General features: G+C 40.3%; 116 protein-coding genes, 2 tRNA genes, 1 other RNA gene and 4 pseudogenes (2 of these 123 running past the window's edge). 27 read left to right on the top strand and 96 right to left on the bottom strand.

Annotated elements, in window-relative coordinates; genetic code table 11:
• Positions 1-1,496 carry the 5' portion of a DNA topoisomerase IV subunit B gene (gene parE, locus D7D53_RS02815; RefSeq protein ID WP_120770057.1) on the bottom strand. The gene continues 454 nt to the left of window position 1, outside the view, so only the first 1,496 of its 1,950 coding nucleotides appear in the window; it begins with the start codon at positions 1,494-1,496; its stop codon lies off the left edge, out of view.
• A gap of 135 nt (positions 1,497-1,631) precedes the next feature.
• Between parE and plsY the strand changes: the two genes are divergently transcribed.
• Positions 1,632-2,273, top strand: coding sequence for a glycerol-3-phosphate 1-O-acyltransferase PlsY (plsY, locus tag D7D53_RS02810; protein ID WP_120770056.1), 642 nt, complete (start codon positions 1,632-1,634; stop codon positions 2,271-2,273).
• A gap of 39 nt (positions 2,274-2,312) precedes the next feature.
• On the opposite strand, the gene D7D53_RS02805 is transcribed toward plsY, so the two are convergent.
• The 9 genes from D7D53_RS02805 to D7D53_RS02765 all read right to left on the bottom strand — a co-directional run bounded on the left by D7D53_RS02805 (position 2,313) and on the right by D7D53_RS02765 (position 10,681).
• Positions 2,313-3,269, bottom strand: a complete 957-nt coding sequence (locus tag D7D53_RS02805; protein ID WP_000029124.1) for an ABC transporter permease — start codon at positions 3,267-3,269, stop codon at positions 2,313-2,315.
• Positions 3,270-3,271: 2 nt separating this feature from the next.
• Entirely contained in the window at positions 3,272-4,330 is a 1,059-nt protein-coding gene (locus tag D7D53_RS02800; protein ID WP_120770055.1) for an ABC transporter permease, read from the bottom strand.
• Positions 4,323-5,858, bottom strand: a complete 1,536-nt coding sequence (locus tag D7D53_RS02795; RefSeq protein ID WP_120770054.1) for an ABC transporter ATP-binding protein — start codon at positions 5,856-5,858, stop codon at positions 4,323-4,325. Before D7D53_RS02795 ends, D7D53_RS02800 begins: the two co-directional genes overlap by 8 nt.
• A 143-nt stretch (positions 5,859-6,001) precedes the next feature.
• The gene (locus tag D7D53_RS02790; protein ID WP_001036137.1) at positions 6,002-7,054 is read right to left on the bottom strand and encodes a BMP family lipoprotein; all 1,053 of its coding nucleotides are present in this window, start codon (positions 7,052-7,054) and stop codon (positions 6,002-6,004) included.
• A gap of 89 nt (positions 7,055-7,143) precedes the next feature.
• Entirely contained in the window at positions 7,144-7,533 is a 390-nt protein-coding gene (locus D7D53_RS02785; protein ID WP_120770053.1) for a cytidine deaminase, read from the bottom strand.
• The gene (gene deoC, locus D7D53_RS02780) at positions 7,520-8,182 is read right to left on the bottom strand and encodes a deoxyribose-phosphate aldolase (protein WP_120770052.1); all 663 of its coding nucleotides are present in this window, start codon (positions 8,180-8,182) and stop codon (positions 7,520-7,522) included. The genes D7D53_RS02785 and deoC overlap by 14 nt, the downstream gene beginning before the upstream one ends.
• A 19-nt stretch (positions 8,183-8,201) precedes the next feature.
• Complete coding sequence (locus D7D53_RS02775; RefSeq protein ID WP_120770051.1) at positions 8,202-9,479, bottom strand: pyrimidine-nucleoside phosphorylase; 1,278 nt, start codon at positions 9,477-9,479, stop codon at positions 8,202-8,204.
• Complete coding sequence (locus tag D7D53_RS02770; protein WP_120770050.1) at positions 9,476-10,066, bottom strand: class I SAM-dependent methyltransferase; 591 nt, start codon at positions 10,064-10,066, stop codon at positions 9,476-9,478. The genes D7D53_RS02775 and D7D53_RS02770 overlap by 4 nt, the downstream gene beginning before the upstream one ends.
• A gap of 210 nt (positions 10,067-10,276) precedes the next feature.
• Positions 10,277-10,681, bottom strand: a complete 405-nt coding sequence (locus D7D53_RS02765) for a hypothetical protein (protein ID WP_120770049.1) — start codon at positions 10,679-10,681, stop codon at positions 10,277-10,279.
• Between the two features lie 198 nt (positions 10,682-10,879).
• Here D7D53_RS02765 and coaA point away from each other — a divergent pair, with 198 nt between their 5' ends.
• The 3 genes from coaA to D7D53_RS02750 all read left to right on the top strand — a co-directional run bounded on the left by coaA (position 10,880) and on the right by D7D53_RS02750 (position 12,690).
• Positions 10,880-11,800, top strand: a complete 921-nt coding sequence (coaA, locus tag D7D53_RS02760; protein WP_120770048.1) for a type I pantothenate kinase — start codon at positions 10,880-10,882, stop codon at positions 11,798-11,800.
• 67 nt (positions 11,801-11,867) lie between these two features.
• Positions 11,868-12,104: a 30S ribosomal protein S20 gene (rpsT, locus tag D7D53_RS02755; RefSeq protein ID WP_001274000.1), complete on the top strand. Its 237-nt coding sequence runs from the start codon at positions 11,868-11,870 to the stop codon at positions 12,102-12,104.
• A 52-nt stretch (positions 12,105-12,156) separates the two neighbouring features.
• Positions 12,157-12,690: a DNA topology modulation protein gene (locus D7D53_RS02750; protein ID WP_120770047.1), complete on the top strand. Its 534-nt coding sequence runs from the start codon at positions 12,157-12,159 to the stop codon at positions 12,688-12,690.
• A 382-nt stretch (positions 12,691-13,072) separates the two neighbouring features.
• On the opposite strand, the gene D7D53_RS02745 is transcribed toward D7D53_RS02750, so the two are convergent.
• Positions 13,073-13,450, bottom strand: a complete 378-nt coding sequence (locus D7D53_RS02745; protein WP_078352046.1) for a YwiB family protein — start codon at positions 13,448-13,450, stop codon at positions 13,073-13,075.
• A 71-nt stretch (positions 13,451-13,521) separates the two neighbouring features.
• On the opposite strand from D7D53_RS02745, the gene D7D53_RS02740 reads away from it, so the two are divergent.
• Both D7D53_RS02740 and yidA read left to right on the top strand, forming a co-directional pair.
• Positions 13,522-14,826: an HD domain-containing protein gene (locus tag D7D53_RS02740; protein ID WP_120770046.1), complete on the top strand. Its 1,305-nt coding sequence runs from the start codon at positions 13,522-13,524 to the stop codon at positions 14,824-14,826.
• A gap of 12 nt (positions 14,827-14,838) precedes the next feature.
• Positions 14,839-15,645: a sugar-phosphatase gene (gene yidA, locus D7D53_RS02735; RefSeq protein WP_120770045.1), complete on the top strand. Its 807-nt coding sequence runs from the start codon at positions 14,839-14,841 to the stop codon at positions 15,643-15,645.
• A gap of 410 nt (positions 15,646-16,055) precedes the next feature.
• Here yidA and D7D53_RS02730 read toward each other — a convergent pair whose 3' ends face one another.
• The 8 genes from D7D53_RS02730 to D7D53_RS02695 form a co-directional block, all read right to left on the bottom strand.
• A complete protein-coding gene (locus tag D7D53_RS02730; RefSeq protein ID WP_120770044.1) occupies positions 16,056-17,387 on the bottom strand; it encodes a hypothetical protein in 1,332 nt (443 codons plus the stop codon).
• The gene (locus tag D7D53_RS02725) at positions 17,387-18,022 is read right to left on the bottom strand and encodes a superinfection immunity protein (protein ID WP_120770043.1); all 636 of its coding nucleotides are present in this window, start codon (positions 18,020-18,022) and stop codon (positions 17,387-17,389) included. Before D7D53_RS02725 ends, D7D53_RS02730 begins: the two co-directional genes overlap by 1 nt.
• 222 nt (positions 18,023-18,244) lie before the next feature.
• Positions 18,245-18,316 (bottom strand) — tRNA-Arg (locus D7D53_RS02720).
• A gap of 42 nt (positions 18,317-18,358) precedes the next feature.
• Complete coding sequence (gene rplS, locus D7D53_RS02715) at positions 18,359-18,706, bottom strand: 50S ribosomal protein L19 (protein WP_001068669.1); 348 nt, start codon at positions 18,704-18,706, stop codon at positions 18,359-18,361.
• A 118-nt stretch (positions 18,707-18,824) separates the two neighbouring features.
• Entirely contained in the window at positions 18,825-19,154 is a 330-nt protein-coding gene (gene crcB / locus D7D53_RS02710; protein WP_004256635.1) for a fluoride efflux transporter CrcB, read from the bottom strand.
• Positions 19,148-19,522, bottom strand: coding sequence for a fluoride efflux transporter CrcB (gene crcB / locus D7D53_RS02705; protein WP_120770042.1), 375 nt, complete (start codon positions 19,520-19,522; stop codon positions 19,148-19,150). Before crcB (D7D53_RS02705) ends, crcB (D7D53_RS02710) begins: the two co-directional genes overlap by 7 nt.
• The gene (locus D7D53_RS02700) at positions 19,519-19,785 is read right to left on the bottom strand and encodes a chorismate mutase (RefSeq protein WP_120770041.1); all 267 of its coding nucleotides are present in this window, start codon (positions 19,783-19,785) and stop codon (positions 19,519-19,521) included. The genes crcB (D7D53_RS02705) and D7D53_RS02700 overlap by 4 nt, the downstream gene beginning before the upstream one ends.
• A gap of 115 nt (positions 19,786-19,900) precedes the next feature.
• On the bottom strand, positions 19,901-20,344 hold the full coding sequence (locus D7D53_RS02695) for a flavodoxin (RefSeq protein ID WP_001162128.1): 444 nt from the start codon (positions 20,342-20,344) through the stop codon (positions 19,901-19,903).
• A 103-nt stretch (positions 20,345-20,447) separates the two neighbouring features.
• On the opposite strand from D7D53_RS02695, the gene D7D53_RS02690 reads away from it, so the two are divergent.
• Both D7D53_RS02690 and D7D53_RS02685 read left to right on the top strand, forming a co-directional pair.
• A complete protein-coding gene (locus D7D53_RS02690; RefSeq protein ID WP_120770040.1) occupies positions 20,448-21,383 on the top strand; it encodes a DHH family phosphoesterase in 936 nt (311 codons plus the stop codon).
• Between the two features lie 95 nt (positions 21,384-21,478).
• Entirely contained in the window at positions 21,479-21,721 is a 243-nt protein-coding gene (locus tag D7D53_RS02685) for a type B 50S ribosomal protein L31 (protein ID WP_000710764.1), read from the top strand.
• 114 nt (positions 21,722-21,835) lie between these two features.
• Here D7D53_RS02685 and D7D53_RS02680 read toward each other — a convergent pair.
• The 7 genes and pseudogenes from D7D53_RS02680 to D7D53_RS02650 form a co-directional block, all read right to left on the bottom strand.
• Positions 21,836-21,991 (bottom strand): annotated as a pseudogene (locus D7D53_RS02680) (Nramp family divalent metal transporter); the annotation flags it as partial.
• 237 nt (positions 21,992-22,228) lie between these two features.
• On the bottom strand, positions 22,229-25,405 hold the full coding sequence (gene carB, locus D7D53_RS02675) for a carbamoyl-phosphate synthase large subunit (protein WP_120770039.1): 3,177 nt from the start codon (positions 25,403-25,405) through the stop codon (positions 22,229-22,231).
• Between the two features lie 338 nt (positions 25,406-25,743).
• A complete protein-coding gene (locus tag D7D53_RS02670) occupies positions 25,744-26,823 on the bottom strand; it encodes a carbamoyl phosphate synthase small subunit (RefSeq protein WP_000166853.1) in 1,080 nt (359 codons plus the stop codon).
• A 49-nt stretch (positions 26,824-26,872) separates the two neighbouring features.
• Complete coding sequence (locus D7D53_RS02665) at positions 26,873-27,796, bottom strand: aspartate carbamoyltransferase catalytic subunit (RefSeq protein ID WP_084926577.1); 924 nt, start codon at positions 27,794-27,796, stop codon at positions 26,873-26,875.
• A gap of 18 nt (positions 27,797-27,814) precedes the next feature.
• Positions 27,815-28,336: a bifunctional pyr operon transcriptional regulator/uracil phosphoribosyltransferase PyrR gene (gene pyrR / locus D7D53_RS02660; RefSeq protein ID WP_000850023.1), complete on the bottom strand. Its 522-nt coding sequence runs from the start codon at positions 28,334-28,336 to the stop codon at positions 27,815-27,817.
• Positions 28,337-28,546: 210 nt separating this feature from the next.
• Entirely contained in the window at positions 28,547-29,176 is a 630-nt protein-coding gene (gene nth, locus D7D53_RS02655; RefSeq protein WP_120770038.1) for an endonuclease III, read from the bottom strand.
• Positions 29,176-29,718 carry a YceD family protein gene (locus tag D7D53_RS02650; RefSeq protein WP_120770037.1) on the bottom strand — a complete coding sequence of 181 codons (543 nt, stop codon included), beginning with the start codon at positions 29,716-29,718 and terminating at the stop codon, positions 29,176-29,178. The genes nth and D7D53_RS02650 overlap by 1 nt, the downstream gene beginning before the upstream one ends.
• Positions 29,719-29,886: 168 nt before the next feature.
• Here D7D53_RS02650 and D7D53_RS02645 point away from each other — a divergent pair, with 168 nt between their 5' ends.
• Both D7D53_RS02645 and D7D53_RS02640 read left to right on the top strand, forming a co-directional pair.
• Complete coding sequence (locus D7D53_RS02645) at positions 29,887-30,216, top strand: helicase BlpT (protein ID WP_120770036.1); 330 nt, start codon at positions 29,887-29,889, stop codon at positions 30,214-30,216.
• A 389-nt stretch (positions 30,217-30,605) separates the two neighbouring features.
• The gene (locus D7D53_RS02640) at positions 30,606-32,165 is read left to right on the top strand and encodes an ATP-binding cassette domain-containing protein (RefSeq protein WP_120770035.1); all 1,560 of its coding nucleotides are present in this window, start codon (positions 30,606-30,608) and stop codon (positions 32,163-32,165) included.
• A gap of 151 nt (positions 32,166-32,316) precedes the next feature.
• Here the strand turns inward: D7D53_RS02640 and htpX are convergent, their stop codons facing one another.
• Both htpX and D7D53_RS02630 read right to left on the bottom strand, forming a co-directional pair.
• Positions 32,317-33,216 carry a zinc metalloprotease HtpX gene (gene htpX / locus D7D53_RS02635; RefSeq protein WP_120770034.1) on the bottom strand — a complete coding sequence of 300 codons (900 nt, stop codon included), beginning with the start codon at positions 33,214-33,216 and terminating at the stop codon, positions 32,317-32,319.
• Position 33,217: 1 nt separating this feature from the next.
• Entirely contained in the window at positions 33,218-33,778 is a 561-nt protein-coding gene (locus D7D53_RS02630; protein ID WP_120770033.1) for a LemA family protein, read from the bottom strand.
• Positions 33,779-33,871: 93 nt separating this feature from the next.
• Here D7D53_RS02630 and rsmG point away from each other — a divergent pair, with 93 nt between their 5' ends.
• Together rsmG and D7D53_RS02620 are read left to right on the top strand one after the other, a co-directional pair.
• Entirely contained in the window at positions 33,872-34,585 is a 714-nt protein-coding gene (gene rsmG, locus D7D53_RS02625; protein WP_084924252.1) for a 16S rRNA (guanine(527)-N(7))-methyltransferase RsmG, read from the top strand.
• A 204-nt stretch (positions 34,586-34,789) separates the two neighbouring features.
• Entirely contained in the window at positions 34,790-36,073 is a 1,284-nt protein-coding gene (locus tag D7D53_RS02620) for a uracil-xanthine permease family protein (RefSeq protein ID WP_004234765.1), read from the top strand.
• Positions 36,074-36,125: 52 nt separating this feature from the next.
• Here the strand turns inward: D7D53_RS02620 and D7D53_RS02615 are convergent, their stop codons facing one another.
• The 10 genes from D7D53_RS02615 to D7D53_RS02570 all read right to left on the bottom strand — a co-directional run bounded on the left by D7D53_RS02615 (position 36,126) and on the right by D7D53_RS02570 (position 46,054).
• A complete protein-coding gene (locus D7D53_RS02615) occupies positions 36,126-36,884 on the bottom strand; it encodes a CPBP family intramembrane glutamic endopeptidase (protein WP_120770032.1) in 759 nt (252 codons plus the stop codon).
• A 152-nt stretch (positions 36,885-37,036) separates the two neighbouring features.
• Positions 37,037-37,933, bottom strand: a complete 897-nt coding sequence (locus D7D53_RS02610; protein ID WP_120770031.1) for a DMT family transporter — start codon at positions 37,931-37,933, stop codon at positions 37,037-37,039.
• 8 nt (positions 37,934-37,941) lie between these two features.
• Positions 37,942-38,877 (bottom strand): serine hydrolase domain-containing protein, encoded by a 936-nt coding sequence (locus D7D53_RS02605; protein WP_120770030.1) that lies wholly within the window; start codon positions 38,875-38,877, stop codon positions 37,942-37,944.
• On the bottom strand, positions 38,874-39,599 hold the full coding sequence (locus tag D7D53_RS02600) for a CppA family protein (RefSeq protein ID WP_120770029.1): 726 nt from the start codon (positions 39,597-39,599) through the stop codon (positions 38,874-38,876). The genes D7D53_RS02605 and D7D53_RS02600 overlap by 4 nt, the downstream gene beginning before the upstream one ends.
• A 123-nt stretch (positions 39,600-39,722) precedes the next feature.
• Entirely contained in the window at positions 39,723-40,628 is a 906-nt protein-coding gene (gene gla, locus D7D53_RS02595) for an aquaglyceroporin Gla (protein ID WP_000348094.1), read from the bottom strand.
• Between the two features lie 159 nt (positions 40,629-40,787).
• Positions 40,788-41,954 (bottom strand): ATP-grasp domain-containing protein, encoded by a 1,167-nt coding sequence (locus D7D53_RS02590; protein WP_120770028.1) that lies wholly within the window; start codon positions 41,952-41,954, stop codon positions 40,788-40,790.
• 12 nt (positions 41,955-41,966) lie between these two features.
• On the bottom strand, positions 41,967-42,707 hold the full coding sequence (locus tag D7D53_RS02585) for an esterase family protein (protein ID WP_033683867.1): 741 nt from the start codon (positions 42,705-42,707) through the stop codon (positions 41,967-41,969).
• A 20-nt stretch (positions 42,708-42,727) separates the two neighbouring features.
• Positions 42,728-43,552 (bottom strand): alpha/beta hydrolase, encoded by an 825-nt coding sequence (locus tag D7D53_RS02580; protein WP_120770027.1) that lies wholly within the window; start codon positions 43,550-43,552, stop codon positions 42,728-42,730.
• Positions 43,553-43,688: 136 nt separating this feature from the next.
• On the bottom strand, positions 43,689-44,903 hold the full coding sequence (gene thiI, locus D7D53_RS02575) for a tRNA uracil 4-sulfurtransferase ThiI (RefSeq protein WP_120770026.1): 1,215 nt from the start codon (positions 44,901-44,903) through the stop codon (positions 43,689-43,691).
• 8 nt (positions 44,904-44,911) lie between these two features.
• Positions 44,912-46,054: a cysteine desulfurase family protein gene (locus D7D53_RS02570; RefSeq protein ID WP_120770025.1), complete on the bottom strand. Its 1,143-nt coding sequence runs from the start codon at positions 46,052-46,054 to the stop codon at positions 44,912-44,914.
• Between the two features lie 138 nt (positions 46,055-46,192).
• Between D7D53_RS02570 and D7D53_RS02565 the strand changes: the two genes are divergently transcribed.
• Positions 46,193-46,621, top strand: coding sequence for a DUF6556 family protein (locus tag D7D53_RS02565; protein ID WP_120770024.1), 429 nt, complete (start codon positions 46,193-46,195; stop codon positions 46,619-46,621).
• A gap of 44 nt (positions 46,622-46,665) precedes the next feature.
• Here the strand turns inward: D7D53_RS02565 and D7D53_RS02560 are convergent, their stop codons facing one another.
• The 4 genes from D7D53_RS02560 to D7D53_RS02545 form a co-directional block, all read right to left on the bottom strand.
• Complete coding sequence (locus tag D7D53_RS02560) at positions 46,666-48,969, bottom strand: DNA translocase FtsK (RefSeq protein ID WP_120770023.1); 2,304 nt, start codon at positions 48,967-48,969, stop codon at positions 46,666-46,668.
• Between the two features lie 88 nt (positions 48,970-49,057).
• A complete protein-coding gene (locus D7D53_RS02555; RefSeq protein WP_120770022.1) occupies positions 49,058-51,010 on the bottom strand; it encodes a fructose-specific PTS transporter subunit EIIC in 1,953 nt (650 codons plus the stop codon).
• The gene (pfkB, locus tag D7D53_RS02550; protein ID WP_120770021.1) at positions 51,007-51,918 is read right to left on the bottom strand and encodes a 1-phosphofructokinase; all 912 of its coding nucleotides are present in this window, start codon (positions 51,916-51,918) and stop codon (positions 51,007-51,009) included. Before pfkB ends, D7D53_RS02555 begins: the two co-directional genes overlap by 4 nt.
• Complete coding sequence (locus D7D53_RS02545; RefSeq protein ID WP_120770020.1) at positions 51,915-52,655, bottom strand: DeoR/GlpR family DNA-binding transcription regulator; 741 nt, start codon at positions 52,653-52,655, stop codon at positions 51,915-51,917. Before D7D53_RS02545 ends, pfkB begins: the two co-directional genes overlap by 4 nt.
• A gap of 161 nt (positions 52,656-52,816) precedes the next feature.
• Between D7D53_RS02545 and D7D53_RS02540 the strand changes: the two genes are divergently transcribed.
• Positions 52,817-52,904: transfer RNA gene (locus tag D7D53_RS02540), tRNA-Ser, on the top strand.
• A 210-nt stretch (positions 52,905-53,114) separates the two neighbouring features.
• Here D7D53_RS02540 and ssrA read toward each other — a convergent pair.
• From ssrA to D7D53_RS02520, 4 genes are all read right to left on the bottom strand, one after another.
• Positions 53,115-53,462: a transfer-messenger RNA gene (gene ssrA / locus D7D53_RS02535) on the bottom strand.
• Between the two features lie 61 nt (positions 53,463-53,523).
• Positions 53,524-54,159 carry an SGNH/GDSL hydrolase family protein gene (locus D7D53_RS02530; protein ID WP_120770019.1) on the bottom strand — a complete coding sequence of 212 codons (636 nt, stop codon included), beginning with the start codon at positions 54,157-54,159 and terminating at the stop codon, positions 53,524-53,526.
• A gap of 1 nt (position 54,160) precedes the next feature.
• The gene (locus tag D7D53_RS02525; RefSeq protein ID WP_120770018.1) at positions 54,161-54,988 is read right to left on the bottom strand and encodes an HAD family hydrolase; all 828 of its coding nucleotides are present in this window, start codon (positions 54,986-54,988) and stop codon (positions 54,161-54,163) included.
• Positions 54,989-55,009: 21 nt separating this feature from the next.
• Entirely contained in the window at positions 55,010-56,332 is a 1,323-nt protein-coding gene (locus D7D53_RS02520; RefSeq protein WP_120770017.1) for a CapA family protein, read from the bottom strand.
• 174 nt (positions 56,333-56,506) lie between these two features.
• Between D7D53_RS02520 and def the strand changes: the two genes are divergently transcribed.
• Together def and rlmB are read left to right on the top strand one after the other, a co-directional pair.
• The gene (def, locus tag D7D53_RS02515) at positions 56,507-57,118 is read left to right on the top strand and encodes a peptide deformylase (protein ID WP_120770016.1); all 612 of its coding nucleotides are present in this window, start codon (positions 56,507-56,509) and stop codon (positions 57,116-57,118) included.
• Between the two features lie 43 nt (positions 57,119-57,161).
• Entirely contained in the window at positions 57,162-57,890 is a 729-nt protein-coding gene (gene rlmB / locus D7D53_RS02510) for a 23S rRNA (guanosine(2251)-2'-O)-methyltransferase RlmB (protein WP_000855742.1), read from the top strand.
• A gap of 38 nt (positions 57,891-57,928) precedes the next feature.
• Here rlmB and trxB read toward each other — a convergent pair whose 3' ends face one another.
• From trxB to D7D53_RS02475, 7 genes are all read right to left on the bottom strand, one after another.
• Positions 57,929-58,840, bottom strand: coding sequence for a thioredoxin-disulfide reductase (trxB, locus tag D7D53_RS02505; RefSeq protein ID WP_120770015.1), 912 nt, complete (start codon positions 58,838-58,840; stop codon positions 57,929-57,931).
• 65 nt (positions 58,841-58,905) lie between these two features.
• Positions 58,906-59,130: a DUF4059 family protein gene (locus D7D53_RS02500; protein ID WP_000926599.1), complete on the bottom strand. Its 225-nt coding sequence runs from the start codon at positions 59,128-59,130 to the stop codon at positions 58,906-58,908.
• 77 nt (positions 59,131-59,207) lie between these two features.
• Positions 59,208-59,951, bottom strand: coding sequence for an amino acid ABC transporter ATP-binding protein (locus D7D53_RS02495; protein ID WP_120770014.1), 744 nt, complete (start codon positions 59,949-59,951; stop codon positions 59,208-59,210).
• Complete coding sequence (locus D7D53_RS02490; RefSeq protein WP_001103451.1) at positions 59,951-60,751, bottom strand: amino acid ABC transporter permease; 801 nt, start codon at positions 60,749-60,751, stop codon at positions 59,951-59,953. The genes D7D53_RS02495 and D7D53_RS02490 overlap by 1 nt, the downstream gene beginning before the upstream one ends.
• Positions 60,752-60,908: 157 nt before the next feature.
• Positions 60,909-61,265 carry an arsenate reductase family protein gene (locus tag D7D53_RS02485; protein ID WP_000889092.1) on the bottom strand — a complete coding sequence of 119 codons (357 nt, stop codon included), beginning with the start codon at positions 61,263-61,265 and terminating at the stop codon, positions 60,909-60,911.
• A 12-nt stretch (positions 61,266-61,277) separates the two neighbouring features.
• Positions 61,278-61,787, bottom strand: a complete 510-nt coding sequence (locus tag D7D53_RS02480) for a methylated-DNA--[protein]-cysteine S-methyltransferase (RefSeq protein ID WP_120770013.1) — start codon at positions 61,785-61,787, stop codon at positions 61,278-61,280.
• A complete protein-coding gene (locus D7D53_RS02475; protein ID WP_000405828.1) occupies positions 61,787-62,281 on the bottom strand; it encodes a GNAT family N-acetyltransferase in 495 nt (164 codons plus the stop codon). The genes D7D53_RS02480 and D7D53_RS02475 overlap by 1 nt, the downstream gene beginning before the upstream one ends.
• Before the next feature lie 134 nt (positions 62,282-62,415).
• Here D7D53_RS02475 and D7D53_RS02470 point away from each other — a divergent pair, with 134 nt between their 5' ends.
• On the top strand, positions 62,416-62,859 hold the full coding sequence (locus tag D7D53_RS02470) for a DUF1836 domain-containing protein (RefSeq protein WP_045607173.1): 444 nt from the start codon (positions 62,416-62,418) through the stop codon (positions 62,857-62,859).
• Positions 62,859-63,506: a PAQR family membrane homeostasis protein TrhA gene (gene trhA, locus D7D53_RS02465; RefSeq protein ID WP_120770012.1), complete on the top strand. Its 648-nt coding sequence runs from the start codon at positions 62,859-62,861 to the stop codon at positions 63,504-63,506. The genes D7D53_RS02470 and trhA overlap by 1 nt, the downstream gene beginning before the upstream one ends.
• Before the next feature lie 20 nt (positions 63,507-63,526).
• On the opposite strand, the gene pdxT is transcribed toward trhA, so the two are convergent.
• From pdxT to nox, 3 genes are all read right to left on the bottom strand, one after another.
• A complete protein-coding gene (pdxT, locus tag D7D53_RS02460) occupies positions 63,527-64,108 on the bottom strand; it encodes a pyridoxal 5'-phosphate synthase glutaminase subunit PdxT (RefSeq protein ID WP_120770011.1) in 582 nt (193 codons plus the stop codon).
• Complete coding sequence (pdxS, locus tag D7D53_RS02455) at positions 64,109-64,984, bottom strand: pyridoxal 5'-phosphate synthase lyase subunit PdxS (protein WP_000138517.1); 876 nt, start codon at positions 64,982-64,984, stop codon at positions 64,109-64,111. It lies immediately after the preceding gene.
• A gap of 152 nt (positions 64,985-65,136) precedes the next feature.
• Positions 65,137-66,516 carry a H2O-forming NADH oxidase gene (gene nox, locus D7D53_RS02450; RefSeq protein WP_120770010.1) on the bottom strand — a complete coding sequence of 460 codons (1,380 nt, stop codon included), beginning with the start codon at positions 66,514-66,516 and terminating at the stop codon, positions 65,137-65,139.
• 308 nt (positions 66,517-66,824) lie between these two features.
• On the opposite strand from nox, the gene D7D53_RS02445 reads away from it, so the two are divergent.
• The 3 genes from D7D53_RS02445 to D7D53_RS02435 are packed head-to-tail and all read left to right on the top strand — an operon-like array spanning position 66,825 to position 69,676.
• Positions 66,825-67,748 carry an FAD:protein FMN transferase gene (locus tag D7D53_RS02445; protein WP_120770009.1) on the top strand — a complete coding sequence of 308 codons (924 nt, stop codon included), beginning with the start codon at positions 66,825-66,827 and terminating at the stop codon, positions 67,746-67,748.
• A 59-nt stretch (positions 67,749-67,807) separates the two neighbouring features.
• Positions 67,808-68,413: an NADPH-dependent FMN reductase gene (locus D7D53_RS02440; protein ID WP_042751459.1), complete on the top strand. Its 606-nt coding sequence runs from the start codon at positions 67,808-67,810 to the stop codon at positions 68,411-68,413.
• Positions 68,414-68,431: 18 nt separating this feature from the next.
• On the top strand, positions 68,432-69,676 hold the full coding sequence (locus D7D53_RS02435) for an NAD(P)H-dependent oxidoreductase (protein WP_120770008.1): 1,245 nt from the start codon (positions 68,432-68,434) through the stop codon (positions 69,674-69,676).
• A 115-nt stretch (positions 69,677-69,791) separates the two neighbouring features.
• Here D7D53_RS02435 and D7D53_RS02430 read toward each other — a convergent pair whose 3' ends face one another.
• From D7D53_RS02430 to D7D53_RS02375, 11 genes are all read right to left on the bottom strand, one after another.
• Positions 69,792-70,049, bottom strand: a complete 258-nt coding sequence (locus tag D7D53_RS02430; protein ID WP_000371299.1) for a DUF896 family protein — start codon at positions 70,047-70,049, stop codon at positions 69,792-69,794.
• A gap of 42 nt (positions 70,050-70,091) precedes the next feature.
• The gene (gene glyS / locus D7D53_RS02425; protein ID WP_120770007.1) at positions 70,092-72,128 is read right to left on the bottom strand and encodes a glycine--tRNA ligase subunit beta; all 2,037 of its coding nucleotides are present in this window, start codon (positions 72,126-72,128) and stop codon (positions 70,092-70,094) included.
• Between the two features lie 211 nt (positions 72,129-72,339).
• The gene (gene glyQ / locus D7D53_RS02420) at positions 72,340-73,257 is read right to left on the bottom strand and encodes a glycine--tRNA ligase subunit alpha (protein WP_000038733.1); all 918 of its coding nucleotides are present in this window, start codon (positions 73,255-73,257) and stop codon (positions 72,340-72,342) included.
• A gap of 35 nt (positions 73,258-73,292) precedes the next feature.
• Positions 73,293-73,664: a GFA family protein gene (locus D7D53_RS02415; protein WP_000912012.1), complete on the bottom strand. Its 372-nt coding sequence runs from the start codon at positions 73,662-73,664 to the stop codon at positions 73,293-73,295.
• A 268-nt stretch (positions 73,665-73,932) separates the two neighbouring features.
• Positions 73,933-74,775, bottom strand: coding sequence for an aldo/keto reductase (locus D7D53_RS02410; protein ID WP_120770006.1), 843 nt, complete (start codon positions 74,773-74,775; stop codon positions 73,933-73,935).
• A gap of 76 nt (positions 74,776-74,851) precedes the next feature.
• On the bottom strand, positions 74,852-76,243 hold the full coding sequence (gene pgdA, locus D7D53_RS02405; protein ID WP_120770005.1) for a peptidoglycan-N-acetylglucosamine deacetylase PgdA: 1,392 nt from the start codon (positions 76,241-76,243) through the stop codon (positions 74,852-74,854).
• 136 nt (positions 76,244-76,379) lie between these two features.
• Positions 76,380-78,107: a septation ring formation regulator EzrA gene (ezrA, locus tag D7D53_RS02400; RefSeq protein WP_084863109.1), complete on the bottom strand. Its 1,728-nt coding sequence runs from the start codon at positions 78,105-78,107 to the stop codon at positions 76,380-76,382.
• An 81-nt stretch (positions 78,108-78,188) separates the two neighbouring features.
• Positions 78,189-80,135 (bottom strand): DNA topoisomerase (ATP-hydrolyzing) subunit B, encoded by a 1,947-nt coding sequence (gene gyrB, locus D7D53_RS02395; RefSeq protein WP_049487808.1) that lies wholly within the window; start codon positions 80,133-80,135, stop codon positions 78,189-78,191.
• 14 nt (positions 80,136-80,149) lie between these two features.
• Positions 80,150-80,713 carry an HAD family hydrolase gene (locus D7D53_RS02390; protein ID WP_049552627.1) on the bottom strand — a complete coding sequence of 188 codons (564 nt, stop codon included), beginning with the start codon at positions 80,711-80,713 and terminating at the stop codon, positions 80,150-80,152.
• Positions 80,714-81,087: 374 nt separating this feature from the next.
• Positions 81,088-81,822 carry an amino acid ABC transporter ATP-binding protein gene (locus D7D53_RS02380; RefSeq protein ID WP_120770003.1) on the bottom strand — a complete coding sequence of 245 codons (735 nt, stop codon included), beginning with the start codon at positions 81,820-81,822 and terminating at the stop codon, positions 81,088-81,090.
• Positions 81,822-82,505, bottom strand: coding sequence for an amino acid ABC transporter permease (locus tag D7D53_RS02375; RefSeq protein WP_033686685.1), 684 nt, complete (start codon positions 82,503-82,505; stop codon positions 81,822-81,824). Before D7D53_RS02375 ends, D7D53_RS02380 begins: the two co-directional genes overlap by 1 nt.
• A gap of 190 nt (positions 82,506-82,695) precedes the next feature.
• Here D7D53_RS02375 and D7D53_RS02370 point away from each other — a divergent pair, with 190 nt between their 5' ends.
• Together D7D53_RS02370 and D7D53_RS02365 are read left to right on the top strand one after the other, a co-directional pair.
• On the top strand, positions 82,696-82,926 hold the full coding sequence (locus D7D53_RS02370) for a DUF1797 family protein (RefSeq protein WP_000443570.1): 231 nt from the start codon (positions 82,696-82,698) through the stop codon (positions 82,924-82,926).
• Positions 82,927-83,155: 229 nt separating this feature from the next.
• Entirely contained in the window at positions 83,156-85,417 is a 2,262-nt protein-coding gene (locus D7D53_RS02365; RefSeq protein WP_120770002.1) for an ATP-dependent Clp protease ATP-binding subunit, read from the top strand.
• A 46-nt stretch (positions 85,418-85,463) separates the two neighbouring features.
• Here the strand turns inward: D7D53_RS02365 and D7D53_RS02360 are convergent, their stop codons facing one another.
• Together D7D53_RS02360 and D7D53_RS02355 are read right to left on the bottom strand one after the other, a co-directional pair.
• Positions 85,464-86,078: a GyrI-like domain-containing protein gene (locus D7D53_RS02360; RefSeq protein ID WP_120770001.1), complete on the bottom strand. Its 615-nt coding sequence runs from the start codon at positions 86,076-86,078 to the stop codon at positions 85,464-85,466.
• Positions 86,079-86,132: 54 nt separating this feature from the next.
• Positions 86,133-87,035 (bottom strand): helix-turn-helix transcriptional regulator, encoded by a 903-nt coding sequence (locus D7D53_RS02355; protein WP_120770000.1) that lies wholly within the window; start codon positions 87,033-87,035, stop codon positions 86,133-86,135.
• A gap of 175 nt (positions 87,036-87,210) precedes the next feature.
• Here D7D53_RS02355 and D7D53_RS02350 point away from each other — a divergent pair, with 175 nt between their 5' ends.
• The 3 genes from D7D53_RS02350 (at position 87,211) to D7D53_RS02340 (ending at position 88,789) form a co-directional block, all read left to right on the top strand.
• Positions 87,211-87,663, top strand: coding sequence for an NUDIX hydrolase (locus D7D53_RS02350; RefSeq protein WP_120769999.1), 453 nt, complete (start codon positions 87,211-87,213; stop codon positions 87,661-87,663).
• A 58-nt stretch (positions 87,664-87,721) separates the two neighbouring features.
• Entirely contained in the window at positions 87,722-88,021 is a 300-nt protein-coding gene (locus D7D53_RS02345) for a DUF1827 family protein (protein ID WP_000767189.1), read from the top strand.
• 132 nt (positions 88,022-88,153) lie between these two features.
• Positions 88,154-88,789, top strand: coding sequence for a GNAT family N-acetyltransferase (locus D7D53_RS02340; protein ID WP_120769998.1), 636 nt, complete (start codon positions 88,154-88,156; stop codon positions 88,787-88,789).
• Positions 88,790-88,872: 83 nt separating this feature from the next.
• On the opposite strand, the gene metK is transcribed toward D7D53_RS02340, so the two are convergent.
• The 7 genes from metK to prfB form a co-directional block, all read right to left on the bottom strand.
• Entirely contained in the window at positions 88,873-90,063 is a 1,191-nt protein-coding gene (gene metK / locus D7D53_RS02335; RefSeq protein ID WP_004259911.1) for a methionine adenosyltransferase, read from the bottom strand.
• Positions 90,064-90,440: 377 nt separating this feature from the next.
• Positions 90,441-91,784 (bottom strand): DEAD/DEAH box helicase, encoded by a 1,344-nt coding sequence (locus tag D7D53_RS02325; protein WP_120769997.1) that lies wholly within the window; start codon positions 91,782-91,784, stop codon positions 90,441-90,443.
• Between the two features lie 140 nt (positions 91,785-91,924).
• Complete coding sequence (locus D7D53_RS02320) at positions 91,925-92,740, bottom strand: endonuclease/exonuclease/phosphatase family protein (RefSeq protein ID WP_120769996.1); 816 nt, start codon at positions 92,738-92,740, stop codon at positions 91,925-91,927.
• Between the two features lie 51 nt (positions 92,741-92,791).
• Positions 92,792-94,972, bottom strand: a complete 2,181-nt coding sequence (locus D7D53_RS02315; protein WP_120769995.1) for a PTS transporter subunit IIBC — start codon at positions 94,970-94,972, stop codon at positions 92,792-92,794.
• Positions 94,973-95,157: 185 nt separating this feature from the next.
• A complete protein-coding gene (ftsX, locus tag D7D53_RS02310) occupies positions 95,158-96,084 on the bottom strand; it encodes a permease-like cell division protein FtsX (RefSeq protein WP_042751472.1) in 927 nt (308 codons plus the stop codon).
• Positions 96,077-96,769 (bottom strand): cell division ATP-binding protein FtsE, encoded by a 693-nt coding sequence (gene ftsE / locus D7D53_RS02305; RefSeq protein ID WP_004263501.1) that lies wholly within the window; start codon positions 96,767-96,769, stop codon positions 96,077-96,079. Before ftsE ends, ftsX begins: the two co-directional genes overlap by 8 nt.
• Before the next feature lie 17 nt (positions 96,770-96,786).
• A protein-coding gene (prfB, locus tag D7D53_RS02300; protein ID WP_120769994.1) for a peptide chain release factor 2 occupies positions 96,787-97,882 on the bottom strand; the annotation gives its coding sequence in 2 pieces (ribosomal slippage) (positions 96,787-97,809 and positions 97,811-97,882; 1,095 coding nt in all).
• 169 nt (positions 97,883-98,051) lie between these two features.
• On the opposite strand from prfB, the pseudogene D7D53_RS10380 reads away from it, so the two are divergent.
• Positions 98,052-98,148 (top strand): annotated as a pseudogene (locus D7D53_RS10380) (helix-turn-helix domain-containing protein); the annotation flags it as partial.
• Between the two features lie 258 nt (positions 98,149-98,406).
• Here the strand turns inward: D7D53_RS10380 and D7D53_RS02285 are convergent.
• The 20 genes and pseudogenes from D7D53_RS02285 to D7D53_RS02195 all read right to left on the bottom strand — a co-directional run.
• Entirely contained in the window at positions 98,407-98,982 is a 576-nt protein-coding gene (locus tag D7D53_RS02285; protein ID WP_042751474.1) for a DUF6572 domain-containing protein, read from the bottom strand.
• Entirely contained in the window at positions 98,979-101,312 is a 2,334-nt protein-coding gene (locus D7D53_RS02280; protein ID WP_120769993.1) for a T7SS effector LXG polymorphic toxin, read from the bottom strand. The genes D7D53_RS02285 and D7D53_RS02280 overlap by 4 nt, the downstream gene beginning before the upstream one ends.
• Before the next feature lie 9 nt (positions 101,313-101,321).
• Complete coding sequence (locus tag D7D53_RS02275) at positions 101,322-101,480, bottom strand: hypothetical protein (RefSeq protein WP_162927853.1); 159 nt, start codon at positions 101,478-101,480, stop codon at positions 101,322-101,324.
• A 47-nt stretch (positions 101,481-101,527) separates the two neighbouring features.
• On the bottom strand, positions 101,528-102,187 hold the full coding sequence (locus D7D53_RS02270; RefSeq protein WP_004264174.1) for a DUF6572 domain-containing protein: 660 nt from the start codon (positions 102,185-102,187) through the stop codon (positions 101,528-101,530).
• A gap of 18 nt (positions 102,188-102,205) precedes the next feature.
• The gene (locus tag D7D53_RS02265; protein ID WP_120769992.1) at positions 102,206-103,852 is read right to left on the bottom strand and encodes an LXG domain-containing protein; all 1,647 of its coding nucleotides are present in this window, start codon (positions 103,850-103,852) and stop codon (positions 102,206-102,208) included.
• Between the two features lie 121 nt (positions 103,853-103,973).
• Positions 103,974-104,453, bottom strand: coding sequence for a hypothetical protein (locus D7D53_RS02260; protein ID WP_120769991.1), 480 nt, complete (start codon positions 104,451-104,453; stop codon positions 103,974-103,976).
• A gap of 9 nt (positions 104,454-104,462) precedes the next feature.
• Positions 104,463-106,391: a T7SS effector LXG polymorphic toxin gene (locus tag D7D53_RS02255; protein ID WP_120769990.1), complete on the bottom strand. Its 1,929-nt coding sequence runs from the start codon at positions 106,389-106,391 to the stop codon at positions 104,463-104,465.
• A gap of 9 nt (positions 106,392-106,400) precedes the next feature.
• Complete coding sequence (locus D7D53_RS02250; protein ID WP_042750264.1) at positions 106,401-106,685, bottom strand: TIGR04197 family type VII secretion effector; 285 nt, start codon at positions 106,683-106,685, stop codon at positions 106,401-106,403.
• Between the two features lie 4 nt (positions 106,686-106,689).
• A complete protein-coding gene (locus D7D53_RS02245) occupies positions 106,690-107,124 on the bottom strand; it encodes a YwqH-like family protein (protein ID WP_004264441.1) in 435 nt (144 codons plus the stop codon).
• 3 nt (positions 107,125-107,127) lie between these two features.
• Positions 107,128-107,394, bottom strand: coding sequence for a DUF4176 domain-containing protein (locus D7D53_RS02240; protein WP_120769989.1), 267 nt, complete (start codon positions 107,392-107,394; stop codon positions 107,128-107,130).
• 26 nt (positions 107,395-107,420) lie between these two features.
• Positions 107,421-108,104 carry an enhanced serine sensitivity protein SseB C-terminal domain-containing protein gene (locus D7D53_RS02235; protein WP_004264066.1) on the bottom strand — a complete coding sequence of 228 codons (684 nt, stop codon included), beginning with the start codon at positions 108,102-108,104 and terminating at the stop codon, positions 107,421-107,423.
• An 8-nt stretch (positions 108,105-108,112) separates the two neighbouring features.
• Positions 108,113-108,430: a hypothetical protein gene (locus D7D53_RS02230; RefSeq protein ID WP_004264076.1), complete on the bottom strand. Its 318-nt coding sequence runs from the start codon at positions 108,428-108,430 to the stop codon at positions 108,113-108,115.
• Positions 108,430-110,136 (bottom strand): T7SS effector LXG polymorphic toxin, encoded by a 1,707-nt coding sequence (locus D7D53_RS02225; protein ID WP_120769988.1) that lies wholly within the window; start codon positions 110,134-110,136, stop codon positions 108,430-108,432. Before D7D53_RS02225 ends, D7D53_RS02230 begins: the two co-directional genes overlap by 1 nt.
• A 9-nt stretch (positions 110,137-110,145) precedes the next feature.
• Positions 110,146-110,304, bottom strand: a complete 159-nt coding sequence (locus D7D53_RS02220) for a hypothetical protein (RefSeq protein WP_245941807.1) — start codon at positions 110,302-110,304, stop codon at positions 110,146-110,148.
• Positions 110,305-110,350: 46 nt separating this feature from the next.
• The gene (ifs, locus tag D7D53_RS02215) at positions 110,351-111,238 is read right to left on the bottom strand and encodes an NAD glycohydrolase inhibitor (protein ID WP_120769986.1); all 888 of its coding nucleotides are present in this window, start codon (positions 111,236-111,238) and stop codon (positions 110,351-110,353) included.
• Between the two features lie 206 nt (positions 111,239-111,444).
• Positions 111,445-112,320: a DUF4299 family protein gene (locus D7D53_RS02210; RefSeq protein WP_042749691.1), complete on the bottom strand. Its 876-nt coding sequence runs from the start codon at positions 112,318-112,320 to the stop codon at positions 111,445-111,447.
• Complete coding sequence (locus tag D7D53_RS02205; RefSeq protein WP_120769985.1) at positions 112,317-112,784, bottom strand: hypothetical protein; 468 nt, start codon at positions 112,782-112,784, stop codon at positions 112,317-112,319. Before D7D53_RS02205 ends, D7D53_RS02210 begins: the two co-directional genes overlap by 4 nt.
• Before the next feature lie 976 nt (positions 112,785-113,760).
• Positions 113,761-114,477 (bottom strand): annotated as a pseudogene (locus D7D53_RS09980) (TNT domain-containing protein); the annotation flags it as partial.
• A gap of 165 nt (positions 114,478-114,642) precedes the next feature.
• A pseudogene (locus D7D53_RS10155) lies at positions 114,643-114,996 on the bottom strand (LXG domain-containing protein); the annotation flags it as partial.
• Between the two features lie 91 nt (positions 114,997-115,087).
• On the bottom strand, positions 115,088-115,343 hold the 3' portion of the coding sequence (locus D7D53_RS02195) for a hypothetical protein (RefSeq protein WP_120769983.1). Its footprint extends 167 nt past the window's final position; the window shows 256 of its 423 coding nt (coding positions 168-423); the start codon falls outside the window, past its right edge; the stop codon is at positions 115,088-115,090.

The raw sequence follows: 115,343 nt of genomic DNA, 5'->3' as shown, positions 1-115,343 counted from the left end.
TCATAGTTGGCATCTTCAAGGGAGAAGTCTGCTCCAACACCCGCACCAATAGTATAAATCATGGTATTGATTTCTTCATTTTTGAGGATATCCGCCATCTTGGCTTTAGCTGTATTGATAACCTTACCACGAAGAGGCAAGATTGCCTGGAACTTGCGGTCACGGCCTTGTTTGGCAGAACCTCCGGCAGAATCCCCCTCGACTAGATAGAGTTCATTCTTAGCTGGATTCTTAGACTGGGCTGGAGTCAATTTCCCAGACAACAAGCCCTTATCTTTTTTATTTTTCTTACCATTCCGGCTCTCATCACGCGCCTTGCGAGCCGCTTCACGAGCATCACGAGCCTTGATAGCCTTACGGATGAGGTTAGAAGCAAGCTCCCCATTTTCCATGAGGAAGAAGGTCAACTTATCCGCCACAATTCCATCCACAACCGGGCGAGCTAGTGGACTTCCTAGTTTGTCCTTGGTCTGTCCCTCAAACTGGAGGTGTTCTTCCGGAACCAAGATAGAAAGAACGGCCGCTAGCCCCTCACGATAGTCTGACCCTTCAAGGTTTTTATCTTTTTCCTTGAGAAGACCTGTCTTACGCGCGTAGTCGTTCATAACCTTGGTAATGGCAGACTTAAGTCCCGTTTCATGCGTTCCACCATCCTTGGTACGAACGTTATTGACAAAGGATAGAATGTTATCTGAAAATCCATCATTATACTGGAGGGCTACTTCCACTTGGAAACCATTTTCTTCACCTTCAAAGTAAAGAACTGGTGTCAAGGTTTCCTTGTCTTCGTTGAGGTAAGAAACAAAGTCCTGCACCCCGTTCTCATAGTGGAATTCAATCGCTTCATCTGTTCGTTTGTCCGTCAGAGATAAGGTCACATTTTTTAAGAGAAAAGCTGATTCATTGAGGCGCTCTGAAATGGTATTGTACTTGAAGTCTGTCGTAGAAAAGATAGTCGAATCAGGCATAAACGTAACCTTGGTACCTGTCTTAGACTTGGGCGCTGTACCGATTTTCTTCAAAGTCGTAACAGGTTTGCCACCATTTTCAAAACGTTGCTTATAGATTGCCCCATCACGAGTGATTTCAACTTCTAGCCAGCTAGAAAGGGCGTTAACTACGGAAGAGCCAACCCCGTGGAGACCACCTGATGTCTTGTAGCCTCCTTGACCAAATTTTCCTCCGGCGTGAAGAATGGTAAAGATAACCTCAACTGTTGGAATTCCCATAGCGTGCATACCTGTCGGCATCCCACGTCCATGGTCTTGTACAGTCAAACTCCCATCTTTATTGATGGTCACATCAATACGATCACCAAATCCAGACAAGGCCTCATCGACAGCATTATCGACGATTTCCCAGACTAGGTGGTGGAGACCAGCTCCATCGGTCGATCCGATATACATCCCTGGACGTTTTCGGACCGCATCCAACCCTTCTAGCACCTGAATGGCATCATCATTATAATTATTAATATTGATTTCCTTTTTTGACACAAGGAACCTCCTATTCGTTCATCTTTACTATTCTACAGGTTTTCTAAGGATTTTGCAAAATTTTTCTTTCTCCGCTGTGACAATTTCAGAAGAGATTCTCTGCCTTTCTTCTCCATTTCATGATATAATAGTAGTATGATTACAATAGTTTTATTAATCCTAGCCTATCTGCTGGGTTCGATTCCGTCTGGTCTCTGGATTGGACAAGTATTCTTTCAAATCAATCTGCGTGAACATGGTTCTGGTAACACTGGAACAACCAATACCTTCCGTATTTTAGGTAAGAAAGCTGGTATGGCAACCTTTGTAATTGACTTTTTTAAAGGAACCCTAGCAACTCTTCTTCCGATTATGTTTCACCTGCAAGGTGTTTCGCCTCTCATCTTTGGACTTTTGGCTGTTATTGGCCATACCTTTCCTATCTTTGCAGGATTTAAGGGTGGTAAGGCTGTCGCAACCAGTGCTGGAGTGGTTTTCGGATTTGCACCTGTCTTCTGTCTCTACCTTGCAGTTGTTTTCTTTGGAACCCTCTATCTTGGTAGTATGATTTCACTATCTAGTGTCACAGCATCTATCGCGGCTGTCATCGGAGTTCTACTCTTTCCACTTTTTGGTTTTATCCTGAGCAACTATGACCCTCTCTTCATCGCTATTATCCTAGCTCTTGCTAGCTTGATTATCATTCGCCATAAGGACAATATCGCTCGTATCAAAAACAAGACTGAAAATTTAGTCCCTTGGGGATTGAACCTAACCAACCAACATCCTAAAAAATAAAACGTCAGTTCATGAATGAACTGACGTTTTTTTGTATGCTTATTTTGATTTGATATAGTTGATACCATCTGCTTTTGGTGCGACTGCTTTTCCAAAGAAGGCTGCCAAGACAAGAATGGTCAAAACATAAGGTGCGATTTGAAGGTAAACCGCAGGTACTCCTTGTAGGAATGGCAATTGAGAACCGATAACAGCCAAACTTTGTGAAAGTCCAAAGAAGAGACTAGATAGCATGGCTCCGATTGGATTCCATTTTCCGAAGATCATCGCAGCAAGGGCGATAAATCCAGGTCCAACAATAGTTGTCACTGAGAAGTTAACTGAGATGGATTGAGCATAAATCGCTCCACCAATTCCACCTAGGAAACCTGAAATAATAACCCCTAAATATCTCATCTTATAGACATTGATTCCCAAGGTATCAGCTGCTTGAGGATGTTCACCGACAGAGCGGAGACGAAGACCAAATCGAGTCTTGAAGAGGATAAACCAAGCAAGGAAAGAGAAGGCAATCGCCAAGTAACCAAGAAGACTAGTTGACTTGAAGAAGATATCACCAATCACTGGGATATTTGCCAAGACTGGGAAGTCAAAGCGTCCAAAAGTTTGACTTAGGTTATCGGTTTGTCCTTTGTTATAAAGAACTTTAACCAAGAAAACAGCCAAGGCTGGCGCCATCAAGTTCAATACCGTACCGCTAACAACATGGTCTGCACGGAAATGAACCGTCGCTGCTGCGTGGATGATAGAGAAGAGACCACCAACCAATCCTGCCACAAGCAAGGATAACCAAGGAGTTGCTGCTCCAAATTGTTCAGCAAATTCAAGGTTAAAGACAACTCCAGAAAAGGCACCCATAACCATAATTCCTTCAAGACCGACGTTTACCACACCACCACGTTCAGAGAAAACACCACCGATACTTGTAAAGATGAGGGGCGCTGAGTAAATCAGCATAGAAGACACCAAGAGGGTGAGCAAGGTTGTAATAGACATCTTTACTTACCTCCTTTAACTTGTTTTTTCGGTTTGACAAAGCGTTCGATAAGATAATGAACACTGACAAAGAAGATAATAGAAGCTGTTACAATGCTGACAAGCTCAGATGGTACCTGCGCCGCATTCATACCTGGGGCTCCAACTTGGAGAACACCAAATAGGAAGGCTGCAAAGAGAATACCAATTGGTGAGTTGGCCGCAAGAAGACTAACCGCCATCCCGTTAAATCCGATAGCTAATGACGATCCTTGAACATAGACATTTTGGAAGGTTCCAAGTCCTTCAACAGCTCCACCAAGACCCGCCAAGGCACCTGAAATAATCATAGATAGGATAATAGTCCGCTTGGCAGAAATACCAGCATATTCTGAAGCATGTGGATTAAGACCAACTGCACGAATTTCAAAACCAAGAGTAGTTTTCTTGAGCATGAACCAAATGACTGCAACGGCAATGAGAGCAAAGAAAATACCAATATTCATCCGCGAATTACCAGTCAACTCAGCCAACCAAGGTGTCTGATAGGTTGCATTAGCCCCAACACGAATGGTTGAGTCTGTACTTTGCATGAAATCTTTAGGGAAAGCATGGATAAAGGCATTTCCTACATACAAGACGATATAGTTCATCATGATGGTTACGATAACCTCTGACGTCCCTAGATAGGCTCTCAGAATACCCGGAATCGCTCCGACAATTCCTCCAGCAATCAAGGCAATCACGATAGTTGCTAGAATCATCAAGGGACGTGGCATATCTGGATGCGACAGGGCAAACCAACCACTAAGAATCCAACCTGCCAAAGCTTGACCAGGAAGTCCGACGTTAAAGAAACCAGCCCGACTGGCAACGGCAAAACCAAGACCAATCAAGACCAAAGGTCCCATGGCACGGAAGATTTCTCCAATCCCACGCAGGCTACCAAAGGCAGTGTAGAACAATTCCTCGTAGCCCCAAATAGCATCATAACCGAAGATCCACATGACAATGGCTCCAAGTAAAATCCCTAGGAAGACAGAAATCAAGGGAACCGAAATTTGTTGTAATTTTTTAGACATCACTCTTCTCCTTTCCCAAGTTTCCACCAGCCATCAAGACACCTAGTTCTTGTTTATTGGTTGTTTCTGGTGATACAATACCTTGAATCTTACCATCATGGATAACGGCAATACGGTCTGAGACGTTTAAAATCTCATCCAATTCAAAGCTGACAACAAGGACAGCCTTACCATTATCACGCTCTTCAATCAAGCGTTTGTGGATATATTCAATGGCACCGACATCCAAACCACGAGTTGGCTGGCTGACGATAAGGAGATCAGGATCACGATCAATTTCACGAGCAATAATTGCTTTTTGTTGATTTCCTCCTGAGAGTGCAGCTGCAGGAACAAATTCACTGGCAGCACGAACATCAAATTCTTCCATTAGCTTTTTAGCATAAGAGGTAATATTTGAATAGTTCAAAATTCCATTTTTACTATGTGGTTCTTTATAGTAAGTTTGAAGGGCAATATTTTCAGAAATCATCATTTCCAAAATCAAGCCATCACGGTGACGATCTTCTGGAACGTGCCCAACACTCAACTCTGTAATCTGACGTGGGTGCAAGCCCACAATTGAATCTCCTTTTAGCTCAACGCTTCCAGATTCAACCTTGCGAAGACCTGTAATTGCTTGAATGAGTTCAGACTGACCATTTCCATCAATCCCTGCAATACCAACAATCTCTCCAGCACGAACATCCAAGGACAGATTTTTCACAGCTGGGACACCGCGGTTTTCATTGACCACCAAATCTTTGATAGACAAGACCACTTCTTTTGGTTGAGAGGCTTGTTTCTCTGTTTTAAAGGAAACAGAACGTCCCACCATCATTTCTGCCAAATCAGCATTGGTAGCCCCTGCAATTTCGACAGTTTCAATTGATTTCCCACGACGGATAACTGTAACGCGGTCAGAAACTGCTCGAATCTCGTCCAACTTGTGGGTAATCAAGATAATTGATTTTCCTTCTTTGACAAGATTTTTCATAATAGCCATCAACTCATCAATTTCTGATGGAGTCAAAACGGCCGTTGGTTCGTCAAAGATAAGGATATCAGCCCCCCGATAAAGGGTTTTTAAAATTTCTACACGTTGTTGGGCTCCAACTGAGATATCTGCTACCTTGGCAGAAGGGTCAACAGCTAAGCCATAACGTTCAGAAAGAGCCTTGATTTCTTTGCTAGCTCCAGCGATATCTAGCACACCATTTTTAGTCAATTCACTACCTAAAATGATGTTTTCAGCCACTGTGAAGGCTTCTACCAACATAAAGTGCTGGTGAACCATTCCGATTCCCAAGCTAGCTGCTTTAGATGGTGAGTCGAGGTTGACAACTTGACCGTTGACCACAATTTCACCACTGGTTGGTTCAAGAAGCCCTGCTAACATGTTCATGAGCGTAGACTTACCAGCCCCATTTTCTCCTAAAAGTGCATGAATTTCACCTTTTCGTAGATGCAGGTTGATTTTGTCGTTAGCAACAAATTCGCCAAACACCTTGGTAATATCACGCATCTCAATGACATTTTCGTGTGCCATGTGCTCTTCCTTTCAGAGTCTTATTTTATTTCAATAAAACTTGCTAATTTCTCTAGTAGCAAGCTTTACTGAGACAAAATGACTTTGTCTCAACTCTTAAAAAAGCGACCGAGGGCCGCTTCCTAAGAAATGACTTCCATCCATTATTTTTCAGGAACTTTTACGCTTCCATCAAGGATTTTAGCTTTAGCATCTTCGACAGCTTTTTTACCTTCTTCTGAAAGGTTTGTTACTGCTAAGTCAACCCCTTTATCTTTCAATGAGTAAACGATCACTTGACCGCCAGGGAATTCACCTTTTTCTGCTTTGTTAGCAATATCTTTTACAGTTGTACCAACTTGTTTCAAAGTAGATACAAGAACGAAGTTTGATTCTTTACCATCTTTAGAAGTGTACTTACCTTCTGCTACTTGGTCACGGTCAACACCGATAACCCAAACTTTTTCACTTTCAGAACGGCTTTCGTTGAGTGATTTTGCTTCTGCAAAGACACCCGCACCTGTTCCACCTGCCGCTTGGTAAACAACGTCTGCACCAGCTGCATATTGTGCTGCTGCAATTGTTTTACCTTTAGCAGCATCACCAAATGAACCAGCGTAGTCAACTTGTACTTTGATAGATGGGTCTACTGACTCAACACCAGCTTTAAATCCAGCTGCAAAACGTGAGATAACTTCAGACTCAATACCACCTACAAAACCAACTTGTTTTGTTTTAGTTGTTTTAGCTGCTGCAACACCCGCAAGGTAAGCAGCTTCGTTATCAGCAAACGTTACGCTAGCAACATTCTTTTGATCTTTAATCACATCATCAATCAAGACATAGTTCAAATCAGAGTGGTCTTTTGCTGCTTCTTCAACCGCATTGTGAAGGGCAAAACCAACACCGAAGATTAGGTTGTAACTTCCAGCCGCCTGTTGCAAGTTGTTAGCGTAGTCAGCTTCACTTGTTGATTGGAAGTAAGTGAAACCTTTATCTTTTGAAAGATTGTGTTCTTTACCCCAGTCTTGCAAACCTTCCCAAGCTGATTGGTTAAATGATTTGTCATCAACACCACCAGTATCAGTGACGATTGCTGCTTTTGTCTTCACATCAGAAGATGAAGCTGCGTTACGAGAAGAGCGGTTACCACATGCAGCAAGTCCAACTGCTGCCACTGCAACTAGACCAAGGCCTAGCCATTGTTTCTTGTTCATTACTGAACCTCCTAAATAAGATGTGCAACGATGTTGCAAGTATGGATTGGTTGGCCACAAGGACCGTGCCACTCAGAGAGCGACTCAGACTAGTTTAAGTCTGTAAAAGAGTATGGAAGTAACTCCCCGACCGTCATCTCGACCGTCGATTTATCTTTTGCGACTAAGGTCACTTTTAGATCTTGTTCAAAAAATTCAGCCATCACTTGGCGACAAGCACCACATGGCGAGATTGGTTTTTCAGTCTGACCATAGATAATCAATTCTGAAAACTCTCTTTGACCTTCGGAAACTGCTTTAAAAATCGCTGTACGTTCTCCACAGTTGGTCAAAGGATAGCTGGCATTCTCAATATTGACACCTGTATAAACACTACCATCTTTCGCCACTAGAACAGCTCCGACTGGAAAATGAGAATAGGGCACATAGGCTTTCTTGCTGGTTTCAATTGCTAGTTCAATCAACTCAGTAGTCGCCATCAGCCAATTCTCCTTTTACAATGGCTACCCCAGCTGACGTTCCGATACGAGTCGCACCTGCTTCCACAAAGGCAAGAGCATCTGCATAAGAACGAGCTCCGCCAGCAGCCTTGACTCCCATATCAGGTCCAACTGTTTCACGCATTAACGTGACATCTGCTACCGTAGCACCACCAGTTGAAAAGCCAGTAGATGTTTTAACAAAATCAGCTCCAGCTTTTTGAGCTAATTGGCAAGCCACAACTTTTTCTTGGTCTGTCAGTAGGCAAGCTTCAATAATGACTTTCACTAACTTGTCACCACTTGCTTCTACTACTGCGAGAATATCCGACTCAACCAAATCAAGATTACCTGTTTTGAGAGCTCCAACATTGATCACCATATCAATCTCATCTGCACCATTTTGGATAGCTTCTTTGGTTTCAAATGCTTTCACGGCTGAAGTTGTTGCTCCCAGTGGGAAACCGACTACTGTGCAGACCTTGACATCTGTGCCTTCAAGCCCTTTTTTAGTATGTTCAACCCAGGTCGGATTAACGCAAACACTGGCAAAATCATACTCTCTAGCTTCAGACAACAAACAATCAATTTGATTTACTGTCGAATCTTGTTTCAAAAGTGTATGATCGATATATTTATTTAATTTCATATTCGGATTCTCCTGCAGTTTATGAGATTATTTCTATAATTTCTCGTAAACTTTGCACACTATCATTTATTTTAACATATTTTTGAAAATCTGTAACTAGCTGAGGAGAAATTTTTCCATTTGTGTATACTTTTGCAACAATTTCTCCCTTTTGAACGGAATCTCCAACTTTCTTTTCAAAAACAATTCCTGTTTCATAGTCTAAGACATCAGACTTGACTGCACGGCCTGCCCCCAGTCTCATAGCATAAAGCCCAAATTCCATAGCTGGAAGAGCTGAAATGACACCCGTTTCCTGAGCAGGGATTTCCACTACATGGGCTACATTTACAGGACGATACAACTCTTCTAAATCTCCACCTTGGGCTTGGACCATTTCCTCAAACTTAGCCAGTGCCTTACCATTGTCAAGATGTTGGCGAACTTCTTCCACTGTCTTGTTCGCATTAGCCAAACCAAGCATAATTTGAGCCAATTCACAGATGAAGTGGGTAATATCCTGACGACCTTGACCTTGTAAAATCTCCAGTGCTTCAAGAATTTCGAGACGATTTCCAATTGCTCGTCCCAAGGGCTGACTCATATCCGTAATGACTGCTACCGTTTTTCTACCAACTGCCTTACCAAGTTCCACCATGGTTTGAGCCAATTCACGCGCCTCATCAACCGTCTTCATGAAGGCACCCTCACCGACAGTTACGTCAAGCAAAATAGCATCCGCCCCTGCAGCAATTTTCTTGCTCATCACCGAACTCGCAATCAAAGGAATCGTGTCAACAGTTGCGGTCACATCACGAAGGGCATAGAGAAGCTTATCTGCTTTGACAAGCTGGTCTGATTGCCCAATGACAGATACACCAATATCCTGAACCTGACGAATAAAATCCTCTTGACTTCGTTCCACTTGATATCCCTTAATGGACTCCAATTTATCAATTGTTCCACCCGTATGGCCGAGACCACGACCACTCATTTTCGCGACTGGAACTCCAAAACTCGCTACTAAAGGAGCTAAAATCAAGGTCACCTTATCACCAACACCACCCGTAGAATGCTTGTCAACCTTAACCCCATCAATAGCTGATAAATCAAACTCTTGACCTGTCTTAACCATATTCATAGTCAAATCTGAGATTTCTCGTGTCGTCATTCCTTTGAAATAGACAGCCATAGCAAAGGCAGACATCTGATAATCAGGGACAGTTCCTGACACATAGCCTTCAACTAACCATTCAATTTCACTCGAAGTCAGTTCTTGACCATCTCGTTTCTTTTGGATTAAATCAACTGCTCTCATTCTTTCACACTTCTAAGGATATAGTATCCCTTATCTTTTTTGACAATCTCACAATTACCAAACACTTCCTCCATCTTTGACTTAGCGCTTGGAGCCCCTTGCTTTTTCTGGATAACGATTGTTAAATCTCCACCAGTTTCCAAGAGATCTTTACTTTTCTCAATGATTTCATGAACCACTTGCTTGCCCGCACGGATAGGAGGATTAGAAATGACATGGTCAAATTTCCCTTCAACTTGTTCATAGATGTTAGACTGGAAAATCGTCGCTTCTACTTTATTTCGTTCAGAATTTTGTCGCGCCAAATCCAAGGCACGATTATTGATATCGACCATGGTCGCCTGAACTCCATAAGCCTTAGCCAAAGACAAGCCCAGAGGCCCATAACCACAACCTACATCAAGGACAGTCTCTCCTTGGTTGACCTCAAGACACTTGAGCAAAAGTTGACTGCCAAAGTCAACCATTTTCTTGCTAAAAACACCCGCATCCGTCAAAAAGGTCATTTTTTCTCCCAACAAGTCCACTCTCAACTCATGAATGTCGTGAGCAGCGTCAGGATTCTCTGCATAATACATTTTACTCATGAAACTATTTTACCATAATTTGACTTAAATTGTAAATCGTTTACAAATTGATAATAAAACGAAAAAGACTGAAGAAAGCTAGTAGGTAAAACCTTTTCTTCAATCTCTTTCAACACTTATAGATAAATGATAAACCATTTAGAACTAGAAATATCATAGTCAGGATAAAACAAAAAGTTTATCATCTATAATCGGGCGTATTTATTATTACTATTGCTTAACCTTCAGATACTTAATTATCAACAAAATTCCCAACAGGATGTTTAGATAAAAGCCCAACTGATACGTTTTTGTCAGGATTTCCAAACTTGTCCAAAGTCGTATCAAATCTTCTAGCGACATACGGAAGAGATACCCTTCTGTAGCAATCCACAAAATCAAAAATAGATAACTTCCAGAAGCAAGCCATTTCGTCCACCGTTTTTTTAGTAGGCAAGCAATCAAGAGCGAACAGATAAAGATAGCTGTTACAATAGCATGTTCCATCAAAAAAGTAAAACCGTAATAGGTTTCCACAAAGCGTCTACCATTATCCGCATTCGCCCCTTTTATAAAAGGTAGTGCAAAACTTAAAATAAAACAAAGTTCCAATGTGTAACGTTTTAAGATTTTCATAGTACACCTCCTACAAGTTGTGAACTAAAATGCCCCCTTTATAACCTTATAAACCAGTAAACCATCTCCAACTTCATCAATAAATTGGTCAACCTCTATCTACTTATATTATATACTATTGACTTACCGCATTCAAGAAACCGCTTTATTTTTTTAGCTTTTTATGGTATGATAGACGAAATATCTAGGGGAAAACACATGACCAACGAATTTTTACATTTTGAAAAAATCAGTCGCCAGACTTGGCAATCGTTACATCGGAAGACAACACCTCCTTTGACAGAAGAAGAATTGGAATCTATCAAGAGTTTTAATGACCAGATTAGCTTGCAGGATGTTACCGATGTCTATCTTCCCCTAGCCCATCTCATCCAGATTTACAAGCGTACCAAGGATGATTTGGCCTTTTCAAAAGGGATTTTTCTTCAACGTGAAAGCAAATCCCAACCTTTTGTTATTGGGGTTTCTGGGAGTGTTGCCGTTGGAAAATCCACAACCAGTCGCCTACTTCAAATCCTACTGTCCCGTACGCTTACAGATGCTAGGGTTGAGTTGGTAACAACTGATGGCTTTCTCTATCCCAACCAGACCTTGATTGAACAAGGGATTTTAAATCGCAAGGGATTTCCTGAAAGCTATGATATGGAAGCTCTTCTCAACTTCCTGGATCACATCAAAAATGGACAAGATGTGGATATTCCTGTCTATTCTCATGAAGTCTACGACATCGTTCCTGAAGCAAAACAACGAGTAAAAGCAGCTGATTTTGTCATTGTTGAGGGAATAAATGTCTTTCAAAATCCACAAAACGAGCGTCTCTACATTACTGACTTCTTTGACTTTTCCATCTATGTTGATGCTGCAGTCGATGACATCGAGAGTTGGTATCTGGACCGTTTCTTGAAGATGCTGAGTCTAGCCCAAAACGACCCTAATAGCTACTATTATCGTTTTACACAAATGCCGATTGGGGAAGTGGAATCCTTTGCCCATCAAGTCTGGACCAGTATCAATCTCACAAATCTACAAAATTATATTGAACCAACTAGAAATCGTGCAGAAGTGATTCTTCATAAAACAAAGAACCATGAAATCGATGAAATTTACTTAAAAAAATAATTTTCCCTTGTCAAAACGTAAGTTTTCAGATATAATGGTATAGTTAGTAAATATGGAGGTAAGAACATTGGCAAACATTAAATCAGCTATCAAACGCGCTGAATTGAACGTTAAACAAAACGAAAAGAACTCAGCTCAAAAATCAGCTATGCGTACTGCTATCAAAGCTTTCGAAGCAAACCCATCTGAAGAACTTTTCCGTGCTGCTAGCTCAGCTATCGATAAAGCAGAAACTAAAGGTTTGATTCACAAAAACAAAGCAAGTCGCGATAAAGCTCGTCTTTCAGCTAAACTTGCTAAATAAGAAACAGTCCATAGAGGCTGTTTTTTTGTCTCCAAATTGGAAAAGGTAGAAAATGAAAATCGCAATTATCGGATATTCTGGTGCTGGTAAGTCAACTCTAGCCGAAAAGTTGTCTCACTACTACTCCATCCCAAAACTTCACATAGACACACTCCAATTTCAACCCGGTTGGCAGGACAGTGACCGTGATTGGATGTTAACCGAGATGAAAAACTTTATCACCAAGCATGAAGCCTGGATCATCGATGGTAATTATTCTTGGTGCTATTACGAAGAAAGAATGCAGGAAGCTGATCAAATCATCTTTCTCAATTTTTCCCCATTGACCTGTCTCTTTCGAGCCTTTAAACGGTATCTCACATACCGAGGCAAGGTCAGGGAAAGTATGGCAGATGGTTGTCAAGAACAGTTTAATTGGGAGTTTATCAGATGGATTCTCTGGGATGGGCGGAGCAAATCCGCTAAGGAACGCTACAAGTGGATTCAAGAAACCTATCCAGATAAAGTTGTTATCCTTAGGTCTCAAAAGGAGATGGATTACTTTATAAAGACTCACGAAAACAAGAAGAAAAACCAACGTGGATAATGTTAGTACTATTTGGAAGACAAATCCCCTTTTTGAGGGCTTTTTTCCCAAAATATTTTCTTCATCTTTTACCAATCTATCCTATCTAAAACTCTGAATTCTATAGAAATAAAAAGGGATATTCACTGTCCCTTTTATCAATTTTTAAATTTTGAATATACAATAATCACAATCGCTAGACCTCAAATCCTATTTACTCATTTGGAACAAGTATAAGGGAAGACGGATATTATATTTAGCTTTCATAAATAATAGGTAATGGAATGAGTGTTATAACCTTAATCTGAAAAAATAAATGTTTCAGCTACTAAAAATGTGCAAGAAAAGCTTGATTTCATAAACTTTATCAGCTTCGTTGCTATAACCTCGTCCCCAGTCATACCTAGCCCCAAGTAATTTCCAATTGATAGCTGGCAAAGGGATGTCCCTCTTGATTTTGTAGTTGATAGTCTAAATGAATCTTTTGCCCATCAACTTCATAACGACTGGTTTGGATAATAAACTCCTGCATGCCCATAGGTGTCGGAATATAGGCTAAACTATCACTATCCTTTAGAAAACGCATAATGGTCTTGGGATTGGAAAATCGGCTCATCACCAGTTCTTGACCATGGAATTTAATAACCACTTTTTCCTTTTCCTCATTATAGAAAAGCAGGTAGCTATAATCTCCTTTTTCATGCACTTCCACGTCATAAAGCTGGTCAATCACTTCCAACTGCTCATCAAACTGAATCGTATTTCGCATCCGAATCTTCACATCAAGTCCTCTTTCTTGTCTCTTGTCCTACTATTTTACCAAAAACTCTAGCTTTTTGCTATAATGGTCATATGAACGAAAAAGTATTCCGTGACCCAGTTCACAACTACATCCATGTCAATAATCAAATCATCTATGACTTGATTAATACAAAAGAATTTCAGCGTTTGCGTCGTATCAAACAACTGGGAACTTCCAGTTATACCTTCCACGGCGGGGAACACAGTCGCTTCTCTCACTGTCTAGGAGTCTATGAAATTGCACGACGTATCACGGAGATTTTTGAAGAAAAATATCCTGAAGAATGGAATTCTGCCGAGTCACTCCTCACCATGACCGCTGCTCTCCTACATGACCTTGGACATGGTGCCTACTCCCATACTTTTGAACATCTCTTTGACACAGATCACGAAGCCATTACTCAGGAAATCATCCAAAGCTCTGAGACAGAGATTCACCAAGTCCTGCTACAAGTGGCGCCAGATTTTCCAGAAAAGGTAGCCAGTGTCATTGACCATACCTATCCTAACAAGCAGGTCGTGCAACTCATTTCTAGTCAGATTGATGCGGACCGCATGGACTATCTCTTGCGCGACTCCTATTTTACAGGAGCATCCTATGGAGAATTTGACCTAACTCGCATCCTCCGAGTCATTCGTCCTGTTGAAAACGGTATTGCCTTTCAACGCAATGGCATGCACGCCATCGAAGACTACGTCCTCAGTCGCTACCAGATGTACATGCAGGTTTATTTTCATCCTGCAACACGCGCCATGGAGGTCCTCCTTCAAAACCTTCTCAAACGGGCTAAGGAACTTTATCCAGAAGACAAGGACTTCTTTGCCCGAACTTCTCCACATCTCCTGCCATTCTTTGAAAAAAATGTGACCTTATCTGACTATCTGGCTCTGGATGATGGTGTCATGAATACCTACTTCCAACTCTGGATGACCAGTCCTGACAAGATTTTAGCAGACTTATCACAGCGCTTTGTCAACCGCAAGGTCTTTAAATCCATTACCTTTTCACAAGAGGATCAAGACCAACTCGCCAGCATGAGAAAATTGGTCGAGGACATTGGCTTTGATCCCGACTACTATACTGCCATTCATAAGAACTTTGACCTCCCTTATGATATCTATCGTCCCGAATCTGAAAATCCACGGACACAGATTGAGATTTTACAAAAAAATGGAGAACTGGCCGAACTCTCTAGCCTGTCTCCTATCGTCCAATCTCTTGCTGGCAGTCGCCACGGAGATAATCGTTTCTATTTCCCAAAAGAAATGTTGGATCAAAACAGCATCTTCGCAAGCATCACCCAGCAATTTTTACACTTGATTGAGAACGATCATTTTACCCCAAATAAAAACTAGAAGAGGAAATTTATGAGTATTAAACTAATTGCCGTTGATATCGACGGAACCCTAGTCAATAGCCAAAAGGAAATCACTCCTAAAGTCTTTTCTGCCATCCAAGATGCCAAACAAGCTGGTGTCAAAGTCGTCATTGCAACTGGCCGCCCCATCGCAGGTGTTGCCAAACTTCTAGACGACTTGAAGTTGAGAGACGAGGGTGACTATGTTGTGACCTTCAATGGTGCCCTTGTCCAAGAAACTGCTACAGGACATGAGATTATCAGCGAATCCTTGACCTATGAGGATTATCTGGATATGGAATTTCTCAGTCGTAAGCTCGGTGTTCACATGCACGCTATTACCAAAGACGGTATCTACACGGCCAATCGCAATATCGGAAAATACACAGTGCACGAATCAACCCTCGTCAGCATGCCTATTTTCTACCGCACCCCTGAAGAAATGGCTGACAAGGAAATTGTCAAATGTATGTTCATCGATGAACCAGAGATTCTTGATGCTGCGATTGAAAAAATTCCAGCCGAATTTTACGAACGCTACTCTATCAACAAATCTGCTCCTTTCTACCTCGAGCTCCTTAAAAAGAATGTAGATAAGGGTTCAGCTATTACTCACTTAGCTGAAAAACTCGGATTGACCAAAGATGAAACCATGGCTATCGGTGACGAAGAAAACGACCGTGCCATGCTGGAAGTCGTTGGAAACCCCGTTGTCATGGAAAACGGAAATCCAGAAATCAAAAAAATCGCTAAATACATCACTAAATCTAACGATGAATCCGGCGTTGCCCATGCTATTCGTACATGGGTACTGTAAAAGAGAAATAGATAAAAACCGCTCAACTGAGCGGGTTTTTAGTGCCTAGTTAGTTATTGCTTTCTTCTTGAACATAATTACAGTTTCACCGAGCCAATTATAACAATATTTCTATATACTTTGGTCATTTTTTAGTCAATGTATCCACTTTCTTTTTTAATCTCTATCTTGCTTAAAAAATCTAGTAAATTCATACTCCTAACCAATAAGTTCCTGCAATACTTGAACTTAAGTTTCAAAAATCTACTGTATATTTCAGATTATGCCATCTTGCCAACACCAATATATGAATTCTTTTCAACAAAAGACATTAAGCATATCTATAACCTCATGCGATTGATATTATTTCCTAAAAAATAGAGTAACTCAGGAAACTGAACTACTCTATTAGTTTTTTTCAATAATTAAATTTATTGTTCAACACGATAGAGAACCTGAGGATCATTTAATCGATCTAGTTTAATTCCAATAGAAATTCTATCTTTACTATTATCATTATTCTTTGCACCATCAACTTGAACACCTGCAGGTACAATTAAAAGTTCTTGTCCAGTTTGATTAGGTGAATCTCCCTCTAAGTGTACCAAAATAGTATCTGGTAAAACATCAACAGAAACAATCTTTATTCCTTTTGAAGGTGCCCAATCAAAATAGACAGTCCCTTTTTCGTCAATTTCAATACCAGATTTATTTGTATCTGATTTTGGAGACCATTTTCCTACCAAAGAAGAATATTTTCCTTTTGAAATTTCACTCATATCTACTTTAGTAGTTTTTGCAGTTTGTTTCTCTAAATCATGTGACGCATGATAATAGGCAATCTTATGCATCACATCATAAATTCTATCATAATTAGAGTCAGTTCCTTCATATTCGATACCCTTAGGTATGAATCTAAATCCATTAAATGAATCTCTTCCATCTCTATATTCAAGTGTCCCCGGCAAAAATCCATCTGATATTTCTCTAAAAAGAAAACGACCACTTAAAGTAACATCCCAGTTATATATCATGAATTCTTTAACTGTTAGACTTTTTTCCTTGTGTACATCATTACCATTGATTGCAATTAAACCATCATTATCAAAAGCAATACTTTCTTTCTTATCTCCATTAATCCATAATCCTTTTACACTCTTATAATTTCCTTCTGATAATTCTTTAAGGTTCATAGACATAAGGTTATTCACATCGAAGGCTCTCCAGTTAGCTTTTGACATAAGTTCATTAGATATTTTTAACTTTGATTTTTCTAATTTTTTTACAGAACCAAATTTGACTTCATATACTGCTAAAATATCATATTTATTTTCACCATCTTTGAAAACAATATACAATTCTTCTTTACTATCCCCGTTACTATCTATTTTAGCATAGGAAGGTTGACGACTTGGTTGTTTTATAATTAATTTATAATCTTCACCATCACTTTTGCTACTCAATGCATTTTGATACTGCTCAATGACAGCCTCATATTTTTCTGAATATGTTGAATACATCATTTTGTTGTATTGAGTTTTTAAAATTGGGAAGAACAGAATAAAAATAGTTAATAAAATCAAACCAATTCTTATTAGTTTACGTACTTTTTTATTCGGAACTTTGTTCCTATAATTATATAAAATTTTATCAACAAAATTCATAGTGATTTCTTCACTTTCCATTGCTGAATGAATTTCGTCTATGTTCGGTTTCCTATCATTAATCTCCTCAAAATAAGCTATCCATTCTTTTTTTAACATTAATCTTCTCCTAATTTATTACTCATTTTTCTTATCAAATATGCCATTTCTTGTTCACGTCTATCACTTTTATTTGTACTAATCGCAAGAAGCAATAAAACCAACCATCCTATAATTGTAGGACCTATAAAAATATTAAATATAAAAATCAAATACTTCCAATTCGTATGACTGATTAATGTAGGAACTAAATTAATTAAAGATAAAAAAACAGAAATAAAAACTAAACCAAATAATGCAGGAGCCCCTATTTCACCATTAGAAACTGCTCTCGAGCTATCTAATATTATTATCCATAGTATAAAAAATAAAAATGAGTTAATTAATATAAGGAAGATATTTAACCACATACCATGCTTTTGTAATTGAAATTCTTCTAAAGAATGACTATCATTACTATCTTTTAATGTCTTTTGATTCATTCTAAATAAAAAAAATTCCACCTTATTTTGAAAGTTACTATCAAAATTTTCTGTACCATTTTTAATATTACTTAATCCGTCTTGATTTGTATTGCTCTGATATTCATTCTCAGTTGTAAATAAACCGTTCTTTTTTGCCTCAGAAAATTCAGCCGGAGTTGGTTTTCTATCATTTAAAGATTCAAATTCCTTTATCCATTCCTTGCTATTCATAAATAACCTCCATTATAGACAATCTAATATCTCTTTTTATATCATATCATTATCTTACATATTCGTATATAAATAAGACAGTGTTTACACATAATTATTGACAGTATCAATTTAGTCATGATTTGGTCAAAAATACTAAATTATTTTTAAAAATAAAATTGTAGAAATAGCCATTAAGTAAACACTTTAAATTTTCTGTGACATTCTTTACATTACTCAAAATGCCCCCTGCCGGAATCGAACCAGCAACTACTCCTTAGGAGGGAGTTGTTATATCCATTGAACTAAGGGAGCTAGATAAAAACTCTGCTGAAAAAGCAGAGTTTTTTTGTCGAATTAACGACGGATTTCTTTGATACGAGCTGCTTTACCTTGAAGAGCACGCAAGTAGTACAATTTCGCACGACGTACTTTACCGTAACGAACAACTTCGATTTTTTCAACACGTGGAGTGTGGATTGGGAAGATACGCTCAACACCTACACCGTTAGAGATTTTACGAACTGTGTAGTTTTCAGAAATGCCAGCACCTTTACGTGCGATAACAACACCTTCAAAAATCTGGATACGTTCACGGTTACCTTCGACAACTTTCGCATGTACACGAACAGTGTCACCAGGACGGAATGATGGGATATCTGTACGAAGTTGACCTTCAGTCAAGCTTTGGATTAATGGATTCATTTTATTCTCCTATCTTTGTCAATCTTGAGGAACCTTCCTCAGCGGATAAACTGTATTTTTGTGCGTCCATTACACACAAGATACAGTTTACCAAATTTCCACAAAAAAGTAAAGAAATTTATAGCAGAATTCCTAAAAAAATCGCAACCAAACCACCTAGGTAGGTTAAGGCTAGGTAGCTATAAAATACCTTCTTATCACTTAACAGTCTTTGGAGTTCGTCATTCAAGGTAGAGAAGGTTGTTAAACCTCCACAAAAACCCGTCGCTAAAATAGCATAGACTTCCTTAGACTCCACATGATTGTAGAATAATCCAATCAAAAAACAACCTAGAAGATTGGCTATGAGCGTTCCGAGGGGTAATTTAGATGCTTGATTATAGCGGGAAAAGAAATAGCGCACTAAAGCTCCGAAACCACAAGCAATTGCAAGATAGACGATTACCATTTCTTCCTCCCTAAATAGTAAGCTAAAAGCAGTCCTCCACCGATGCTCAAAAGCAAATACAGGACTAAACTAAGATAACGCCCTGTATCAAGCAGTTTCACAGTATCAAGCATGAGACTAGAAAAGGTTGTTAAACCTCCGCAAAAACCTGTACCCAGTGCTAAAATAACACCTTTACTTGTCCCCTTATAGACCAGATAGCCCTTGACAAGATACACCAAGCAGAAAATTCCCAGATAGTTGACAAAGAGAGTGCCCCAAGGAAAGTCTGGACTGGCTGGTAACCAAGTGGAAACTAGGTAGCGGACAAGTCCACCCAACATAGCAGCTAGAAAAATCCCTAGCGGATAAAATTGTTCTTTTTTCATTTGATGTTTTGGTCCTGATAATCACGCGAACGTTTGAGTATGTCCGAAAACGTTGCGACAATAGTCTCCTGATAACGTTTGTCATCTACACGATTTCTGACCTTTTCAAAAATAACTGCTTCTCTCTTGGTATCTAAAATCGGTTTCCTTGAAGCCTTCTTATAAGCGACAACCCCTTCAACTAAGTGCATTCGTGCTTCTAGAAGTTTAACAATTTGATCGTCGATTTGATCAATTTCTTGACGAATAATATCTAAATCCATACAGTCTCCTCCTTTATTTGAATTATTGTATCAAAAAGCCATCAAATAGGCTAGTAAAATCCCAACTCACGATAAGAAAAATGCACTGATTAATTGCATCAGCGCACGTTTATGCTTATCCTACTTTAGCAGCCAATTCTTCTGCGAATTGTTCCAAGCGTTCAATATCTTCTTCCTCGGCAGAAAGATCAACTTTAACACACTCTGAACCTTTTTCTGCTCCTGTTGACACAAAGACACGGTCAAAATCATCAACAGCCTTACAGAATTCATCGTAGAAGGTGTCACCTGAACCAACCACTCCGTAGATTTTACCATTCAAATTGAGATCTGCTAGGTCTTCGTAGAAGTCCATCATCTCATCTGGCAATTCTCCATCACCATAAGTATAGGTCGCAACGATAGCGATATCTGCCTCCAAGAAGTCTGAAGCGTCAACAGTTGTACATTCATCAACATCGACATCCAAGCCCAAGTCACGTAATTTGTCTGCTACAATATCTGCAATTTCTTCGGTATTACCGGTCATACTGGCAAATACAATTTTTGCTAATGCCATATCGTCCTCCTCAATTTATCTTTCTCCATTATATCACATCTTTTTCATTTTAAAAATAAAAATTCTTGTGCTACAATGAAATGAGAAAGAATTGAGGTTATTTATGGACGTTTGCCATCAAATTTTAGAAAAAATCAAAGAATACGACACGATTATCATTCACCGCCATATGAAACCAGACCCTGATGCCTTGGGAAGTCAGGTGGGATTGAAATCCTTACTGGAACATCATTTCCCAGAAAAAACCATCAAAGCCGTTGGTTTTGATGAACCAACTCTTACTTGGATGGCTGAAATGGATTCTGTTGAAGATAGTGCCTACCAAGGTGCCCTTGTCATCGTCTGTGATACAGCGAATACTGCTCGTATTGATGATAAGCGCTATAGTCAAGGCGATTTTCTCATTAAGATTGATCACCATCCAAATGATGATGTATACGGTGACCTATTTTGGGTGGATACTAGTTCAAGTAGCGCTAGTGAGATGATTACCCTATTTGCTGAAACAACCCAACTGACCTTGTCAAATCGAGCTGCGGAGTTGCTCTTTGCAGGAATCGTTGGTGATACAGGTCGTTTCCTCTACCCTTCTACCACTGCACGGACTCTTCGCCTGGCTGCCTTTCTGAGAGAACATAACTTTGACTTTGCGTCTCTCACTCGCAAAATGGACACTATGAGCTACAAAATTGCTAAACTACAGGGCTACATCTACGACCATCTGGAAGTGGATGAAAATGGTGCAGCGCGCGTTATCCTGAGTCAAGAAGTCTTGAAACAATTCAATGTTACCGATGCTGAAACTGCCGCTATTGTTGGAGCACCTGGTCGTATTGACAGCGTCAGTCTCTGGGGAATTTTTGTAGAACAGGCTGATGGCCACTACCGTGTTCGCTTACGCAGTAAAATCCATCCTATCAATGAAATTGCCAAAGAACATGATGGAGGAGGCCACCCTCTAGCAAGCGGTGCTAATTCCTATAGCCTAGAGGAAAACGAAATCATATACCAAAAGTTAAAAAACTTGCTTAAAAACTGATAAAATACTTGCCAAACATTTCATAATCTGATAGACTAGTATGGTAACAATCTATGGCTCGCAAAGAGACCATGGCAGAAAGGAAATATTGCAAAATGAAAAAAGATATCCATCCAGAATATCGCCCAGTTGTCTTCATGGACACAACTACTGGTTACCAATTCCTTAGCGGTTCAACAAAACGCTCTAACGAAACAGTTGAGTTCGAAGGTGAAACATACCCATTGATCCGTGTGGAAATTTCATCAGACTCACACCCATTCTACACTGGACGTCAAAAGTTCACTCAAGCAGATGGACGCGTGGATCGTTTCAACAAAAAATACGGTCTCAAATAATGATAAAAAAGAACAGTTTCGACTGTTCTTTTTTTTCTTCTTTTTATGAACCAATCACTACTACTTTCTATTTGTCAACCATCACGCTAACACTATAATTGATTTCAAACGGGGTTAAAAAATGTCGAAAAGAAGCTTGATATTGAGAATGGTCAAGATGATTGAAACTACGTAGCCTAGGATTGTATTCCACTTAGCATTGGTAAATTATCCCATCACTGACTTCTTAGAGGTCAGATAAATTAAGGGAAAAATCTCGAATGGAAGAGAGACCTTTTTGTAAGAAGACATCGGAATATTCACTTCCTAATCTTGTCTTTACCTATTTTATTGATTGTTTTTGAAAGAAATGTTGAAAATAGTTTTCTATTTCCAATTTATTCTTATTGCATCACATTTTGAAATGATTCTTAAGGAAAGCATGATAGTTAAAACAAGCAAGAACAGCATTGAAAAAAACCAGCGTTTTCTGACGCTGGTTTTAAAAATGTGAAAAATTTTTCTCAACTAGATTGCTTCTGTAACAAAACTACGGCTTTCCAGAACTTTCAGCATGGCATTAGCTGTATCTAGGGCTGTGAAAAGGGGCACTCCATGTTCAATGGCCGAACGGCGAATCTGCTCACCATCTTCATCAGCAGTTCGTTTGGTTCCAACTGTGTTAATGATAGCTTGAATTCTTCCTTTGCGAACAAAACTTGGAATATCCTTATCGTCATCACCAATCTTACCAACAGGTTGGGCTTGCAATCCATGACTGGCAAAGAAGGCTGCTGTCCCTTCTGTCGCGAGGATTCCATAGCCAATATTTTGGAAACGACGAGCTAAGTCCAAGGCTTCTTCTTTTGCATCATCAGCAATGGTGAAGACTACATTTCCAAAAGTTGGCAAGTGTAAGTAAGAAGCTTCAAAGGCCTTATAGAGAGCTTTTTCCAAAGTCGTATCAGAACCCATAACTTCACCTGTTGACTTCATTTCAGGACCAAGTAAGCTGTCTACCTTAGCTAGTTTTGTGAAGGAGAAGACAGGTGCCTTGATATGAACGCGAGTGCTTTCAGGGTAAAGTCCGTCTTGGTAGCCAAGTTCTGATAAACTTTGCCCAAGAATGAGCTTGGTTGCTACTTGAGCCATAGGGATATTAGTTACTTTAGAAAGAAATGGCACCGTACGGCTGGCACGTGGATTGACCTCAATAACGTAGACTTTTTCATCCTTAATGACAAACTGGATGTTCATCATTCCAAGACAGTTAAGACCGATTGCTAAGCGTTTAGTATAGTCTGCGATTGTTTCTTGCACCTTTTGCGACAAGGTTTGTGGAGGATAAACGGCCATTGAGTCACCTGAGTGGACACCGGCACGTTCGATATGCTCCATGATACCAGGGATAAGAACATTTTCTCCGTCTGAAATGGCATCAACTTCACATTCTTGCCCAACGATGTAAGAGTCAACAAGAACTGGGTGGTCTGGACTAGCCTTAACCGCTGTACGCATGTAAGAACGGAGGTCTTCCTCATTTTCCACGATTTCCATGGCACGTCCACCCAAGACATAAGATGGGCGAACGAGGACTGGGAATCCAATCTTGCGAGCCGCAAGCACTGCTTCTTCTTCATTGGTAGCCGTTTGTCCTGGTGGCTGTGGAATATCTAAGTCTTTAAGAGCTTGCTCAAAGAGATCGCGATCTTCCGCGCGGTCTAGGTCAGCAACCTGTGTACCAAGGATGGTCACACCTGCTTTTGCCAATGGCTCCGCAAGATTGATGGCTGTTTGACCACCAAACTGAACGATAACGCCTTTTGGTTGCTCTAAGTCGATAACATTCATAACATCTTCGAATGTCAATGGCTCAAAGTAAAGCTTATCTGATACAGAGAAGTCTGTAGAAACGGTCTCTGGGTTTGAGTTCATGATGATGGCCTCATAGCCAGCCGCCTGAATAGCCTTAACCGAGTGGACCGTTGCATAGTCAAACTCAACCCCTTGACCGATACGGATTGGGCCAGAACCCAGAACTAGAACGGATTCCTTATCAGACTTGATAGACTCGTTTTCCCAACCATAGGTTGAATAGAAATATGGTGTTTCAGAGTCAAACTCTGCCGCACAGGTATCAACCATCTTGTAGACTGGGACAATCTTATTTTCCAAACGAAGTTGACGAACTTGGTCAGCTGTCGTTTCCCAGAGTTCAGCAATCTTACGGTCTGAAAATCCATTAAGTTTTGCAGTTTTCAAAACGTCTAGATCTTGTGGTTGAGCACCCAATTCTTGCTCAATTTCAAAGATATGCAAGAGTTTATCCAGATAGAAGATATCGATTTTTGTAAGCTCTGCTATTTCTTCTGGTGTGTAGCCACGGCGAATGGCTTCAGACACATAGAAGAGACGATCATCTTGGGCTTTGACAACCTTTTCAATTAAGGCATCATCAGAAACTACTGCAAGTTCAGGCATTTCATTGTGATGCACCCCAATTTCAAGGGAGCGGCAAGCCTTAAGAAGAGATTCTTCGATGTTACGACCAATCGCCATGACTTCTCCAGTCGCCTTCATCTGGGTACCAAGACGGCGTTCTCCCTTTTCAAACTTGTCAAATGGGAAACGTGGAATCTTGGCAACTACGTAGTCAAGGGCAGGCTCAAACATGGCATAGGTTGAACCTGTAACTGGGTTGATAACCTCGTCCAAGGTCAAGCCAACTGCAATCTTGGCAGCCAATTTGGCAATTGGATAACCTGTCGCTTTAGAGGCAAGGGCTGACGAACGCGATACACGAGGGTTTACTTCGATAACATAATACTTAAAGCTATGTGGATCAAGGGCCAGCTGAACGTTACATCCACCTTCAATCTTAAGGGCACGAATGATGCTCAAGCTTGCGTCACGAAGCATTTGGTTTTCATAATCTGACATGGTTTGCGCAGGGGCAAATACGATGGAATCCCCTGTGTGAATCCCAACTGGGTCAAAGTTTTCCATGTTACAAACAACCAAGGCATTGTCAGCTGAATCGCGCATCACTTCGTATTCGATTTCCTTGAAACCTGCGATTGAACGCTCAATCAAACATTGGGTCACAGGCGATAATTTCAAACCATTTTCAGCGATTTCACGCAATTCTTCCTCATTAGCACACATACCACCACCAGTACCACCAAGTGTAAAGGCTGGTCGGACGATGACTGGGTAGCCAATTGTTGCTGCAAAGGCAACAGCTTCTTCAACAGTGTTTACAATTTCAGATTCTGGAATGGGTTGTTCCAATTCTTCCATCAATTGTTTAAAGAGGTCTCGATCCTCCGCTTGGTCAATGGCAGATAATTTAGTACCCAGAAGTTCAACACCAAGCTCATCTAGGATACCATTTTTAGACAATTCCATGGCCATATTGAGCCCTGTCTGACCACCAAGGGTTGGAAGCAAGGCATCTGGACGCTCCTTACGAAGAATACGTGTCACAAACTCAAGTGTAATCGGTTCGATGTAAACCTTGTCAGCAATCTCCTTGTCCGTCATGATAGTTGCAGGGTTTGAGTTAACCAAAACAACCTCATAACCTTCCTCTTTCAACGACAAGCAAGCCTGGGTTCCAGCATAGTCAAACTCAGCAGCCTGACCAATAATAATCGGACCAGAACCAATCACCATAATTTTTTGAATATCAGTACGTTTAGGCATTTATAAGATATTAAGGGCGTCAAGCGGACAAAGCTAAAATAGGAGTTATGACGAAAAACTGTCAGTTCTAGGAACAACTATCTTTTTAGCACCGTCCGTAGCCCGTATTCAGTTCAACAAATACGGACCACCCTTCTCCTTTCTATTCGTCGCCTCACAGAGCGACATTAAATAAATTCTCCGACGATTTTTTAACGAAACGATACTTTTCGGTAAAAAAATCTAGTGCAGGGAGTTTTTAGTTCGCCTAATAGCGACTAAAAGAAACGACCTGCCTTTCTATTCGGCAACTCTCGGGTTGCCATTAAATAAATTCTCCGACGAGCTTTTACTCGTTCTTAGTTTGATTGTTTAAAAGCTTCCATCATCTCGATAAACTCGTCAAATAGGTAGCTTGCGTCATGTGGACCAGGGGCTGCGTCTGGGTGGTATTGGACAGAGAAAGCAGGTTGATATCTGTGACGCACACCTTCAACTGACTTATCATTGATTTCTTCGTGGGTGATAATCAAATGCTCTGGCAAATCCTCACGACTGACTGCATAACCATGGTTCTGACTGGTGAAGTCTACTCGTCCTGTTGCGATTTCACGTACTGCATGGTTAAAACCACGGTGACCAAACTTCATCTTGTAAGTCTTAGCCCCGTTTGCCATTGCGAAGAGTTGGTGCCCCATACAAATACCAAAGATTGGAATTTTTCCTTGCACACCACGAATCATGTCCAGTGCTTGTGGAACATCTTCTGGGTTACCTGGACCATTTGACAACATAACTCCGTCAGGATTGAGATGGAGAATTTCTTCCGCAGTTGTCGAATAAGGAACAACCGTCACGTTACAGTTGCGTTTAGAAAGTTCACGTAGGATTGAGTGCTTGAGACCAAAGTCCACTAAGACTACACTCAAACCAACTCCTGGAGCTGGATAGGAAGTTTTAGTAGAAACCTGCTTGATATTATCTGTCGGCAAAACTGTTGCTTGGAGCTGATCCGTCACATGGTCCATACTGTCCCCAACATGGGTCAAGGTTGCACGCATCGTACCATGCTTACGGATAATCTTGGTAAGAGCACGCGTATCAATTCCAGAAATACCTGGAATTTTCTTGGCTTTCAAAAATTCATCCAGCGTCATTTGATTTCGCCAGTTGCTAGCTCGACGCGCTTCTTCGAAAACAACAACTCCCTTACAAGTTGGAATAATGGATTCGTAATCATCACGGTTGATTCCATAATTTCCTACCAAAGGATAAGTAAAGGTCAAGATTTGTCCATTATAAGACTGGTCTGTAATGGATTCTTGGTAGCCGGTCATCCCTGTATTAAAGACGATTTCGCCTGTTACATCAATATCTGCTCCGAAGGCCTTACCTTCAAAAACTGTGCCATCTTCTAATACTAGAAGTCTTTTTGTCATATTTTCACCTCTCGTGGACGCTCACTGGCGTCTTTTAACGTCTTGTGTTTTAGTTGGCGTTTCTACTCGCCAGTACGGATTCTAAGATTGCCATTCGAACAAAGACACCATTGGTCATTTGTTGGACAATCCGTGATTTTGGTGCTTCAACCAAGTGATCTGCTATTTCTACATCACGGTTCACTGGGGCTGGGTGCATGAGGATCGCTGTTTCTTTCAAACGATCATAACGTTCTTGAGTCAAGCCATGTTGGGCATGGTAGTCTTCTTTTGAAAAGACAGCTCCACTTTCATGTCGTTCATGTTGCACACGAAGAAACATCATGACATCTACCTGATCAATGATTTCATCAATAGTTACAAACTGTCCATAGTCTGCAAACTCTTGACTTCTCCATTCCTCAGGTCCAGCAAAGTAAAGTTCAGCTCCCAAGCGTTTCAAAATCTGCATATTGGATTTAGCAACGCGTGAGTGGTCCAAGTCACCTGCAATCGCAACCTTAAGACCCTCAAAGTGACCAAATTCCTCATAAATAGTCATCAAATCAAGCAAGCTCTGGCTAGGGTGTTGACCCGAACCATCTCCACCATTGATGATGGAAGTCGTAATCGTCGGACTTGCAATTAACTCTCTGTAGTAGTCAACCTCAGGGTGGCGAATCACACAGACATCCACTCCTAAAGCAGACAAAGTCAAAATGGTATCATAAAGTGTCTCACCCTTATTAACCGAACTAGTCTTCACATCAAAGTCAAGTCGTTCCAGCCCCAGTTTAATCTCTGCCACTTCAAAGGACTTATGCGTCCGTGTAGAATCTTCAAAGAAAAGATTGGAGACAATCGGATGGTCCTCGTAGGGAAGCTGAGCTCCATTTTTAAACTCAATTCCTCGCTTAATCAATTTCATGACTTGATCGACAGTGAGGTCTTCCATGGATACCACATGGTTCAATGCTTGTTGATTTTCTGACATGGCTACTCCTTTAGCTTTCTAAGCTTCTTCAGTAATCAGAACTCTGTCTTGGCCATCAAGTTCTGCCATCTCTACGATGATTTCTTCAGAACGACTGGTTGGGATATTTTTTCCAACGTAATCTGGACGGATTGGCAACTCTCTATGTCCACGATCGACTAGAACTGCTAAACTCACGCGCGCAGGACGACCATGACCTACAATATTATCAATAGCAGCACGGATGGTACGACCTGTATAGAGCACATCATCCACCAAGATAACTTCGCGGTCTGTCACATCGACAGAAACCAAAGAAGTATCTTCTCCACTTTTAACATCATCACGGAAAGGTTTAGTATCCAATTCCACAACAGGAACTGAAAGATTTTCTAGTTGCTCCAAACGTTCTTGGATTCGGTGGGCGATAAATACACCACGAGTTTTAATACCAGCCAAGACGATTTTATTCAAATCTTTGTTGCGTTCGATAATCTCATAAGTAATACGCGTAATCGCTCGTTTGACGGTTAATTCGTCTACAACTTCTTTTGTCTTCATGACAAACCTCCAAAAAGAAAAGTCTCCTTAAACAAGGAGACTTGAAATGTATAGCTAAGCAAGCCCTACTGCAAACAGTATAGACTTCACCCTTCTACTTTATCACGCTCCTTGCCTGCCTCACGGGACAGGTTTAAAGGAATATTTAATTATCAATTACTATAGCACAAAGCGGGTCTAAAATCAAGCAAAAACTTTTTATACCCTAACTTATAAATTGCTAAAATCATATAACTGTGGGTACTGGTCACACTCTGGATTTTTAGGATGGCAAATGGCTCTTCCGAAATAAATCATGGCCTGATGGGCAGCTAACCACTGATCAGGTGGCAAGATATCCATGACCCGCTTTTCCACCTCAAGAGGTGTCGCTGATTTTTTGACAATATCGTGGTGTTTGCAAATACGCTCCACATGAGTATCCACTGCAAAAGCTGGAATCCCAAACCCTACACTCATGACAACATTGGCTGTCTTGCGACCAACACCTGACAAACTCTCCAATTCCTCTCGTGTTTGAGGGACTTGACCATCGAAATCGTCTAGTAACTGTTGGGCACATTTTTTAAGGAATTTAGCCTTATTTCGATACAGTCCCAGGCGAGAAATGTGTGAAGCAATCTCACTCTCTGTTGCAACAGACATGGCTTGTGGCGTTGGAAAGGCAGCAAAGAGACCTGGAGTGGCCTTATTTACCGCTGCATCCGTTGTCTGGGCTGACAACATGACCGCAACCAAAAGTTCAAAATGATTGGTGAAATCAAGACTGGGCTTGGCATCTGGAAAAAGAGCAATGATTTCTTCTAGCACCTTTCGTGCGCGTTTTTTTGACAAGACCATTATTCGTCTCCGTCAAATAGTCCTTGTAAACCAGCAAAAGGACTGTTTTCTTCTTTCTTAACGGCTTGTTGAGCTTGGTATTCTTCTTCTGTCATGATTTGCCAGTCATTTCCTGAAACAAATCCTTGACCAGCCTCTTCTTCAGCAGTCAAGACCTTGATAGGAATGTTTAGTAGGATATTGTCTGATACGCTCTCAGCAAGGTCCAGTTCTCCATTTTCGATAGGCAAGACCAAATCATCATCTAAAACTTCCTGATCTAGTTGGTTAGTTGCACCTTCCATGAAAACTTCCGTTACTGGATAAGATTCAATTAACTCAACTGGCTCCATACTGCGACTTGAAGCCAGAACAATGGTATAAGATAGTTGATAATCTAAGAAATACATACGGTCTTCGTACTGTACTTTCCCAACTGCAAGGATATCTTTTACATCTAAAATTTCTTGATTGCGTTCACGCAGGTCTGCGGCTAGGTCTAATGTTTGTTCAAAATGCAAGCCTTCAGACTGCTTACGAATTTCTTGAATATTTAATTTCATACTTCCTCCATAAAGATTTACTCTCTTGATTATACCATGAAAAACCTACAAATCAGCCCACCAAACTTTATAATTAAAATTCGATTTTTTAACATATTTACTATGACATTTTTGTTTTTTAGTGCTATACTATAGGCAATAATACATCAGAGCAAGGAGGATGCTCACATGGAAGACAAAGAACTCATTACTAATGCAACCCAACTCCTATCCGAGTTAAATAAAAGTTTCCAAAGCTGCAAACAGGGTAGGGCAGATGATATTCGACTGCAAGATCTGCTAAATACTACTCTGCAAGAGCTCAAAAAAGCGGAAAAGTTGAACAACAGTATCTTAATTGACCTTGAGAAATTTTACCAACGTACCAGTCTTCTGATAGGTCTCGGTAGCCTAAAACTAAACGATCAAGCACGTACCGCTTGGCGGAACTACGACAAATTTCATTACGAGCATGTCAAACACGTACTGACTCTATATGGACCTGTTTTCGGATTTTAGAGCATAGAATTTCCAATTTTCTATTGACAAAATTTCCTTAAAGGTATAGGATAGAGGTACTAATACTCGGAGGTAAGGGAGACATGAACAACTAAGTCTATCAAATAAAGAACCTTTATTTAGTAGATCTTGTTTTTGTCTCTTTTGTGTGCTCTTTTATGCTCTTTCTTCTGGCATTTTATACTCAATGAAAATCAAAAAGCAAACTAGGAAGCTAGCCGCAGGTTGCTCAAAACACTGTTTTGAGGTTGTGGATAAGACTGACGAAGTCAGTTACATATATCTACGGTAAGGCGACGCTGACGTGGTTTGAAGAGATTTTCGAAGAGAATTAATAGAGTTTTTTGACATTAACTTTGGCTCTACTAGGTAAAGTAGAGCTTTTTGTTATGCACTATGAACATTCTAGAAAGGGCAATTATATGATAAAAATCAATCACCTGACCATCACACAAAACAAAGATTTACGAGACCTTGTCTCTGACTTAAACATGACCATACAAAACGGAGAAAAGATAGCTATTATTGGCGAAGAAGGAAATGGCAAATCAACCTTGCTTAAAACTTTAATGGGGAAAACTTTACCTGATTTCACTATCAAGGGAGACATCCAGTCTGACTATCAGTCACTGGCCTATATTCCTCAAAAACTTCCCGAGGAGCTGAAAAAGAAAACTCTACACGACTACTTCTTTTTAGATTCTATTGATTTAGACTACAGTATCCTTTATCGCTTAGCTGAAGAGTTGCATTTTGATAGTGATCGCTTTGCTAGTGACCAAGAGATTGGCAGTCTATCAGGGGGTGAAGCTTTGAAAATTCAGCTCATCCATGAGTTAGCCAAACCCTTTGAGATTTTATTTTTAGATGAACCTTCAAATGACCTGGACCTTGAGACGGTTGATTGGCTAAAAGGTCAGATTCGAAAGATTAGGCAAACCGTTATTTTCATTTCCCATGATGAGGACTTTCTTTCTGAAACGGCAGACACTATTGTCCACTTGCGACTGGTAAAGCACCGTAAAGAAGCGGAAACACTAGTAGAGCATTTAGACTATGATTGCTATAGTGAGCAGAGAAAGGCTAATTTTGCCAGACAAAGCCAGCAAGCTGCTAACGACCAGAGAGTCTACGATAAAACCATGGAAAAACACCGGCGAGTCAAGCAAAATGTAGAAACTGTGCTTCGAGCTACTAAAGACAGTACTGCCGGTCGCCTATTGGCTAAAAAGATGAAAAATATCCTCTCTCAAGAAAAGCGCTTTGAAAAGACAGCTCAGTCTATAACCCAAAAACCACTTGAAGAGGAAGAAATTAGACTTTTTTTCTCAGATATACAGCCATTACCGGCTTCTAAAGTCTTAATCCAATTGGAAAAAGAAAATTTGTCCATTGGCGACCGAATTTTGGTTCAGGGACTGCAACTAACTGTCCGTGGCCAAGAAAAAATCGGTATCATCGGTCCAAATGGTGTTGGGAAATCGACCCTGTTAGACAAGTTACAGAGACTTCTGAATGATAAAAGAGAGATTTCCCTTGGTTTTATGCCACAAGATTACCACAAAAAACTGCAATTGGATTTATCACCAATAAGCTACCTCAGCAAAACTGGAGAAAAAGAGGAACTACAGAAAATCCAATCTCACTTAGCCAGTCTCAATTTCAGTTATCCAGAAATGCAGCATCAAATTCGCTCCTTATCCGGCGGACAACAAGGAAAACTCCTTCTTTTGGATTTAGTCTTGTGCAAACCAAACTTTCTCCTTTTGGATGAACCCACACGAAACTTTTCACCCACTTCTCAACCCCAAATCAGAAAACTCTTTGCCACCTATCCAGGCGGTCTCATCACTGTTTCACATGACCGTCGTTTCTTAAAAGATGTCTGTTCAATCATCTATCGCTTAACAGAACACGGTCTGGAGGTAGTTAATTTAGAAGATTTATAAATTTGCAACATAGCAGATAGGTAGGGCAAAAACACAATTTTAGGAGAAGAGAAAGTAAATCTTCCCACAATAAAACGCATAATATCAAGTTTTTTGCACACCTGATATTATGCGTTTTTCAGATTTTAAAGGCTTTTTCCCAGCCTTCATTTTACATATGTTTTAAACGTTCAATACGTTCTGAGATAGGTGGGTGGGTATAAAAGAGTTTTTGGAACCCTCCCCCTTTCTTAGGATCATTGATATAAAGTGCACTGCTGGCATCATCAACAGGACGACTCATCGGTTTACTGTTATCCAACTTATGTAGAGCATTTATCATCCCTTGAGGATTACGAGTCAACTCGACACTGGAAGCATCAGCTAGGAATTCCCTCTGACGAGAAATAGCTAGTTGCACCAAGGTTGCAGCGAGAGGAGCCAGCACAATAGCTAGTAGGGAAACCACTAGCATAATGATTTCTAAGCCATTTCCATCTCGGTCATCATCACTTCGTCTACGACCTGCTCCACCCCACCACATCATACGACCTGCCATACTAGAAAGCATGGTGATAGCACTAGCAAGGGCAACAGCAATAGTCGAAATACGGATATCGTAATTACGAATATGACTGACTTCATGTCCCATAACAGCTTCTAGTTCTTCGCGATTCATGATAGCTAGGAGACCTGACGTCGCAGCAACCGCTGCGTTTTGAGGGTTAGAACCTGTCGCAAAGGCATTTAAGGCTGGATCATCAATGATGAAAACACGAGGCATAGGAATCTGAGCCACCATAGCCATATCTTCCACTACATGGTAGAGGTCTGGTGCCGTTTGCTCATCCACCTCACGCGCCCCATTCATGGACATGACGATCTCTGTCGATTGAAAAATCATGGACAAGGCATAGATAAAGCCGATAATCAGTGCGATAACCAAACCACCAATCCCAGACCGCATAAAGAGGTAACCAACAGCATAGCCAACAAGAGCTAAGAGTAGGAAAAATACCAGCAACAAAATCCAGGTTTTTCGTTTATTGCTTGCAATTTGATCAAACAACATTTTAGCCACCTAAACCGCTAAAATCAACCTTAGGAACTGCCTTTTCCTCTTCTGGTGTTTGAAGGAAATCTGCTGCTTTAAATCCAAACATTCCAGCGATAATATTGCTTGGGAAAGTTTCTAATTTTACATTGTAGTTGCTGACAACACTGTTGTAAAGTTGACGAGAGTAAGAAATTTTATTTTCTGTGTTTGTCAACTCCTCTTGTAATTTAACAAAGTTGGCACTAGCTTTCAAATCTGGATAGCTTTCTGCAACTGCAAAAATACCTGAAACCTGACGAGTAAGAGCATCACTAGCTTTCATAGCTTCTGCTGGTGAAGTTGCTGCAGCAACTTGATTGCGAAGTTCTGCCACCTTTTCAAGGGTAGAACCTTCATACTTAGCATAACCTTTTACAGTTTCAATCAAGTTTGGCAAGAGATCATTTCGACGTTTCAACTGAACATCAATCTGACTCCAAGCCTCCTTTGTTTGCATACGATTCTTAACCAAACCGTTATAGCTAACAATCACAAAAATAACAACAAGAGCCAAAACTCCAAGAATAATCCAAGTCATTATATAAGTCCTTTCTACTTTTAGATTAGTACCAGTATATCAAATTTTTAATGATTGTGGTAAAATAAGATGATACTAAAGAAGGAAATAACTATGAAACCAGAAACATTTTACAACCTGCTTGCCGAGCAGAATCTTCCACTTTCGGACCAGCAAAAAAAACAATTTGAACGTTATTTTGAACTCTTGGTCGAGTGGAATGAAAAAATCAATCTAACAGCTATTACAGACAAGGATGAAGTTTATCTCAAACATTTTTACGATTCGATTGCACCCATTCTGCAAGACTTGATTCCCAATGAAACTATCAAACTGCTTGATATCGGGGCCGGGGCAGGATTTCCTAGTCTACCAATGAAAATCCTCTATCCTCAGTTAAATGTAACTATCATTGATTCTCTCAACAAGCGCATCAACTTCCTCCAACTTTTGGCTCAAGAACTGGATTTAGACGATGTTCATTTCTACCATGGACGTGCCGAAGATTTTGCCCAAGACAAAAACTTCCGTGCTCAGTATGATTTTGTAACGGCTCGTGCGGTTGCCCGTATGCAAGTCCTATCTGAATTAACTATTCCCTACCTTAAAGTTGGCGGAAAACTATTGGCACTCAAGGCTAGCAATGCGCCTGAGGAATTATTAGAAGCTAAGAATGCCCTCAACCTCCTTTTTAGTAAAGTAGAAGACAATCTCAGCTACGCCCTACCAAATGGAGATCCACGTTACATCACAGTGGTAGAAAAGAAAAAGGAAACACCAAATAAATATCCACGTAAGGCTGGCATGCCCAATAAACGCCCACTTTAAATTTTTTAGTAAAAAAATATTTACAAAGTTCGTAATTTCTGCTATACTATCACAAGCAAAGGTTTTTAATGTCATCCCGTGAGGTGACGAAGACGCAGAAATATTTAAAACTCTTTAAAGTCTAGATTTTAGAGAAGTCTTACTCTGAGGGCCTATTGCTGTAAAATAATGGGCTCTTTTTTGATGCCCAAAAGTGAGGTTTATATGAAACAAGAATCAACTGTTGATTTGTTACTAGACGTTGACCAACGTCCTTCGGCTGGAAAAGGAATTCTCCTTAGTTTCCAACACGTTTTCGCCATGTTTGGTGCGACCATCTTGGTACCCTTGATTTTGGGAATGCCTGTATCTGTTGCCCTTTTTGCTTCAGGTGTAGGAACACTCATCTATATGATTTCAACTGGTTTTAAAGTTCCCGTTTATCTAGGGTCTTCATTTGCCTTTATCACAGCAATGTCACTGGCTATGAAAGAAATGGGTGGAGATGTATCTGCTGCTCAAACAGGGGTTATCTTGACTGGTTTAGTCTATGTCCTTGTGGCTGCTGGTGTTCGTTTTGCAGGTACAAAATGGATTGATAAACTCTTGCCACCAATCATCATCGGACCTATGATCATCGTTATCGGTCTTGGACTTGCAGGCTCAGCAGTTACTAACGCTGGTCTTGTAGCTGACGGGAATTGGAAAAATGCTCTTGTAGCAGTTGTTACTTTCTTGATTGCTGCCTTTATCAATACAAAAGGAAAAGGCTTCCTACGAATCATTCCATTCCTCTTTGCCATTATCGGTGGTTACCTCTTCGCACTAACACTTGGCTTGGTTGACTTTACACCAGTTCTTAAAGCTAACTGGTTTGAAATCCCTGGTTTCTACTTGCCATTTAGCACAGGTGGTGCCTTTAAAGAATACAATCTTTACTTCGGTCCAGAAACTATCGCTATCTTGCCAATCGCTATCGTAACAATCTCTGAACACATCGGAGACCATACTGTTTTAGGTCAAATCTGTGGCCGTCAATTCTTGAAAGAACCAGGTCTTCACCGTACTCTTCTTGGTGACGGTATCGCAACTTCAGTTTCTGCCTTCCTTGGTGGACCAGCCAATACAACTTATGGAGAAAATACAGGGGTTATCGGTATGACTCGTATCGCTTCTGTCTCAGTTATCCGTAACGCTGCCTTCATCGCGATTGCCCTTAGCTTCCTTGGTAAATTCACTGCCTTGATTTCAACCATTCCAAATGCTGTACTTGGTGGTATGTCAATCCTTCTCTACGGAGTTATCGCAAGTAATGGTTTGAAAGTCTTGATCAAAGAACGTGTAGACTTCAGTCAAATGCGTAACCTAATCATCGCAAGTGCTATGTTGGTTCTTGGACTTGGAGGAGCTATCCTTAAACTTGGTCCAGTTACCCTTTCAGGTACTGCCCTATCAGCCATGACAGGAATCATCTTGAACTTGATCTTGCCATACGAAAATAAAGACTAAACATCTTGACACAAAAAGTCCGCTCAGACAACTGAGCGGACTTTTCTGATTCTTAAGTCCCCCAAGCAATCAATAGATAGATCAGGCTAGAACCAAACATATCTGATAAAGCATGCATAAGAAAGAATGGAAGGAGATTTTTAATTTTATATTTGTATAAGAAATAATAGAATAAGCCATAAACTACACCGATTACCAAAGCCCATACTAATCCTTGATAGGTGTGGAAGGAAATACGAATACTAGTAGAATAAAGCAAAACTAACCACTTGTGTTTTTCCTTCACTGAAGTTAACAAACCTAGAAAGAAAAACTCTTCATAAAATCCATTAAGCAAGGCATAGACAATCACTATCGGGCTGAGAGCTAAGAACTTCCCTATTATTTGCGTGAAATCTATATAGGCAAAAAGGTCTGGGTTAAAGTAATTATATTTACCAGTGAGAGTTGTAACCAAGTCTCCAAACAGTCCCACTAAAGCAAATATAAATGGAACCCAAAAGATAATGGACCAATTCCAGCGAATAGGAAGCTGTTTAAAATCATAATTTCGAATCAAAAGATAGAGTAAGGTCACAGTCAGTAATATAGTTTGCAAGGTAAAATTACTAGAATAAGCCGCACCTTCGCTTGCAGCCTGTCTAACTGTCCCTACTGTACTTGATGCACCCGTTGGAAACGTATTTGCTAAAAATAGCTCGGTTGAACGAATTATAAATTGACCAAACATTATGATCGTAATAATCACAATATCAAACCATCTCAAGTATTTTAGAGGTTTAGATGGATGTATTTTTTTAAAAATATTCATATTTTCTCCAGGTATTCTATACTCATATAAATATTTTAAGAAAAAAGGCTTAAACTTTTATAAAATTTCATTAATTCATTTAGATTTAAAGACTTTTACTAGTAAAAATAACCCCTCTTTGAGAGTGGTTATCATCTACTTTCATTTTTTGTTTATTTCTCTAACAATAAATCTTTCAAAGAAATCAGAGTTACTGCAATTAAAATCATTGCCATGCCAAGAAAATCAATGGGATAAAATTGTTCATTCATGATTAAGAAGGCAAAGAAAACAGCCGAAATTGGCTCAATTGAAGCCAACAAACTTGACTTAACCGGTCCAATCAAACTGGCTCCCTTTAAGAAGGCTGTATAGGCAAAAACAGTCCCGATAAGGATAATGCCTGCAAAAGCAAGAAGAAAATCAAGACTAGTTGGGATAGCAGTCTGTAGAACCCCTGTAAAAGGAAGGGCGACCAAAGCAGCTATGACCATACCCACACCAATGACCAAACTGCTCCCCCACTTCTTAATCAAGGCTATGGGCAAAATGATATAAAGTGCGTAAGTCAGAGCAGAAAAGAGACCCCAGAACAGACCTGCAGGTGTCATAGATAACTGGTCCAACTGCCCATGAGTGGCGATCAGGAAGGTTCCTCCGATGGCTAATATGATAGAAACAATCTCTCCCAGTGTCGGCGCCACCTTATCCTTGATACAGCTATAAATCAAAATCCCGACAGGACAAACATACTGAAGCACTGTCGCGGTACCTGCATTGGTCTCCTGAATAGCAGTTAGATAGGCAAATTGGTTGAGAAAAAGTCCAATCAGAGCAAAAATAAGAAGAGACAACAAACTCTTTCTATCCTTTAAAAAGGCCAGCATTTTATCCTTTGCCGTGGCATAAGCTAAGAGCATGAGAATTCCACCAGCGATTAAAAGACGCAAGTTGGTCAAAACCAGAGCAGAAATTCCGTGCGCCATCAGGTATTGGCCACTCGTTCCTGACAAGCCCCAAGCAATACCAGCCACAACTGTTAATAGAGTCCCTTTTAAACTGTTTGACATGTCTCTCCTTACTCTTCTTTGCGAATCAAGTCCATCACTTGATTGCGGTCTATAATCCATTGAGCCCTCTCATCCTTTTCATAGGTACGATTCGATAGGAAAATAGCCGCTTCTTGCTTATGACGATTCCACATGATAAAGGTACCTGTATAGCCCGTATGGTCTAGCCAATCTCCTTCCAAATTCCATGCCAAAGAACGTTCCTTGTCATCCAAAGGAGAAAAATTTTGACTCAAATCTCTTGCGAAACCATCTGCTAAATAGTGTTCTAAAAAGATTTGTAAATCCTTTACAGTCGAAAACAAACCAGCACTACCTGCATGTCTTCCCAGGAGGCGAGCCTTGGGATCATGTACCAGACCTGCCTCTACATCTCTAACTGTTGGAACAGCGCGCTCAACTGGCCCAAACTGGGTATCCGCCATTCCCCAAAGATTCCAGACTTGCTCCTGTAAAATCACATCCAAGTCTTGATTAAAGATTCTTTCCAAGATAAAACCTAACAGCAAAAAATGGACATCCGAATAAAGAAAGGCAGGCTGGCTTCGTCTGTTGAGATGAAACATAGCTTCCTTTAATTCAGGTGCTGTTAAAAGATCACGATTGGGAATAAACGGATCAAGGTCTGTAGCGTGAGTCAAGAGCTGGCGAATAGTGATGTCTGGATAATCACTCTCTGGTAAAAAATCTGTTACCGGTCTGTCAATATCTAATTGACCTTTTTCCCACAAGAAGGTAAAAACGGTACCAACCCCAACAACCTTGCTGACACTAGCTAGATCATAAACTAGTCCTGCCTCAGTCTGCAAGCCATGCTCTGGGTCACTATGACCTAAATAGAACTCCATCCATTGATTGTCCTTAAAATACGCAAAAGAGGCCCCGGGATAGATCCCTGCCTCGATTTGTTCTTCTATTTTTTTAATAATCTTGGTCCACTTCATACTTCTTCAAACCACAATTCAACATTATTTCTATCTTTACCAAGGAAGAATTTTTCAGACTTAGGAATAAAATATTCGGTAGACTCAAACTTCTTGCGAAGACTTGCTATATCTAGTTCATTGACCAAGAACTTGAGCATAGATAAGTCCCAAGTAGCCGTATTGTCCACAGTCAAATCTTGACCCTGAGCTGGGATAAAATCAAGGGATGCCCCAATTTCAGATAGTTCCAAGAAACTATCTACATCCGTTGGGAGGTGTAATTCCATAGAAATTTCAAATTTACTTAAAGAAATTGACTCCAGATCTGTTTGAAATTCTGGCTTTTCTCCTACTTCTACTAGACTTGCTCTGTCATCTTCCGCATGAATCAAAATCAAATCATCTTCGGGTGAAAAAATCTCAAAAGCGTAGCCATTTTGACCTTTATATAATTGATGAATCGAATCTGTTTTAGCTAATAAGGCCTCGATTTCTAATGGATTTTCCACCTTGACAATCAATCTAGCCAGTTTTTTTCTTCCCTCTACCTTACGAGTGCGCATACTTGGAGCTTCTTCTAAAACCAGCTTTTCTAGACCTGTTTGATCACCTAGTGACAGAAAGGCTGATTCTTCTAACAAGGCCTTCATGCCAAGAGTTTCAATATAAAATGTTTCATTTAATTTTCTATTATTAACTTTTAAAGTAGGAATAATCCGTACAATCTGATTTACATTCATAAATTCCTCCAACTCTTTTATTTTAAAGGATTTTAGAATTTTTTACAAGAAATTATGCTCAGATTTACCTTTTTTTCGTAAAATTTCATCTAAAAAACCGAGGATTTCCTCGGTTTCAATTTCTTATAGGTAAAGGAATTTGAAGATAGCTACTGCCGCAATTGCTGCTGCGATAGGTGCTACTACTGGTACCCAAGAATACCACCATTTTGAATCACCTTTGTGCTCACCAAGAACTGATTTTGGAAGGAAAGCATGAAGGAGACGTGGTCCCAAGTCACGGGCTGGGTTCAAGGCAGGCCCTGTAGGTCCACCAAGTGATGTTACCAAAGCCATAACAAGGAATCCAAGTGCCAAGTGAGCAATTCCAAGACCAGAAGTCATAAATGGCGCTACTTGTTCTTTAGCTTGGTCAAGTGCTGCTGTTACTTGTTCTTGAGGAATTGTTTGACCTTGAGTAGTTGCTTGTGCAACTTGAGCATTGATAGCAGCTTGTGCTTTTGATACTAGTTCGGCACCAAAGAAGTTTTTAGTCATACCAAGGGCTGCAAAGAAAAGAACAAATGAACCGACAAACTCGTTTACAAAACCATTAACAGTTGCTGCAAAATGTGATTCTTTTGTACCATTATCCAAACTTGAAATTGTTGAGAAAGTACCCAAGATGTTGTTTGGATTTTCAGTTTTCAAGTAGTATGGGCGGTGTGTTGCCACAACCAAGGCTTGACCAAAGATAGCACCCAAAACTTGTGCGATGATATAAGGTGCAACTTGTGCCCAAGGGAAGAGACCGCTGATCGCAAGTCCAAGAGTGAAGGCTGGGTTAATGTGGTTACCAGATACGTTACCAAACATCAAGGCTGGGATCATAACCCCCATACCATAACCAACAGCGATAACGATCCAGCCACTTTGGTGACCTTTCGTACCTTTAAGTTCAACGTTGGCAACTGCACCATTTCCAAGAATGATCAAAATAGCAGTGGCCAAAAATTCAGTGGCATATTTAATTGCCCATGTGAAATCCATTTGATAGATTCTCCTTAAAATTTTTTAGACAATCCTTATTCTATCAATTTTTATATCTTTTAGCAACAGGTTTTCTAAAAGAATGTATGAGAAAGCGGTTTTATTTCTCTTGTTAAAATAAAAGGATTAAGGAGGTGCATTTCCTTAATCCGAGAGTTCTTATTCTTGACGTTGTCCGAAATCTGCAATCATCTGCTCCATTTCTTGTCGACTCGGAGTTGTCAGCATATAAAGGTAATCTCCTTGAAGTTCCGCAAAGGCTGCTGGCATGATTTTTTTAACCTTGAACTGATGGCTGTATTTGGCAAGCAAGTCCTCCTCAGAATAAACATAGTGAGCATTTGCACGACGGGATGTAGCTAAACAAAACTGAGGTTCAAAGTCTGACGCTGGGAACTCTTCTCCTGCTACAATAGCAGCATATCCACGATAGAGGTCCAAGGAATGAGCAAAGTTATAAACATCAATAGTGAAACCACCTGCAGGGCGGTTATTGTACTCAATGGCGATGTAATCATCCCCTTCACGGAAGAACTCAATATGGAAGAACCGTTCTTTCATACCAAATTCCTTGACAATCGCTTCACCATACTTGCGAAGTTTAGGATCCATGTCCTTAAGAACATAGTAGGAATTGTCCATCTTGTAAATCATAAGATCCAGAGGTGTATAGGCGTAATCAAAGGTTGTTGAGAAGACAATTTTACCATCCTTGTCCACAAGACCATCAAAGGTACAAATTTCGCTAGAGGTGACAAATTTCTCAAAGAAATAAACAGTTGAATGATCCCACTCAGTCTTGAAGTGATTGATATCGTCTTCTGTCTCAAGCTTAAAGGTTGCGGCTGCTCCCACTCCATTATCAGGTTTGGCAATCATTGGAAGACCGATTTCATTCACAGCTTGATCAACATCTGCTTCCGTCTTGATAACAGCTCCAGGGACCACAGGAACACCTGCTTTTTTGAAAAGCTTCTTCATTTCAGACTTAAATTTCGTCTTTTTGAGATCCTCTGGTTTGGCACCAAAGACATTGAATTGTTCTCTGAGTGTTGCATCCAGCTCAAGCCAGTATTCATTGTGGGATTCAATACGGTCAATCGGGCCATGTTTATAAAAGAGAAAAGCAACTGCACGTTTGACTTCGTCTATGTTCTCAAGATTGTCAACACGGAAATACTCGGTTAGGCTATTGCGTAAAGGTTCATCCAATTGCTCGTATGGTTCTTGACCGATTCCCAAGACTGTGATGCCTTTATTAGCTAGCTCAATTGTAAACTGTTGAAAATTTTGCGGATAGTAGGGAGAAATAACAAGGTAATTCATAGATAACTCCTTTTATAAATAGAGATTGCCAAGGAAATAAGGCATTTGTTTGCGCCACCATTCCCAGTCATGGGCAACATCGTGTCCCCATTCAGCAAACCAGGCTGGAATTTGTTTCTGGTCAAAGGCTTCTTTGAGCTTGTAGAAGGATGGCAAGCCATCTTGTTCCCAGGCACCAAGACCCGTACACAGCACAATCTCCGCCTGACGATAACGATCAATAAACCAGCCGTCGTTCTGGTTCCAGATATAATCTACTGGCGAGTTTTGGTAAATAGCATCGTCATTGTAGTAATCGCCGACAAAGAAACGTGCGTCGTAAACACCACTAAGAGCTATCACCTTGGTAAAGACATCTGGATGCTGAAGGAAGAAATTGAGTGCATGGTAGGCGCCCATGGAGCAACCTGTCGTCATCATACCATCAAACCAACCTGTCTTATGCTTGATAAAAGGAATGGCCTCCTCAATCACATAGCGCTCATAGGCACGATGCATCTCTGCTTGGTCGTGACCGTTTTTCCAAGTGGCTAACCAGCTCTCACTGTCAACACTGGATAGGGTAAAGAACTGGACACGGCCTTCCTCGATAAAAGAAGCACAGGCATCAATCATGCCAAAATCATAGTATTCGTTGTGACTACCACCTGATGAAGCAAAAACCACAACTGGAATCCCAGCATGTCCATAACGATTAAGGTACATTTCACGGTTAAGATTGCCACTCCAGTGGCTAAGATGTTCAATATGCATGGGCTTTCTCCTTTCTTACTTTACCATTTTTCTGCAAAAAATCTCAGACAGTCTGGTAAATTCTCCGACCATGGAATCTCACTATGTATGGCACCAGACTGAACTTTCAAGACAAGATTATCTAAGTGTACCCCACCTGCTATCAAATCATGGTAATACCGAAGAGACGAATCGATGTAGGCTTGTTTGATATTACCAGCCATCAGGGTCTTGTCCGTATCATCTGCTTCTTCTGTTCCAACATAGATGAAGATACGCTGGTCAGGCGATAGTTTCTGGCGCTCGATATAGCGATTAAAGGCTTCTTGATGGAGCCAGTTAGCAGATGAAAAGACCCCGAGACATCCAATTTGATCTTGGTATTCCAAACCGATAAACTGGGTAATATTACCGCCTAGTGAGGAGCCAATCATAGCCGTATGCTGGCGGTCAGCTTTGGTACGGTAGGTCTCATCGATAAAAGGTTTGACCACCTCCATGACAAACTCGGCATACTCCACACCCTTACCACCAAACTGCTGCCCTGGGATAGGAGATTCTTGGAACTTCCAAGCCGCATACTCATTCATCCGCCCCATACCATCATTGTCAATGGCAACGACAATCATGCGACTGATGTCAGGATTACGCTTAATAGCTGGGATAATCTTCCATGAATGGCCAATGAAGGACTCTTTACTATAAAAAACATTTTGCCCGTCATGAAAGTAAACAACAGGATAGGAACGATCCGTGTCTTTCTCATAATCTTTAGGCAGAAGAACACGTACACGGCGTTCCTTACCTGTATAAGGAACCTTGAGTTTGTGTTCTTTCATTTTTAAATAAAAGTAGGATTGATTCATTGTCAGAAAACTCTCTATATTCAAAATTTTATTTTATTATATCACAATTATAGAAAAAAAGTTAGTTTTGCTTCCATTTTTGGAATTAAAAACTAACTTTTTCATTTATTTTTCTAAATTCTTCTGGATTTTCTGATTAGAGCAAATTATCAATCAAGTCATCCACTTCATCTTTTTCAGCCTGCGGTGTAATCTCAGTAATCATGATTCCAGCCACAGCTCGCTCTACTAATCCTTCAACATCCATACGCGCTTCGTACTGCTCCGCATTCTTAATCTTAGGATTTGTTTTCGGACGATCTGGCGCAAAAATGGTACAACAGTCTTCAAAAGGCTGGATAGAAATTTCAAAGGTGTCAATTTCCTGAGCAATGTCAATAATTTCCAACTTATCCATTGTCACAACTGGACGGATGATGGGAGTGTTGGTAACCGCATTGATAGCCTGCATGCTCTCCAAGGTTTGGCTGGCTACTTGACCTAGGCTTTCCCCATTTATGATAACTAAACCATTTCGTACCTCACGAATACGATCTGTAATCCGCATCATAAAGCGACGAGTTAGAGTCATTAAGTAAGCTTCGGGCGCTTTGGCCTTGATTTCCTCTTGAATCTCTGTAAAAGGAACTTCGATAAACTGGATATTGCCACCAAACTTGGTCAATTTACGGGTCAAATCTTGGGCTTTCTTGAGAGCGCCTGGACTAGTATAAGGTGGGCTGGCAAAGTGAACGGCCTCTATATCCACTCCACGTTTCAAAGCAAGATAACCTGCTACAGGTGAGTCAATCCCTCCTGACAACATGAGCATTCCTTTACCTGAAGTTCCAACTGGCAAACCACCAGCCCCACGAATGGTTTCATAAGAAAGGTAGGCTGCTTCTTCACGTATCTCCACCTGAAGATTGATGTCAGGACTTTTCATTTGAGCTTGCACATTTGGAATGGCTTCGAAAACAGCTCCTCCAAGTGTTTGATTGAGTTCACGACTATCCAACTCAAAGTTGTGGTCGCTACGCTTGCTAGAAATTTTAAAGGTCATGCCATCCTTGTAGATGTCCTGCATAATCTCTTGGACAGCAGACTTCAGAACTTCTACAGATTTTTCAACCTTATAAACAGGGGAAAAGTTTTGAATTCCAAAAACTTGTTTGAGTGATTCTGCTACTGCTATGTAATCAGCTCCATTGAGGTAAGCGTGGGCACGGTCGCGATCTGCCGTTACCTTAACTTGGGGATAGATAGACAAAACGTCTGAAATATTATTGCGAAGTTTATTGATGAAACGCATACGGTTTTTACCCTTGGTTGACAGCTCACCGTAGCGAATCATAATTTCTGAATACTGCATGAATGCTCCTATCTTACTTTTCTAGTTTGATTGTAAATTAATTTTAACTTGGTCAAAAACTGCTCGACCTGACTCATATCATTTTCAAAGTCTAGGCTAAGACGCACAGCTGACTGGGCCTTATCTTTATCCACTCCCATGGCAATCAGGGTTCCGGCTGGTTTCCCTGCCTTGGACGAACAAGCAGAGGTCGTTGAGATGAAAATATCATAGTCTTCAAAGGCGTGAACGATGACTTCACCTCGAACACCCTTGATTCCAAAAGTCAGAATATGAGGGGCAAAGTCTTCCTCATCTGAAAAGACAAAAATATCTGGATAGTTCAGAAGAGCTTGGCGAATAACTGCCTTCATCTGGCCAGTCTTGCTAGTAAAGAAATCTAGCTTCTCCATAGACAAACGGAGGGCCTTGGCTGTCGCAGCAATCCCTGACACATTTTCAGTTGTCGAACGGTAATCACGTTCCTGACCACCACCTGTTAAAAGAGGCGTAATTTTCTTACCAGACTTGATATAGACAAAACCAACACCACGAACTCCGTGGAACTTGTGACCAGAGAAAGTCGCGAAATCCACTCGTTCTGTCAGATACTTTTCAGTCGGAATCTTGGCAAGTGCCTGAACTGCATCAACGTGGAAGGAAATAGTTGGTTTGTCTGCTAACAGTTCTGAAATAGCCTCAATGGGCTGAACAGAGCCGATTTCATTGTTAACTGCCATGATGGAAACGAGGGTCGTATCAGGTCGTATCAAATCTGCTAGTGCCTCAACATCCACAAATCCTTTGTTATCAACTGGAGCAAAATCCACTTCAAAACCTTGAGATTTCAACCAAAGGGCTGACTCTTTGACTGCTGGATGTTCAATGGCTGATACGATGATGTGCTTTCCAAACTGAGCCTTTTCAAAGGCCACACCCTTGATGACCCAGTTATCTCCTTCTGTCCCACCAGAAGTAAAGAAGATTTCCTCACTTTTCTTACCGATTAAATCTGCAATCTGTTGGCGGGAAGCATCTAAGATTCGTGTTGCCTGGTCTCCCAAACGATGGAGACTAGATGGATTTCCTAAAATTTTTGAAGCGACCTGCATATAAGTTTCAAGGGCTTCAGTATAAGGCTTGGTCGTCGCCGAATTATCAAAGTAAATCATGTTTTCTCACGCTTTCTAAAATCACTTCTTCTATTGTATCATGAAACGGAGCTTGCGACAAGAAAGGGCAATTCCTCTTTTTTTAAGATTTTTTTAAAGAAATGCGGTATAATAAATTTTAATTAAAGGAGAGAATGTATGTCTAATTATCGTAGAACTTCAAAACCAAAAACAGAACACATCAAAAAAGGCTTTACGGTCTTTCAAAAAACCGTTGCTACTATCGGTAGTATTCTCGGCTTAATTACCGCAAGTATCACTATCATGAACGCCTTGGATAATAACAAAAATACTAAAAAAGAACCTACGACAAGCCAGACGACAACAATTGTTAAAGAAATTCAAAAGGAATCCCCTCAGGAAAACACTAGTCCTAATAAGGAAAATAACACTTCTCAAGAAAAACCACAACAAGAAGAAACACCAAAATCCAGCGTCAAGGAAGAGAAAAAAGAAGAGCAGAAAGCAGCAACTCAAGACTCTACTACTCCTGCTCCAAGTAAATCTACTACTGAAAATGAAAAACAGTCCAATACTCCAAATTCAGAAAATAATACCAATCAATAGCCAGTAAAATAGCTTCCCTCCAAACTTGGAAAGAAGCTATTTTTTTACTGTTGCAATACTTTTCTTGGTTTGGTACCTTCAGCTGGACCAATGACACCTGCCATTTCGAGTTCTTCCATAAGGCGGGTCGCACGGTTAAATCCAACTGATAAACGACGCTGAATCATGGACGCACTAGCTTTCTGGGTCTCAATGACCAAAGCTTTGGCTTCTTCAAAAAGCGGATCTCCACCAGTTTCACCATCTGAAAATTCACCTTCATTTTCAGAAACCTCACCTGGATCAAAACTCTCATCGTAGTCCGCATCAGCCTGAGCCTTGATGAAGTTTACGATGCGCTCGACATCATCATCCGAGATAAAGGAGCCTTGGAGACGAACTGGATGATTTTCATCAATTGGTTTAAAGAGCATATCTCCTCGTCCAAGCAATTTTTCTGCTCCATTTTCATCCAAAATCGTACGAGAGTCTGTCCCTGACGAAACTGCAAATGCTACACGAGATGGAACATTAGCCTTAATCAATCCAGAGATGACATCAACGGATGGACGCTGGGTTGCAAGAATCATGTGGATACCAGCAGCACGCGCCTTCTGTCCAAGACGGATAATGGCATCTTCTACTTCCTTGCTGGCTACCATCATGAGGTCAGCCAACTCATCCACAATCACAACAATAAGTGGCAGTGGAATCTGCTTGTATTCGGACTGGTCATTAAACTCTTCTACCTTGGCATTAAAGCCTGCAATGTTACGAACTCCCACCTTGGCAAAGAGTTCATAACGGTTTTCCATTTCATCCACAACCTTTTGCAGGGCCTTGCTGGCCTTGCGTGGATTAGTCACAACTGGAATCAAGAGGTGGGGAATATCATTGTAAACAGACAACTCAACCATCTTAGGGTCCACCATCATAAACTTGACCTGGTCGGGTCTTGCTTTCATCAGAATGCTAGCGATAATGCCGTTAACCGCTACTGACTTCCCTGAACCCGTTGAACCTGCAACTAGCAAGTGGGGCATTTTAGAAAGGTCAAAAGCTCTTGCGGTGCCATTAACAGCCTTTCCTAAAGGAATTTCCAAGAGATTTTCTGCTTTTGTTTGAGATTGTTCCCATAGTTCGCGGAAAGATACAGTCGCAATCTCAGAGTTGGGTACTTCGATTCCGACTAGGGATTTCCCTGGGATAGGTGCTTCAATCCGGACATCCTTGGCCGCCAAGGCTAGAGCGAGGTCATCTGCGAGATTGGAGATGCGGTTGACCCTTACACCCACTGCTGGCTTGACTTCATACTTGGTCACTGATGGCCCAATTTCGGCCCGTTCAACTGTTACCTTGATACCGAAGCTAGCAAAGGTTTCTTCTAGGATTTTGATGTTTTCTCGGACGATTTTCTTTTCTTTAGACTGGTCCTTGGGTTTATCTGGGGCAAAGAGTTGTAAGCTTGGAAGTTTGTACTCAAGAGCCTCCTTGGCTGAAAAATCAACTTGTACATCTTCATCATCAAAAACCTCCTCATGTTCAGGGAATTCATGTTCAGCTTGAGGCAGGATGATTTCTGGTTCTACCCACTCTTCTTCCGGAACAGGTGGAACGTCAAGCACAACATCTTCTGTCAAAATTTCACCTGTTTCCATATCAACAGGAGGCATATCGAGTAAGGCTTTTTCAGCCTCTTCTTTTTCTAATCTAGCCTCTTCCTCAGCCTTTTGACGAGCTTTTTCTTCTTGTTTGACAAAGCGTTCCTCTTTTCGACGCTCATGTCCTTCCTGCCATTTAGCAAAGCCTCTACTGAAAAATTCAGCAATATCGTAAACAGACCAAGGGCTGACTAGGAGAGAACCCACTAAAATCAAGATAGAACCAATAAAGTAAGTCCCGATATTGGAGAAGAGAAAGGCGGTTGGCATATAAAGAGCGACCCCAATCAAGCCCCCTCCAGCAAAGCTGGTCGTTCGAAAGCCTGTTAAATCCGTCACAACCTGAGCCATAGTCCCTTTTAGTACCGACTTATCCAAACCATATTTCCAAACTAAGTAGGCCTCAAAAATCAAGAGCAAACCTGCAAATATGGTGAAAAAGCCAGATAAGAGTCCTTCCTGTTTTCGTATCCACTTGAAAAAGAAGAGGTAGAGCAGGATACCAAATATTGCCAGATAAGCTAGGCTCCCCACCAGCAAGCGAATTAAATTGTAGAGGGTTATACCTGCAGCCCCTAATTTGAAGGCTGCGAAAATCAATAAAAGCGCGATTCCCAACGAAATCAACATTCGTTGAATCGCTTCTTTTCTTTCGAGTTCTGCTTTAGACGGTCTCCGTCTTGTTTTACTTGTATTCTTGTTTGCCATTCTTCTATTATACCATATTTCACAGGTATTTCGGAAAGAGAAAAAGACTGCACCAAACGGTCCAATCTCTTCATTTTGTATCTAAGTTTTATTCTTGAGGTTTGCGTAGGTAACCATAGACCACACCACTTACGATTGCTCCTACTAAGACAGAAACGAGGTAAAGAAGGGCATTTGAAGTAAGGGCGATAACGAAGATTCCTCCGTGTGGCGCCATGAGTTTAATACCAGTAAGACCAACGAGTCCACCTGCTACTGCTGAACCAAGGATGAAGCTTGGAATCGCACGAGCTGGGTCAGCTGCACCAAATGGAATCGCTCCCTCAGTGATAAATGACAAGCCCATGATGATGTTTGTCAAACCTGAGTTACGTTCTTCCTTAGTAAATTTATCTTTGAAAAGAAGAGTTGCGACAAAGATGGCAAGTGGTGGCACCATTCCTCCAGCCATAACCGCTGCCATGGCTACGGAACCACCTGAAGAAACAGTCGCTGCAAGCGTACCTGTACCAAAGACATAGGCTGCTTTGTTAACTGGTCCACCCATATCGACAGCCATCATTCCTCCAAGAACAATTCCGAGAAGAACAGCTGATCCTCCTCCAAGACCACAAAGGAAGTCATTCATAGCAGTGTTGATTGCCGCCATTGGAATGTTAACTGCCAGCATAACAAATCCTGTCAAAATAGTTCCAAGAAGTGGCAAGATGAGAATTGATTTAGCACCTTCAAGTGAACGAGGAACTTTAACGTATTTCTTGATAGCAAGAACCAAGGCACCTGCTATAAATCCACCAACAAGGGCACCTAGGAAACCAGATGAGACACCTGCAAGAGTTGAAGTTGCTTCACCACCTGCAGCATAAGGGATTTTACCAAAGGCAAAACCTTCTTTGGCAATAGCACCAGCCACGAAACCTGCTACCAAACCTGGTTTTTCAGCAATAGAGTAGGCAACATAACCTGCAAAAACTGGAAGCATCAAACCAAAGGCAGCGCCACCGATTTTCATGAACATAGAAGCTAGTTCGTGGTAAGAACCAAGGTTGCCAAGGTTTTCATTCGGAACACCCAAAGCACCGTCAATCAAGAAGGCAAGGGCAATCATGATACCACCGCCAATAACGAATGGCAACATTTGAGATACACCACTCATCAAGTGTTTGTAGAAGGCACCACCAAGGCTTTGTTTTTCGTTAGAGGCTGTTGCAGCTTTTGCACCATTAGCGGCACGATAGACTTCAGCATCTCCTGAAAGAGCCAAGTTAATTAACTCTTCTGTCTTACGGATACCGTCAGCAACTGGACGATTGATCAATGGTTTTCCATCAAATCGATCCATTTCAACGGCCTTGTCTGCTGCAATGATAACAGCTTTAGCCTTGCGGATATCTTCTGCAGTTAGTTGATTTCCAACACCGCTAGCACCGTTGGTTTCGACCTTGATACCAACCCCCATTTCTGCAGCCACTTTTTGAAGAGCTTCTTGAGCCATGTAAGTGTGGGCAATACCTGTCGTACAAGCTGTAACAGCCACGATAAAGTCACCAGAATCATTAGCAGGTGCTTGAACAGGCTCCTCAGCTTTTTCTGAAGCTTGGTTAAAAAGTTCGATAACTTGGTCAGCTGATGTTGCTTGGCGAAGTTTGTCTGCAAAACCGTCTTTCATCAAGTATTGAGACAATTCTGCCAAGGCTGCCAAGTGGGTATCATTGGCACCTTCTGGAGCTGCAATCATAAAGAAGAGGTCAGTTGCTTGTCCATCCAAGCTCTCATAGTCAACACCCTTGTTTGACTTAGCAAAGAGAACAGTCGCTTCTTTGACAGCAGCATTTTTGCTGTGAGGCATTGCGATTCCGTCACCCAGACCAGTAGAAGTCAAAGCTTCACGCGCCAAAATGCCTTCTTTAAAGGTTTCAAAATCTGTTACATAACCGTGGTCTGTCAAACTTTTAATCATCTCTTCGATGACAGCAGTTTTTTCAGTTGCCTGCAAATCCAGCAACATGACATCTTTTCTCAATAGGTCTTGAATTTTCATCTTTTTTCTACCTCAACTTTTTCATATGTTTCTTTAATAAATTCTGCCGTTGCCAAGTCATCTGAGAAGGTAGTTGCCGTTCCGCAAGCCACTCCCCATTTGAAAGCTTCTACCGCGTCTTTTGATTTAACAAATTCACCTGTGAATCCGGCTACCATAGAATCACCAGCTCCAACTGAATTTTTCACAGTTCCCTTGATTGGTTTAGCAAAGTAAGCTCCCTCAGATGTTACCAGAAGGGCACCATCACCAGCCATAGAGATAATGACATTTTGAGCACCTTTAGCTAGTAACTCACGAGCATATTTCTCAATTTGGTCCAAACTGTCTAGTTTAACCCCAAAAATCGCTCCAAGTTCATGATTGTTTGGTTTGACCAAAAGTGGCTGGTAGTCCAAACTATCAATCAAGGTCTGTCCTTCAAAGTCACAAACAACTTGAGCACCAGTCTGGCGTGTCAAGGCAATCAAATCCTTGTAGATGACATTGCCTAGGTTTTTAGTACTCGAACCCGCAAATACAACCGTATCATCTGCTGTCAGACTAGATAAAATAGCTTTCAATTCTTCTAACTGGGCTGGTTCAACAGTTGGACCCGTTCCGTTGATTTCTGTTTCTTGGTCCGCTTTAATCTTAACATTGATACGCGTATCTTCAGCCACTTGGACAAAACGTGTCTCGATTTCTTCCTCTGCTAAAGTATCTGTGATAAATTGACCAGTAAAGCCACCGATAAATCCAGTTGCTGTATTTGGAATATTCAAGCGTTTCAAGACACGACTGACATTAATTCCTTTCCCACCAGCAAACTTATCATCACTATCCATTCGATTGACACTACCGACTTGGACTTGATCCAAACGCACGATATAGTCTATGGATGGATTGAGTGTGACTGTATAAATCATACTTCTATTACCTCCGTTTTCTCCTTAATAGCCTGCAAGAGCTCATGCCCTTGACTTGTGATAACAATTGCTCGTTTGAGTGGTGCTACCTTGGCAAAACAAGTGTGTCCAATTTTTGACGAATCCACCAAGACATAAGTCTGTTTAGCATTCTCCAAAATAGCTCGCTTCACAGCTCCCTCCTCCATATCAGGAGTCGTATAATAGCCATCGTCCACACCATTCATCCCGATAAAGGCACGGTCAAAGTGTAATTGGTTAATCTGGTTAAGAGCAACGCCCCCGATACTAGCATCCGTCGCCGTCTTGACACTTCCTCCAACCATGACAGTCGGAATCTGCTTTTCAACCAACTGAGCTGCATGGTGAATGGAGTTGGTCACGACTGTAACATTCTTATTGACCAATTCATGAATCAAAAAGGCTGTCGTTGTTCCAGCATCTATAAAGATGACATCTTGTTCCTTGATGAGAGAGGCTGCCTTCTGAGCAAGCAACTTCTTCTCTTGAAGGTTTTTGACAGATTTTTCTTGAATGGTTTCTTCTTCCTGCAAGGAGTGGGGTAATTCTGCTCCACCATGCACACGACGAAGCTTGTTTTCCGCCTCCAACTCATCCAAGTCTCTTCTAACCGTTGATTCTGACGTTTCTAGCAAACTAACTAATTTTTCTAGAGAAACTACGTGATGTTGATTTAACTCCTCTAAAATCAGTTGTTTCCGCTCTGTTTTTAACACCGAACCACCTCCTGTTATCGTTTACACTATTCATTCTATCACACTTTCTTTCAAAGTCAATCGTTTTTTATCATTTTCTTTCAAATTCTGTCATTTTTCTTATTTCCAGAATTTTTATTGCAAGATAAGAGCCTTTATGGTAGACTATTTGAGTAAGTATTGGAAGATTACTCAAGAGGCTTAAGAGGCCGTGTTGGAAACGCGGTAGGCGTGTAACAGCGTGCGTGGGTTCGAATCCCATGTCTTCCGTGGAAAAGAAAAATTATTTTTTGGATATGACAAAAATGTTGTATCCTTTTTTGTTTCCTTTTTTAATAATAGGGTCTGCTTTAGGGGCTGTTTGTGACTCCTTTTGTGACTCCCTTTTTCGCAAAAGAATACCAAGGAATACCAAAGACAAAAATAAAAAACGTTGATTTAACAACGTTTTACCAAGGAATGCAAAAGAATGCAAAGGAATAATGGAGCCGGTGGGAGTCGAACCCACGTCCAAACACCTGCCAACATATTTGTCTACAACCATAGGTTATGTATTATTTTAACAGTCCCTCGACACATAACTCAAGCCTAGAAACTGCGAGTCTATTAATCTCTTATCAAGCCGCTAGACAAGACTCAATCGTATCTCGCTAATAATAAGACCTGTCATTGAACACGAGCAATCCAAATCGGGTCACGCCTGCTGGTTTTTAGGCAGCTAGAGCGTAAGAAGTGTTATTTTTTGCAGTTATATTTAACTGAGCGTTTACGTCGCCACACGAGTCGCAAAATATGCCTCATAATGCCTGTCGAATCCGTAACGACCCCAAAAGACAATAAAACCATTATACCTCATCTAACTCAAAAATGCAAAAAGGAAAGCAATGAACTAGAAAAGACAGTCTTTCAAGGATTTTGTCAAAACCTGATAACCAGCAACACTGAGATGCAGCCCATCAGTTGTATATTCTTTTTTGAGTTGACCTGCTTGGTCTGTCAAACTATCAAAAACTGGCACAAATTCTACCAGCATGTAGACAGAAGCAAGCTCTTGATAGGCTTGATTCCATTTCTGAATTTTTTCATTCGTACGGATATAGACCGTCTGCTTGTACTCCTCTCCCTCATTGACTGGCAAAATGGAAAGTAATTTAATCTCAGTCAAAGGATAATCGCGAGCAATGGATTGTATGATAACTTCGAGATTATTGAGTGCCTCATTCACAGGAACATCTTTTCCAATATCATTTGTCCCAATCAGAAGAACAATTTTATCCACCGCTCCACCGTACAGATGGGCATCTAGATTTTCTAATAACAGCCCTGTCTGATAACCTCGAATGCCTCGATTGACAATCGTCTTTGAAGTCCCAAACAACTCCTGCAGAGGATAATATTCGACAATGGAATCCCCAATAAAAAGAATGTCTGGTTCTACAACAGAAACCTGATTTAAGTGACGGTACTTGGTTTGGATTTTGCCTTGTTCCTTTAGTAACCAATTTTCTAATAACTGTACTGCCACTTCATTCTCCTTTTTCTAACCAGTTTTCCAAGACTTGATAAACTCCTCCTTGGCTGTTGGCTGGTGCTAGAGCAGTCGCCACAGCTTTGGCCTTGTCATCAGCATTTTCCATCGCATAGGCAATTCCAGCCATTTCAAGCATTTCAACATCATTTTCACTGTCACCAAAAGCCATGATTTGTTGGGGGTTCAAGTCCCAGCGCTTAAGTAATTCTTCCAAGCCCCATGCTTTATGAATTCCAGCTTGGAGGATATCAATGCAACCATAGCCACTAGATACAGCCCGAACACGGCCATCAAAGAGGTCATTGATTTCTTCCAATACCAAATTCAAACGTTCCTCACCAACAACCATACTCATTTTGAGCACCCCACCAAAGAGGTCAGATGTTAATTCATCCACAAACTGCATCCGTTGGTAGAATTTTTCAATCATTTCTGGAGTCATAAAACTTTCAAGGTCTGTAAAAATCGTACCTTCCTTGACGAAACCACCCTTCATCCCCGTTACAACAAATTGGTCCTGACACGCTCGACCCTCGAAATGAGCCAAGGCCTTATCGACAATGGCATCATCCCAAGTCTGAGCCTGAATCAGTTCATTATTTTCAAAAATACGAGCACCATTGGCAACAACTAGAACCACTCGATCGACCAAGTGCTCCAGTAGTTGCCTCATGCGGTGAATTTCATTCCCAGTCGCAATGACAAAACGAATACCCCTTTGATCCAACTGATCTAAAATCTTTTCCAAACGTGGGAGATCAAGCTGGCCTCTAGCATCCAGCAAGGTCCCATCCATATCTGTCGCAATTACCTTAATCGTCATTTACTTTCCTCTGGATTTAAGCTAGTCCCACTTCAATCCTACATGTTCGTTCATTTCTTTATAGGCTGTATCAATTCGTTCCTTAGTCGCTTCATCTAACTGGTCACGATGACTACCACCCTCGATAAAATCTTCTAATATATAAGTTTGGTAATGATATAGAGGATATCCTTCTGGTGAAAAAGTTCCTTTTGGTGTTCGATTGACCCAAGTAGGATGAGCTTTAGCTGTTTCAATAGTTGTTTTTCCACCTTTTTTCTTGACAGTTACATCCATAAGAACACCACGCTCAGTCCACTTCGCATTGTCTACACCAGTCATTGTTTCAATACGTTGGTTAGAGATAAAGTTTCCCATAGAATAGATGATAAGTTTTTTCTCTCCATCTTTTTCAACAGTCTCTGATGGTTCAACTACGTGTGGATGGCCTCCAAAGATAATATCCGCTCCCCATTCAATCATCTTGTGGTACAAAGCCTTTTGCTCTTCAGTCGGTTCTATGCGATACTCAACCCCCATCTGAGGCATGATAACAGTAATGTCCGCTTCCTTCTCTGCACGCTCAATTTCAGCCTTCATCTTATCTTCATTTAGATCTGAAAGATAGCGATTATAATCTTCTTGAGAAATACTTTGCTCAATTCCATTAAATCCATAAGAATAAGCCAAAAGTGCAACCTTGATACCGTTCACTTCCTTGATAACGAGCGGAGCTTGATCACGTGACTCGTGCGTATAAACTCCAATAGGTGTCATTCCTGCCTTTTCAATTGCATCCGCCGTTGAAATAACTCCTTCAATTTGAGAATCTAAAACATGATTATGGGCTAAATCTAAAACATGATACCCAGTATCTTTAATAGCATCCATTACTTGACTAGGAGCATTAAATAAAGGATACCCCGCTAAATAATGATCTTTATTAATAGTTCCTTCAAAATCACCTATTGCCAAATCAGCCTGTTTTAGCCAAGGTTTAACATACTCAAAATTCTCATGAAAATCATAGCCGCCATCTTCCTTTTTAGCTGACATATAGATAATATCATGGTAAAGTAAATCTCCATGAGCCATAATTCTAGCAGTTTTTTCTTCCTGATCTTTAGATTTTTGATTTGTCTTATTTGCTTCTTTAGAAATAGTATCCTTTTTTTGACTGGTCAAAGGAATTCCTTGGAAACTTTCAAACAACAAGACCAAGCCCATTGATAAGGCAACAGCTAGCAAAAGCACCGTAACAAATCCCTTATTGCTCCACTTACGGTAACGTCTAAAAAAGCTGACCAAACCTTTCACAAAGCGAAAAACTGGTCCACGTTTATGTCTATCTTGTCTTCTTTGCATCTCCATTCTCCCTACTTTCTAATGCAAGCCTTTTCTTTTTATTATATCACAGATAAGTAATTCTTTCACAATTGAATCGAACCTAGTAGGCATTTTCTATAAAAGCTCGATGCCGTAATGCTTTCAATCCTTGTCATTTTGTGATATCATGTAGAAGTAATGAAAGGAGAGAAAATGTCTGCTATAGAACGTATTACAAAAGCTGCTCACTTAATTGATATGAACGATATTATCCGCGAAGGGAATCCGACTCTACGCGCGATTGCTGAGGAAGTTACTTTTCCCTTGTCTGACCAGGAAATCATCCTTGGTGAAAAGATGATGCAATTCCTCAAACATTCCCAAGATCCTGTCATGGCTGAAAAGATGGGGTTACGCGGTGGTGTTGGACTGGCTGCTCCTCAATTAGATATCTCAAAACGCATTATCGCTGTTTTGGTACCAAATATTGTTGAAGAAGGCGAAACTCCTCAGGAAGCCTACGACCTGCAAGCCATTATGTATAATCCAAAAATCGTCTCTCACTCTGTTCAAGACGCTGCTCTTGGCGAAGGAGAAGGTTGCCTCTCTGTTGACCGCAACGTGCCTGGCTATGTTGTTCGCCATGCCCGCGTTACTGTTGACTACTTTGACAAGGATGGAGAAAAACACCGTATCAAGCTCAAAGGCTACAACTCCATCGTTGTTCAGCATGAAATTGACCACATCAACGGAATCATGTTTTACGATCGTATCAATGAAAAAGACCCATTTGAAGTTAAAGATGGTTTGCTGATTCTGGAATAAAAAAATCCCGTTGCAAGACGGGGTTTTGTGTTATAATAGAGGCATGAAAACAAATGATATTGTCTATGGCGTTCACGCCGTTACCGAAGCCCTCCTTGCAAACACAGGAAACAAACTTTACCTCCAAGAAGATCTCCGGGGTAAGAACGTTGAGAAAGTCAAGGAACTGGCTACAGAAAAGAAGGTGTCCATTTCTTGGACTTCAAAAAAATCCCTCTCTGAGATGACTGAAGGTGCTGTCCACCAAGGTTTTGTTCTACGAGTGTCTGAATTTGCCTATAGCGAGTTAGATCACATCCTTGCAAAAACACGTCAAGAAGAAAATCCACTTCTGTTGATTCTGGATGGCCTAACTGACCCTCACAACTTAGGCTCCATCTTAAGAACAGCCGATGCGACCAACGTTTCAGGTGTCATCATTCCCAAACATCGTGCTGTCGGTGTTACTCCTGTCGTTGCCAAAACGGCCACAGGTGCTATTGAACACGTTCCGATTGCCCGAGTAACCAACCTGAGTCAAACTCTAGACAAACTCAAGGATGAAGGCTTCTGGACCTTTGGCACAGATATGAACGGTACTCCGTGCCACAAGTGGAATACAAAAGGGAAAATCGCCCTCATCATCGGAAATGAAGGAAAAGGTATCTCTAGTAACATCAAAAAACAGGTCGATGAAATGATTACCATTCCCATGAATGGCCATGTTCAAAGCCTCAATGCTAGTGTGGCTGCAGCTATTCTCATGTATGAAGTTTTCCGAAATAGACTATAAAAAAGTTTCCAGTCATCTGATTGGAAACTTTTTTATGATTAACTATGTTCTGTAATAAACTTGTAAGCTTCTTGACCAGCGATAGCCCCATCTCCAACTGCTGTTGTCACTTGGCGAAGGTCTTTCAAGCGAACATCTCCAACTGCAAAGATACCATCAACCGCAGTTTTCATGTGGTTATCTGTCACAATCCAGCCTGCCTGGTCTTGGATATTCAATTCTTTAACAAAATCACTAAGAGGGTCCAAACCAACATAGATAAAGACGCCACCGAAGGCTTGCTCTGTCACTTGACCTGTTTTCACATTTTCAAAAACGACAGATTCTACTCGGTTTTCACCCTTGATTTCCTTAACCACAGAATCCCAGATAAAGCTGACTTTCTCATTAGCGAAAGCACGGTCTTGTAAAACCTTTTGTGCACGGAGTTGATCACGACGGTGAACAATGGTAACCGTCTTAGCAAAGCGAGTCAAGAAGAGGGCTTCTTCAACCGCTGAATCTCCACCACCAACTACCAACAAATCTTGGTCACGGAAGAAAGCACCATCACAAACGGCACAGTAAGACACACCACGACTGTTCAGTTCTTCTTCTCCAGGAACTCCCAAAGGACGGTGTTTAGAACCAGTCGCTACGATAACTGTACGTGTTTCATATGTTTGGTCATCGGTAATCACTTTCTTAAAATCACCATGGTCTTGGACATTTTCAACATAACCATAGATGTGCTCTACACCAAGATTTTCAAGTGGTTCAAACATCTTTTCAGCCAATTCAGGTCCACTAATATTAGCGTATCCTGGGTAATTTTCGATATCCGATGTATTATTCATCTGACCACCTGGCAGACCACCTTCAATCAAGCCTACTTTGAGATTGCTTCGAGCAGCATACAAGGCCGCAGTCATCCCTGCAGGTCCAGCACCGATAATAATAGTATCGTACATATAGATTCCTTCTTTCTTGTTGTAACTATCTTTATTCTAACTCTTTCTTGTCAATCACGCAAGGATTATGCCTTGAAAACAAGAATTAAACTCATAACCGCAAAGGATAATACTGGAACAACCAAGACACCAATCATAATCATATCATAGAGATGGGCTTGGCGAGCCTTGGCTGTCTTATCAACTCCCGACATGGCTCTTAGTCCAATCCAAATCCCTAAAAAAATCAGGACAAGGATGGTGGTCAAGATCAAACTCTCGAAATATAAAGAAAATAGTTGCAGTAGCATGATTTCTCTCATTTCTATCTTTTTTAAAGAGTAAACTCAGCTAGTCCAGCTAACTGAGTTTTCCTTTATCTATTATATCAAATATAAGTCCGTTTGTAACTAGCGAAGAATTCTTTTGTCCGCTCTTCTTTCGGATGGTGGATAATCTCATCCGGTGTTCCAGACTCAATGATTTTCCCCTTATCTAGGAAGAGAATCTTATCAGCCACTTGGGCTACAAAGGACATATCGTGACTGACTAAAATCATAGTCTGTCCTGACTTAGCAGCATCTGCAATAGATTTTTCTACTTCACCAACCAATTCTGGGTCAAGAGCTGAAGTTGGTTCGTCTAAGAGCAAGACATCTGGTTTCATAGCAAGCGCACGCGCTAGGGCAACCCGTTGCTTTTGTCCACCTGATAAATGTCGAGGATAATGTTTTTCACGGTCAGAAAGCCCAACCTTAGTCAACTCTTCCTTGGCAATCTTAGTCGCTTCTTGATCAGACAATTTCTTGACAACAACCAAGCCTTCTTTTACATTATCAAGTGCTGTGCGGCGTTCAAACAAATTAAACTGTTGGAAAACCATAGACAGCTTACGGCGTAGGGCAAGGATTTCTTCTTGAGTGATTTTAGAAAAATCAACTGAAAAATCATCAATCTGAATAGAGCCACTGTCAGGTGTTTCAAGATAATTGAGACTGCGAAGGAAGGTTGATTTTCCAGCTCCTGAAGAACCAATCAAGGCTACAACTTCCCCTTTATGAATATCCAAGTCCAGATGATCCAAGACAGTCTGTCCTGAAAAGGATTTGCTTAAATTCGAAATCTTAATCATTAACGAAGGTCTCCTTTCACATCTGTTTGCACTGTATCTGGTGCAGAAATAGCCATTTTTCTCTCGATGAAACGACCGAGGCTTTCAATTCCGATATTGACTACCCAATAAACAAGGGCAACGGAGATGAAGCGTTCAAAATAGCGGTAATCAGCTCCACCCAAAATCTGAGCTTGGGCAAAGACTTCCACAACACCCGCACTGAAGGCTAGAGAAGTTCCCTTGGTCAAGCCAATTAGGGAATTAATCAAGGTTGGAGTCGCCACAACGGCTGCATTTGGAATAATCACGCGACGATAAACTTGTGCTCGGGTCATACCCAGACTGCGTGCGGCCTCGATCTCACCAGGATTGACTGAGAGAATAGCTGCACGAATGGTTTCACTCGCATAAGCTGCCTCATTGAAAGCAAAGGCAACAATCGCAAAAACAGCGGCTGGAATCGCATTAATATTGAGACCAGTACCCCATTGCTGATTGAGGGCTTTCAAAGCCAAAGGAATTCCGTAGTAGGTCAACATGAGTTGCACCAAAATCGGTGTCCCCTTTAAGAAACTAACAAAGAAGGCCTGTAAGGGATATAAAATCTTGACACGATTGATTTTCACAATAGCAAAAAGAAGTGCCAAAACCAAGCCAAAAAGGGCACCACCAATGGTCAACATAATCGTTGTTGGAAGTTGCTGGACAATTCTTGGAATCCCATCAAAGACCGAACGCAAGCTAAAAAGCTTGCCATCCGGAATCAATTGCATCAAGTTTTGGTACCAATCTGATGCTAAAATCGTTGTAACATTCATAAAAACATCCTCTCCTGATAATGATTCATTCTACCATACTTCTGCCGTCAATGAAATTATTTGCTACGGTCAGATACAGACTTTGTCCACCTACTAGTTTATCATACTTTGAAACAGGGAGGTTATATATTTTATCTATCAAAGAGATAAGTAAAAACTATTTCAATCCCAATTCTTCATAAGGTTTTCGATAACCAATTTGCTTAACAGTTCCATTTTCTACTAAAATGGGGCGTTTTAACAACATACCGTCACTTGCTAGCAACTCAGCCGCTTCTTGGTTTGACAGGCTTCCTACCTTATCTTTCAGCCCTAATTCACGGTATTTGATCCCACTGGTGTTGAAAAATTGCTTCAACTCGAAACCTGAGGTTTCTAGCCAGTTTAAAATGACTTCTTGGCTAGGTGTTTCTTCAACGATATGGACGGCTTTATAGTCCACACCGAGTTGGTTTAATTCTTGTTTTGCTTTTTTACAAGTTGAACATTTTGGATATTCGATAAATTCTAACATATCTTTCACTTTCTATTTTATATCTTTAAAATCTGCTTCTTCATGCTCCAAGAGCCAAGCTTTCTTTTCCACTCCTGCAGCATACCCTGTCAGACGCTTGCCAGCCCCCAGCACCCGATGACAAGGTACTAGGATAGACCAAGGATTGCGCCCCACTGCTCCACCAATTGCTTGAGCAGAATCCACTTGCAGCTCTTGGGCTATTTGTCCATAGGTCACTGTCTGGCCATAAGGAATTCCCTGTAAATAGGACCAAACTCGCTTTTCAAAATCCGTTCCGATCGAAGCCAAGGGCAAGTCGGATAAATCCTGAGGCTTGCCTTTAAAGTAAGCATCTAAACAAGCAATAACTGGGTCTAAAATGGGATGACTAACAACTGCTTCTATCGTCTCATCTCCTAGTCCTCTCTCAAAATGCTTCTGGTCCTGCACCCAAATGCCATACAGATATTGCTCGTCGGCAACCAAAGACAAGGTTCCTATTGGCGAAAAGTAGAGCATTTTTACGTACATCTTTTGCATTATTTCTTCAATTTTTGATATGCCAAGCGTTCGCCATCAACTGGAACCTTACCAACCTGTTTAAATCCGAGTTTTTCAAAAATATGTTGCATAGCCTTGTTTGCAACATGCGTATCTGAGCGAAAATCTAGATAGTCAAAACCTTCAATCAAGCCCTCTAAAAAGGTTTGAGCAACTCCCTGTCCCTGGACATCTGCTGCCACAGCAATACGGTGAAAGACTAGGTACTCTGACTCCCCAGCTTGCCAGTTGCCTTCATAAATGGCTTCATAGGCCGCCTCTGGACTCTTGGTCACAGCTGCATAAGCTAGTAGTTCTCCCTCTTCCAAGGCTACGTAGGCTTGACCTGAGATAATATCCTCAATAATAATATCAGCATTTGGATAGCCATTTTGCCACTGGTCACTACCCGCATCTGCTAAACATTTTTTAGCATCCTCCATCACCTGCATGATGGCATCTACTTCATTTGGAAAAGCTAAACGAATCTCCATCTGTTCTCCTCTTTTCTGACTAGTTTCTCCCATCATAGCATAATTTAAGTCTTTCTACAAGCAGTTAAAACTTGACTTTCTGTTTTTGTTATTTTATAATCTAGTTATTAAAACTAGATAAAAAGGAGTTAGAAATGAAAACTACCTTTTCCTACCCAAAATGGGCAGAAATCCCAAACATTGACCTCTATCTGGACCAGGTTTTACTCTATGTCAATCAGGTCTGCGCCCCTATCTCTCCTGATAAAGACAAGGGCCTGACAGCATCTATGGTCAACAATTATGTCAAACATGGTTACCTGACAAAGCCTGACAAGAAAAAATACCAACGCCAACAGATTGCCCGTTTGATTGCTATCACAACCCTCAAGTCTGTATTCTCTATTCAAGAAATAGCCCAGACACTTAATACTCTACAAAGTCAAGCAAGTTCAGAGCAACTCTACGATGCTTTTGTGGACTACATGAACCAAGGAGTTGATCCAGCTAACCCCATTATCCAAAGTAGCTGCCAAACCGTTAAACTCTATCATCAAACTCTAGCCTTAATCCATCATACTCAAGAGGAGGAAATCTAATGAATACAAGCCTAAAGCTCAGCAAACAACTCAGTTTTGGAGAGGAGATTGCTAATAGTGTAACCCATGCCGTAGGTGCAGTCATCATGCTCATCTTACTGCCTATTTCATCCACTTATAGTTATGAGACACACGGATTTTTATCATCTATCGGCGTTTCCATTTTCGTTATTAGTCTCTTTCTCATGTTCCTATCATCCACCATTTATCACTCTATGGCCTATGGTTCAACCCACAAATATGTCTTACGAATCATTGACCATTCTATGATTTATGTTGCCATTGCAGGCTCATACACGCCCGTCGTCTTGACCTTAATGAATAACTGGTTTGGCTATCTAATTATTGCCATCCAATGGGGAACGACTATCTTTGGTATTCTCTATAAAATCTTTGCTCAAAAAGTCAATGAGAAATTTAGCCTTGCTCTTTACTTGATTATGGGCTGGTTGGTTCTAGCTATCATTCCTACCATTATCAGTCAAACGACACCAATTTTCTGGAGTCTCATGGTAACTGGCGGACTCTGTTATACTGTTGGGGCTGGATTTTACGCCAAGAAGAAACCTTATTTCCACATGATTTGGCATCTCTTTATCCTAGCAGCATCTGCCCTCCAATATATTGCCATTGTTTATTACATGTAAAAAAGTTGAGAAATTCAATCTCAACTTTTTTCTTTACACATATTAATAAAGTACTGGTGCAAGCGCACATCATCGGTCAATTCTGGATGAAAAGAGGTCACTAACATATTTTTTTCTTGAGCAGCAACGATTTGATTGTCAACTGTTGCTAGAATTTCTACATCTACTCCAACACTACTGATAATCGGACCACGGATAAAGGTCATTGGAATCTGACCAACTCCCTTACATTCTGCTTCCGTATAGAAACTCCCTAGTTGGCGCCCATAAGCATTGCGCTCGACCACCATATCCATAGTTCCTAGATGACTCTCGTCCTGAGAAATAATTTCCTTAGACAGCAAAATTAAACCAGCACAGGTTCCAAACACTGGTAAGCCAGATAGAATTGCTTCTCGAATGGGAATCAGCATGTCTTGCTCACGTAAGAGCTTGCCCATAGTTGTAGATTCCCCACCAGGTAATATCAATCCCGACAAATCACTCTGATGTTTCTGAAAATCATCTAGATTTCTGATTTCAACACTCTCGACACCTAATTGATCTAGCACTTTTGCATGTTCTGCAAAAGCCCCTTGCAAGGCCAATATTCCGATTTTCATCTATTTTCCTCGCTCAGCCATGAGGATTTGGATCTCATTTTCATTGATACCAACCATGGCTTCTCCTAAATCTTCAGAGATTTGAGCCAAAATTTGAGGATTACGGAAGTTAGTCACCGCTTTGACAATAGCACTCGCTCGTTTAACAGGATCTCCTGACTTAAAAATACCTGAACCGACAAAGACACCCTCTGCCCCTAATTGCATCATCAGCGCAGCATCTGCTGGCGTTGCAACACCTCCAGCCGCAAAGTTTACAACTGGCAATTTTCCATGTTCATGGACGTATTGAACCAATTCTACAGGTACCTGCAAGTCCTTAGCAGCAACATAAAGTTCGTCCTCTCGTAAGTTTTGAATACGGCGAATTTCCTGATTCATCATACGCATATGACGAACAGCTTGAACAATGTCTCCTGTCCCTGGTTCTCCTTTGGTACGAATCATAGAAGCACCTTCAGCGATACGACGCAAGGCTTCACCCAAATCCTTAGCCCCACAGACAAAAGGAACTTGGAATTCTTTCTTATCCACATGGAAACGGTCATCAGCTGGAGATAAAACCTCACTCTCATCGATATAGTCAATCTCAATAGCTTCTAAAATCTGAGCTTCAACAAAATGCCCGATTCTGACCTTGGCCATTACTGGAATACTAACCGCCTCTTGAATTTCCTTAATCATCTTTGGATCACTCATACGGGAAACACCACCAGCTGCACGAATATCAGCTGGAATCCGCTCCAAGGCCATCACAGCTGCCGCACCAGCAGCTTCTGCAATACGGGCCTGTTCAGGATTCTGAACGTCCATGATAACCCCACCCTTGAGCATCTGCGCCAAGTTTTTATTTAGTTCATAACGATTTTCAGTCATATATTTTATCCTCATCATTTGTATTGGTAGCTACCATTTCATTTTAATTCAGAACAGAAGGAATCACAAGATAAAAAAAGAATAATTGTGTGGGTACAGATTGGCTAAAAAACTATCTGACCTTAACTTAAGGCCAGATAGCTCATTCATTTTTATTTTTCAGCTGTAAGTGCAGCCATTGTGATGTAGTTATATGGTTTGTTGAAGTGTGGCAAGAAGAATAGGTCTGTCAATGCCAATTTATCAATTGTCACATGCTCTTGGATAGCAAGTGAGAACATGTGGATTCCCATGCTGATTGCAGAATCGCGTGAAACCATTTGTGCACCAAGAATTTCACGGCTATCTTTGTCAAAGACAATCTTGATGGCTACTTCATGGTTATCATGTTTCATGAATTCTGGTTTTTGAAGATCGTTAAAGCCTGTTTCAGTTGCATTGTAACCAGCAGCTCTAGCTTTTTCAAGAGTCAAACCAGTTGAAACCATATGAAGACCGTAGATAGAGATACCGTTTGATCCTTGCACACCAATTCCTTCCAATTCATGTCCACAAGCGTTGTAAGCACCAACGATACCAGTACGAACAGCATTTGAAGCAAGGGCGATGTAACTTGTATCTTTACGAGCATTGTCATAAACAGTCGCACAGTCACCAACGGCAAATACACCTGGAAGTGAAGTTTCTTGTTTCTTGTCTACAAGGAAGGCACCGTTGCGGAAGAGTTCAATCTTACCATCAGCAAGTGCTGTGTTTGGACGGAAACCAACTGCAAGAACAACCATATCCACATCAAAGCTTTCTTTGTCAGTAATCAAGCGTTCAACTTTACCATCACCTTCGATTGCTTTAACAGTTTGACCAAGTGCCAAGCGGATGTTGTGGTCTTCCAAGTTCTTCGCCATCATTTGTGTGAAGTCTTTGTCATAGTAACCGTTCAAGACAGTATCAACGATATCAACAAGGACAACTTCTTTTCCAAGACGCTCAAAAGCTTCAGCAAGTTCAACACCGATGTAACCACCACCAACAACGGCGATACGGTCAAGGTGTTGACTCTTATCAGACAATTTGTGAATCACTTCTTCAGCGTTTTGGTACAATTTAACGAATTGTACATTTTCAAGAGTTGCTTTAAATTCGCGGTTTCCTTTAACAATTTCAACACCTTCAATTGGTGGCAAGATTGGTGTAGAACCTGTAGCGAAAATCAATTTATCGTATGATTCTTTGTGCTCTTTCCCTTCAACTTCTGCTGTAACTACTTTGTTATCATAGTCGATTGAAAGAACTGGTGAATTCATGTATACCTTAGCACCTTTAGCTTCCAATTTTTCTTTATCCGAATAGAACAAGCCTTCAGCACCGTCAATTTGTTCACCAATCCAGAGGGCCATTCCACATCCTAGGAAAGAGATGTTAGAGTTTTGGTCAAATACAACGATTTCGTTCTCATTTCCAAAATTATCCAACATAGTATTAATACATGCTGTACCAGCGTGGTTAGCACCAACTACAACGATTTTACTCATAGAAAAATTCCTACCTTCAATTTTAAATTTACCTTTCTAGTATAACATTTACTGTTAGCGTTTACAAGAGTTTAGCTAATTTTCCCGATTTTTTTGTAAAAAAATGTAAATAATCTGTATTTTATCAGTCTTTCTTACAATTACTCTTTATTTTCTGAGCATATTTCTTGACAAGTTTACAAATTTTATTTGTGAAAACGCTGACTTTATGGTATGCTAGTATCGTGAAAAGAAAATGTAAGGGGTTAAATTTAATATAAATTTACTATATTTCAGCCTTCTTTTCATAAAAGAAAGGAGTTGGTAGCTTGCCTCTTAGTTCACATTCCGAACGGCTAATGGGGACTACTATCACTATTTCATTAGTAGATGAGCGAGCCGATAGCTTGATCCAGAAATCCTTTGATTTACTCAGAGAGCTCGAATACCGCTTCAATGCCAATAGCCAAGAATCTGAGTTGATGGAAATCAATCATCAAGCTGGAATAGCCCCCGTCAAGGTTCATCCAGACCTGTTCGAACTGATTTCACTTGGATTAGAGCATAGCCTAGCGCCATCTAGCCATCTCAATATCAGCATTGGTCCCTTGATTCAAACCTGGCGTATCGGTTTTTCAGATGCCAAAGTTGCCCAGCCTCAAGAAATCGAATCAATTCTCCCTTTAATCAATCCTCATTATATCGAGTTAGATTCTTCTACTTCTACTGTGTTTCTAAAACAGAAAGGAATGAAGATAGACCTAGGTTGTTTAGCCAAGGGTTATAGTGCGGATAAAGTTGCTCAATTTCTGAGAAAAGAGGGAGTGACATCTGCCTTGATCAATCTGGGAGGGAATATCCTGACTATTGGAAAAAATCAGGCAAGAGGAAATCAATCTTGGCAAATCGGGATTCAAGACCCAGCCAATCCGAGGGGAAATCACTTAATGACCATCCCTGTTGTCAATAAATCTGTCGTGACTTCAGGCATTTACGAACGTCACCTGACTGTCGATGGAAAAGATTACCATCATATTTTTGACAGCCAAACAGGATATCCTGTTGAAACGGAACTAGCTAGTCTAACAATCATCTCTGATAAATCAGTCGATGGTGAAATATGGACAACTCGTCTATTTGGAGAAAGACCTGCTTCTATCCTCTGGCAAGTCGAAAGTTTGGAGGGCATCGAAGCTATCCTCATCGATAAGGAAGGTCACCTAAGCTGTTCTTCAGGAATTCCAACTCTATAGAAATAGATGTTTCAATGGAGTTTTAAAATCGTATTATGTAAAAAGAGAAAGGAAATCTCATGTTAAAACTTATTGCTATTGTTGGAACAAATTCAAAACGTTCTACAAACCGCCAATTGCTTCAATACATGCAAAAACACTTTGCTGAAAAAGCTGAAATTGAACTTGTTGAAATTAAAGACATTCCTGTCTTCAATAAACCAGCCGACAAGCAAGTACCTGTTGAAATTTTAGAAATTGCTGCTAAAATTGAAGAGGCAGATGGCGTTATTATCGGTACTCCTGAGTATGACCACTCTATCCCAGCTGTTTTGATGAGCGCTCTTGCTTGGTTGTCTTATGGTATCTATCCACTTTTGAACAAACCAATCATGATTACAGGTGCTTCATATGGTACGCTTGGTTCATCACGTGCCCAATTACAACTTCGCCAAATCTTAAATGCCCCAGAAATCAAAGCAAGTGTCCTTCCAGATGAATTCTTGCTTTCACATTCTCTTCAAGCCTTCAATCCAAGTGGAGATCTAGTGGATCTTGATGTTATCAAAAAATTAGATGCCACTTTTGACGACTTCCGTATCTTTGTAAAAATTACAGAAAAATTGCGCAACGCACAAGCCCTACTTCGCAAAGATGCTGAAGACTTTGACTGGGAAAATTTGTAAGATAGGAGACCAAAAAGAATGAAATTTGTTGGACTTGTAGGATCAAACTACGATCAATCATATAACCGTAAACTCTTGGAATTCATCCGTCGTCACTTCAAACTCAAATTTGAATTAGAAGTTCTCGAAATTGATGAAGTTCCAATGTTTAACCAAGACGAAAAATGGGACGAAAGCTTCCAATTGCGTCTCTTGTATAACAGAATTACGCGTGCTGATGGTGTCATTATTGCTACTCCTGAGCACAACCACACAATCTCAGCTTCTCTTAAATCAGTTCTTGAATGGCTTTCATACGAGGTTCATCCATTTGAAAACAAACCAGTCATGATTGTGGGAGCTTCTTACTACGACCAAGGTACTTCTCGTGCCCAGGTTCACCTTCGTAAGATTCTTGACGCTCCAGGTGTCAATGCCTACACTCTTCCAGGAAATGAATTCCTTCTTGGTAAAGCTAAAGAAGCTTTTGATGTTAATGGAAATATCACGAATGAAGGAACTGTTAATTTCCTTGAAACATGCTTGGACAACTTTGTAAAATATGTGGGAGTCGTTTCAAAATTGAAAAAACCAAAACCAATTGAGCCAGAAGATTTATATTGTACAAATTCAATTGCAACTACTATCCAAGGTGTTGATCCAGATGATCCTGAATGGGTAGAAAAAGCTGCTGAACTTGTTGGAGCTGTTTCTGGAGATACTTACGTTAAATTAGACCACGGTATCTTGACAGTTAACCAAATTGACATGTTCTTGAAAGCAATGCCATTTGAATTGACATTTGCAGATGATAACAATCAATTTTTGTACTTTAATAACGCCCACCAAGACCCAGATACAATGTTTGGTAAACGTGTACGTGCTCAATCAGGAAATAGATTAGGAACAGTACACGGTACATTGCCAGATTCTAGAATGAAAAACGTTGAATGGGTTGTCGGCGTATTGCGTAACGGGGATCAAGAATATGTCCGTACAATTGTGCCGGGAACACCTGAAGGTGTTATTAATACCCATAATTACCAAGCAATGTACTATCCAGATGGTTCATATGCTGGAATTAATGAGATTATCTTTAATTTCCAACCATGGCTTGACTGGTACCTCAATACAACTGGTCAACGTCTAGTTGGTGGAAATGCTGCAGCTCCTGCTGGCGGACATGGTCACGGCGATGCAGATGCTACATCTGGAGCTTCTGATGCAGGTGATGCTGGAGGTCACGGTGGTGGCGCAGACGCTACATCTGGCGCAAGTAACTAATAATAGTTTTAGGAACCATTTTGGTTCCTTTTTAAGTTACAAAAGACTAGCAGACAAAAACTGCTAGTCTTTTGGTTATTATTTTATCTATTCTTATTAAAAGAAAGAATATTTATTATGAATTTGGGTCATCAAGACTACGGCCATGTAAACCTTTTTCACGTTGTACCTGACGTAGTTTCTCTGGTGTAACATCGTTTCCTTCTTCGTCCACAATTTTGATTCCCTCAATGTGGTGACGAACAGTGCGACGATAACCTTCGATGTACTCCTCACGTAGTTTGGCTTGTTCTACTTTTTCTTCTGGGGTCAAGCCTTCTGTTTTTTTCTTTTTGGCAAGCTCGTTAATACGATCAATTTTTTTAGGATCCATGTTTCTCTCCTTTAAGATAAGATTTAATCCGTTCAACAGATTTTATTTGGTATTGATTTGGTTAAAACGTGCAAGTTTAGCTGCTTTCTTGGTTAATTGCGACAAGATTGCCAAACGATTTTGACGGACTGCTTCATTTTCAGCCATAACCATGGTATTCTCAAAGAATGCATCAATGACTGGGCTAAGAGCAAAGAGTTGTTTCAATTGCTGACTGGCAGATCCTGATAAAATAAGTGATTCTACTGCTTCCGCCAAAGCTTTTTCTTGGTCATTTTCAAAAAGTGCTGAATCAACTGTTGCAACTCCTTCTACCTTTTCAGCCAAGTTAAAAGCACGAGAAAGTGATTCCACAGATGGTTTGAAGTCTTCTTCCTTGCTTGCTTCTACGAGAGCACTTGCTGCTTCCAACATATCTGCCACAACAAAGTTCGAACTTGCAAGTACTGCTTCCTTAATATCTTTTGGAGTAGAGCCCATCATCTTATCAACACGAGCCTTGATAAAGTCCATAACCTCTGTCTTATTTTCATAAGTCAAGCTGTCAAATTTCAAAGCATAAAGGCTATCAATCAGCTCATCCATAGCAATGTGCCAACCAAAGGCATCCAAGATACGAACCACACCTTGCGTCGCACGACGAAGGGCATAAGGGTCATTAGAACCTGATGGAATCAAACCTACTGAGAAGAAGCTCAAAATCGTATCCAATTTGTCTGCAATAGCTAGAATGGCTCCAACCTTGCTCTCTGGAAGTGCTCCTTCGGCTGATGTAGGCATGTAGTGTTCACGAATAGCAGCTGCTACCGCTGGAGTTTCCCCAGCAAGAAGGGCATATTTTTCACCCATAATTCCTTGGAGCTCGTCAAATTCGCCAACAATACCTGTCAACAAGTCAAACTTGTAAATGGCTGCTGCACGGGCTAAGTCAATCGTTTCATCCGCTGACAAGCCTGCTTTTTCTGCCAAGAGAATAGCAATCTGACCAGTACGAATCATGTGTTCACGAAGGGAACCAATTTTCTCATGGAAGGTGACATTGTTTAATTTTTCAACAAGATCTGAAATCACTAATTTTTGGTCTTCACGCCAGAAGAATTCTCCGTCTTCCAAACGAGCTACCAAGACTTTTTCATTTCCTTTAATGACATTTTCCAAATACTCTGCGTTTCCGTTACGAACAGAAATGAAGTTTGGCAAGAGTTTACCGTCTTGATCACGAACAACAAAGTAACGTTGGTGTTCTTTCATTGAAGTCACCAAAACTTCTTCTGGAACTTCAAGGTATTTGGCATCAAAACTTCCCATAAAGGCAGTTGGGTATTCAACCAAGTTCAAGACTTCATTAAGCAAATCAGCATCAATTTCGATACGTACACCATGCTCAGTTTCGATTGCTTTGATTTGGTCAACAATCATTTGCTCACGTTCACGAGGATCCGCGATTACAAACTGCTTACGAAGGTCTTCTTCGTAGCTCAATGCTGACTGAATTTTGGTTTCTTTCCCCAAGAAACGATGACCACGGCTCACACGATCACCCTTGATATCAAGGAAATCCAAATCAAACTCTTCTTCATCTAAAAGAACAGTTAAAGTGTGAACAGGGCGGATGTATTCAAAGGTGTTGTTAGCCCAGTGCATGCTGACAGGGAAAGTCAAGGACTTCAAAACATCTACAACACCAGGAACAATGGCTTCAACTGCTTGACCAATTTCTTCCTTAGTAACATAGACATATTCTTCACCCTTGATTTCACGGAATTCGATATCTTCAACAGTCAATCCTTTTCCACGAACAAATCCTTGAGCAGCTTTTGTGAAGTTTCCATCACTATCCAATGCAATTTTCTTTGCTGGCCCCTTAAAATCTTCTGTCAAATCAGACTGTTTGTCTGCAAGACCAGTTACACGAACAGCCAAACGACGTGGTGTTGAGAAAGTTTGAATGGCTTCAAAAGACAGGCGGTTCTCCTTGAGGAAGGCTGCCATTTTTTCGCCTAGTTGTTTTTCACTTGGTGTGACAACATAGGCTGGTAATTCTTCAAGACCGAGTTCTACTAATAAGTTTTTTGTCATGTTTTTTCTCCGAAAAGTATCTTTTTATTTTCCAGTTTGCCTTATGTGATTGGCACGCAAGCAACCAACTTCGTTGTTTCATTGCTAAAATTGGAGCCAAAAGTCTCCAATTTTGCCTAGTATCCTTAGCTTCACTAAGGATACCTTCATCACTGCGGCAACTGGCTCAGGGCTCACTCTGTTCGCCCATTTTCGTAATTTGTCACTCTCTTTATTCTGCGTCTTCTGCTAAGAGTTTAGCTCGTGTTGCTTCATCTAAAAGTGGGTAGCCTAGACGTTTGCGTTCTGCGACAAAGGTTTTGGCTACGACACGGGCCAAGTTACGGATACGAGCGATATAGCCTGCACGCTCTGTTACAGATACCGCACCACGCGCATCAAGTAGGTTAAAGGTATGTGAACATTTGAGAACATAGTCATAGGCAGGGTGAACCAAACCTTCTTCCAAGGCACGACCAGCTTCTTTTTCAAACTTATCAAAGTTTTCCAGCAACATTTCTTGATCCGAAATTTCAAATGAATATTTTGAGTGTTCGTACTCAGGCTGGATGAAGATTTCTCCGTATTTTACACCATCAGCCCATTCGATATCATAGACAGAGTCTACTTCTTGAATGTAAGAAGCCAAACGCTCCAAACCATAGGTAACTTCCGCAGTCACAGGGCCAGTTGCCAATCCACCGACTTGTTGGAAATAAGTGAACTGAGTAATTTCCATCCCATCAAGCCAAACTTCCCAACCAAGACCAGCTGAACCAGTTGATGGATTTTCCCAGTTGTCCTCAACGAAACGAATATCATGTTCCAAAGGATTAATTCCCAATTTTTCCAGAGACTCAAGGTACAGTTCTTGGATATTTGATGGAGATGGCTTCATGACCACCTGGAATTGGTGATGTTGGTAAAGACGGTTAGGATTTTCTCCGTAACGACCGTCAGCAGGACGACGTGATGGCTCTACATACGCTGCATTCCATGGCTCAGGTCCGATAGCACGAAGGAAAGTGTAAGGACTCATTGTTCCCGCACCTTTTTCGTTGTCATAAGCCTGCATAAGCATACAACCTTGGTCATTCCAAAATTGTTGCAAAGTCAAAATAATTTCTTGAAATGTTAATTTCTTAGACATTGTTTACTCCTTTAATTTATATTATCTTTTTAGATTTATTTATCAAGTAACCAAGAAAAGGCTGGGTCCTGAAAAATATGACGTTTAGGAACAGTTTGTAAATTCTGATCGCATTCATCTATTGTACCTAATTTCAAAGCACAGACTTCTGGTATATTTTCTTGAACAGTGAAAATTTGACTATGACAGTTCTGGCAGTAATAACGCTGTTTTCCTGGAGAAGAACTATAGGAAACAAGCTTTTCTTTTCCATGCAATACTAGCTTTTCACTGCTAACTTTAGCATTAACTGTATAGGCAGACGCAGTTGCTTTCCTACAAAATGAGCAATGACAAAAAACTAATTCCGATAATTCCTCATCTAGAGTGTAGGTCACTGCTTTACATAAACAAGATCCTTTAAGCATTATGCTCCTTTCTACTTAGGCATTAGACGAATTCAAAAAGAACCGAATTTCAACACCCAAGCCTTGCGACTAGGGGCGTCAGAAACGCGGTTCCACCCTAATTTATTACTTCATTGTTTTTGAAAATACTACAGAAAGCGCCAGTTCCTTATTTTGCACTACTTGGCTCCCACTATCCCAAGCTCGCTTGAAGAACGCCATAAGACTTTCTTTCCTGTAGACTATTATATCAAAAATTAGAACAATGTACAATTCTTTTTATGATTTTCTAGAAATCCATATCATCAACTCGTGGAGCACCAGACTGAACAGCAATCGCTTTTAAGATTTCACGTTCCTCATGATTCAGTTCAATTTCAAAACAATCAAGATTAGCCTGAATACGAGACGCTGTGACAGATTTTGGAAGCGGTAAAAATCCTTCTGCTAAGCTCCATGCCAAGGCTATCTGAGCAACAGACTTTCCGTGATTTTCAGCTATTTCTTGCACTTGCTTGCTATCAAACAGTTCTCCCTGACCAAAAGGTCCCCAAGCTTCCAATAAAATTCCTTTTTCTCGACAATAATCTACAACTTCCTCTTGATACACACCTGGAGCCAAACGAACTTGATTGACCGCTGGAAGAATTTTTGCTGTTTCAAGCAAGGCATCCAAATGATGGGGAAGGAAATTACTAACTCCAATAGCACGGATTTTGCCTTCTTGATAGAGGTCTTCCATAGCCCTCCAAACTTCTGAATTTCGGATTTTCCAGTGGTTATTTTCTCTGAGAGGTTTTGGATTTGGCCAATGAATCAAATACAAATCCAAATATTCCAAGCCCAGCTTCTCTAAAGACTCTTCAAAAGCCTGACGAGCTTGCTCATAGTTGTGATTTGTATTCCAGAGTTTGCTGGTTACAAAAATTTTCTCACGCGGAACGCCACTATCTTGAATGGCACGACCAACGCTTTCTTCATTTTTATAAATAGCTGCCGTATCGATATGACGATAACCAGCCTTTAAAGCCTCTAGTACAGCTTGATAGGCAATCTCTCCATTTTCAGCTTTCCAGGTTCCAAATCCCAGTACTGGAATCGTAACACCATTATTTAAAGTATAAGATTTCATTATTTTTCCTTTCTATGAGAAGAAAATCCAAAGAGCCAAATTTTCAAGGAAAACTTTTCTCTTTAGATTTTGTTTATTATTGATCACGGTCATAATAGAGTTGGTGAGCTTTAAGACGAGAGTCTAACAAATCTGGTATGGTTACAAAGTCATAACCTTGACCTTTCAAATAGTCAATGACCTTTGGTAAAGCATTCACTGTCTCAGCATGGATATCATGCATGAGAATAATAGAACCATTCTTGACTTCACGCTGAATTTCTGTCAAAATAGATGCTTCATTTTTACTCTTCCAGTCCAGACTATCGACATCCCACATAATAAAGCTCAAATCGAGACTATTGCGAATGTCATCTGTAATAGCCCCATAAGGGGGGCGCATAAGTTTGGAGCTAGACCCCAACACTTTAGTTAGCGCATCTTCAGTATCAGTAATCTGTTTTTTAGCTTCATCAAGGGAAAGTTTAGAAAGCACTGGATGACTCCAACTATGGTTTCCAATAACATGGCCATCCGATTTCATACGTTTCAAAATCTCTTCATTTCCAGAAACATTCTTACCTAAAACAAAGAAAGTTGCCTTGATACCATACTTAGAAAGTGTATCTAATGCTTGATTTGTCGTTGCAGGATTTGGTCCATCATCAAAAGTCAAGGCTACTACTTTACGATTTTTCTTTTCATAATAAGCCTTATATAGCTCTGCATCCTTATCTAAAAAATAAGAGGACTGAATAACTTCAAAGAAACTAGATACTGGCAATGCAATCTCGTCTAGATTTTCAACTGACTGACTTGGATAAAGGATAATCTGACTATCCTTGTAATCAAAATTCCATGCAGACAAGTCTTGGTCAGAGAAACCTTTAACAAGCTGATCGATCTTTTCTTGCTCCAATTTTTTATCCTGTAAAAAAGAAGTCAGTTCTTTTATTAGTTTCTCTTTGGCCTTACTAGCATCTGAAAATAATTGATCAAGTGTAAAAGGTTTACCATCTTCTGTCAAATGGACTTTTGCCAGACTAGTTTTTTCAGTCTCTTCAACTTTTGACGAAGTTAAATCATAGACTTGTTTCATCACACTTCGGTTAACAATCCCTTTTAAAGTCGAATCCTGTTTCTCCGTATAATAAAAAACTAGATTTTCCTTGTCTTCCAGATTTTCCTTAATATCCTGTGTCATGATTTCTTTTACAGATGAAATCACTTGCTCCCCTTGGAGAGGATAATAGGCAATTACTTCGGCTTGTCCCTTACGAAAATGATCTTTCTGATTTCCCTCACTCAATTGATCATCTTTCTCTTTTTTGAGAGTTTCAATCCTTTGTTCAAAACTTTGCTTTGTATATATTTTGTATCCAATCATTGAACCAAGGACACAAATACTTACTGAAAAGATAGCTACTAGGGCTATTAAACCGATTCTCTTTTTATCGTGTGTAACACGTTTTGCTCTACTTTTATCCATAGAAATATCATATCAAATTCAGGCTATAATTTCAATGAGAAATAAGTACTATTACTCGTTTTGAACAAAAAAATAGGCTCCATAATATCTATAGGGGGATTTACCCACTACAAATATTATAGAGCCTTTTATTATGTTAGAAACGAATCGTCTCACGTGTTTTTTCGTATGAAGTGACAAAACGGTTGGTTACACCTGGTTCTGCAACTTCCAAAGCTTGCGAAATCTTATCAAATGAAGCATGATAATCAAATTCTTTTTCAAAAATTTCTAATGATTCATTAAAAGCTTCTTGAATTCGTTCATCAAATGAGCGGTAACGGTTCGAATACTGTAGCAATTGTTCTGTCAATGTTGCATATTGAACAATATTATATGTTTCTTCTTCAAGTGCTTCCATATCATTGGTTGTAATTTCAAGCATACGGTTCACAGCTTCGATATTGACCCGAGCTTCTTCTAGTTCAGCCATCAACTCTTCAGTATGGTTACTTGCTGTAAAGAACAACTGTAAGAAATTCTGAGGAATACCTGGAAGATTGCGTTTTTCCATATATCTCTTAATCGTGTGAAGACGATTAACATAAACATTTGCCTTCTGGCGAGCATTGATATCATCTTTTTCAATCTGAGCAAGGCGTTGACTAACCGCAACTTGTTCATCTTCAATTTCCTTCAAAGTCGCTTGTAAGTTTTCCAAACGATCTTCAAGGAATGAATAAGGTTCAGAATGTTCCTCTTGTTCAGAAGTTAATTCCAATACAGATTCTTCCAAAGACTCTAACTCAGCTTGTAATCTATGAACATGACTAACATCTGTTTCAGATAGTAGGTAATTGTTACTCAATCGTTGAATATCTTCCACTAAAACAGCATTACTATCTTTCATGTGTTTCAAATATGTAGGAAGGGTTGCAACTAAGCCTTCTACTACTTTTTGAGCAGCGATTTCTCGTGTAAAGATATCATAGAGTGTATTGATTTCTTCTTGAACTTGAGTATTTTCATACTCAGCATTATCCAACTCTAATTGTGCAATATTTTCGTGGTTTTTCTTCAAAGCTTCATAAAGCAATTGGAAGCGAGATTCAATATCCGTTTCAGCAAAATGATAATTAGCATCTAAAAGCTTACGGTAACCGTCTTCCAAGTCTTCTAATTGATCAGGTAGCTCTTTAGATAATGTTTTTACAATTGCTGGCAGGCGATCTACTATGTGACTCAAAGCCAAAATATGATTTTCAGCATTATCCAAAATCACAGCAGCTTCTACTGGGTCACCTGAAGTGTTCAAAGTAACAAACTGAGAAAACTCTGATTGGATATTTTCCAATTGTTTTTCGATTTCAGATAAACCTTGGCCATATTCTTCAGAATGATCAGCCACTCGGTGTTGCAACTCTTCAAACAAGTCCAAAGTATGAAGAACACGTCCACTATTTTTAGACTCTTGTTTCTCCAAATCTGCCAAAGCATTGCGAATTGCCGCAATATCTTCTTCAATCAAGGTAATTTGACTCTCGATTTGGTCTATTTGATGACTGGCCTTGAAAAAACGGAATGAGTTGTTATAGCCTTCTGCCTCAAAAAGATTATTTTCGATATCTGCAAAAGAGTTAAGAGATAGGTCAACCCATTTTTGGTTCCATTCACGGAAAGTCACTTGACTTTGTCCAATCAAGTGCATATTTTTTACAGCTTCAACTTCATCATTAACTGGAAGATTGTACAGCTCTTCTTTTTTCTCTTCTAAAATTGCTAATTTACTTTCATTGCGTTTCCGTACATAAATTGCTATAGCATATGAAATCAGCAATATAATTGCAATTGCAATTATAAGATATACTACTAGACTACCAGACATATTAAACTCCTTTTTAACTTGAAACAATCGTAATGATTATATCATATTTTTTAGACCAAGGGAACTACTTCTCCCGATTTTTTAGACATCAAGTGTACTATAGACGGCATTTTCTTCGATAAATTCACGACGAGGCTCTACTCGATCCCCCATCAACATATCAAAGATTTTATCTGCTTCTGCAGCATCGTCCACAGAAACTCTTGCCATTAAGCGATGTTCGGGATCCATGGTTGTTTCCCACAACTGGTGATCATCCATTTCACCCAAACCTTTATAACGCTGAATGGTTGGTTTGGCACGTCCTTCACTATGGCGGGCCAAGGCTTCTTGGAGTTTAATTTCTTGATCCGCTCCTGGCTGGATATATTCTTTAATCTCGCTTCCAACCTTGACACCATAGATTGGAGGTTGGGCAATATAAACATAACCAGCTTCTAGTATTGGTTTCATATAACGATAAATCAAGGTTAAAAGAAGGGTACGAATGTGAGCACCATCGACATCGGCATCGGTCATCAAAACGAGTTTTTGGTAACGGGCTTTTGAAACATCAAATTCTGCCCCGAATCCTGTTCCCATCGCTGTAAAAAGACTACGAATTTCTTCGTTAGCTAGAATCTTATCCATACTTGCCTTTTCAACGTTCAAAATCTTACCACGAATCGGAAGGATTGCCTGAAATTCACGGTTACGACCAGATTTGGCTGACCCACCAGCTGAGTCTCCTTCGACGATGAAGAGTTCTGTTTCTGCAGGATTGTTAGAAGAACAGTCCGCCAGTTTTCCTGGAAGGTTAGAAATTTCCAAACCAGATTTTTTACGGGTAACTTCACGCGCACGCTTGGCAGCCACACGAGCCTTCGCAGCCAAAATCCCTTTTTCCACGATACGTTTGGCAATCTGCGGATTTTCCATGAGGAAATCAGAGAAGGCATCGCTGAAGAGGCGATTGGTAATCTTGACCACTTCGCTATTTCCCAATTTGGTCTTGGTTTGTCCTTCAAACTGTGGATTTGGGTGTTTAACTGAGATAACAGCAGTTAATCCTTCACGAACATCTTCCCCTGTTAGGTTGTCTTCATTGTCTTTCAGTAACTTATTTTTACGAGCATAATCGTTGATAACACGTGTCAAGGCTGTACGGAAACCTTGTTCATGCGTTCCACCTTCATGGGTGTGGATATTATTGGCAAAACTCATGACATTTTCATGGTAGCCCGTTGTGTACTGCATGGCTACTTCAACTGTGATATCCTCCATCTCACCGTCAGTATAGATTGGTGTATCAAAGATAACATCCTTGTTCTCATTGATATATTCAACGTAGCTAGCAATCCCACCTTCATAGTGGTAATGCTTAGTTTGTTCTAACCCCTCACGCTTATCTGTAATGGAGATTTGAAGACCACGATTTAGAAAGGCCAATTCTTGAATACGTTTATTTAATTTATCAAAGTCAAAAGTGGTTGTTTCAGTGAAAATTTCTGGATCCGGTGTAAAGTGAACTGTTGTTCCCGTTTTATCCGTATCTCCAACTACTTCAAGATCTGCGACAACATGACCACGACGATATTCTTGGTAATGAATCTTACCATTTTTGTGGACATGAACGTCTAATTGAGTTGAAAGGGCGTTAACAACTGAGGACCCCACTCCGTGAAGACCACCTGAGACCTTATATCCGCCACCGCCAAACTTTCCTCCAGCGTGAAGAACAGTAAAGACAGTCTCAACGGCAGGTCGACCTGTTTTTTCCTGAATATCGACTGGGATACCACGCCCATCATCAACAACTGTAATCGAATCATCGGGCTCAATAAAGACTTGAATATGGCTAGCAAATCCTGCCAAGGCTTCATCAATTGAGTTATCAACAATTTCCCAGACTAGATGGTGAAGACCTTCTTTTGAGGTCGATCCGATATACATCCCTGGACGCATACGAACAGCCTCTAAGCCCTCTAAAACTTGAATTTGACTGGCATCATAATCTTGTGCCTGCAGATTTTTAATTTCTTCTGTCATCTTATTCCTTTTTCTTACATGTCTAATACTTGTCTTAAATTCACGATACTGGTAAACAAGTGGGTATCGAGTCCAGCAGCTTGCCCTGCTTCGATATCAATCGGCCGATCACCGATGACAAGACCAGAGTTAATTTGATACTTTTCTCTTAAATAAATCATGGACTCAGGATCTGGTTTTCTCTTAAAGCCTGAGTTAGAAGTCACCACTTCTGTAAAATAAGCTGCTATAGAGGTTTTTTCTAAAATTTCCAAGACCTGATCATTTCGATGAGAAACTAAAAAATGACGGGCACCTTGATTTGAGATATCTTCCAATAAACCAGAAACTCCATCAAATAAAATCGGATGTTCTAGCTCTCTGGCTTCATTTTCCTTGTACTTTTCTAAAAAATTCTCTAAGTTGGGAGCGAATGTCTCAATCGCAAAATCAGTAGAAACCTTTAAAGCCTGATAGACACTGTCATGGTCTTGTGTGATGCCATACAATGCCAATGTTTCAACAAATGCAGCTGTTGAAGTTTCGTAATTATCTAGTAAAGTTCCACCTAAATCCCAGATGTAATCGTGATATTTCATACCCTTCATTATAGCATTTTTTTATGAAAAAAGCGATGATTTCCTTGAGTTTTCCACATAAAAAATGCTCTATATTATTTGTAGTGGGTAAATCTATTATAAATACTATGAAACCTATTTTCTTGTAGAAAAAAGTTCCATATGACCCATAATGAAAAGCGACCAAACCATCATTAGAGAGAATCATATGGAACAATTATATTTTAACACAAAACTACTTTATATTAAAAATCCTAATATCCAATTTATGGATGTTATTAATAAGGGGGGTAACTTCTCAAAGTAAGTTCCACTTGACTGGTATTGAGCCTAGCTTTTCACTGATCTTCTCTTGAAAGTTTAAAACTGACTACAAACAGCTCAGCAAAGCTAACTTATAAAACCTTACTCAAGAAGTCCTTAGTTCGTTGTTCTTGGGTTTGTTCAAAAACCTGTTCAGGTGTTCCGTCTTCGACAACCACACCGTCTGCCATAAAGATGACACGGTCTGCCACCTCACGAGCAAATCCCATCTCATGCGTTACAATAACCATGGTCATTCCTGACTTGGCTAGGTCTTGCATAACAGCCAGCACTTCACCTACCATTTCAGGGTCCAGGGCTGAAGTTGGCTCGTCAAAGAGCAAAACATCAGGTTCCATAGCCAAGCCACGCGCGATGGCAATCCGTTGTTGCTGGCCACCTGACAAACTCTGAGGGTAAGCATCTGCCTTATCTGGTAAACCAACTTTTTCCAAAAGTTCCTTAGCTCTCTTCTCTGCAACTTCCTTACTTTCACCTTTAGTCTTGATAGGAGACAAGGTGATATTTTCCATCACAGTCATATTAGGAAAGAGATTAAATTGTTGGAAAACCATCCCCATCTTCTCACGCATGGCAAAGAGGTCATTCTTCTTGTCCGTAATATCAACTCCCTCAAAGATAACCTTCCCTTTGGTTGCTTCTTCCAACAAATTCATAGAGCGGAGCAAGGTAGATTTCCCGCTTCCTGAAGGACCAATGATAACGACAACTTCCCCTCTTTTAATCTCGAGGTTGATTCCCTTCAATACTTCATTCTTTCCAAAGGATTTATGTAAATTTTCAATTTTTATCAAGGTTTCTGTCATTATTTCTTATCTCCTTGTCCCATACGTTTTTCAAAAGCTTTCAAGGCTACTGTCAAAATAGAAGTCATAATCAAGTAATAAAAGGCTGCAAATAAAAGTGGTGTCAAAGGTAGATAGGTTGTTGTAGAAACTGTTGTAGCTCCGTTCCACAACTCCATGACACCAATAGCTGATAAAAGAGAACTATCCTTGATAATGGTGATAAATTCGTTCCCCAATGCTGGCAAAATATTTTTGATAGCTTGTGGCAAAATCACATAGCGCATCGCATTTTTAGGACGAATCCCTAAAGAATAGGCCGCCTCTAACTGACCCTTAGGAACTGCATTAATCCCAGCACGAACAGTCTCAGAAACATAAGCACCACTGTTCATAGAGATAATCAAAATCCCTGGAATCAGACGAGAAAGGTCAACACCTAAAATTCCAACCTGAATAGTCGGAGCATTGATGTGCATAAGGGCAAAGGCAATCATAATCTGAACCATCATCGGTGTCCCACGGAAAATCCAAACGTACAAGTTGGCGAGCCAAACAAACGGTTTAAACTTTGAACGTTGCCCAAAAGCCAAGACAACACCCAAAATAGTTCCCAAAAAGACAACACAGATAGAAATGAGAACCGTCACGACAGCCCCATAGTTAAAATAAGGTAAATACTTAGGTAAAAAAGAAAAATTCATAGTCACACTGCTTTCTAAAATAGAATACTGTATGATTATAACATAGAGTGAATTAAAATTCAAATCTTTTGTCTAATTTATTCAAAAAATCTTTAAGCTGGTAGAATTAGCGAGAAATCTTAGTTTTTTCTAGGCAAGTTGGCCTCCTTTATGGTAAAATAGTAACGATAAGAAATGAAGGAGAATCAAAATGGAATCACATTTGGTTAGAATCATCAACCGCCTTGAAGCAATGGCTAAAGACGGCGGAAATTTAAAACGTAATTTTGAACGCGAAGGAGTTGTTGTTGCAGAAGTTGCATACAGCCACGACGAAGAAAACGGCTCAATCTTTACCCTTCGTGATGTCGAAGCTCGCGAAACTTATACGTTTGACAGCATTGACTTGATTGCAATGGAGATTTACGAACTCCTTTACTAATACAAAACAAGCTGGGTTACACCCTGCATGTCTAACCAAAATCCTTTTTGTCTCACAAATAGGATTTTTTTATTCCCTAAAATCTCAAAAATTTTCCTTGTAACAACTTCTCAAAGCTGCAATCTTTTTACTTGCTTTACACCCCAATCCTGTTATAATGAGAGTATAGAAATTTGACTATTTTTGACCTTTAAACAGGTCAGGCTAAAGAAAGAAATGAGGTAGATGTATGCTTTGTCAAAACTGTAAAATCAATGACTCAACAATTCATCTTTATACCAATCTTAACGGAAAGCAAAAACAAATTGACCTTTGTCAAAACTGCTATAAGATTATCAAGACGGATCCTAACAATAGCCTCTTTAAAGGTATGACGGATCTGAACAATCGTGACTTTGATCCCTTTGGTGATTTCTTCAATGACCTAAACAATTTTAGACCTTCTAACAACACTCCTCCGACTCCCCCAACCCAATCAGGTGGAGGTTACGGTGGAAACGGCGGTTATGGTTCCCAAAATCGTGGACCTGCTCAAACTCCTCCACCAAGCCAAGAAAAAGGCCTGCTGGAAGAATTTGGTATCAACGTAACTGAAATTGCCCGTCGTGGAGATATAGATCCCGTTATTGGACGCGATGATGAGATTATCCGTGTCATTGAGATTCTCAATCGCAGAACCAAGAATAATCCTGTTCTTATCGGTGAACCAGGTGTCGGGAAAACTGCCGTTGTCGAAGGTCTAGCTCAGAAAATCGTTGATGGCGATGTTCCACATAAACTACAAGGTAAACAAGTCATCCGTCTGGATGTGGTTAGCCTAGTTCAAGGAACGGGTATTCGTGGACAATTTGAAGAACGCATGCAAAAGCTCATGGAAGAAATTCGCAAACGTGAGGATATTATCCTCTTTATCGATGAAATCCATGAAATTGTCGGTGCGGGATCTGCGGGCGATGGCAATATGGATGCAGGAAATATCCTCAAGCCAGCCCTTGCTCGTGGTGAACTGCAACTGGTCGGTGCAACTACCCTCAATGAATACCGCATCATTGAAAAAGATGCTGCCCTAGAACGCCGTATGCAGCCTGTTAAGGTCGATGAACCAACGGTAGAAGAAACAATCACTATCCTCAAAGGCATTCAAAAGAAATACGAAGACTACCACCATGTTCAGTATACTGATGCTGCGATTGAAGCAGCTGCAACTCTGTCCAATCGCTACATCCAAGATCGCTTCTTGCCTGACAAGGCCATTGACCTCCTAGATGAAGCTGGTTCTAAGATGAACTTGACCTTGAATTTTGTTGATCCTAAAGTAATTGATCAACGCTTGATTGAGGCTGAAAATCTCAAATCTCAAGCTACACGAGAGGAAGATTTTGAGAAGGCAGCTTATTTCCGCGACCAGATTGCCAAGTATAAGGAAATGCAAAAGAAAAAGGTCACAGACCAAGATACTCCTATCATCAGTGAGAAAACCATTGAGCACATTATCGAGCAGAAAACCAATATCCCTGTTGGTGATTTAAAAGAGAAAGAACAATCTCAACTCATCCATCTAGCCGAAGATCTCAAGTCTCATGTTATTGGCCAAGATGATGCGGTTGATAAGATTGCCAAAGCTATTCGCCGTAATCGTGTTGGACTCGGTACGCCTAACCGTCCTATTGGAAGCTTCCTCTTTGTTGGGCCAACTGGTGTCGGTAAGACGGAACTTTCCAAACAACTAGCTATCGAACTCTTTGGTTCTGCTGACAGTATGATTCGCTTTGATATGAGTGAATATATGGAAAAACACAGCGTGGCTAAATTGGTCGGTGCCCCTCCAGGTTATGTTGGCTATGATGAGGCTGGGCAATTAACGGAAAAAGTTCGTCGCAATCCATATTCACTTATTCTCTTGGATGAAGTAGAGAAAGCCCATCCAGATGTTATGCACATGTTCCTTCAAGTCTTGGACGATGGTCGTTTGACAGATGGACAAGGACGTACCGTTAGTTTCAAGGATGCCATCATCATCATGACTTCAAATGCAGGTACAGGTAAGGCCGAAGCCAGCGTTGGATTTGGGGCTGCTAGAGAAGGACGTACCAACTCTGTTCTCGGTGAACTCGGTAACTTCTTTAGCCCAGAGTTTATGAACCGTTTTGATGGTATTATCGAATTTAAGGCTCTCAGCAAGGATAACCTCCTTCAGATTGTCGAGCTGATGCTAGCAGACGTTAACAAGCGCCTTTCTAGCAATAACATTCATTTGGATGTAACTGACAAGGTCAAGGAAAAATTGGTTGACCTAGGCTATGATCCAAAAATGGGAGCACGCCCACTTCGTCGTACTATTCAAGACTATATTGAGGATGCCATCACTGACTACTACCTTGAAAATCCAAGTGAAAAAGACCTCAAGGCAGTTATGACCAGCAAGGGCAAGATTCAAATTAAGTCTGCCAAAAAAGCTGAAAAAATCAAAGAAAATACTTCTGAAAAATAAATATAGAAATCATAAAAAGAACAGGAAACAAGATTTCCTGTTCTTTTTAGTTCTCCCCTTGAACTTGATAGCGAAGAATCGTTTTCAATTTGCTTTGCTCCGTTCGATGAAGGTTATTGAGATAGATTTCTCGGTGAACCTCAGTAATTCTTTTTAGCTTATGGTGTTGACAAAAACTCTCCATCTCTGCAAAAGTCTCATTTTCTGTATCAAAAGGTCCTACATGAAGCATGGCAAGACTTTGACCATCTTCTATTTTTTCAAAACAAATAGCCTCATAGAAAGGATTTGGCTTCTTTATTTTAACCTCCTTCATAGCTTCCTCAAATAGTTCTCGCGTAATAAAATCGGGTTGCCCAATCATAATGCTATAAGAAAGCTCACTTTTTACCAGTTCTCCTTCCCTCTCCTTTTTCCATAAACCTTCTAAAGGAAAGACAGTAAAATCAGTGTAAACCTCATTCAGAGGAGCTTTTTTATACTTCATCTTTATCGCATAAGCTAAGGCAAATAAAGCCCCTACTCGTTCTGAAAAATCCTCTTGATTTGGATCGCCTTTACCATCAATCACGATATAGGATTGACTAGGTACCTGCAAAATAGTGGGCTTAGCCTTAATTTGATAAAGACCTTTCGCTTCTTTTCTCCATTCATATTTCATTTGGTTCTTCTCCTTTCTAGCTCTAGTATAGCACTGAAACCTTGACATCTTTTGTCAAGGTTTGTAAAGTTTTTGGATTTTTTCTAATCTAGAAAGCAATTCCTTCTTCACATGAGCAGGTTCTAGTATTTCCACCCCATCTAAATAAGACAGGAGGTAAGTATACAGACTTTCGTGCTCTGAAAAGAGCGTTTTGACATAGTAAGATCCATCCTCCCCCAAGCTAATCTCATCTTCTGAAAAATCTTCATAAACCCTGAAAGCAAGCTTGTGGCTAAACTTCAAGGAGACTTCAATTTGAGTTGCCACTTGATCTGAACTATCAACCGAATCCATCACATTTTTCCGCTTCACTATTTCATTGGTTAGATGATAATTCCTAATTCTGGATAATTTGAAAAAACGCCAATCTTCCTTCAAACAACAGTAGGCATGAAGGTACCAATCTCTCTTTTTAAATACGAGTTTAAAAGGTTCAACTGTACGAATCGTTTTCTGACCACTCCCACCTAGATAAGTGATAACCAGTCGCCTCTTCTCTAGAATAGCATGTTTGATATTATCAAATAATTCTTTTTGACCTTCTCGCTTTCTCCAGTCAGTCAAATCTACTTCTATCCAAGGGCTGGTAGAAACTTGAAAAATAGATTCTAATTTTTCAAGTAACAGGTCTTGTCTGTCATCCGTCAGAGCTTGAATCCCTTGCAAAGCAGACAACAGTTCTATTTTTTCATTCTCCGACACAAGAGCGCGATCCAGGACAAAGTCCTTCATTAAAAAAATTCCACCTGAGTTTCCAGGAATCGAATAAATGGGAATCCCCGCCATACTTAAGCGCTCAATATCACGATAAATTGTTCGTACAGACACTTCAAATAATCGGGCTAATTCAGGAGCTGTTGTACTGCCTTTTTCTAAAAGTAGATATAGGATGCGAAATAATCTTGATTTTGCCATAAAATCACCTCCCTTTTATTATACCAGTTAAAGAAGTCCGTTTGGAGAATTTACCCCAATAAATATCGATAAAGTTAAAGTAGATTTTCTTCACAAGTTCGTTGGTTTCTTCTTGACAGCTAGGCCTTTGTCCATTAAGATAATAATAAAGATACTAGATAATGAGGAAAATGCAATGGTAAACCCAACCTTTGGAGAAAAAAAAGAGAATGTAACCTACCAGCACCGTTATGGCGTATACGCAGTTATCCCTGATACTGAACAAAAACAAATAGTTTTAGTTCAAGCACCTAATGGCGCTTGGTTCTTACCAGGTGGCGAAATTGAAGCAGGTGAAAATCATCAAGAAGCCCTAAAGCGTGAATTGATTGAAGAGCTCGGCTTCACAGCTGAAATTGGTACCTATTACGGACAAGCTGACGAATATTTTTATTCTCGTCACCGTGACACCTACTACTACAATCCCGCCTACCTCTATGAAGCGACCTCTTTCAAAGAAGTGCAAAAGCCACTAGAGGACTTTAATCATATTGCCTGGTTCCCAATTGACGAGGCTATTGAAAACCTCAAACGTGGTAGCCATAAATGGGCAATCCAATCTTGGAAAAAACAGCATAAGATTGACTAAATCAAGCTACTTTATTCAAAAAGTGCTATAATAGAATTAGAAAATCGGAGGAAATATTATGAAGCTTATCAATACGACAAACTCACACTCGCAACTTGTAAAAAGCCAGCTAGAAAGTACAGATGCAACCCTTGTTGAGGTTTATTCTGCAGGGAATACTGATGTTATTTTTACCCAAGCTCCGCTTCACTATGAAATCCTCATCTCAAACAAACACCGCGCTATTCGCGAACCGGAAATCGAAGCTATTCAAGAATTTTTCTTGAAACGTAAAATTGATAAGGACTCTATTGATGAGGCCAATATCAAAACCCTCTATTCAGAAAAATTAATTGGAATTTCGATTCCAACCAAATAAAATCTTGGAGAGATTAGAAAGTGTTTTGAACCTTATGAAACAAAATTAGGTTTATTTAGCTTTTTAAATCGTCTCCAATTTTTTCTTGAAATCCTATCAAACACGGTTTTATAGGTAATAAAGGAGACAAGCATGGGAGACATCATATATAGAGAGGCAAGAATTGAGGAATACAAAAAAATTGGTAAACTATTAACCAATTCCTTTCTTGACTATCCCTTTTTAACGATTATAAGGGATGATTTAAAGAAACCTGACTCCTATCCTGCTTTTGTTGAAACGTTGCAAATTCTGCTTACTAGAGTCTATATTAAGAAGGGAAACTGTTTGGTTGCGGAACAAGATGGAGAATTACTTGCAGTTGCCCTTTTGCAACAAAAGGATTTCTGTATACTATCCTATCTACGAAATGGTGGGACAAACATTTTTCGCTACATTCGACCACAAAATCTCCTTAAATACTTTGACTTTGTAAAACGTTCCAAAAAGCATTTAGAACAATCAGGGGAGTTTGATTGGTATTTGATGGCTTTAGCTGTCAATATAGAAAGTAAGGGGCGGGGAATAGGCAGTACTTTTCTGACACAAGGGGTTGAACCTTATGTCAAATCAAAAGGCTGTAAACACTTGGGACTCATAACTAATACAGCTAGAAATACCTCATTCTACAAAAAAAACGATTATGTATTACTGGACCATATGGACTTAAAATACGGGTCAAAATCAATTGGTAATTGGGCATTTTTAAAAACAATGAATAAATTATAACAGGCCAGCAATTTACAAATCCTATTTAAATAAGGATAACTTATATTTATAAAAACCAACGTTCAAAACGTTGGTTTTCTTATCTATTTGACTGCTTCTTTCAAAGTATCTACCTTATCCAAACGTTCCCATGGAAGGTCAATATCTGTACGTCCCATGTGTCCATAAGCCGCTGTTTGACGGTAAATTGGGCGCTTGAGGTCCAGCATTTGGATAATTCCTGCAGGACGAAGGTCAAAGATTTGACGAGCAGCTTTTTCAAGTTTGCTTTCAGCTACTGTTCCTGTACCGAATGTATCGATACGAACAGAAACAGGCTGAGCAACACCGATAGCATAGGCTAATTGCACTTCTGCCTTCTTAGCAAGGCCTGCTGCAACGATATTCTTGGCAATATAACGAGCAGCATAAGAGGCTGAACGGTCCACCTTAGTCGCATCCTTACCAGAGAAGGCACCACCACCATGACGAGAGTAGCCACCATAAGTATCTACGATGATCTTACGACCAGTCAAACCTGAGTCCCCTTGCGGTCCACCGATTACAAAACGACCAGTAGGATTGATGAAGAATTTGGTTTGCTCATCCAAGTAAGAGGCTGGAATAACTTCTTTGATAACCTTGTTAATGACATCATTGTGAATTTGTTCGTTGCTGACTTCTGGGTCGTGCTGAGTAGAAATAACAACTGTGTCCACACGTACTGGACGGTCATTTTCATCATACTCAACTGTAACTTGTGATTTAGCATCTGGGCGAAGATAGCTAATTTCCCCAGACTTACGAAGTTCTGCCAGACGACGAACCAATTTATGACTGAGTGAAATTGGCAATGGCATGAGCTCTTCTGTTTCATCCACTGCAAATCCAAACATGAGCCCTTGGTCTCCAGCACCAATCAAATCAAGCGGATCTTGGTCTGCATTCCCACGAACCTCCAAGGCTTCGTTGACACCTTGGGCAATGTCTGGAGATTGTTCCACCAAAGATGGATGTACTCCTACAGTCTCAGCAGAAAAACCATATTCTGTATTGGTGTAGCCAATCTCTGCAATGGTATCACGAACCACACGGTTAATATCTACATAGGCATTTGTAGAAATTTCACCAAAAACGTGGACGGAACCAGTATATACAGCTGTCTCAGCAGCAACGTGCGCCTCTGGATCCTTGGCTAAAATAGCATCCAAAATCGCATCTGAAATTTGGTCTGCAATCTTATCTGGATGCCCCTCAGATACAGATTCAGACGTGAATAATTTACGTTCTGACATAAAAATGTCCCCCCTTAAAAATAGTGTTATAGAGTTACAAAGTACTGATAGGTATTTTCATTTTCTAAGAGTTACAACGCGTAAGAAATAAAAACGATACTTTTTTATTTCTAAAGCTAGTAAGGCGCATAGGATGACCGCCCTATAGCGGCATCCGTAGAATGATGAGCGACTTTGGAGCCGTCATTCTTTGCGAGTTGCAAAGTACTGATAGGAAAACTCTTAGTGATAAATACCTACCATCTTATCGGGACTATATAACTTTACCATTATACCATTTTTAAACGCAATTTGCAGTCTATAATGTAGTGTTTCAATGTAGATATTTCGTTCTCATAAATAAAAAAAGTTGGAGCTCAGTACTCCAACTTTTTCTATTAAAATGTTTGGCGTTTTGCTTTACGCTCTGCACGGCCACGAGCACGATTTTCAGCGCGTTTGGTTTTGCGGCGCTTTTCATCAACCGCCCATTGAATTTTCTTCTTATAACCTGGTTTGACTTTTTTCTTTTTCTTTTTAACCAAACCAATCATTTCGATATCAAGTTTATCTTGTTTTTTCTCACGATTGGCACGACGATCACGGTCATAAGTATCTTGAAATTCCCCGTCTTTGACCATCTTAGGAGTAAACTTGATTCCCAATTTCTCCAACTCACGGATATCCGAGTCATCACTTGGCTGATAAAGAGTAATAGCTGTACCTGGTAGGCCATTTCGTCCAGTACGACCAACACGGTGCACGAAGAAAGACAAATCTTGCGGAATGGCATCATTGATGACATGGCTGACACCTTCAATATCAATCCCACGTGCTGCCAAATCTGTTGCGACAATATACTCAAAATCCAGATTTTTCACCTGGTTCATGATACGTTTGCGCTCACGAGGGGCAATATCCCCATGGATTTTTGCCACCTTCAAGCCTTGAGCAGTCAGATATGAATGCAATTCATCAGCACGCATTTTAGTGTTAACAAAAATCATTGCCAAATACGGTTGCATCAACTGAGTCAATTGGTAAATTTGAGCATTCTTATCTCGGCCCTTGGTCGAAATCAACCAATTATCAATGGTATCAGAAATGACCGTTTTGGTCTTGATTTTCTCCATAACAGGATTTGATAAGTATTTTTTCAAGAATGGTTGCAGTTTTTGTGGGATAGTTGCTGAGAAGACCATGAATTGCAGGTCTTTTGGAAGGCTTCCAGCAATCTTATCAACAGTTTCTAAGAATCCCATATCTAAGGTCATATCTGCCTCATCAACCACAAAGGTCTTAGCCTTGTGAATAGCTAGGTCACCAGACTTAACTAAGTCATAAATACGGCCAGGTGTTCCGATAACAATATGAGGCTGGTTACTTGCTAATTTTTCAATCTGGCGAGCCTTATCTGTACCACCCACATAATTAACCACACGAACTTCCACCTCTGAGTGGGCTGCAATCTGACGAGCTGCTTGGTAAATCTGAGTAGCCAACTCACGGCTCGGTGCAGTAATGACTGCCTGTACACTATCACTAGTTTCATCTAATTGCTGGAAAATCGGCAACAAGAAAGTATGAGTCTTACCCGAACCTGTTTTTGATTCACCGACTAGGTCACGACCTGCCAAAACAATAGGAATCAACTTATCTTGCACCTCTGTTGGAGTTGTAAATTTCAACTCCTCCAATGCTTCACTAATATATTTTTTAAATTGAAATTTCGTAAATGACATAATATCCTCGATTCTATCTATCTTATCAATTATACCATATTTTATTCCATTACAGTAGTCTCACTTATTTAGGCTATTTCCAGTAGCTTTTCTAGTCAGAAAAAAGCTGGAATGTTATAATTCCAACCTCTTTTCAGTCATTATTTCCAGTTCAAAATAGCATTCAAGCCATAGTGATCACTAACTTGTGGACTCTTGTTGCCATCAAATACGACATGTAAATTTTCTACCGCTAACTCCTTAGTGGTAAAAACATAGTCGATTCGAAGGGGCTCTGTATTTCCCTTCCAGCCATCAATTTCTGGTGGAACAGTATAGCTACCACTTTTCTCTTGAGCAACTTCAAATGCGTCTTGTAAGCCTAATGGACTAGATAAAATAGCTTGGTAACCTTCCTGACCAGCTGGGTTGTTGAAATCTCCAGCTAGTAAAAGTGGCTTGTTCAATTCTTTCAAGACAGCCTCAAATCGTGCCCATTCTTCTTGGAAACCTTTATCCCACCAAGAAAGGTGGACACTTGCAACTGCAAGCTCCTTACCATCAACTACAGTTTCAGCCAGGGCGACACGGCGAGTATGATAGTCTGTTGGATCATCCACATCTGAAACCAAAATTTCTCTTGCTTCAATAGGTGTTTTAGACAAGATAGCCACACCTTCATGGTAGCGGTCATAACCGATATGGTTATAGGCCCAAGTCCAGTAGTAATCTTTTCCTTGCTCTGACAACTTTTCAACCAAAAGTCTAACATAATGGTCTTGGTGAATAGGCTCAGCAGCTGGCACAGCTTGATAAAGGTCATTAACCTCAACCTCTGGCGAAGTAATCTCCTGATTGATTTCTTGGAAACAAATCAAATCATAATCTTTATCAAGAATATTTTCAAGCAAGAGCTGGAATTTTTTCTCAGCTTCTTTTTCCATCCAGCTATGAGTATTGAGTGTTAAAAATTTCATGCTTTTCTCCCAAAATAAGAGGTTGGAAAACAGCTTCCAACCTCAAGTGTATTACAATTCTACTTTAGCAACTGCTGTTTTAGCTGCAAGAGAACCTGTTTTTTCTAATTTAACTGATTTAATAGCTTCAGCATTTGTGAAGACAACCACTGTTGAAGTTTCACGACCTGCTGCACGGATAGCATCCAAGTCAGCTGTGACAAGAAGATCACCTGCTGCAACTTTTTGTCCTTCAGCTACATGAACAGTAAATGGTTTTCCTTCAAGACTTACTGTGTCCAAACCAATGTGAACAAGTACTTCAAGACCCGCTTCAGTCACAAGACCAAGAGCATGTTTTGTAGGGAAGATGCTTGATACAGTACCTGAAACTGGAGATACAATGTTTCCATTTGCAGGTTCTACAGCAAATCCGTCGCCCATCATTTTTTGAGCAAATACTGGATCTTTTACTTGTTCCAAAGCAACAACTTGACCGTCAGCTACTGAGTAAACTTCCTCTGTTACACCTTTGTAGTGTACAGTGTTTTGTTGTGCTTCTGTCATTTGACTTGGAAGAGTTTCAGGAATAATTTCACCTGAATCAAGGATATCTTGGATATCAGATTTCAATACGTCTGCTTTTGGACCGTAGATAGCTTGAACTCCTTGTCCTTTCATGACAAGACCCATAGCTCCTTCTGCTTTCCATTGTTCTGCATCACCGACTTTGTCAGCATCTTTTACAGTTACACGAAGACGAGTCATACATGCATCAACATCAACGATGTTTGCACGTCCACCAAGAAGGTTAATAATGTTTACAGCTTGAGAACCTGCTGCAACTTTCACTTCGCTGTTAGCTTCTTCTGAACCTTCAGCAGTTTCGTAATTTCCGTTACGTCCTGGAGTTGCGTAGTTGAATTTTTGAATCATGAAGTTTGCGATAAAGTACATGATTACAGCAAAGAGAACAGTTACCCAGATAAAGTTAACGATATCCATACCGATACCAGCGCTAATCGCAATAGGTGTACGAGTCAAGAACTCGATTGAACCGAATGAGTGCATACGTAGGTTTACTACGTCAGCCATAGCGAAGGCAGCACCTTGAACAAGTGAGTAAACAAGGTACATAGGTGTTGCTACAAACATGAACATGTATTCGATTGGTTCAGTAACCCCTGTCAAGAATGTTGCAAGAGCTGTCGCAATCATCATACCTTTATATTGATGTTTCTTATCAGCATCGACATTACGGTAGATAGCCACGATCACACCCATCAAGATACCGAATGAACCGATCATTTGTCCAACTTTAAAACGAGCTGGGTGAACAGTATCTAACAATTGTTGGTAGTGACTTGCATCAGTACCTTTAAGGTTAACAAGGTCTGTTACCCATGCAAGCCATAGTGGGTCTTGACCAAATACTTGAGTACCTTTAGCTGCACCAGTTAAAATGTCATAAGTACCACCAAGAGCTGTGTAGTTCATTGGGATAGTCAACATATGGTGAAGACCAAATGGCAAGAGCAAACGTTCCAAAGTACCATACAAGAATGGTGCAAGGATTGGAGCAGTTTCTTGTGAGTTGGCAATCCAGATACCAAAGCTATTGATACCTGTTTGAACTACTGGCCAGAAGGCAGCAAGTAGAATTGCAGCGATTGCTGAACGAAGAATAACTACAAATGGTACAAAACGTTTCCCGTTAAAGAATGAAAGTGCATCAGGAAGTTTACGGAAGTTGTAGTATTTATTATAAGCAGTTGCCCCTACAAAACCTGAGATAATCCCTACAAACACACCCATGTTCAATGCTGGAGCTTCAAGAACACTGATGAAGTAATCAGCAACTTTGATTGAACCACCAAAGAGAGTTGTGACCATAGCATCTGGATTTTTCAACATATCTCCTGATACACCAAAGATTGTACCAGTGATACGGTTAATCAAGATGAAGGCAAGACCAGCGGCGAAAGCACCACCAGCGCGTTCCTTAGCCCAGCTTCCTCCAATTGCTAGGGCAAACAAAATGTGAAGGTTACCGATAACCCCCCAACCAATTTGCTCAAGAATTCCACCTGTAACTACAAGTGGTGCAAAAGTTGGGTTAATCATTACGATAGACTTACCGATTGAAATCATCAAACCAGCAGCCGGCATAACCGCGATAACCACCATCAAAGCCTTACCGAATTTCTGCCAAAACTCGAAAGACAAGACATTTTTGAATGTATCTTTCATCATTCAAATCTCCTTTATTTTTATTTAGGCAAACGTTTTACGAAAACGTTTGCACTTAACTATGTATTAATTATACCACTTTAATTTTTTTTGTAAAGGCTTTTATAAAAAAAAGTAGACTTTTTTCTAAAATTTTTGTAGTAAAAAAGGAGATATTAAAATCTCCTCAAATATACTTCTATTTTATTTTAGATTTTCAGGAATCGGCGCATTGAAATTCCTGATCCGATTGAACCGATAAAAATTCCAATCACAAATAATAGAGCAATCATCAGTGGACTGAATATTTCTGGTGATATCATCGAAAGGTTCTGACCAACCAATGACTTATTAACCGATTGGTAAACCATTTTATAGACAATAAATACCAAAACTGATGGAAGTGTTGCTCCAAGCAAACCAATGAAGGCACCTTCAAGCAAGAAAGGCCCGCGGATATAGCCATTCTTAGCACCTACTAAACGCATGATTTGAATTTCACGGCTTCGTGAAATGATGGTGATACGTATAGTATTAGAAATCAAGAACACCGCAATGAAAATCAATAATCCAGCGATAACTAGTCCCCAAACACGAATAAATGAGGCTAACTTAAACAAGCGTTCTGTATTAGCACCACCATCTTGAACTTCTGATACACCTTCGATTTTTTTAGCCTCTTCTGCTACTGTCTTTACATCACTTGGTGTATTGGTATCAACGATATATGCATCATAGAGAGGATTGGCATCGCCTTCAAAGATTTTCCAGTTGTCCCCCATTGTTTCTGTCAACTTTTCATATTGTTCTTCTTTACTTGAAAACGTAACACTTTTAACGGTTGACATACCTTTCAAAGCATCATATACCTTATGGTAGTCGTTATTTGTAACAGTTTGACCTTCTTTTTCAATCGTCTCACTATTATCAGCTACGTCCTTACGAATGTATACCATTACTCGAACATTATTTTCAATATCTGTAGCTAGTTTAGCCGTATTAAAGATAACAGATGCAAATATTGCAACCAAGGTCAAAGTAATCATAACTGAACTGACAGCAGCTACTGTCATCCAGCCATTTCGTTTCAAACTTTTTAACGATTCAAATAAATGACGAAAAAATCTACTAATCATCGTATCCATATTCTCCTTTAGCTTCGTCACGAACGACACGGCCATTTTCAATGGCAATGACACGGTGGCGCAAGGTATTTACAATCTGACTGTTGTGGGTAGCCATCAAGACAGTTGTACCTTGGAGATTGATGCGTTCCAGCAAGTTCATAATTTCCCATGAATTATCTGGGTCCAAGTTTCCTGTTGGTTCGTCCGCAATCAATACTTTTGGATTGTTTACAATGGCACGTGCTATCGCAATCCGTTGCTGTTCTCCCCCTGAAAGTTCATTTGGGAAAGAACGAACCTTATGCTTCAATCCAACCAAGTCTAAAACTTCCATAACACGTTTTTTGATATTACGGCGGCTCTCACCAATAACTTCCATTGCATAAGCAATATTTTCATAAACGGTTTTCTTTGGTAACAGTTTATAATCTTGGAAGACAACCCCAACACTACGACGTAGGAGAGGGACATCTTTCTTTTTAATTTTAACCAGATTAAAACCAGCAACAGTTAAGCTTCCTTTTTCGATTTTTACTTCACGGTACAAAGCTCTAATAAATGTTGATTTCCCAGCTCCTGACGGACCTACGATATAGGCAAATTCCCCGGGTTCAACAGTGACTGAGACACCTCGCAAAGCTGTCGTTCCATTATCATACTTTTTGACGACATCTCTCATTTCAATGATTGACATGTGAGTTCCTTTCTATCTTAGCTGATTCGCCACTTGAGGTAGGCATCGATAAAACCATCTAGGTCCCCATCCATAACCTTATCTACCTGCGCAACTTCAAAGCTAGTTCGATGATCTTTTACCATAGTATAAGGCGTGAAAACATATGAACGGATTTGGCTTCCCCATGTGATTTCCTTTTTCTCACCCTTGAGGGAATCGACTTCCGCAGCTTTCTTTTCTTGCTCCATTTGATAGAGCTTAGCCTGCAACATCTTCATAGCTCGATCTCTATTTCCATACTGGGTACGATCAACCGTTGATTGGACAACAATTCCAGTAGGAATATGTGTTAAACGTACACCTGTGGAAACTTTATTGACGTTTTGTCCACCAGCACCACCTGAACGGAAGGTATCCATCTTGATATCATCTTCACGGATTTCCACTTCAATGGTATCATCTAATTCTGGCATCACTTCTACAGATGTGAAAGAGGTATGGCGACGTTTAGCAGAGTCAAATGGTGAAATTCGCACCAAACGGTGTACCCCCATTTCTGACTTGAGAAGACCATAGGCATTAGGTCCTTCAAATGATAGGGTTACTGACTTAATACCAGCTTCATCTCCTGCTTGGTAATCCAATACTTCCACTTTAAAGCCTTTAGCATTTCCATAGCGAGTGTACATACGAAGCAACATATCACCCCAGTCCTGAGCCTCAGTACCACCGGATCCTGGATGGATTTCCAAAATCGCATTATTATGGTCATAAGGTTCTGACAAGAGCAAGGTCATCTCGTAACTGGTCATCATCTTATCCAGTTCTGACAACTGTTCAACCAATTCTTCATGCACCGACTCATCTTCAGCTAAAAAGTCTAATAAAATTTCAACTTCATCCTGCAACTCTTCCATTTTGTGGAAGGTGTTGTAGGTGTTTTTTAATTCATTTAATTCTTGCGACGTTTTTTGGGCCGCGATATTATCGTTCCAAAAATCAGGTTCTGTCATCTTGTTTTCCAAGATGGCAATCTCTTCCTCTAAACCTTCGAGGTCAAAGAGACCCCCTGAAAGAAGCTAATTTTTCACGATTGGCGTCAATTTTCTGACGAATTTCTGAAATGTCCATAAATACTCCTTTATTGTATCGTTTTATTATACCATAATCTATCATTTCTTTCCATTTTTTGCTCTAATGACTTTTTCTATCTTGATTATACAATCTAATTGCACAATAAAAACTCATAAAATTTTCTAGTAAAATAGAATTGAACGAACTAGTTACCAAAAAAAGTTTTATGAGCTACCATCATTCTACCATAGACAAGAGTGAAAGTATTCTCATTTACTGTACTCAAGGCCTAAATTTTTTCTCAAATTGCTAAGTTACCTCATCTTTATTAAACTAAATTATGAAATTCCCCAAGTGTTATATCCTTTATGCCTAACTTTCGGGGTACAGTCCAGTTCATACACATAGATCTTTTATCTCACAATCTCCCTGTTTCTTAATAGAGTATAAAAAATCGTCGTATGAATGTTCTGCATGTCAATTGTCGGCATAAATAGTTCGCTATTTTTACCTATTTAACAAAATCCTTCGTAACCTAGTCCAATTATACCACAAAAAGAGAGCATCTTTCGCTCCCTTTATTACTCCGGTAATTCTACCTTCAAGCTCATATCCGTCGGTTGTAATACCTTCTGAACTGCTGCAAGAAAGGCTAGTCCATTATCAGATGGAGAATATTGGAATGTGATATGGATGACTTTTTTATCAAAGCTATCGCCATATCGCTCTACATATTGCTTACTTTCGAGGAAGTAGATGTAGTTATTGAGTTTTTCTTGAAGTTTCAAGAGATGCTCTTCTTCGGTATCTGGAAGCCAAAGATTGCCATCTATTAATAAAAGTTCCAAGTCTGTATCACTCGCTCCGATTGCATCAATTTCTGAAACATCTAACTGAATTGGAGTTTCTTTTATCCAAAATTTTGTTTTTATCAAACGATAAAGTCGATTTATTGCATCACTTTCATTTTTAAATTCGTCTCTTATCCAGATATCTTGGCGCTCATTAACCTCATATACTTTATATTGACTAGATTTCTCATCGTAATAGTATCCCAAGGTAAATTGACCTTCAAATCGTTCATCAAACGCAATATGAAATATCCCTATCTTATCTCTGTGTTTATTAACGAAATTTACTAGTTCTTGTCTCGTCATTTAAATTCCTCCATCATCCCCATATTCAGCATATCAATTCCTCCAAAAGGTGTTACAATCTGTTCAGCGCCACCTGACATATCACCCCATTCTGCCGCTTTCCCATGAACACCATACTTAATATCATCACTAGACATACTCAAAGAAGTAGATGTATCGGATATATATTTTCGATACTTATCCGACAGCTCTAAAAATTGGTCTTGTGACACCCCTTCAATTCCTTCTTCTCTCAAAATCCTATTAAAAATCTTGATATCACCTTCACTGATAGCATCAATTTTATCAAAATAACTATCGGTTTTAAAGTTACCGTTATGGTAAGCTTTAAGATTTTCAACATATGGAATTGAACGTTGACTGTACGTATATGGTCCTTCGCTAGGAATATCCGAGAAGTTACCTCCTCCCATATGTCCAAACCGGTCCCATCGCTCTGGTAAACCAGAAGTTCTCGTTATAGGATGTACAGTTCCTTTTTTAAATCCTAATCTTTCTGGCCAATCATATGAAATCCAACCATCTTCAATTGATTTAACATATTGTGCATCAGAAGGAACATTGATATCTACTTTATCATCAAGCTCAGTAAAATACTTTTGAAGTTTTTGAACCTTTTCTTCTAAACTTAAGTCAGTTTTGTATAATTCACTGGTATACTGCTTCACCTTGTCAAAGCTTGATACTTTCTCAATTGTAAAACTGTCTGTTGGTTTGGAAATCACATCAATCCGAGTCCCTGGTTCAATTTTAGTGCCACCTGTAAAGCGACCTTTTCCTTCACCTACGATAGTACCGCCATATTTTGATAGATTATCCAGAATATCTTGGCGTTTAATGGATAAACCATCTTTTGCAGTCGTGTAATCTTGAATGCGAATTTTTCCAGTTTCATCTACACCGACAGCTTTTAATTGGATACGTTGAATTTCATCTGCTACATTACGTGTCTCAACGGTTATCCTAGTCTCGACATCTTTGAAATTTGTCTTGAAGTCATCAATCTTTGTAGTTGAAAACTCTCTGTAGTTAGCAAAATTTTGTTCAGATACGTTATTTTTCACATTATTGAGACTAAACTTGCTGGCTGCTGAGGAGACCGCATAACCTCCTACGATATTCCCGATAAAGTTTGCGGTTTGGGCATCTTCTTCGCTTCCACCTAGGAGCTTGGTCCCATGATAGGCAACCTGACCCGCTGTATAGGCACCGGCTTCCCCTATCGCAAACTGGGTCAAGCCCTTGACAGCGCTCTGAGTCTGCCCTATGGGAATCATGATGGCACTCGCTGTCACAAAGACATTCCCAACATCATGATACAGCTTGTCATTCCCCATGAAAAGCGTATCTCGGATGAGATTATAGGATTTCGTATGGGCATCCCCTGCATTTCCAAGTTGGATGTTATGAATCCCTTCCCCTGCATTAGACGCCCCATAAGCCGCTGTTCCAATTCCTGCGGTTAAGCCAGCCCCAACAACCAAGGGTGTCGCTGCCCCCATAGTTGCCCAAATCGCTAAAGCACCAATCGCAACAGTCACCACACCAATTGCTAGGTCTTTCCAACCGTTTTTGGCTCGATCCTCCGTAGCCAAGGCTTCAAAACGGACCTTGTCTCGCTCCTGGGCTGCTTGTACACGCTCAACACGACTCTCCATCTGCTGGGTCGCCTGTTTGTAAGCTATCGCAAAGCGTTGAACAGACTGGAGTTTGGCAAAATCTCCTGACTGATAAGTCCCTACCGTACGTGTCTTCCCTGCGTGCTCTGCGACCAAAGCCTTGGTCGCAGACAAGAGTTCCTTAAAGGCAACCAAATCCTGACTCGCATGATTACTTTCATACTGAGTGATGGAGGTATCCAAGTTCTTGAGCTGATTCATGAGAAAGTTATAGTTCATGACCGTACTGGTATGACTGCTTCCTTCGTAGCTCACCAAGTCTGAAATCTTGTCCTTGGTCGTGTTCAAGAGCTCAATCTCACCCTTCAAATCGTCCCGTGAACTCTTTAAAGCACTATGAAGGTTTGTAAATACCTTACTTGGAAGCTTTGTATGAAGATCACCATCAATCTGGTAGTAACCATCCTTGTACAGCAGGAGGTTAGTTGAGTAGTCATTCATCAGGTTGACCAGAGTCTGAAGGAGAGTCCCATGCACCTCTACTAGGTAGGTGCGCATACTCGAGATGGCCTGACCTTGGAGATTTTGATTGTTGATGAAGTCACTCATAGCCTTATTTAGACTAGCGATGGCCTCTTCCCAAGCATTCATCGTCTTTTGACTTTCCACTTGAACAGAGGTAATATCATCAAATTTTATCTTGTAACTCATAGAACCTCCCTACTGCAAGCCAGAAAACAGTGTTTGTCCCAATACTGTATCTGTACGGGCCAACTCTTTTCCTGTAGCTGCCATCAAGGCGATGTCTGTTCCCAATAAGGACGTATAGCTCGTCATCAACTGATAGAGCTCATTGAATTGTTTTTGATATAGGTTCACTCCTTCTTCATTATACCACAAAAAGAGAGCGTCTTTCGCTCCCTTTATTACTCCGGTAATTCTACCTTCAAGCTCATATCCGTATTCTGCAATGTCTTCTGAACAGTTGCTAGGAGTGCTAAACTGTTATCAGATGGAGAATACTGGAATGTGATATGGATGACTTTTTGGTCAAAGTTATCTCCATATCGTTCCACATACTGTTTGCTTTCGAGAAAATGAATATAATTGTTTATTTTTTCTTGCAGAATTTTTAGATGAACTGCTTCTATTTCTTCCTCCCAGCCAATTGGATCCACAAGGAGTAACTCTAAATGACTATCTACAACACCAATAGAGTCTAGTTCGCTAGGTTTCAGTTTTGAAACGATAACTTGTGTGACGATTTGATTAAATTCTTCAGGAGAAAATATTTTTTGGTTATCAGATAAATCATTAAAAATTAGATCAGGATTATTTCGTATAAAAATTTTGTCTGACTCTTCTTGTGTATATTGCTTTTTTGATTTCCAAAAACCATATTGCGCATAATTCATTAACTCTTTACCAGTATGTTCTCCCGACATATAGCTATCGGCAGCTTCTTTGGGGATTTCTTGAACCACTTCTGGCATGGTAATATTAAAAGTTGGATAACGTAAAAAATACTTATCCCCATCTTGACAGATTTCCAACATGTCTTTTTGGCTTAAATAAATAGTTTCCATTCTCATCTCCTTTGTTGTTTACCAAATATCTACTAATGTTACCTTATCTTTTGGAACCGGGTCTATTACTGCTTCAGGAACTCCTCCAGGGTATGTTTTCCCTCCTGGTCGCCACTGTGGATTAGCACGTGATCCTCCCTCATTTCCATCAGGAATTCTGTAATTATGTACTTCCTGCGGAAGAACCAGTTTAGGAGAGTCTCCTAAACTTCCCTCATCCAATCCCAATAAAGCCTCTAATTTTCTCGGATTTCCATCAGCCTCTTTAATCATGGCCTTTGCTACATCTTTTGGAAAAACAAAAGCTCCATCTTCTCGACCAAAATTACCAAATTTCTGGATGAAGAAATCATCTTTTACAAAGGCTGCAACTCCATTATCAAATAATTCCTTGTGAGCCTGTCTGTATTCTTTAGGAAGATATTTCCGAGGGTTAGGTCTAAATACGCCATCATCAGGATTAGGACTTATTCTAAGAATCTCATCTACTTGATTTTTATCAACTTCAATTTTTGGGAATTCATTTAAATATTCATTCCATTCCGTAGAGAACTGAGTTTTCACCTTATTGAGACTAAACTTGCTGGCTGCTGAAGCTACCGCATAGCCACCTACGATATTCCCGATAAAGTTTGCGGTTTGAGCGTCTTCCTCACTACCACCTAGGAGCTTAGTCCCATGATAGGCAACCTGACCCGCTGTATAGGCACCTGCTTCCCCTATCGCAAACTGGGTCAAGCCCTTGACAACGCTCTGAGTCTGCCCTATGGGAATCATGATAGCACTCGCCGTCACAAAGATATTCCCAACATCATGATACAGCTTGTCATTGCCCATGAAAAGCGTATCTCTGATGGGATTTCCTGCTTTAGTCTGAATATCCCCTGCATTCCCAAGTTTGATATCCTGATCAGCCTCATACATATTAGAAGCCCCATAGGCTGTTGTCCCAAGACCCACTATACCGCCTGCAACAACTAAAGGAGTCGCAGAGCCCAATGTAACTACGATGGCTGTCACTCCGACAATGATAGTCAATGCGCTAACAGCCATGTCTTTCCAACCCTTATCTGATCGAGCCAAGGCTTCAAAACGGACCTTGTCCCGCTCCTGAGCTGCTTGTACGCGTTCAACACGACTCTCCATCTGCTGGGTCGCCTGTTTGTAAGCTATCGCAAAGCGTTGAACAGACTGGAGTTTGGCAAAATCTCCTGACTGATAAGTCCCTACCGTACGTGTCTTCCCTGCGTGCTCTGCGACCAAGGCCTTGGTCGCAGACAAGAGTTCCTTAAAGGCAACCAAATCCTGACTCGCATGATTACTTTCATACTGAGTGATGGAGGTATCCAAGTTCTTGAGCTGGTTCATGAGGAAGTTATAGTTCATGACTGTACTGGTATGACTGCTTCCTTCGTAGCTCACCAAGTCTGAAATCTTGTCCTTGGTCGTGTTCAAGACCTCAATCTCACCCTTCAAATCGTCCCGTGAACTCTTTAAATTACTATGAAGGTTTGTAAACACCTGACCAGGTAGCTTTGTATGAAGGTCACCATCAATCTGGTAGTAGCCGTCCTTGTACAGTAGGAGATTGGTTGAGTAGTCATTCATCAGGTTGACCAGAGTCTGAAGGAGAGTCCCATGCACCTCTACTAGGTAGGTGCGCATACTCGAGATGGCCTGACCTTGGAGATTCTCACTTAATGTAAAAACAGGAACTTGCCTATAACTAAAAGTGAATAAACAAGTTCCTTACAAGCTATTTTAATGGCGATAAAGCATCAAAAAATTACTTTTCAATAGAATTTAAAAAGTTATCAATGGCTTGGCCTTCTAAACTTTTTACTTTAACTCCCTGATCTTTAAAGATTCCTAAAGGTGTTTCGATTATTTTTAAGACTTCAATGTCTTTTCGGCTAATCTCTTTTGCCCATTCTAACTTATTTATCTGCTTGAATCCCAACTCATCCTTTATTTGATTTTGGTTGGCGCTTGGTATTATTTCAAACCAATCTTTCTCAACATTCCTTCGAATCATCCCACTACTAACATGAAAAGAATGCCCCTTATATTGAATCTCATAATGAATACTGTATAGATAGTCTAGCTCTTCCATCTTGACTTTTTTTGTAAATACATTATCAGATATCCTCCCCCAAGGACTTATATAATTTTGAAAATCTTTAAATTTAACACGACTATATAAAATTACTTCATGCTTGTTCTCATATTCCGCTTCAAATTTGTTTTGTTTATAAATTGCGTACATTACTATCCCTCATTCCAATACTATCCAGCCTTTATCTTTAGTAAAACCGTATTGTTTCATAACTTTACCAGTTTTACTTTCAAAAATGCTTATCATATCTCCATTCTTAAATACATGTTCTTCCATCAATTTATACTCCGGTAATATGATATTCTTAGAACCTGTAAAACCTCGACCTGTAAAAGGATAACTCGCATTATCAAGTTCACCAAATGGAATATCTAGCTTATCTGCTTCATCCAAGAAAAATGATATCTTCGCATAGGTCTTGGTTTTTTCTAAGTCAAAAGGAGTATTGGGGTAGTCTAATCGATTTCCTTCAACTATTTCTGGAAGAGTAGTTAATGATTTTGAATGCTCATCAACCGAGACAAAACCTGCAAAAGAATTACGTTCTCCGCTGAGATATGATTCAACAAACTCTGTAGGTATCGTTTTATTCATCTTGGTTTTAGGAGCTGGTATACCAATCTCTTTGCGAACAGCTTTGACAAAGGCATCTGTTTTAGCTGATAAAGTCGTATCTGCATCTACTAAGTTCGAAAAGTCCTCCAGGCTATAACCCGCCTTATTGATTTTAGCTTTTATTTCTGGAGATGTATATAGTTCTAGATTTGATAATCGATCACTATTCAGAGTGTATTTTTTTGTATTCGTAGAAAAGGCATCTTTCACCTTATTGAGACTAAACTTGCTGGTTGCTGAAGAGACCGCATAGCCTCCTACGATATTCCCGATAAAGTTTGCGGTTTGGGCATCTTCCTCACTACCACCTAGGAGCTTAGTCCCATGATAGGCTACCTGACCCGCTGTATAGGCGCCTGCTTCCCCTATCGCAAACTGGGTCACCCCCTTGACAACGCTCTGAGTCTGCCCTATGGGAATCATGATAGCACTCGCCGTCACAAAGATATTCCCAACATCATGATACAGCTTGTCATTCCCCATGAAAAGCGTATCTCTGATGGGATTTCCTGCTTTAGTCTGAATATCCCCTGCATTCCCAAGTTTGATATCCTGATCAGCCTCATACATATTAGAAGCCCCATAGGCTGTTGTCCCAAGACCCACGATACCGCCTGCAACAACTAAAGGAGTCGCAGAGCCCAATGTAACTACGATGGCTGTCACTCCGACAATGATAGTCAATGCGCTAACAGCCATGTCTTTCCAACCGTTCTTGGCTCGATCCTCTGCAGCCAAGGCTTCAAAACGAGCCTTGTCTCTCTCCTGGGCAGCTTGTACGCGTTCAACACGACTCTCCATCTGCTTGGTTGCCTGTTGGTAGGCTATCGCAAAGCGTTGGACAGACTGGAGTTTGGCGAAATCACCCGACTGATAAGTCCCTACAGTCCGTGTCTTCCCTGCATGCTCTGCGATCAAGGCCTTGGTCGCCGACAAGAGTTCCTTAAAGGCAACCAAATCCTGACTCGCATGATTACTTTCATACTGGATGATCGAGTTGTCCAAGTTCTTGACCTGATTCATGAGAAAGTTATAGTTCATGACCGTACTGGTATGACTGCTTCCTGAATAGCTCACCAAGTCTGAAATCTTGTCCCTAGTCGTGTTCAAGACCTCAATCTCACTCTTCAAATCGTCCCGTGAGCTCTTTAAAGCACTATGAAGGTTTGTAAATACCTTACTTGGAAGCTTTGTATGAAGATCACCATCAATCTGGTAGTAACCATCCTTGTACAGTAGGAGGTTAGTTGAGTAGTCATTCATCAGGTTGACCAGAGTCTGAAGAAGAGTCCCATGCACCTCTACTAGGTAACGGCGCATACTCGAGATGGCCTGACCTTGGAGATTTTGATTGTTGATGAAGTCTGTCATGGCCTTGTTTAGGCTCGCAACGGACTCTCCCCAAGCATTTATCGTTTTTTGACTTTCCACCTGAACAGAGGTAATATCATCAAATTTTATATTGTAACTCATAGCACCTCCCTACTGCAAACCAGGAAACATGTTTTGACCCAGGACACTATCTGTCCGATGCATCTCTTTCCCTGTGCCTGCCATCAAAGCGATATCTGTCTCCAGCAAGATCGCATAGGTCTTCACCAACTGGTGGAGTTCATTGAATTGTTCCTGATACAAGTCCAATCCTTTCGATGTAGCTGTCGTATTAAAACTTGGTTTCCCAACTCCTGCCAAACTAGCCTTGGCTTTAGACAGGCTACCGATGTGCGAGTTAAACAGAACCTCGGATAATTGAATCGTTCCATACATGACCTTACCCCTCCTTCGTATGTAGTAGCTTCTCGATGGAATTTTCCAAACTATTCTTCAAACTCTGAAGACAGCCAATAAGGCCATTTTCTTCAATCTTTTGATTTTCCAACCTAGTGATTTCATCACAGATGGCATCATAGAAGGTATTCATCTCCGTTTGAAAACTCGTGTAGTCACTAGAGAAGGTTTCCCACTGCTTGGTGAAATCATCCTTTTGTTTGCCTTGCCAAGTAGGCTGATAATTTTTCCTAATAATCTTTTTTTTAGTATAATAAACCTTTTTTTGAATTTCCCCTACAGACTTCTTGGCCGTGCGAAGACGTTCCAACTGTTCATCGATAGTCGTAATCCGTGATTGGGCAGAGGAGATGCTGGTGGAGTAGGCATTCACTCTACCTTGAAGATAATAGATTTGATCATAGTCTATTTGCCCCATGTATTAGCCTCCTAGTTCATTTACTTCATTCAACTCAGCAACATTTCCTTTAGGAATCTCTGTCTGATCTATAACCGCAGCAATATTTTCCAACATGAGGTCATTATCCTCATCACTATAACCCTCTTGAACTACCTTAAAAATATCTTCGTCATTGAAGTAGATAAGGCTATCGCCTACCATCCCTTCGGGATAGAGGCAAGCCCCGTAGTCAAAACGATAGATATCTCCTTTGACTGGTGCTACAATCACACGAGCAATGATGAGCATCTTTTTGGTACTTCCTTTTAAAAATATTAGCGAGTGTAAATGGGAGGATTATCCTTCATTATTTCTTCTCCTAACTCTGTATTGCTTGATATCAGATCAAAAGGACAATCAGAGTCTATTTTATGACTCGCAATTTTTTTAGAAATCTTCTCAAAAAGAAGTAGCTCATTTTGAGAGTCATCAGAATCTATGACTAGTAAGTAACTACTTTCTTCTTTCACTAGTATCTTTACGAAAAAGACATTATTAACTGAAGGAATTTCCTTAAAAATATTTGAAAGCTTTTTTTCAATCAACGTTGTATCCTCAATTGGCTTTCCAAAAAGTATTTTACGTGAATTGATTAAAGATAATATCGATTCTATATAATCTTTGTCCATAAAAACACTGATTTCACAAGGATTCAATACAACATATTTTACAGGTGAATTACGTTCTAGAAATTTATAAATATATACTATATCTACTTTGGCGAACTTAACACTTTTATTAAATAATGAACTAGATAAATTGATAGATTCAAAATCAGTAAATATAGGCAAATACTGTCTACCATCGCTACCATTTAATGTGATTAGAATATCAGAGCTATCAATTGTAGTAAAAGGTACCAACAAATATGATTTTGAAAGAGCAATAGCAAATTTCTTCCAGTCTGACTCCCTGTTATTTTCTTTATATATATTATATAAAAGATTCAAATCTAACATTAACTTCCTCATTCTTCTAATAAAGCATCAATTCTATTTAATAATGACGAAAATTGAGTATTACATTTTGTCATATATGTAGCATCAGAATCAAGAATATAAAAATCCGATAAACCGTCTCTTGGGAAAAACATACTTTTGTACATTTTTCGAAGTTTCTCTATACATTCATTTGGGAGTTCAGGATTTTCTATATTTTGTATGATTGCTATCATATTTTTAAGCGTCCCTATAAAATAATTAACATTATGACGCTGCTTATGTTCTGATAGAATCCCTAATAAGTCAATTAACAATTCTATTAGTTCTTCTTTGAAATTTACCATCACCTTATTCCTCCTAGATGTGTTGTATTATTAAGAATTCCATCAATAGTCCAGGGTTTATTGATAAATATCTGTTCTTTGCCACCAATATATACTCCTCCTTGAGATCCTGTAGGACCTTCATAATAGACGGTACCTTTTGGGAACTTAGTAGCATAGATATCAGTCAATTCTGATGTACCTGTTAAGACTCCTGTATCCCTATCAATCCACTGAGGTTTAACTGCGGACTCTATCCTAACTTTTATTACTGACTCAGGGATATCCCTTGTATAATATTGTCCTAAAGGACTGTCAGAATTTCCTGCTCTAAAAAAGACCGTATCCTCTTCTAATATTTTCACATTATATTTACCGCTAGCGAAACTTTTAGCTGCAGTTTCATTAATTTCTAGTAGTGGCCCAGGATTTTCAATCATATTGTAACTATATTCTCTTGGATTGGTGGACACCTTATTGAGACTAAACTTGCTGGCTGCTGAAGCTACCGCATAGCCACCTACGATATTCCCGATAAAGTTTGCGGTTTGAGCGTCTTCCTCACTACCACCTAGGAGCTTAGTCCCATGATAGGCAACCTGACCCGCTGTATAGGCACCTGCTTCCCCTATCGCAAACTGGGTCAAGCCCTTGACAACGCTCTGAGTCTGCCCTATGGGAATCATGATAGCACTCGCCGTCACAAAGATATTCCCAACATCATGATACAGCTTGTCATTGCCCATGAAAAGCGTATCTCTGATGGGATTTCCTGCTTTAGTCTGAATATCCCCTGCATTCCCAAGTTTGATATCCTGATCAGCCTCATACATATTAGAAGCCCCATAGGCTGTTGTCCCAAGACCCACTATACCGCCTGCAACAACTAAAGGAGTCGCAGAGCCCAATGTAACTACGATGGCTGTCACTCCGACAATGATAGTCAATGCGCTAACAGCCATGTCTTTCCAACCCTTATCTGATCGAGCCAAGGCTTCAAAACGGACCTTGTCCCGCTCCTGAGCTGCTTGTACGCGTTCAACACGACTCTCCATCTGCTGGGTCGCCTGTTTGTAAGCTATCGCAAAGCGTTGAACAGACTGGAGTTTGGCAAAATCTCCTGACTGATAAGTCCCTACCGTACGTGTCTTCCCTGCGTGCTCTGCGACCAAGGCCTTGGTCGCAGACAAGAGTTCCTTAAAGGCAACCAAATCCTGACTCGCATGATTACTTTCATACTGAGTGATGGAGGTATCCAAGTTCTTGAGCTGGTTCATGAGGAAGTTATAGTTCATGACTGTACTGGTATGACTGCTTCCTTCGTAGCTCACCAAGTCTGAAATCTTGTCCTTGGTCGTGTTCAAGACCTCAATCTCACCCTTCAAATCGTCCCGTGAACTCTTTAAATTACTATGAAGGTTTGTAAACACCTGACCAGGTAGCTTTGTATGAAGGTCACCATCAATCTGGTAGTAGCCGTCCTTGTACAGTAGGAGATTGGTTGAGTAGTCATTCATCAGGTTGACCAGAGTCTGAAGGAGAGTCCCATGCACCTCTACTAGGTAGGTGCGCATACTCGAGATGGCCTGACCTTGGAGATTTTGATTGTTGATGAAGTCTGTCATGGCCTTGTTTAGGCTCGCAACGGACTCTCCCCAAGCATTTATCGTTTTTTGACTTTCCACCTGAACAGAGGTGATATCATCAAATTTTATCTTGTAACTCATAGAACCTCCCTACTGCAAGCCAGAAAACATTGTTTGTCCCAATACAGTATCTGTACGGGCCAACTCTTTTCCTGTAGCGGACATCAAGGCGATGTCTGTTCCCAATAAGGACGTATAGCTCGTCACCAGCTGGTGGAGTTCATTAAATTGTTTTTGATATAGGTTCACTCCTTCTTCATTATACCACAAAAAGAGAGCGTTTCCGCTCTCTTTATTACTCTGGCAATTCTACCTTCAAACTCATATCCGTCGGTTGTAATACCTTTTGAACTGCTGCAAGAAAGGCTAGTCCATTATCAGATGGAGAATATTGGAAGGTGATATGGATGACTTTTTTATCAAAGCTATCGCCGTATCGTTCTACATACTGCTTGCTTTCGAGGAAGTAGATATAGTTGTTGAGTTTTTCTTGAAGTTTCAAGAGATGTTCCTCTTCCAGAGACTCTATCCATTTGTTTTCATCAATCAACAACAACTCTAGATGGTCATCTGAAACACCCATCGCATCGATGCTTGTAACGTCTAGTTCAATTTTCTCAACTGTTTTAATGGTTTCTACTACCTTAGGTGGATTGTAGTATTTTTCCTTGAATTCCTTGAGAATCTTCTCTACCTTTTCTTCGTCACACTGTCTGTATTCTGGATTACGTTCTAATACATTACACAACCCTTCATAGGTATACGTTTGTTTTTGATCATCTGATAGGTGGGAAGTGCTTTCTATAATATTTCTTACCAATTCATCTGTTTCAATAACAAAGGGAATATCATAATAATTCGTTACAAACCATTTTTGATTAGAAATATATTGAGTGACCTTCTTTAATTTCATTAGATCATTAGATAAGCTAAAATCTTTCAAGATTTCAAAAGTTCTGCGCGCTATATCCCTATCACCTTCCACATACAAAGGATATAAGCAATATTCTATCAATACTCCAATATCTGTACTATCAAGTTCATAAGAATCTCGTTGTCGAAAACGATACCTAGCTTCCGTCCCTAGAAAAACTTCAGCTTCTTTCCCTTCTTTCATTATTTCACGATAGTCTTTTACAAAATTTTGATAATTTTCTTTATTTTTCAATTTATATGTCTTCATTTAGTTACTCCATTGGTTAATTCTGCCTATTTTTAGCTATTTACTCCGTCTATTGTTGAATGATGGTATTAAAACTTTGTCTTATTATAGCATAAAATAAATACAAAAAAATAAAATGGGGAACTTAAGGAAAAAGAAAACCACCTGAAAAACTATCAGATGGTAAACTTTTCAGCCATGAACGGACTAATAAGTTTCTTAGAATGTTAGTTCTGCGATAACTTCTGCAACATTTCAGGAGAAATTGGGTCCACAAGAACATACTTGGCATCCAGCATATAGATTCCCTCAGTCAACGACTCTAAGAACTGACGATAAGGAACTTCGGCTAGTTTTTCCCCATCGGCTGTCATTATAAATAGTCGTGCAACTGCAACCTTACTTCCTCGATACTCTTGTAAATATTGAGGTTCTAGCTCTGGTTGAGCCGGTAAGATTGTTCGCCCTTCACTATTTAGATAATTGATAGGGATAATGATGTCCTCTCCATTTTGCTCTACTTTAAAAACTTGTTGCTCAGAGTAATAAGCATTTAGCTGTTGGGTAAAGCGCAAACGCTGGTCATAACTATTTAAGAGTTGATCATCCGGCACATGGATAATCTGCCCTAGGTAAAGTTCATTGATGTAAATAGGACGTTTCACTCCCATAACTTCTACTATAGGATGAACTTTTACTTCCTTAGTCAATTCTGAGAGAGCTGATAAGAAAATATCTGTGAAATGAAAATCAAGAATGGAATCTTTATCATAGTCCACGCCATCATGTTCACACACTCTTACATCTAAAAGAACCAGCAATGTTTTCAAGAACATCAAGGCCCCAGTCCAGTCAGAAGCTGTCGCCAAATCTGGAACAGATACCTGATAGGCTTGACCATCAAAAGATAGACGGAACCCTAGACTAGACTTCTCTTTGACCCCAAACTGAACAGAATGGAAATCCGAAATAAGAGAGTCTGCAGATGGCTTTAATCCTGCATCCTTAGCGGAAACGCTGTAACATTCAAAAAGTTCTGCTTGAAGCACCTCACCAATTCTTAGTGATTGGTTGCTTTTTATTGTAAAATTAACTGATTTCATATTTTTCTCCTTCGGTCTACTGGCAAATCCTTTCTACGACGTAGAATCGTTACTTCGCTGACAGGGATTTTTCCTGATGCATACGTAATATGACCGTACTTATCATCCATCAATGACGCGCCATCTGCTATATTGTTTTCATTTAAAAATTCTTTATCAGAAACCAATATTCGCACATAAGAATCAGGTGCTGTAAAATCATCATCTCCATGCTTGTGACCAGCAATTGCAAATTCCTGACCTTTATATAGGACACGATCATAAACGCTATATCTTTGCGTAACTTCACTATAAGACAGGAACTTCCCGTATAACCCTTCATAATCACCAGATTCATAGAAACTATAGGGAACGTAGCCCTCTTCCAACATCGCTGGAGCTTTTGATAGAAGAATATATCCATTTATATAATTCACAAAATTAGAATATACTTCATCTTCATAAACTAGATATTCTTTATCCATTTTATCCCTCCACGTATTCCATTATACCATATTTATTGACCCTACCAACTAATACTTCTTCTCCTCCGACATTTAGATACAATTTAGAGCCTTCCTTGAGTCTACTTCTATTTGAATGACGATATTCTGGAACCAAAAACTCATCTGAATCTGATTTTATAAAGCCATTTCCACTAGCAGGGTCTATTGCTTTATAAGGCTTACCTGTATCGCTATTCATCAAAACATTACCTTTTGCATCTATTAAATTCCCATCCATATCTCCATATGGGATTTTAATATAACCCGTCTCATCAGTAGTATACTCTAAACGAAGATATGCATCTGTTTTTAGCTTCAAATTACCATTCTGATCACGTACTGCAACCCTATTGCCATTTGCATCAATCATAGTTTCAACAAATGGTGATCCCTCATAGTCCAATCGTAATCCTTCTACAGCTTCCCTGATATTAGTAATATTTTTCACATCCGAACGTTTGGCTACATAGCCACCCGCTGTTGCTTTTTTCCTATCAAATAGCCAAACCTCATCTTCAATAGGCATAATCTTTTGCATGACGGTTGAATCGTTTGGATACGGAATTGTATTACGAATATCAATCATCATATCATATTCAGACTGTGTCATTTTGGTCACATGCGTATTCCTTAGTCGATTAAATTCATCCCAAGAAACACCATACTCTTTTAATTTTTGGTCAATGATTGCTCGAGTTGTTGATTGACTTGGTGATGGATTCGCTGTTCCCTTCACCCTCGGAAGTTCCTGACTAACTAATGGGGATTTGTTTAAGTTTCGTTGGAGTTTCTCCTTCGCCAGATACTGGTCAAAGTTACTGGATTCCCTCGCAAGTTTACTTTCTTTCAGATTCTTCAGAATCTGCTCTCGGTTATACTTCGGTGCTTCGACATCGTGGACACCTTTCAACTTCGGAAGTTCCCGACTAACTAATGGGGATTTGTTTAAGCCTAGTTGGAGTTTCTCCTTCGCCAGATACTGGTCAAAGTTACTGGATTCCCTCGCAAGTTTACTTTCTTTCAGATTCTTCAGAATCTGCTCGCGGTTAAACTTCGGTGCTTCGACCTCTACTTTCACCTCATTGAGACTAAACTTGCTGGCTGCTGAGGAGGCCGCATAACCTCCTACGATATTCCCAATAAAGTTTGCGGTTTGGGCATCTTCCTCACTACCACCTAGGAGCTTAGTCCCATGATAGGCTACCTGACCCGCTGTATAGGCGCCGGCTTCCCCTATCGCAAACTGAGTCAAGCCCTTGACAACGCTCTGGGTCTGCCCTATGGGAATCATGATGGCACTCGCCGTCACAAAGACATTCCCAACATCATGATACAGCTTGTCATTCCCCATGAAAAGCGTATCTCGGATGAGATTATAGGATTTCGTATGGATATCCCCTGCATTCCCAAGTTGGATATTATGAATCCCTTCCGCTGCATTAGACGCCCCATAAGCAAACGACCCCAGTCCTGCGGTTAAGCCAGCCCCAACAACCAAGGGTGTCGCAAAACCCATGCTTCCTACAATCGCAAGAATACTAAACGCAACGGTCACCACACCAATTGCCAGGTCTTTCCAACCGTTCTTGGCTCGATCCTCCGCAGCCAAGGCCTCAAAACGAGCCTTGTCTCTCTCCTGAGCAGCTTGTACGCGTTCAACACGACTCTCCATCTGCTTGGTCGCCTGTTGGTAGGCCATCGCAAAGCGTTGGACAGACTGGAGTTTGGCGAAATCACCCGACTGATAAGTCCCTACAGTCCGTGTCTTCCCTGCATGTTCTGCGATCAAGGCCTTGGTCGCCGACAAGAGTTCCTTAAAGGCAACCAAATCCTGACTCGCATGATTACTTTCATACTGGATGATCGAGTTGTCCAAGTTTTTGACCTGATTCATGAGAAAGTTATAGTTCATGACCGTACTGGTATGACTACTTCCTGAATAGCTCACCAAGTCTGAAATCTTGTCCTTGGTCGTGTTCAAGAGCTCAATCTCACTCTTTAGATTGTCCCGTGAACTCTTTAAATCACTATGAAGGGTTGTAAACACCTGACCCGGTAACTTTGCATGATTGCTTGAATCAATCTGGTAGTAACCATCCTTGTACAGTAGGAGGTTAGTTGAGTAGTCATTCATCAGGTTGACCAGAGTTTGAAGAAGAGTCCCATGCACCTCTACTAGGTAATTGCGCATACTCGAGATGGCCTGACCTTGGAGATTTGCACTTAATGTAAAAACAGGAACTTGCCTACAACTAACAGTGTATAAACAAGTTCCTTACAAGCTATTTTAATGGCGATACATAATTATCTGGAAGTTTGCCTTCAGATTCGATCCAAATCTTCTCTGCAATGGTCATTAACTCTTTTAATTCTTCTTGTGTAAAAAGTAATTGATTTTTCGGATTAGCTATCAGTATCTTTGGTCGTTCTTTGGCTCTTCCCCTTTTTATTTTATTGATTTCTTTTTCCGTTGGGGGCCAGCAATCGTTCTTTACTCTATAAGATACTTCTCGTAACGTTTTCTTCCTACTCTCCAGC

It is taken from the genome of Streptococcus gwangjuense, assembly GCF_003627155.1.
Lineage (GTDB): Bacteria > Bacillota > Bacilli > Lactobacillales > Streptococcaceae > Streptococcus > Streptococcus gwangjuensis.
Note: the sequence above shows the minus strand (reverse complement) of the source record. Positions and strands in the feature narration are given on the sequence as shown.

Excerpts from the sequence above, each read along its gene's own strand:
- pdxS (WP_000138517.1), bottom strand. The coding sequence starts at position 64,984 with ATGACTGAAAATCGTTATGAACTAAATAAAAACTTGGCGCAGATGCTC.
- D7D53_RS02365 (WP_120770002.1), top strand. The coding sequence starts at position 83,156 with ATGCTTTGTCAAAACTGTAAAATCAATGACTCAACAATTCATCTTTAT.
- D7D53_RS02380 (WP_120770003.1), bottom strand. The coding sequence starts at position 81,822 with ATGACAGAAACCTTGATAAAAATTGAAAATTTACATAAATCCTTTGGA.
- D7D53_RS02610 (WP_120770031.1), bottom strand. The coding sequence starts at position 37,933 with ATGTCAAACAGTTTAAAAGGGACTCTATTAACAGTTGTGGCTGGTATT.
- D7D53_RS02435 (WP_120770008.1), top strand. The coding sequence starts at position 68,432 with ATGAAATTTGTTGGACTTGTAGGATCAAACTACGATCAATCATATAAC.
- rlmB (WP_000855742.1), top strand. The coding sequence starts at position 57,162 with ATGAAAACAAATGATATTGTCTATGGCGTTCACGCCGTTACCGAAGCC.
- pyrR (WP_000850023.1), bottom strand. The coding sequence starts at position 28,336 with ATGAAGACAAAAGAAGTTGTAGACGAATTAACCGTCAAACGAGCGATT.
- D7D53_RS02700 (WP_120770041.1), bottom strand. The coding sequence starts at position 19,785 with ATGGATTTAGATATTATTCGTCAAGAAATTGATCAAATCGACGATCAA.
- D7D53_RS02495 (WP_120770014.1), bottom strand. The coding sequence starts at position 59,951 with ATGATTAAGATTTCGAATTTAAGCAAATCCTTTTCAGGACAGACTGTC.
- D7D53_RS02285 (WP_042751474.1), bottom strand. The coding sequence starts at position 98,982 with ATGACGAGACAAGAACTAGTAAATTTCGTTAATAAACACAGAGATAAG.
- yidA (WP_120770045.1), top strand. The coding sequence starts at position 14,839 with ATGAGTATTAAACTAATTGCCGTTGATATCGACGGAACCCTAGTCAAT.
- D7D53_RS02480 (WP_120770013.1), bottom strand. The coding sequence starts at position 61,787 with ATGCAAAAGATGTACGTAAAAATGCTCTACTTTTCGCCAATAGGAACC.
- D7D53_RS02415 (WP_000912012.1), bottom strand. The coding sequence starts at position 73,664 with ATGCTTAAAGGATCTTGTTTATGTAAAGCAGTGACCTACACTCTAGAT.
- D7D53_RS02565 (WP_120770024.1), top strand. The coding sequence starts at position 46,193 with ATGTCTAATTATCGTAGAACTTCAAAACCAAAAACAGAACACATCAAA.
- coaA (WP_120770048.1), top strand. The coding sequence starts at position 10,880 with ATGACCAACGAATTTTTACATTTTGAAAAAATCAGTCGCCAGACTTGG.
- D7D53_RS02630 (WP_120770033.1), bottom strand. The coding sequence starts at position 33,778 with ATGACTTGGATTATTCTTGGAGTTTTGGCTCTTGTTGTTATTTTTGTG.
- pfkB (WP_120770021.1), bottom strand. The coding sequence starts at position 51,918 with ATGATTTATACAGTCACACTCAATCCATCCATAGACTATATCGTGCGT.
- D7D53_RS02260 (WP_120769991.1), bottom strand. The coding sequence starts at position 104,453 with ATGTACGCAATTTATAAACAAAACAAATTTGAAGCGGAATATGAGAAC.
- rsmG (WP_084924252.1), top strand. The coding sequence starts at position 33,872 with ATGAAACCAGAAACATTTTACAACCTGCTTGCCGAGCAGAATCTTCCA.
- D7D53_RS02270 (WP_004264174.1), bottom strand. The coding sequence starts at position 102,187 with ATGGAAACTATTTATTTAAGCCAAAAAGACATGTTGGAAATCTGTCAA.
- D7D53_RS02590 (WP_120770028.1), bottom strand. The coding sequence starts at position 41,954 with ATGAATTACCTTGTTATTTCTCCCTACTATCCGCAAAATTTTCAACAG.
- D7D53_RS02410 (WP_120770006.1), bottom strand. The coding sequence starts at position 74,775 with ATGAAATCTTATACTTTAAATAATGGTGTTACGATTCCAGTACTGGGA.
- D7D53_RS02585 (WP_033683867.1), bottom strand. The coding sequence starts at position 42,707 with ATGCATATTGAACATCTTAGCCACTGGAGTGGCAATCTTAACCGTGAA.
- D7D53_RS02525 (WP_120770018.1), bottom strand. The coding sequence starts at position 54,988 with ATGACGATTAAGGTAATTGCGACAGATATGGATGGGACCTTGCTGGAT.
- D7D53_RS02790 (WP_001036137.1), bottom strand. The coding sequence starts at position 7,054 with ATGAACAAGAAACAATGGCTAGGCCTTGGTCTAGTTGCAGTGGCAGCA.
- D7D53_RS02345 (WP_000767189.1), top strand. The coding sequence starts at position 87,722 with ATGAAGCTTATCAATACGACAAACTCACACTCGCAACTTGTAAAAAGC.
- nth (WP_120770038.1), bottom strand. The coding sequence starts at position 29,176 with ATGGTCTTGTCAAAAAAACGCGCACGAAAGGTGCTAGAAGAAATCATT.
- D7D53_RS02375 (WP_033686685.1), bottom strand. The coding sequence starts at position 82,505 with ATGAATTTTTCTTTTTTACCTAAGTATTTACCTTATTTTAACTATGGG.
- D7D53_RS02600 (WP_120770029.1), bottom strand. The coding sequence starts at position 39,599 with ATGAATGTAAATCAGATTGTACGGATTATTCCTACTTTAAAAGTTAAT.
- D7D53_RS02795 (WP_120770054.1), bottom strand. The coding sequence starts at position 5,858 with ATGGCACACGAAAATGTCATTGAGATGCGTGATATTACCAAGGTGTTT.
- D7D53_RS02355 (WP_120770000.1), bottom strand. The coding sequence starts at position 87,035 with ATGGCAAAATCAAGATTATTTCGCATCCTATATCTACTTTTAGAAAAA.
- D7D53_RS02245 (WP_004264441.1), bottom strand. The coding sequence starts at position 107,124 with ATGGGGCAAATAGACTATGATCAAATCTATTATCTTCAAGGTAGAGTG.
- D7D53_RS02370 (WP_000443570.1), top strand. The coding sequence starts at position 82,696 with ATGGAATCACATTTGGTTAGAATCATCAACCGCCTTGAAGCAATGGCT.
- D7D53_RS02785 (WP_120770053.1), bottom strand. The coding sequence starts at position 7,533 with ATGGCGACTACTGAGTTGATTGAACTAGCAATTGAAACCAGCAAGAAA.
- D7D53_RS02750 (WP_120770047.1), top strand. The coding sequence starts at position 12,157 with ATGAAAATCGCAATTATCGGATATTCTGGTGCTGGTAAGTCAACTCTA.
- glyQ (WP_000038733.1), bottom strand. The coding sequence starts at position 73,257 with ATGTCTAAGAAATTAACATTTCAAGAAATTATTTTGACTTTGCAACAA.
- rplS (WP_001068669.1), bottom strand. The coding sequence starts at position 18,706 with ATGAATCCATTAATCCAAAGCTTGACTGAAGGTCAACTTCGTACAGAT.
- D7D53_RS02645 (WP_120770036.1), top strand. The coding sequence starts at position 29,887 with ATGGAAGACAAAGAACTCATTACTAATGCAACCCAACTCCTATCCGAG.
- D7D53_RS02560 (WP_120770023.1), bottom strand. The coding sequence starts at position 48,969 with ATGGCAAACAAGAATACAAGTAAAACAAGACGGAGACCGTCTAAAGCA.
- crcB (WP_004256635.1), bottom strand. The coding sequence starts at position 19,154 with ATGGTAATCGTCTATCTTGCAATTGCTTGTGGTTTCGGAGCTTTAGTG.
- D7D53_RS02640 (WP_120770035.1), top strand. The coding sequence starts at position 30,606 with ATGCACTATGAACATTCTAGAAAGGGCAATTATATGATAAAAATCAAT.
- D7D53_RS02485 (WP_000889092.1), bottom strand. The coding sequence starts at position 61,265 with ATGTTAGAATTTATCGAATATCCAAAATGTTCAACTTGTAAAAAAGCA.
- D7D53_RS02470 (WP_045607173.1), top strand. The coding sequence starts at position 62,416 with ATGAAAACTACCTTTTCCTACCCAAAATGGGCAGAAATCCCAAACATT.
- D7D53_RS02280 (WP_120769993.1), bottom strand. The coding sequence starts at position 101,312 with ATGAGTTACAAGATAAAATTTGATGATATTACCTCTGTTCAAGTGGAA.
- metK (WP_004259911.1), bottom strand. The coding sequence starts at position 90,063 with ATGTCAGAACGTAAATTATTCACGTCTGAATCTGTATCTGAGGGGCAT.
- gyrB (WP_049487808.1), bottom strand. The coding sequence starts at position 80,135 with ATGACAGAAGAAATTAAAAATCTGCAGGCACAAGATTATGATGCCAGT.
- D7D53_RS02265 (WP_120769992.1), bottom strand. The coding sequence starts at position 103,852 with ATGCGCACCTACCTAGTAGAGGTGCATGGGACTCTCCTTCAGACTCTG.
- def (WP_120770016.1), top strand. The coding sequence starts at position 56,507 with ATGTCTGCTATAGAACGTATTACAAAAGCTGCTCACTTAATTGATATG.
- D7D53_RS02500 (WP_000926599.1), bottom strand. The coding sequence starts at position 59,130 with ATGCTACTGCAACTATTTTCTTTATATTTCGAGAGTTTGATCTTGACC.
- D7D53_RS02430 (WP_000371299.1), bottom strand. The coding sequence starts at position 70,049 with ATGGATCCTAAAAAAATTGATCGTATTAACGAGCTTGCCAAAAAGAAA.
- D7D53_RS02210 (WP_042749691.1), bottom strand. The coding sequence starts at position 112,320 with ATGAAATCAGTTAATTTTACAATAAAAAGCAACCAATCACTAAGAATT.
- trhA (WP_120770012.1), top strand. The coding sequence starts at position 62,859 with ATGAATACAAGCCTAAAGCTCAGCAAACAACTCAGTTTTGGAGAGGAG.
- crcB (WP_120770042.1), bottom strand. The coding sequence starts at position 19,522 with ATGAAAAAAGAACAATTTTATCCGCTAGGGATTTTTCTAGCTGCTATG.
- D7D53_RS02650 (WP_120770037.1), bottom strand. The coding sequence starts at position 29,718 with ATGAAATTAAATATTCAAGAAATTCGTAAGCAGTCTGAAGGCTTGCAT.
- D7D53_RS02440 (WP_042751459.1), top strand. The coding sequence starts at position 67,808 with ATGTTAAAACTTATTGCTATTGTTGGAACAAATTCAAAACGTTCTACA.
- nox (WP_120770010.1), bottom strand. The coding sequence starts at position 66,516 with ATGAGTAAAATCGTTGTAGTTGGTGCTAACCACGCTGGTACAGCATGT.
- D7D53_RS02685 (WP_000710764.1), top strand. The coding sequence starts at position 21,479 with ATGAAAAAAGATATCCATCCAGAATATCGCCCAGTTGTCTTCATGGAC.
- glyS (WP_120770007.1), bottom strand. The coding sequence starts at position 72,128 with ATGACAAAAAACTTATTAGTAGAACTCGGTCTTGAAGAATTACCAGCC.
- D7D53_RS02555 (WP_120770022.1), bottom strand. The coding sequence starts at position 51,010 with ATGAAAATTCAAGACCTATTGAGAAAAGATGTCATGTTGCTGGATTTG.
- D7D53_RS02620 (WP_004234765.1), top strand. The coding sequence starts at position 34,790 with ATGAAACAAGAATCAACTGTTGATTTGTTACTAGACGTTGACCAACGT.
- ezrA (WP_084863109.1), bottom strand. The coding sequence starts at position 78,107 with ATGTCTGGTAGTCTAGTAGTATATCTTATAATTGCAATTGCAATTATA.
- pdxT (WP_120770011.1), bottom strand. The coding sequence starts at position 64,108 with ATGAAAATCGGAATATTGGCCTTGCAAGGGGCTTTTGCAGAACATGCA.
- D7D53_RS02390 (WP_049552627.1), bottom strand. The coding sequence starts at position 80,713 with ATGAAATATCACGATTACATCTGGGATTTAGGTGGAACTTTACTAGAT.
- trxB (WP_120770015.1), bottom strand. The coding sequence starts at position 58,840 with ATGTACGATACTATTATTATCGGTGCTGGACCTGCAGGGATGACTGCG.
- D7D53_RS02605 (WP_120770030.1), bottom strand. The coding sequence starts at position 38,877 with ATGAAGTGGACCAAGATTATTAAAAAAATAGAAGAACAAATCGAGGCA.
- gla (WP_000348094.1), bottom strand. The coding sequence starts at position 40,628 with ATGGATTTCACATGGGCAATTAAATATGCCACTGAATTTTTGGCCACT.
- D7D53_RS02570 (WP_120770025.1), bottom strand. The coding sequence starts at position 46,054 with ATGATTTACTTTGATAATTCGGCGACGACCAAGCCTTATACTGAAGCC.
- D7D53_RS02695 (WP_001162128.1), bottom strand. The coding sequence starts at position 20,344 with ATGGCATTAGCAAAAATTGTATTTGCCAGTATGACCGGTAATACCGAA.
- D7D53_RS02490 (WP_001103451.1), bottom strand. The coding sequence starts at position 60,751 with ATGAATGTTACAACGATTTTAGCATCAGATTGGTACCAAAACTTGATG.
- D7D53_RS02775 (WP_120770051.1), bottom strand. The coding sequence starts at position 9,479 with ATGAGAGCAGTTGATTTAATCCAAAAGAAACGAGATGGTCAAGAACTG.
- D7D53_RS02730 (WP_120770044.1), bottom strand. The coding sequence starts at position 17,387 with ATGTTAAAAAAAGAATGGATAGCTTATTTTGAGGAGATTAATGATAGG.
- ftsE (WP_004263501.1), bottom strand. The coding sequence starts at position 96,769 with ATGTCAATCATTGAAATGAGAGATGTCGTCAAAAAGTATGATAATGGA.
- ftsX (WP_042751472.1), bottom strand. The coding sequence starts at position 96,084 with ATGATTAGTAGATTTTTTCGTCATTTATTTGAATCGTTAAAAAGTTTG.
- D7D53_RS02340 (WP_120769998.1), top strand. The coding sequence starts at position 88,154 with ATGGGAGACATCATATATAGAGAGGCAAGAATTGAGGAATACAAAAAA.
- D7D53_RS02580 (WP_120770027.1), bottom strand. The coding sequence starts at position 43,552 with ATGAATCAATCCTACTTTTATTTAAAAATGAAAGAACACAAACTCAAG.
- D7D53_RS02205 (WP_120769985.1), bottom strand. The coding sequence starts at position 112,784 with ATGGATAAAGAATATCTAGTTTATGAAGATGAAGTATATTCTAATTTT.
- D7D53_RS02225 (WP_120769988.1), bottom strand. The coding sequence starts at position 110,136 with ATGAGTTACAAGATAAAATTTGATGATATCACCTCTGTTCAGGTGGAA.
- deoC (WP_120770052.1), bottom strand. The coding sequence starts at position 8,182 with ATGAAATTAAATAAATATATCGATCATACACTTTTGAAACAAGATTCG.
- D7D53_RS02255 (WP_120769990.1), bottom strand. The coding sequence starts at position 106,391 with ATGAGTTACAATATAAAATTTGATGATATTACCTCTGTTCAGGTGGAA.
- D7D53_RS02670 (WP_000166853.1), bottom strand. The coding sequence starts at position 26,823 with ATGACAAAAAGACTTCTAGTATTAGAAGATGGCACAGTTTTTGAAGGT.
- D7D53_RS02765 (WP_120770049.1), bottom strand. The coding sequence starts at position 10,681 with ATGAAAATCTTAAAACGTTACACATTGGAACTTTGTTTTATTTTAAGT.
- plsY (WP_120770056.1), top strand. The coding sequence starts at position 1,632 with ATGATTACAATAGTTTTATTAATCCTAGCCTATCTGCTGGGTTCGATT.
- pgdA (WP_120770005.1), bottom strand. The coding sequence starts at position 76,243 with ATGGATAAAAGTAGAGCAAAACGTGTTACACACGATAAAAAGAGAATC.
- D7D53_RS02725 (WP_120770043.1), bottom strand. The coding sequence starts at position 18,022 with ATGAATAGCAAGGAATGGATAAAGGAATTTGAATCTTTAAATGATAGA.
- D7D53_RS02230 (WP_004264076.1), bottom strand. The coding sequence starts at position 108,430 with ATGGTAAATTTCAAAGAAGAACTAATAGAATTGTTAATTGACTTATTA.
- D7D53_RS02740 (WP_120770046.1), top strand. The coding sequence starts at position 13,522 with ATGAACGAAAAAGTATTCCGTGACCCAGTTCACAACTACATCCATGTC.
- D7D53_RS02805 (WP_000029124.1), bottom strand. The coding sequence starts at position 3,269 with ATGTCTATTACAACCTTGCTCACCCTCTTGGTGTCTTCTATGCTGATT.
- D7D53_RS02350 (WP_120769999.1), top strand. The coding sequence starts at position 87,211 with ATGGTAAACCCAACCTTTGGAGAAAAAAAAGAGAATGTAACCTACCAG.
- D7D53_RS02770 (WP_120770050.1), bottom strand. The coding sequence starts at position 10,066 with ATGAGTAAAATGTATTATGCAGAGAATCCTGACGCTGCTCACGACATT.
- D7D53_RS02520 (WP_120770017.1), bottom strand. The coding sequence starts at position 56,332 with ATGCAAAGAAGACAAGATAGACATAAACGTGGACCAGTTTTTCGCTTT.
- D7D53_RS02665 (WP_084926577.1), bottom strand. The coding sequence starts at position 27,796 with ATGTCAGAAAATCAACAAGCATTGAACCATGTGGTATCCATGGAAGAC.
- D7D53_RS02475 (WP_000405828.1), bottom strand. The coding sequence starts at position 62,281 with ATGGAGATTCGTTTAGCTTTTCCAAATGAAGTAGATGCCATCATGCAG.
- carB (WP_120770039.1), bottom strand. The coding sequence starts at position 25,405 with ATGCCTAAACGTACTGATATTCAAAAAATTATGGTGATTGGTTCTGGT.
- D7D53_RS02690 (WP_120770040.1), top strand. The coding sequence starts at position 20,448 with ATGGACGTTTGCCATCAAATTTTAGAAAAAATCAAAGAATACGACACG.
- thiI (WP_120770026.1), bottom strand. The coding sequence starts at position 44,903 with ATGCAGTATTCAGAAATTATGATTCGCTACGGTGAGCTGTCAACCAAG.
- D7D53_RS02360 (WP_120770001.1), bottom strand. The coding sequence starts at position 86,078 with ATGAAATATGAATGGAGAAAAGAAGCGAAAGGTCTTTATCAAATTAAG.
- D7D53_RS02315 (WP_120769995.1), bottom strand. The coding sequence starts at position 94,972 with ATGATGAAAGATACATTCAAAAATGTCTTGTCTTTCGAGTTTTGGCAG.
- D7D53_RS02250 (WP_042750264.1), bottom strand. The coding sequence starts at position 106,685 with ATGTATGGAACGATTCAATTATCCGAGGTTCTGTTTAACTCGCACATC.
- D7D53_RS02615 (WP_120770032.1), bottom strand. The coding sequence starts at position 36,884 with ATGAATATTTTTAAAAAAATACATCCATCTAAACCTCTAAAATACTTG.
- D7D53_RS02800 (WP_120770055.1), bottom strand. The coding sequence starts at position 4,330 with ATGTCTAAAAAATTACAACAAATTTCGGTTCCCTTGATTTCTGTCTTC.
- htpX (WP_120770034.1), bottom strand. The coding sequence starts at position 33,216 with ATGTTGTTTGATCAAATTGCAAGCAATAAACGAAAAACCTGGATTTTG.
- D7D53_RS02325 (WP_120769997.1), bottom strand. The coding sequence starts at position 91,784 with ATGTCATTTACGAAATTTCAATTTAAAAAATATATTAGTGAAGCATTG.
- D7D53_RS02240 (WP_120769989.1), bottom strand. The coding sequence starts at position 107,394 with ATGCTCATCATTGCTCGTGTGATTGTAGCACCAGTCAAAGGAGATATC.
- D7D53_RS02235 (WP_004264066.1), bottom strand. The coding sequence starts at position 108,104 with ATGTTAGATTTGAATCTTTTATATAATATATATAAAGAAAATAACAGG.
- ifs (WP_120769986.1), bottom strand. The coding sequence starts at position 111,238 with ATGAAGACATATAAATTGAAAAATAAAGAAAATTATCAAAATTTTGTA.
- D7D53_RS02320 (WP_120769996.1), bottom strand. The coding sequence starts at position 92,740 with ATGAAATTTTTAACACTCAATACTCATAGCTGGATGGAAAAAGAAGCT.